The 115,343-nt window shown below is 36.4% G+C and carries 90 protein-coding genes and 1 tRNA gene (2 of these 91 only partly in view); 56 read left to right on the top strand and 35 right to left on the bottom strand.

Features of this window, described 5'->3' with window-relative positions; all coding sequences use genetic code 11:
• The 4 genes from rpoN to BUE24_RS09140 form a co-directional block, all read right to left on the bottom strand.
• Nucleotides 1-243, bottom strand: the 5' portion of a protein-coding gene (rpoN, locus tag BUE24_RS09160) for an RNA polymerase factor sigma-54 (RefSeq protein ID WP_073315695.1). 1,215 nt of this gene lie to the left of the window's left edge; 243 of the gene's 1,458 nt are visible here — the first part of the coding sequence; its start codon is at nucleotides 241-243; its stop codon lies beyond the left edge, outside the window.
• A 220-nt stretch (nucleotides 244-463) separates the two neighbouring features.
• Nucleotides 464-1,102: a response regulator transcription factor gene (locus BUE24_RS09155; protein ID WP_073315694.1), complete on the bottom strand. Its 639-nt coding sequence runs from the start codon at nucleotides 1,100-1,102 to the stop codon at nucleotides 464-466.
• 47 nt (nucleotides 1,103-1,149) lie between these two features.
• On the bottom strand, nucleotides 1,150-1,944 hold the full coding sequence (locus BUE24_RS09150) for a sensor histidine kinase (RefSeq protein WP_073315693.1): 795 nt from the start codon (nucleotides 1,942-1,944) through the stop codon (nucleotides 1,150-1,152).
• A gap of 662 nt (nucleotides 1,945-2,606) precedes the next feature.
• Nucleotides 2,607-3,302 carry a hypothetical protein gene (locus tag BUE24_RS09140; RefSeq protein ID WP_073315691.1) on the bottom strand — a complete coding sequence of 232 codons (696 nt, stop codon included), beginning with the start codon at nucleotides 3,300-3,302 and terminating at the stop codon, nucleotides 2,607-2,609.
• 620 nt (nucleotides 3,303-3,922) lie between these two features.
• Between BUE24_RS09140 and BUE24_RS09135 the strand changes: the two genes are divergently transcribed.
• Nucleotides 3,923-4,738: a carbohydrate-binding protein gene (locus BUE24_RS09135; RefSeq protein WP_073315690.1), complete on the top strand. Its 816-nt coding sequence runs from the start codon at nucleotides 3,923-3,925 to the stop codon at nucleotides 4,736-4,738.
• Between the two features lie 105 nt (nucleotides 4,739-4,843).
• Nucleotides 4,844-5,677 (top strand): carbohydrate-binding protein, encoded by an 834-nt coding sequence (locus BUE24_RS09130; protein ID WP_073315689.1) that lies wholly within the window; start codon nucleotides 4,844-4,846, stop codon nucleotides 5,675-5,677.
• A 58-nt stretch (nucleotides 5,678-5,735) separates the two neighbouring features.
• Here BUE24_RS09130 and BUE24_RS09125 read toward each other — a convergent pair whose 3' ends face one another.
• The 9 genes from BUE24_RS09125 to BUE24_RS09085 form a co-directional block, all read right to left on the bottom strand.
• Nucleotides 5,736-6,212: a GNAT family N-acetyltransferase gene (locus BUE24_RS09125; protein WP_073315688.1), complete on the bottom strand. Its 477-nt coding sequence runs from the start codon at nucleotides 6,210-6,212 to the stop codon at nucleotides 5,736-5,738.
• Nucleotides 6,209-6,685 carry a MarR family transcriptional regulator gene (locus tag BUE24_RS09120; protein WP_170864576.1) on the bottom strand — a complete coding sequence of 159 codons (477 nt, stop codon included), beginning with the start codon at nucleotides 6,683-6,685 and terminating at the stop codon, nucleotides 6,209-6,211. The genes BUE24_RS09125 and BUE24_RS09120 overlap by 4 nt, the downstream gene beginning before the upstream one ends.
• 355 nt (nucleotides 6,686-7,040) lie before the next feature.
• Nucleotides 7,041-11,930: a DNA repair ATPase gene (locus BUE24_RS09115; protein WP_073315686.1), complete on the bottom strand. Its 4,890-nt coding sequence runs from the start codon at nucleotides 11,928-11,930 to the stop codon at nucleotides 7,041-7,043.
• 76 nt (nucleotides 11,931-12,006) lie between these two features.
• Nucleotides 12,007-12,306, bottom strand: a complete 300-nt coding sequence (locus BUE24_RS09110) for a hypothetical protein (protein ID WP_073315685.1) — start codon at nucleotides 12,304-12,306, stop codon at nucleotides 12,007-12,009.
• A 141-nt stretch (nucleotides 12,307-12,447) separates the two neighbouring features.
• The gene (locus BUE24_RS09105) at nucleotides 12,448-14,514 is read right to left on the bottom strand and encodes a flotillin family protein (protein ID WP_073315684.1); all 2,067 of its coding nucleotides are present in this window, start codon (nucleotides 14,512-14,514) and stop codon (nucleotides 12,448-12,450) included.
• Nucleotides 14,515-14,521: 7 nt separating this feature from the next.
• On the bottom strand, nucleotides 14,522-15,247 hold the full coding sequence (locus BUE24_RS09100) for a hypothetical protein (RefSeq protein WP_073315683.1): 726 nt from the start codon (nucleotides 15,245-15,247) through the stop codon (nucleotides 14,522-14,524).
• 166 nt (nucleotides 15,248-15,413) lie between these two features.
• Entirely contained in the window at nucleotides 15,414-15,728 is a 315-nt protein-coding gene (locus BUE24_RS09095) for a YbjQ family protein (RefSeq protein WP_073315682.1), read from the bottom strand.
• A gap of 33 nt (nucleotides 15,729-15,761) precedes the next feature.
• Nucleotides 15,762-16,475: a PspA/IM30 family protein gene (locus tag BUE24_RS09090; protein ID WP_073315681.1), complete on the bottom strand. Its 714-nt coding sequence runs from the start codon at nucleotides 16,473-16,475 to the stop codon at nucleotides 15,762-15,764.
• Between the two features lie 4 nt (nucleotides 16,476-16,479).
• On the bottom strand, nucleotides 16,480-16,875 hold the full coding sequence (locus BUE24_RS09085; protein WP_073315680.1) for a type III secretion system chaperone family protein: 396 nt from the start codon (nucleotides 16,873-16,875) through the stop codon (nucleotides 16,480-16,482).
• 323 nt (nucleotides 16,876-17,198) lie between these two features.
• Between BUE24_RS09085 and BUE24_RS09080 the strand changes: the two genes are divergently transcribed.
• The 5 genes from BUE24_RS09080 (at nucleotide 17,199) to BUE24_RS09060 (ending at nucleotide 22,985) form a co-directional block, all read left to right on the top strand.
• Nucleotides 17,199-17,957: a helix-turn-helix domain-containing protein gene (locus BUE24_RS09080; protein WP_073315679.1), complete on the top strand. Its 759-nt coding sequence runs from the start codon at nucleotides 17,199-17,201 to the stop codon at nucleotides 17,955-17,957.
• Between the two features lie 436 nt (nucleotides 17,958-18,393).
• The gene (gene katG, locus BUE24_RS09075) at nucleotides 18,394-20,640 is read left to right on the top strand and encodes a catalase/peroxidase HPI (protein ID WP_073315678.1); all 2,247 of its coding nucleotides are present in this window, start codon (nucleotides 18,394-18,396) and stop codon (nucleotides 20,638-20,640) included.
• Between the two features lie 93 nt (nucleotides 20,641-20,733).
• On the top strand, nucleotides 20,734-21,192 hold the full coding sequence (locus BUE24_RS09070) for an ankyrin repeat domain-containing protein (RefSeq protein WP_073315677.1): 459 nt from the start codon (nucleotides 20,734-20,736) through the stop codon (nucleotides 21,190-21,192).
• 3 nt (nucleotides 21,193-21,195) lie between these two features.
• The gene (locus tag BUE24_RS09065; protein WP_073315676.1) at nucleotides 21,196-21,777 is read left to right on the top strand and encodes a hypothetical protein; all 582 of its coding nucleotides are present in this window, start codon (nucleotides 21,196-21,198) and stop codon (nucleotides 21,775-21,777) included.
• A gap of 467 nt (nucleotides 21,778-22,244) precedes the next feature.
• Nucleotides 22,245-22,985: a matrixin family metalloprotease gene (locus BUE24_RS09060; protein ID WP_073315675.1), complete on the top strand. Its 741-nt coding sequence runs from the start codon at nucleotides 22,245-22,247 to the stop codon at nucleotides 22,983-22,985.
• Nucleotides 22,986-23,026: 41 nt separating this feature from the next.
• Here the strand turns inward: BUE24_RS09060 and asnS are convergent, their stop codons facing one another.
• From asnS to rplM, 9 genes are all read right to left on the bottom strand, one after another.
• Nucleotides 23,027-24,469 carry an asparagine--tRNA ligase gene (gene asnS, locus BUE24_RS09055; protein ID WP_073315674.1) on the bottom strand — a complete coding sequence of 481 codons (1,443 nt, stop codon included), beginning with the start codon at nucleotides 24,467-24,469 and terminating at the stop codon, nucleotides 23,027-23,029.
• A 587-nt stretch (nucleotides 24,470-25,056) separates the two neighbouring features.
• Nucleotides 25,057-27,459, bottom strand: coding sequence for an efflux RND transporter permease subunit (locus BUE24_RS09050; RefSeq protein WP_073315831.1), 2,403 nt, complete (start codon nucleotides 27,457-27,459; stop codon nucleotides 25,057-25,059).
• 87 nt (nucleotides 27,460-27,546) lie between these two features.
• On the bottom strand, nucleotides 27,547-29,991 hold the full coding sequence (locus tag BUE24_RS09045) for a DUF5686 family protein (RefSeq protein WP_073315673.1): 2,445 nt from the start codon (nucleotides 29,989-29,991) through the stop codon (nucleotides 27,547-27,549).
• Between the two features lie 90 nt (nucleotides 29,992-30,081).
• Entirely contained in the window at nucleotides 30,082-30,645 is a 564-nt protein-coding gene (gene frr, locus BUE24_RS09040) for a ribosome recycling factor (protein ID WP_073315672.1), read from the bottom strand.
• A 70-nt stretch (nucleotides 30,646-30,715) separates the two neighbouring features.
• Entirely contained in the window at nucleotides 30,716-31,423 is a 708-nt protein-coding gene (gene pyrH / locus BUE24_RS09035) for a UMP kinase (protein WP_073315671.1), read from the bottom strand.
• A gap of 394 nt (nucleotides 31,424-31,817) precedes the next feature.
• Complete coding sequence (tsf, locus tag BUE24_RS09030; protein WP_073315670.1) at nucleotides 31,818-32,639, bottom strand: translation elongation factor Ts; 822 nt, start codon at nucleotides 32,637-32,639, stop codon at nucleotides 31,818-31,820.
• Between the two features lie 163 nt (nucleotides 32,640-32,802).
• On the bottom strand, nucleotides 32,803-33,597 hold the full coding sequence (gene rpsB, locus BUE24_RS09025) for a 30S ribosomal protein S2 (protein ID WP_073315669.1): 795 nt from the start codon (nucleotides 33,595-33,597) through the stop codon (nucleotides 32,803-32,805).
• Between the two features lie 130 nt (nucleotides 33,598-33,727).
• Nucleotides 33,728-34,114 (bottom strand): 30S ribosomal protein S9, encoded by a 387-nt coding sequence (gene rpsI / locus BUE24_RS09020; RefSeq protein WP_073315668.1) that lies wholly within the window; start codon nucleotides 34,112-34,114, stop codon nucleotides 33,728-33,730.
• Nucleotides 34,114-34,569, bottom strand: a complete 456-nt coding sequence (rplM, locus tag BUE24_RS09015; RefSeq protein WP_073315667.1) for a 50S ribosomal protein L13 — start codon at nucleotides 34,567-34,569, stop codon at nucleotides 34,114-34,116. The genes rpsI and rplM overlap by 1 nt, the downstream gene beginning before the upstream one ends.
• Nucleotides 34,570-34,850: 281 nt before the next feature.
• Between rplM and BUE24_RS09010 the strand changes: the two genes are divergently transcribed.
• Nucleotides 34,851-37,547, top strand: coding sequence for a DUF5916 domain-containing protein (locus tag BUE24_RS09010; RefSeq protein ID WP_073315666.1), 2,697 nt, complete (start codon nucleotides 34,851-34,853; stop codon nucleotides 37,545-37,547).
• A 55-nt stretch (nucleotides 37,548-37,602) separates the two neighbouring features.
• The gene (locus BUE24_RS09005) at nucleotides 37,603-38,796 is read left to right on the top strand and encodes a serine hydrolase domain-containing protein (protein ID WP_073315665.1); all 1,194 of its coding nucleotides are present in this window, start codon (nucleotides 37,603-37,605) and stop codon (nucleotides 38,794-38,796) included.
• Nucleotides 38,797-38,801: 5 nt separating this feature from the next.
• Here BUE24_RS09005 and BUE24_RS09000 read toward each other — a convergent pair whose 3' ends face one another.
• The gene (locus BUE24_RS09000; RefSeq protein ID WP_073315664.1) at nucleotides 38,802-39,635 is read right to left on the bottom strand and encodes a TerC family protein; all 834 of its coding nucleotides are present in this window, start codon (nucleotides 39,633-39,635) and stop codon (nucleotides 38,802-38,804) included.
• A gap of 202 nt (nucleotides 39,636-39,837) precedes the next feature.
• Here BUE24_RS09000 and BUE24_RS08995 point away from each other — a divergent pair, with 202 nt between their 5' ends.
• A complete protein-coding gene (locus BUE24_RS08995) occupies nucleotides 39,838-40,302 on the top strand; it encodes a hypothetical protein (protein ID WP_073315663.1) in 465 nt (154 codons plus the stop codon).
• Nucleotides 40,303-40,416: 114 nt separating this feature from the next.
• On the opposite strand, the gene polA is transcribed toward BUE24_RS08995, so the two are convergent.
• Nucleotides 40,417-43,245, bottom strand: a complete 2,829-nt coding sequence (gene polA / locus BUE24_RS08990) for a DNA polymerase I (protein ID WP_139241951.1) — start codon at nucleotides 43,243-43,245, stop codon at nucleotides 40,417-40,419.
• A 398-nt stretch (nucleotides 43,246-43,643) separates the two neighbouring features.
• Here polA and BUE24_RS08985 point away from each other — a divergent pair, with 398 nt between their 5' ends.
• Both BUE24_RS08985 and BUE24_RS08980 read left to right on the top strand, forming a co-directional pair.
• Entirely contained in the window at nucleotides 43,644-44,882 is a 1,239-nt protein-coding gene (locus BUE24_RS08985) for a metallophosphoesterase (RefSeq protein ID WP_073315661.1), read from the top strand.
• 70 nt (nucleotides 44,883-44,952) lie between these two features.
• Nucleotides 44,953-45,255: a thioredoxin family protein gene (locus BUE24_RS08980; RefSeq protein WP_342039425.1), complete on the top strand. Its 303-nt coding sequence runs from the start codon at nucleotides 44,953-44,955 to the stop codon at nucleotides 45,253-45,255.
• Here BUE24_RS08980 and BUE24_RS08975 read toward each other — a convergent pair.
• Entirely contained in the window at nucleotides 45,252-45,899 is a 648-nt protein-coding gene (locus BUE24_RS08975; protein WP_211483314.1) for a polysaccharide deacetylase family protein, read from the bottom strand. The genes BUE24_RS08980 and BUE24_RS08975 overlap by 4 nt on opposite strands.
• A gap of 76 nt (nucleotides 45,900-45,975) precedes the next feature.
• On the opposite strand from BUE24_RS08975, the gene BUE24_RS08970 reads away from it, so the two are divergent.
• Nucleotides 45,976-46,197 carry a hypothetical protein gene (locus BUE24_RS08970; protein ID WP_073315659.1) on the top strand — a complete coding sequence of 74 codons (222 nt, stop codon included), beginning with the start codon at nucleotides 45,976-45,978 and terminating at the stop codon, nucleotides 46,195-46,197.
• 41 nt (nucleotides 46,198-46,238) lie between these two features.
• Here the strand turns inward: BUE24_RS08970 and BUE24_RS08965 are convergent, their stop codons facing one another.
• Nucleotides 46,239-49,502 carry a glycosyltransferase family 117 protein gene (locus tag BUE24_RS08965; protein ID WP_073315658.1) on the bottom strand — a complete coding sequence of 1,088 codons (3,264 nt, stop codon included), beginning with the start codon at nucleotides 49,500-49,502 and terminating at the stop codon, nucleotides 46,239-46,241.
• A 199-nt stretch (nucleotides 49,503-49,701) separates the two neighbouring features.
• Here BUE24_RS08965 and BUE24_RS08960 point away from each other — a divergent pair.
• Nucleotides 49,702-49,774, top strand: a tRNA-Gln gene (locus BUE24_RS08960).
• Nucleotides 49,775-49,990: 216 nt separating this feature from the next.
• Here BUE24_RS08960 and BUE24_RS08950 read toward each other — a convergent pair.
• Together BUE24_RS08950 and BUE24_RS08945 are read right to left on the bottom strand one after the other, a co-directional pair.
• Entirely contained in the window at nucleotides 49,991-51,367 is a 1,377-nt protein-coding gene (locus BUE24_RS08950; RefSeq protein ID WP_073315656.1) for a DUF4230 domain-containing protein, read from the bottom strand.
• A 259-nt stretch (nucleotides 51,368-51,626) separates the two neighbouring features.
• The gene (locus tag BUE24_RS08945) at nucleotides 51,627-52,466 is read right to left on the bottom strand and encodes a universal stress protein (protein WP_342039424.1); all 840 of its coding nucleotides are present in this window, start codon (nucleotides 52,464-52,466) and stop codon (nucleotides 51,627-51,629) included.
• A 263-nt stretch (nucleotides 52,467-52,729) separates the two neighbouring features.
• Between BUE24_RS08945 and rimP the strand changes: the two genes are divergently transcribed.
• Genes rimP through infB form a run of 3 tightly spaced genes read left to right on the top strand, consistent with a single transcriptional unit; the run spans nucleotide 52,730 to nucleotide 57,253 of the window.
• Nucleotides 52,730-53,194 carry a ribosome assembly cofactor RimP gene (rimP, locus tag BUE24_RS08940; protein ID WP_073315655.1) on the top strand — a complete coding sequence of 155 codons (465 nt, stop codon included), beginning with the start codon at nucleotides 52,730-52,732 and terminating at the stop codon, nucleotides 53,192-53,194.
• 13 nt (nucleotides 53,195-53,207) lie between these two features.
• Nucleotides 53,208-54,440 carry a transcription termination factor NusA gene (nusA, locus tag BUE24_RS08935; RefSeq protein ID WP_073315654.1) on the top strand — a complete coding sequence of 411 codons (1,233 nt, stop codon included), beginning with the start codon at nucleotides 53,208-53,210 and terminating at the stop codon, nucleotides 54,438-54,440.
• Between the two features lie 44 nt (nucleotides 54,441-54,484).
• A complete protein-coding gene (gene infB / locus BUE24_RS08930) occupies nucleotides 54,485-57,253 on the top strand; it encodes a translation initiation factor IF-2 (RefSeq protein WP_073315653.1) in 2,769 nt (922 codons plus the stop codon).
• A gap of 72 nt (nucleotides 57,254-57,325) precedes the next feature.
• On the opposite strand, the gene BUE24_RS08925 is transcribed toward infB, so the two are convergent.
• Nucleotides 57,326-57,808, bottom strand: coding sequence for an SPOR domain-containing protein (locus tag BUE24_RS08925; RefSeq protein ID WP_139241950.1), 483 nt, complete (start codon nucleotides 57,806-57,808; stop codon nucleotides 57,326-57,328).
• A gap of 224 nt (nucleotides 57,809-58,032) precedes the next feature.
• Here BUE24_RS08925 and BUE24_RS08920 point away from each other — a divergent pair, with 224 nt between their 5' ends.
• The 14 genes from BUE24_RS08920 to BUE24_RS08855 all read left to right on the top strand — a co-directional run bounded on the left by BUE24_RS08920 (nucleotide 58,033) and on the right by BUE24_RS08855 (nucleotide 77,110).
• Nucleotides 58,033-59,352, top strand: coding sequence for a c-type cytochrome (locus tag BUE24_RS08920; protein ID WP_073315652.1), 1,320 nt, complete (start codon nucleotides 58,033-58,035; stop codon nucleotides 59,350-59,352).
• 52 nt (nucleotides 59,353-59,404) lie between these two features.
• Entirely contained in the window at nucleotides 59,405-62,524 is a 3,120-nt protein-coding gene (locus BUE24_RS08915) for a TAT-variant-translocated molybdopterin oxidoreductase (protein ID WP_073315651.1), read from the top strand.
• Nucleotides 62,525-62,559: 35 nt separating this feature from the next.
• Nucleotides 62,560-64,290, top strand: a complete 1,731-nt coding sequence (nrfD, locus tag BUE24_RS08910; protein WP_073315650.1) for an NrfD/PsrC family molybdoenzyme membrane anchor subunit — start codon at nucleotides 62,560-62,562, stop codon at nucleotides 64,288-64,290.
• Between the two features lie 4 nt (nucleotides 64,291-64,294).
• Nucleotides 64,295-64,834: a DUF3341 domain-containing protein gene (locus BUE24_RS08905; protein ID WP_073315649.1), complete on the top strand. Its 540-nt coding sequence runs from the start codon at nucleotides 64,295-64,297 to the stop codon at nucleotides 64,832-64,834.
• A 5-nt stretch (nucleotides 64,835-64,839) separates the two neighbouring features.
• Entirely contained in the window at nucleotides 64,840-65,490 is a 651-nt protein-coding gene (locus tag BUE24_RS08900; RefSeq protein WP_073315648.1) for a c-type cytochrome, read from the top strand.
• Between the two features lie 36 nt (nucleotides 65,491-65,526).
• Nucleotides 65,527-66,843, top strand: coding sequence for a quinol:cytochrome C oxidoreductase (locus tag BUE24_RS08895; RefSeq protein WP_073315647.1), 1,317 nt, complete (start codon nucleotides 65,527-65,529; stop codon nucleotides 66,841-66,843).
• A gap of 33 nt (nucleotides 66,844-66,876) precedes the next feature.
• Complete coding sequence (locus tag BUE24_RS08890; RefSeq protein WP_073315646.1) at nucleotides 66,877-67,953, top strand: cytochrome c oxidase subunit II; 1,077 nt, start codon at nucleotides 66,877-66,879, stop codon at nucleotides 67,951-67,953.
• Between the two features lie 45 nt (nucleotides 67,954-67,998).
• On the top strand, nucleotides 67,999-69,810 hold the full coding sequence (locus tag BUE24_RS08885) for a cytochrome c oxidase subunit I (protein WP_073315645.1): 1,812 nt from the start codon (nucleotides 67,999-68,001) through the stop codon (nucleotides 69,808-69,810).
• A gap of 120 nt (nucleotides 69,811-69,930) precedes the next feature.
• Entirely contained in the window at nucleotides 69,931-70,953 is a 1,023-nt protein-coding gene (ruvB, locus tag BUE24_RS08880) for a Holliday junction branch migration DNA helicase RuvB (RefSeq protein WP_073315644.1), read from the top strand.
• A 44-nt stretch (nucleotides 70,954-70,997) separates the two neighbouring features.
• Nucleotides 70,998-72,332, top strand: a complete 1,335-nt coding sequence (locus BUE24_RS08875) for a cytochrome P450 (RefSeq protein WP_073315643.1) — start codon at nucleotides 70,998-71,000, stop codon at nucleotides 72,330-72,332.
• 131 nt (nucleotides 72,333-72,463) lie between these two features.
• Nucleotides 72,464-73,462: a WD40/YVTN/BNR-like repeat-containing protein gene (locus tag BUE24_RS08870; RefSeq protein WP_139241949.1), complete on the top strand. Its 999-nt coding sequence runs from the start codon at nucleotides 72,464-72,466 to the stop codon at nucleotides 73,460-73,462.
• 238 nt (nucleotides 73,463-73,700) lie between these two features.
• On the top strand, nucleotides 73,701-73,904 hold the full coding sequence (locus BUE24_RS08865) for a hypothetical protein (RefSeq protein WP_073315641.1): 204 nt from the start codon (nucleotides 73,701-73,703) through the stop codon (nucleotides 73,902-73,904).
• Between the two features lie 341 nt (nucleotides 73,905-74,245).
• Entirely contained in the window at nucleotides 74,246-75,175 is a 930-nt protein-coding gene (gene queG / locus BUE24_RS08860) for a tRNA epoxyqueuosine(34) reductase QueG (protein ID WP_073315640.1), read from the top strand.
• 216 nt (nucleotides 75,176-75,391) lie between these two features.
• Nucleotides 75,392-77,110, top strand: a complete 1,719-nt coding sequence (locus BUE24_RS08855) for a sodium:solute symporter (protein WP_073315639.1) — start codon at nucleotides 75,392-75,394, stop codon at nucleotides 77,108-77,110.
• 2 nt (nucleotides 77,111-77,112) lie between these two features.
• On the opposite strand, the gene BUE24_RS08850 is transcribed toward BUE24_RS08855, so the two are convergent.
• Nucleotides 77,113-78,132 carry a LacI family DNA-binding transcriptional regulator gene (locus BUE24_RS08850; RefSeq protein ID WP_073315827.1) on the bottom strand — a complete coding sequence of 340 codons (1,020 nt, stop codon included), beginning with the start codon at nucleotides 78,130-78,132 and terminating at the stop codon, nucleotides 77,113-77,115.
• 345 nt (nucleotides 78,133-78,477) lie between these two features.
• Here BUE24_RS08850 and BUE24_RS08845 point away from each other — a divergent pair, with 345 nt between their 5' ends.
• The 10 genes from BUE24_RS08845 (at nucleotide 78,478) to BUE24_RS08800 (ending at nucleotide 97,339) form a co-directional block, all read left to right on the top strand.
• Entirely contained in the window at nucleotides 78,478-81,108 is a 2,631-nt protein-coding gene (locus tag BUE24_RS08845) for a TonB-dependent receptor (protein ID WP_073315638.1), read from the top strand.
• Between the two features lie 140 nt (nucleotides 81,109-81,248).
• Nucleotides 81,249-82,469 carry an MFS transporter gene (locus tag BUE24_RS08840; RefSeq protein WP_073315637.1) on the top strand — a complete coding sequence of 407 codons (1,221 nt, stop codon included), beginning with the start codon at nucleotides 81,249-81,251 and terminating at the stop codon, nucleotides 82,467-82,469.
• The gene (locus BUE24_RS08835; protein ID WP_073315636.1) at nucleotides 82,459-84,306 is read left to right on the top strand and encodes an alpha,alpha-trehalase; all 1,848 of its coding nucleotides are present in this window, start codon (nucleotides 82,459-82,461) and stop codon (nucleotides 84,304-84,306) included. Before BUE24_RS08840 ends, BUE24_RS08835 begins: the two co-directional genes overlap by 11 nt.
• A gap of 150 nt (nucleotides 84,307-84,456) precedes the next feature.
• Nucleotides 84,457-86,781 carry an NADP-dependent malic enzyme gene (locus BUE24_RS08830; protein WP_073315635.1) on the top strand — a complete coding sequence of 775 codons (2,325 nt, stop codon included), beginning with the start codon at nucleotides 84,457-84,459 and terminating at the stop codon, nucleotides 86,779-86,781.
• 118 nt (nucleotides 86,782-86,899) lie between these two features.
• Nucleotides 86,900-87,481 carry a Holliday junction branch migration protein RuvA gene (gene ruvA / locus BUE24_RS08825; RefSeq protein ID WP_073315634.1) on the top strand — a complete coding sequence of 194 codons (582 nt, stop codon included), beginning with the start codon at nucleotides 86,900-86,902 and terminating at the stop codon, nucleotides 87,479-87,481.
• Between the two features lie 56 nt (nucleotides 87,482-87,537).
• Complete coding sequence (sov, locus tag BUE24_RS08820; protein ID WP_244548136.1) at nucleotides 87,538-94,704, top strand: T9SS outer membrane translocon Sov/SprA; 7,167 nt, start codon at nucleotides 87,538-87,540, stop codon at nucleotides 94,702-94,704.
• Between the two features lie 132 nt (nucleotides 94,705-94,836).
• Nucleotides 94,837-95,217 (top strand): glycine cleavage system protein GcvH, encoded by a 381-nt coding sequence (gene gcvH / locus BUE24_RS08815; protein WP_073315632.1) that lies wholly within the window; start codon nucleotides 94,837-94,839, stop codon nucleotides 95,215-95,217.
• A complete protein-coding gene (locus BUE24_RS08810; RefSeq protein WP_170864575.1) occupies nucleotides 95,207-95,602 on the top strand; it encodes a VanZ family protein in 396 nt (131 codons plus the stop codon). The genes gcvH and BUE24_RS08810 overlap by 11 nt, the downstream gene beginning before the upstream one ends.
• 154 nt (nucleotides 95,603-95,756) lie before the next feature.
• A complete protein-coding gene (locus BUE24_RS08805) occupies nucleotides 95,757-96,482 on the top strand; it encodes an energy transducer TonB (protein ID WP_073315631.1) in 726 nt (241 codons plus the stop codon).
• A gap of 107 nt (nucleotides 96,483-96,589) precedes the next feature.
• Nucleotides 96,590-97,339, top strand: a complete 750-nt coding sequence (locus tag BUE24_RS08800; protein WP_073315630.1) for an energy transducer TonB — start codon at nucleotides 96,590-96,592, stop codon at nucleotides 97,337-97,339.
• Nucleotides 97,340-97,417: 78 nt separating this feature from the next.
• On the opposite strand, the gene BUE24_RS08795 is transcribed toward BUE24_RS08800, so the two are convergent.
• Nucleotides 97,418-98,287, bottom strand: a complete 870-nt coding sequence (locus tag BUE24_RS08795; protein ID WP_073315629.1) for an MBL fold metallo-hydrolase — start codon at nucleotides 98,285-98,287, stop codon at nucleotides 97,418-97,420.
• 205 nt (nucleotides 98,288-98,492) lie between these two features.
• Here BUE24_RS08795 and cyoE point away from each other — a divergent pair, with 205 nt between their 5' ends.
• The 15 genes from cyoE (at nucleotide 98,493) to tsaB (ending at nucleotide 111,837) form a co-directional block, all read left to right on the top strand.
• Nucleotides 98,493-99,395 (top strand): heme o synthase, encoded by a 903-nt coding sequence (gene cyoE, locus BUE24_RS08790; protein ID WP_073315825.1) that lies wholly within the window; start codon nucleotides 98,493-98,495, stop codon nucleotides 99,393-99,395.
• Nucleotides 99,386-99,967 carry a cytochrome c oxidase subunit 3 gene (locus BUE24_RS08785; protein WP_073315628.1) on the top strand — a complete coding sequence of 194 codons (582 nt, stop codon included), beginning with the start codon at nucleotides 99,386-99,388 and terminating at the stop codon, nucleotides 99,965-99,967. The genes cyoE and BUE24_RS08785 overlap by 10 nt, the downstream gene beginning before the upstream one ends.
• A 139-nt stretch (nucleotides 99,968-100,106) precedes the next feature.
• Complete coding sequence (locus BUE24_RS08780) at nucleotides 100,107-101,090, top strand: cytochrome c oxidase subunit 3 (protein WP_073315627.1); 984 nt, start codon at nucleotides 100,107-100,109, stop codon at nucleotides 101,088-101,090.
• A 22-nt stretch (nucleotides 101,091-101,112) separates the two neighbouring features.
• Nucleotides 101,113-101,472: a cytochrome C oxidase subunit IV family protein gene (locus BUE24_RS08775; protein ID WP_073315626.1), complete on the top strand. Its 360-nt coding sequence runs from the start codon at nucleotides 101,113-101,115 to the stop codon at nucleotides 101,470-101,472.
• Between the two features lie 104 nt (nucleotides 101,473-101,576).
• Nucleotides 101,577-102,230: a hypothetical protein gene (locus BUE24_RS08770; protein WP_073315625.1), complete on the top strand. Its 654-nt coding sequence runs from the start codon at nucleotides 101,577-101,579 to the stop codon at nucleotides 102,228-102,230.
• Between the two features lie 2 nt (nucleotides 102,231-102,232).
• A complete protein-coding gene (locus BUE24_RS08765; RefSeq protein WP_073315624.1) occupies nucleotides 102,233-102,961 on the top strand; it encodes an SCO family protein in 729 nt (242 codons plus the stop codon).
• The gene (locus BUE24_RS08760; protein WP_073315623.1) at nucleotides 102,961-103,503 is read left to right on the top strand and encodes a DUF420 domain-containing protein; all 543 of its coding nucleotides are present in this window, start codon (nucleotides 102,961-102,963) and stop codon (nucleotides 103,501-103,503) included. The genes BUE24_RS08765 and BUE24_RS08760 overlap by 1 nt, the downstream gene beginning before the upstream one ends.
• Nucleotides 103,504-103,517: 14 nt before the next feature.
• Nucleotides 103,518-103,748, top strand: coding sequence for a hypothetical protein (locus tag BUE24_RS08755; RefSeq protein ID WP_073315622.1), 231 nt, complete (start codon nucleotides 103,518-103,520; stop codon nucleotides 103,746-103,748).
• Between the two features lie 213 nt (nucleotides 103,749-103,961).
• Nucleotides 103,962-104,663 carry an ABC transporter ATP-binding protein gene (locus BUE24_RS08750; RefSeq protein ID WP_073315621.1) on the top strand — a complete coding sequence of 234 codons (702 nt, stop codon included), beginning with the start codon at nucleotides 103,962-103,964 and terminating at the stop codon, nucleotides 104,661-104,663.
• Complete coding sequence (locus BUE24_RS08745; RefSeq protein WP_073315620.1) at nucleotides 104,656-105,903, top strand: ABC transporter permease; 1,248 nt, start codon at nucleotides 104,656-104,658, stop codon at nucleotides 105,901-105,903. Before BUE24_RS08750 ends, BUE24_RS08745 begins: the two co-directional genes overlap by 8 nt.
• A 1-nt stretch (nucleotide 105,904) precedes the next feature.
• Nucleotides 105,905-107,170 (top strand): ABC transporter permease, encoded by a 1,266-nt coding sequence (locus BUE24_RS08740; RefSeq protein WP_073315619.1) that lies wholly within the window; start codon nucleotides 105,905-105,907, stop codon nucleotides 107,168-107,170.
• 68 nt (nucleotides 107,171-107,238) lie between these two features.
• Nucleotides 107,239-108,351, top strand: a complete 1,113-nt coding sequence (locus tag BUE24_RS08735; RefSeq protein WP_073315618.1) for an efflux RND transporter periplasmic adaptor subunit — start codon at nucleotides 107,239-107,241, stop codon at nucleotides 108,349-108,351.
• A gap of 56 nt (nucleotides 108,352-108,407) precedes the next feature.
• Nucleotides 108,408-109,742 (top strand): TolC family protein, encoded by a 1,335-nt coding sequence (locus tag BUE24_RS08730; RefSeq protein WP_073315617.1) that lies wholly within the window; start codon nucleotides 108,408-108,410, stop codon nucleotides 109,740-109,742.
• A 79-nt stretch (nucleotides 109,743-109,821) separates the two neighbouring features.
• Complete coding sequence (locus BUE24_RS08725) at nucleotides 109,822-111,108, top strand: efflux RND transporter periplasmic adaptor subunit (RefSeq protein WP_073315616.1); 1,287 nt, start codon at nucleotides 109,822-109,824, stop codon at nucleotides 111,106-111,108.
• Between the two features lie 66 nt (nucleotides 111,109-111,174).
• Nucleotides 111,175-111,837 (top strand): tRNA (adenosine(37)-N6)-threonylcarbamoyltransferase complex dimerization subunit type 1 TsaB, encoded by a 663-nt coding sequence (gene tsaB, locus BUE24_RS08720; protein ID WP_073315615.1) that lies wholly within the window; start codon nucleotides 111,175-111,177, stop codon nucleotides 111,835-111,837.
• On the opposite strand, the gene BUE24_RS08715 is transcribed toward tsaB, so the two are convergent.
• The 4 genes from BUE24_RS08715 to BUE24_RS08700 form a co-directional block, all read right to left on the bottom strand.
• Nucleotides 111,791-112,495 carry a hypothetical protein gene (locus BUE24_RS08715; RefSeq protein ID WP_073315614.1) on the bottom strand — a complete coding sequence of 235 codons (705 nt, stop codon included), beginning with the start codon at nucleotides 112,493-112,495 and terminating at the stop codon, nucleotides 111,791-111,793. The two genes, tsaB and BUE24_RS08715, sit on opposite strands and share 47 nt — an antisense overlap.
• A gap of 176 nt (nucleotides 112,496-112,671) precedes the next feature.
• Entirely contained in the window at nucleotides 112,672-113,370 is a 699-nt protein-coding gene (locus BUE24_RS08710; RefSeq protein ID WP_073315613.1) for a hypothetical protein, read from the bottom strand.
• A gap of 381 nt (nucleotides 113,371-113,751) precedes the next feature.
• The gene (locus BUE24_RS08705) at nucleotides 113,752-114,459 is read right to left on the bottom strand and encodes a hypothetical protein (protein WP_139241947.1); all 708 of its coding nucleotides are present in this window, start codon (nucleotides 114,457-114,459) and stop codon (nucleotides 113,752-113,754) included.
• 312 nt (nucleotides 114,460-114,771) lie between these two features.
• Nucleotides 114,772-115,343, bottom strand: the end of a protein-coding gene (locus tag BUE24_RS08700; RefSeq protein WP_244548135.1) for a thioredoxin domain-containing protein. It continues 1,528 nt past the right edge of the window; 572 of the gene's 2,100 nt are visible here — the last part of the coding sequence; its start codon lies off the right edge, out of view; its stop codon occupies nucleotides 114,772-114,774.

The following is a 115,343-nucleotide window of genomic DNA, read 5'->3' as shown; positions in this document are numbered from 1 at the left end:
ATCTACATTAATCTCAGTCTCGATTTTGTCATTTCCAAAGTCATCTGCATCATTTTCATTGCTAAATGTATCCTCATATTCATCCGATTTTTCTTTTCCGCTATCCAAAGCGGGATTCTCTTCCATCTCTTGTTTTAGGCGTTGTTCAAAGGCTTGAGTAGGAAGCTGAATCAACTTCATCAACTGAATTTGTTGAGGCGAAAGTTTTTGAGAAAGCTTAAAGTTTAATTGTTGTTTTAGCATAAAATGATCAATGTTCTTCTACTCACAAAAATAAACAAAAAACACTGTTTTTATGGAAGTATAAGATGGTTAGTTTGTTTAAAAAATGCCAAAAAATCTTAATTATAGGTATATAATTAAGATTTTCTTTCTTTGCCTTGATCAATAAACGGGCCAAAAACGATTTTAATATATAAGAATGTCTTTTTTACTACTAATAACTACAGTGTAGAATTACACTTTAAGGCACAAATAATTTGTTTTTTATAGCATAGATCACGAGACCTGTACGATTTTTTAGATTCAATTTTTCGAAAATAGAATCCCGGTACCCTTCGATGGTCTTTGGACTCAAGCACATATCGCTTGCTATTTCTTTGTACGTCTTTTCAGTACATGCATGTTTGATAAATTCTAGCTCACGGTCTTTTAATGATACCTTGTTGTCTTCTTTTGGGTTAAGCGAACCCAATAATAGATTGGTTACATCTTTGGTGTGATAAAAACCTGTTTCTTGTACTTGTATCAAAGCGTTCTCAAGAATGCTTTTTTCTGTATCTTTTAATAGATATCCTTTGGCGCCTGCTCGTAGCATTTTTAGAATCGTATTTTCATCCTCTTCTACAGATAATGCCAGCACCTTTACTTCTGGATACTCTTCTTTGAGCGCTGCTGTTGTTTCAATGCCATTCATGATAGGCATGTTGATGTCCATAAGTACTACATCCGGAATATTTTTTGGATCCTTAAATCGGGTGAGCAGTTCTCTTCCGTTTTTACAGATATATAAGATTTTGAATTTATCAAATCCATTTACCAAACCCGATAAGGCTTGGGATAACAAGATGTGGTCCTCTACAATAACTACCGAATACTTCATAACTCCCTGTTCTTTTTAATTTGTGTGAATTTCTTTACTTAATGTGATTAGTCGTTTTCATCGACGGCTGAAGGTAAGCTTTTTTTATCATAATGATAGGTTAAAGTAATAGATGTCCCTACTCCTTCTTCAGAATCAAGCATTACTTCGGCGTCGATTAGTTTTCCTCTGTTTTGAATGTTACATAATCCAATCCCTTGTTGGGTATTGGAATCATTGATGTTAAAACCAACCCCGTTATCCTTGGCATGGATAACCAGTTTCTCTTCATCATAGTTTACGTTTACATCTAGTGTAGAGGCTTTAGAATGTTTTATAGTGTTGGTAAAAAACTCCTGCAATATCCTGAAGATGATAATTTCTGCCTTACCGTCAAGGCTTCGTACTTCAGTATTACTGCTCAAGGTGGCCTTTATAAATTGCAATCGGTTAAAACGTTCAATTTCCAGATTGATAGCTTCGGTTAGGCTTAAGCTTTTTATCGCATCCGGATTGATCAGTTTTGACAACGATCTGAGTTCAGTTAAGCTCTTGGTAATAGTATCGGTAACTTCCTGCAGCCTATTGGGATCGTCTTGTGCAATATTTACCTGTATTTTGGCCAGCGTGAGTAGCTGGCCAATATTATCATGCAATTCCCAGCTGATATTACGCAAGGTTTCTTCGCGTATCTCAATTTGAGTTTCGGCAATCGCAGTTTCAAACTTTTTTTCAGCTTCTTTTTGTTGCAGTAATAAGATGTTCTTCCTCTTTTGGAAAATGATGAAAAGGAAGATCATAATCGTAATGATTACGATCAATACAATACTTGCAATTAATATAGCTGTTTCTTGTCGCTCCATATAAAGCCAATAATAAAACAGATATTCATTATTATAGTCAAAAAGACACCTAATAAAAAAGATACTGTAGCATCGGTTATATCCGAATAATAATTTCTTAGAATTCTAAAAGGAATATTGCCTATATGATATAACAATAAACCTATACTAATCCAAAAAAGTAAATTTTTTCTAACATTTAGTACTTTTTCCGAATTGAGAATTTCTATGAAATATAAGAAAATGGTTACTACTAAGAAACTTGAAGCAGCTATATATGGAATAATTTGTAACTCATAAATATAATTCTGATAGAAACCATTTATGACCAAAAGAATAATATAAGTTATTAAAAAAGTATGTACTACTCTTTTATTCTTTTTGATCATCAAGTAATTTCTAAACAAAGTAAGAAAGTATATAAAGCTTATTATATAATACAAGTTGTATAATAAATCCCCCCATTCTATCTCAAGATATCTCTTCAAATATAATCCAACTACAATTTCATTTATAGCAGTATACCACAAATACAGAATAAAATGTTTCAGTTTGGTTCCTTTATATTTTTTATAATACAAGGTTCCGATTACGGCTGTTATTAATTCTGCTAAAATTGTTGCATACATTATGATTATTAGATGTTCTCTTTCCACTATTTAAGTTTAGTTGTTTTGATGAAATTATGGATAGCTTCCAATATCATTCGCAATGGTACTTTGATTTTCTTGAATTCCCATAAAAGCTGAAAAGAAGCCTGCGGTTTGTATTTGTTGCATCATCTGAGGATCTAATGATCCCTGCTCTCCATATCCTATTTGGTCTAGTACGTCTTCTAGAAATACTAATTCTTGTCTACCATCATTATTTCTATCTGCAAAAGTGTATCCTCTATGCAGATTATCACTTCCTAATAAGGTTGTGGGTGCAATAAAAAAGGTGTTTCTTCTTGGGTCTGGTATTGGTTTTCCGTCTACAAATTTTTCAGCATCTGGATAATTTCCTAAGTAAAGGCGGTAACCAGTAATATCTATTGAGTCTGGCGTTACCCATTTTACATAGGAGATATATTCATCCAAAAAATCCTTACTTAAATAAAAAGACCTTGAAGGAACAAAATTTGAAATGGGCTTTCTGTCACTAGGACATAGTTTGTCTAATAGGCTGTCTCGTCTGCTTTCAAAAGTTTTTATCACACAAGCACGATTTTTAGAATAGCTTCCGTACAATTGAACAGCATCCTTGAATGAAATAATTTCTTCCGGTTGAGTTGGATCCGGTGTTATCACTGGCCCGGGTTCTCTAGTGCAGTAATAAGTGATTAGTGCAGCAATGATGGCTACAATGGGGTATCCAATAAAATTAGTTCTGTTTTTCATTTTATGGGTTATTAGATGTTTGTGAATTCTAAAAGTACTATTATTCTATAGGATTCAAAAAAAGATATAAAATTTTGTTAAGAGTCGAAGGCTGTAACCCTTTGTAAATTAAGTGTTTTGGTGGGTTTTTGAAATGGTTTTCAAGAAGAATAGTCTATCAAATAAAGGGGTAAAAACCCCTATAGAAAAAAGGGGTTCCACTCTTTTAAAAAATAGATGCCCCCTTGCCATTTACACCCTATTTATCATCAATGAGGTTGCGAAAAAATAAGGGAGATTTTCTTAAAATATCTTTGCAAACCTTTTCGTAAAGAATTGCACGCTAAATATGCACTAAAATTTTCGCCGTATTGATTCCTAAAATTTTCGGTTTAAAAAATACTTTTCATAAAAAATATGGTGCAATAATAGAAATGCTTTAAATCCAATTTTTGGGATTTAATTTTAAGTTAAATGCCAGGTGATTCGAAAACGTTCTTGGTGAAAAAAATGTTAAATACGTCTATGCCAGTTGCGGTTGTATGCTCGACCGATCTACCTTGAAGATAACAATAGGTCGACCACTAAACTTTTCGAAAAGTTAAAAACAAAAACCACAACCATCTAATCACGTATTTATTATGAGAAAAATGTATTTCGTATTTGCAATAGTACTAGGGCTGTACTCTTGTAATACAGACACGGATCAATTAGAAGTAGACAATGAATCTATAGAACTTGCCGCAAAAAACAGTTCAGATAATGTAAAATTACTTAGGGCCTGGACTTCAAATAGTAGTAGCCCTGTACTACGTAGATATGTAAGACGCTTTGTTGTAAAAGTAAAAAACCTGGCATTTCAGAAACAAGTATCAATACATCATTCTACCTTCAATGGAGGTTGGGAGGATATTCCGTTAACCTTTCTGCAAAGTATAGGTGATGATGAAGAAATCTGGATAGGAGAAGTAGAACCTGATACGGAGATCTATAACGATGAGTTTGTTGTGAAGTACTCGGTAAATGGAGAAACGTATTGGGATAACAACAATGGCGATAACTACAGTATGCTTGTTAATATGGGGGCTTTTTTGGCGCCAGAAGTCGAAGTTTCTGTAGACCAGTTTTACACCAGATTTTTTGGAGGATCCTTTAATATAAATGTAGATGCCAGAAGAAATTATGGTACTGCAGGATCTGTAGAAGTGGTCTATACTACCGATGGGTGGGTAACTACCCAGACAGCTGCCTTGAGTTACCAGAGGTATTTTAGAGTGGGATATGCACACTATATCCAAAGTCCTAATCAATTTGATATAGATAAATGGGAAACCACGGTTCGAGTAGATCAAGAGGTAAATGCAATCGAGTATGCAGTCGTTTACAGAGTTGGGGACCAGGAATATTGGGACAATAACTACGGGAGTAATTACGTCATTCAAAAAGTGACTTACTAAATCAAAATCAATACAACTTTATATCGCGTTTCTATACCTAATATGGAAAGGTAAGACTCGCAATACGCAAAACAATTAATTAATAAACTTTTAAAACCAATAAGAATGAAAAAGCTGTTTTATTTGGCAATAGCATTATTAATCTTTTCGTGTAACACAGAAGAGCTGATCGAAAATCAAAGAAGTACTGATTTGATCAATATTAGCGAAAAGAGTTTAAAACCAGTGAGTTTGGTGAAATCCTGGACGACTTTTGGTACGTATCGAGGGTTTTCTAGCTACACAAGAAAATTTACGGTGCAAGTTTCTGATTTAGCCTTTGATAAATCGGTAAGTATTTTTCATGAAAAACTGGATGGCTCCTGGGAGGAAATACCATTATCTTACAGTTTTGATATTGATGAAGATCAAGAAATCTGGATTGGAAATCGAACAACATCATCACAAATTTATGCCGATGAGTTTGTCGTGAAATATGAAGTAGATGGTCAGGTCTATTGGGATAATAATAATGGTGCCAATTACAAGATGTCGGTAAGAGATGGATATTTTTTGGCTAATCCAGACTCCAATATCAGTGTGGATACTGATTTTGACAGTATTTTCTACTCTTCTTTTTATGATCAAAATCAATTGAATGTTACTGTTGATGTAAGAAACTTATCACCTACCAAAGAGGTGGTCGTTGTTTATACTACCGATGGATGGCAGACACAAAGTGAGTTTTCACTATCGTATCGTCCGTTTTGGAATAGTGGACCTTTTATCTCGGTAACAAGCCCTAACCAATTCGGGATAGAGCGCTGGTCTGGATTTGTTCGCTTTGATAGTACTATTAACACGGTAGAATATGCTGTGTTGTATAGAGTAAATGGTCAAGAGTATTGGGATAACAACTATGGAAAAAACCATCTTGTCATTAGAAGAGTGAATGAGTAGGTCATACAAGGGGTAATATGTAAACACCGCTTTTGGGATTCCCAAAAGTGGTGTTTTCCTATAATACTAGCTCCATTTTGATGTTACTGCGCTTGTACAAAGGTTTTTTCTCTATGGGTATTTCGACAAAGCCAATTTTTTTGTAGATGTAAATGGCATTTTCAAGAAGGGTGTTGGAATATAGAATGACTTTTTTCCAACCCTCATTTTTTGCAAAATCAATCCCATGCTGTAGTAACTGCTGGCCAATTTTATGCCCCTGAAATTTGGGAGAGACGGCCATTTTACCTAGCTCATATATGTTTGATTCTACGGGGATCAAAGAAAAGGTTCCTGCAATTTCTTCTTCCACTTTGGCAAAGAAGATATACCCTCCTTTTTGTACAATAGTTTCTTCGCATTTTTCTAATAATTGTTGATCCAAAGGCTCTACGACAAAGTACTTTTCTAGCCATTCTACATTAAGACGAGCAAAGTCTTTGGCGTATTTTGTATCAAAAGGGATAATAGTTAGTTGATCAGATAGAGGTCTCATAGTTTTTCAAGTATTCGGTGGCTTAATGATTTTTCTGCAAATTGATTTTCTAGATGGGTTAAATGATGGGTTAAGCCAATAGCACTTCCTTCGGTAAGCCATTTTACTTGTTCATCGATTACTGCCCAAATAGGGATCATTTGTTGATGTAAGTCTTTTCCTTTTTTACTCAACGTAAACAGTTTTTTTCTTTTGTCCTTGGTATCAGTTTTATAAGTGACTAATTTTTTTTCTGTTAGTTTTTTTAGCGATTGGGTGATAGCTGGTTGCGTGAATTGTAGCCCTTCCTGAATCGTAGTTGTAGTTATTGTATTATGATCGATTATAAACCTGAATACAGGAAAGAGATAAGGATCGAAGTCTATATTACAGGCATTATATACTAATTGAGTTTCTCTCATTAGATATTCACTTAACCTTTTTAATCTTGATCCGAGACCAAGTTCTGCATATTCCTGAAGCTTATCTTTCATAAGCATTTATATAAGTACTTATGTAAAAATAATAATAATTTTTAGAAAACAAAAGTTTTTGCAATACGAAGGGCATCTTTTACAATTGATTTTGCCTTTTTGCCTTTGTAGATTTGGAAATACTATCCACCCAAAAGCAAAAGAAAAAGAGTTTAAATAGTTTGATGTAATTCGGACATTCTATAAAGTAGGGGAGAAACCCTATTAATCCTAAAAAACCAAGAAATTTTAGATATTTCATGTGCTGATCTGCTTAATAATCAAAATTACATATTGGTATAAAAACTCCACCAGAAGTTACGTTTTGGCCCAATGATTTTTGCTTGGGTAAAAAACTTTAAACCGTTTATTAGATTTATTTACCTAGTCTATTTTTTAGCACTTCCTGAATGCCGGCCAGGTGATCACTAAATTGCATCATTTGGGCTAATACTTGTGCCATTTCGTTTTTATCTCCAAATCCCTTCAATTTATTGTTTTTGGTAAAGGTTTCTTTAATGGTTTCCCAGCGCGTCATTTCTTCTTCCGAAATGGTTCCTGTCATTTCTTTATATTTTAACAAGTTGGCCTCAGCTGCACTGGTTAATGTTTGTGATTCGTTTTCGTAATGTGAAAGCAATAATGTCCTTAATTCGAGATCATTCATAATGGGCACTACCTTGGCTACTAATTTGCTCATATCCCGGTAGGAACCTTGTAGTTTAAACGAAGGTTCTGTGCGATAGGCATCTTCCATAGCGGCAGATTGGATGTAGGTTTCATTTACTTTTAATACCGTATCTCGTATTTGAACTACTTTTTCCAGAACCGATACATAATCTTGTACCTCCTGTTTAGTGTGATTGCCTTCTAACTCGACACCTTCTTGCGTTCCGGTTTCTACGATTTCGATTAATTTGTATATATCGTCAAAGTGTTTGCTGCTCAATTGGTGCAAGACGGGGTTTGAAGTCATTGCATTTTCAATCAAACTCAATTTAAACAAATCGGCTGTATCCCCGATGATATCTCCAAGATTATAAATATCAGCACGGTTAGCCAACATATCCGGAATCTGAAATTTTTCTCCACTTTCTGTATATGGGTTACCTGCCATGATTACACAAAAACGTTTGCTTCGTAAATCGTAGGTTTTTGGATTGCCATTGTATACTCCTTCTATTTTTCTGGTTCCATCAGCGAGAGAGATAAATTTTTGTAAAAACTCAGGATTACAATGTTGTATATCGTCGAGATATAACATCACATTATTCCCCATCTCGAAAGCTAGATTTAGCTTTTTTAGTTCTTCTCTTGAAGCGGCATTATTTGCAGCCATGGGATCTACAGAAGTAACTTCGTGTCCAATGGCCGGGCCGTTAATTTTCATAAAAACCAACCCTAATCGGTTAGCCATATACTCCATCAAGGTCGTTTTTCCGTATCCTGGAGGAGAAATAAGTAATAGCATTCCCATTCGATCGGTACGCTTATTTTCGCCAACACTACCCAATTGTTTGGATAGGTTATCACCAAACAAAGGAAGATATACTTGATCTATCAATTTATTTCGTACAAAAGAAGATAGTACTTTAGGTTTGAATTCATTTAGCTTCAAATCTTCTTTTAATTGGTCTGTAACTTGATGTTTGGCTTCTCTGTATGCTTCAAAGGCGGGTGCCTCTACTGTTGCAAATTGGTGTAATGCGGCAACAAAAGTGTGATAATTGAACGAATAGTTGCCTTCAGTGATTGTGCCATGACTTCCTTTCAGGTCTTTTATGACTTGTGAAGGATTTACATGAATTACTTCAGAAATTGCTTCTTCTTTGAACAATAAAGTACAAACGACTTCGTGAGCATAATCGATATGTTCTGGGATATTTGCTTTAATGTAAGAACTTGCCCATTGTAAGGCTAGATTGATTTTTGAATTCCAATCAACATGACCATTTGACTTTGGTTTTGTATCTAAGTCGAGTGCTTTTTTAAGTTTGGTAAATACTTTTTTCTTTTTTAGTTCAGAAATGAATGCGTCATATATTTCATTGGCCGTTTGGCTAATGCAAAAACTATTATCACTTTGTAATTCTGTAAATAAATAATGCGCAATATCGTTGCTTTCATTGGTTTGAGGCCATTGTCTTTCTTCTACAAAAACACTGATCTCTTTATTTAGTTTTGTGATTACATTATGATGCTCTTGACTATCCGGGAAAACCTGTAAAACCTCTCCAGAAGCTTTTATTGTTGTGTTCCAATATTCTTGCTTTTCTTTTTCTAAGCTAAACCAAAAATACTGAGCAAAAGCTCTGGTATTTGGGGTGAAACGCAATAAACCAAGCCCATGATCTTGTTCGACAAGAACTTTTAATATTTTGGCCGCGTCTATATCATGAACCCCTTTTACATACCCTTCTGCGTAGTTTTTGCTACTCTCGGATTTTACAATTTCCAGAAGTTGTTCTTCTGTTTGATGCTGTAATTTTTCTTTAGCTATGGTTTTAAAAATTTTATAAGCGAGATATGCCGAACGATATATTTCTGGGTTTTCGGAAATTAATTCCTGATCCCAATATTTTTTGGATTGTAATAATACCTCATTCTCAATCTCCTGATAAAAATCCGTACCTGTGAGATGATAAGCAAGTGCCGAATCTTTGTATACAATAGTGAGGTCCAGTGGTTGTTTATTTACACCAAATTTGTGTTTACCAAGCTTGATAATATTCTCCCCATCCTCATATAAATCTTGTTTGTCTTTTAATTTGCGGGTGGCATCTTCTTTGGCTACTTTTAAGGCCGTTTCTATAGCTTCGGCTTTTCCTGCATCATCCAAATCCGTAAGCTGATCAATAATGTCTCTTAGTTTGTTGATCATCAAATCCGAGGCAAAATACCCGTTGATATCTGCCACTGCATCAAAACTCAATGCTTTTTTTGTAACTCCTTTCAGAATTCGATTTGCTGCATTTTCTAAAGCAACAGCCTTTTTGTTGCGGGCTTCTATTAGTCCATTTTTTCTTGCTTCAAAGGCATTATATACTTCTTCTCGTTTTTCTATAATTTGAGCAATAAATTCTTCGAAGTCTGCAAATCTTCCTTCCAGATCCTCTAACTGAACAGAAACCTTGTTTAAAAGTTCATCAGTCTTTTCGGGAGTGTTAGCAATATCCAAATAGTTAATAATGCTTTGATCTACTAGTTTTAATTGAGCCGCAAATTCTGCTGTAGCTTCTTTACTTCCCAAAGATTTTATCGCATTCTTAATTCCTGCTTTCAATTGATTAATTGTAGCAAAGATCAAGGAGATATTATCGATGATCTTGGTAGAATGAGAAGTGTCTTCGATCTGAAGATTAGAAACGATATCAATTAGCATTTCAAGATCTGTAGCGATTTGATTTACCTCTTCTTCCAGCTTTTTGGCATCGATTACTTTTTTGATATCTCCTAGAACCGTTTGTTTTTCTTCTACTCTTTTGTGATAGGGCAGTAGTGCCTTGTCGTCCAGAAGAAATTGGACACAACGTTGAGAAATTTTCTCGGTTTGTTCGGCAATCTGGATTTCCAGAGACTTGATAAACTCCTTGTCTACATATCGGATATCATTTAAACTGATGGTTTCACCACGTAGCGTTCGCAGTTGTGATAACACCTGCACAAAATCATCGATAGATCGAAAAGAACTACTTTTTATTTTGCCAAAGATTAGTTCTGCCTGATCTTGAGTTTCTTTGGTTACCTTGGCGGCAGTTTTTCTAAGCTGAACAACCTTTTCAAATTCGTCTATTGCAGCATTAGCAGCGCCACTAATTTCTTCAAGAGGAATGTCTAATCGAAACGTATCCTCTTCTCGAATCCAATAATAACTATCGATGACATCATTAGAGAATTTGGAAATGTCATCATATAACCCATCATAACTATCCTCTTTGTTTAATAAGGTGATTAGCGCATGGCATTCGGCCATGGCTTTTACGATATCCTTGTTTCCTATTTTGTATAATAAAGTATCCGTGTGTTCTGATGGAATGGAATCTCCTTTCATAAAAGGAGTTTGCCAAATCTGAATTACATGATGTTTGGTCTGCTCGTCTTCGGTTTTGAAATAACAAAGCTCACCATTTTGGAGAATCGTAAAACCATTACAAACAATAGGAGTCTTTACCTCTTGCTCGATGACATTATAAGACATTAGGGTGTAGAGCCCCTTTTCGCTTTCGTAAAACACATACAAAAAGTCTTCTCCATTGGGAGATATGATTTTTTCCTGAAACTTAACCTCAGAAACCTCATTGGTAAAGAGTTTGAAATCTCCAGACTGCAGGTAATATCCGTTAGGATAAATAATTCCTTGATCATCAGGCAAAAGTAAGCAGGCATCTTTGATAGACTCTATTTTTTTTACCTCTTGCATTTTATGATTGTAGACAAAATAGCGTGGCGCTTCCTGAAAAGGTTTGATCTCTAATGTGATCAGATTACCCAAATCTGCAAAGCGATATTGTCCATCATCCAGAGTTTGATCAGCGTGTTGTACAGCTTCATCCAGAATACCTTTACCTTCGTCGGTATTATCTTCAATTTTAATGGTAAGATCTCCTCCGATAGTTTCTACAAAAACTTTGTCAAGAATGGAGATATGCGGATGTGCTCCGTATCGATGCATATCACGAGATACTTCGATCCAATTGAACTCGTGTTGCTTCGGAAACTTAAATTCATGCTCACTTCTATTGTCAACATAGGTAAGAGTTCCTTCATTAATTAACCACTTGAAGGTTTTAATATCTGAAACACTTTCACTTAATTGAAACACCATATGGAGGTAGTTGCCAACGATAGCGAATTTAGAAAAGATGGTATTGCGATAGTATTTATAGAGATTTGTAAAATCATCAATAAACACAGGATCGTTGATCAGATCTAAGGTCTTTGCCGAGAAATGTTCATTGGTATAAGTGTAAATACTAAAAACATCAGCCAAGGTGATTTCGGTCCGAAGACCAAAATGTACATTATAACCAAATAAGCAATATTCTCCGATAGTTACTATATCTCTAGCAATACAGTTGTTTTCTGTATTGATTCGATTGTTGGCGATTAGTTTTGTCTCTACGCTACCAAAGACTTCTTTTCTTGCATCGTTTAATTGGGAAAGGCGGGTTTGGAGATCGCCCTTATGCTTTTGTAGACGATTTTGAATGATCTCGTAAGTTCCACCATCCAATTGAGTATGTTGATTGTTGTTTTCTTCTTGCATGTTTTAAATCGAATTTCGATTTGTAGTCTTTAAAGTTGTAAACAATTCTGAGGGGTCTATACCTTTGTCTTTCTAATTATTTATACAAAAACGCATCAGTGATTCCTATGAAATTTTCAGAATAATAATTAAACAAGAGTTTGATAAAGATAACAGTAGCTATAATACTTACTACTAAAATGATACTGTTTCTAATATTTGCTTTCTTTTGTTGCCGTTTTGCTCTATCTCTTATTTGTTGTAAAACTTCTTCTGAAACCGGTTCTTTTTTAATGCCTTGACTTTCGGTATTCGCAGAGGACCATCCTTTGAAAGCTTCTCTTTTGGTTCTTCGATCATTAAATTTGATCGAAGTAATCATTGCTGCTATTCCCATATATAAACCTTTTAAAAGTTAAACAATTCCCATCCCGGTCTTCCCGGAATGGGAAGCCTTTTATGGGTTTAATAAAATGGTTGTGATCTTTTTCATAGTATGACTAGAAACCGTTGCTAGCTATTGTGCTGATCATTGCGATTACTTCAGTTTTTTGTCAGAAAGCCCTAAACCATTGGCTAGATTAAACAAGTTGGTAAACAAATTGTTTTCGTCTGGATCGGTTGTTTTCTGTTTTAGTTCTAACAATAAATTTGCGATCGTTAGGTTCTTGATATCCTCTGAAGAGATGCCGTATTTTGTTGCAAATTCTTTCACTTTTTCCAACAAATTTCCTTTTACATCTTCACTCCCCAGGATCGCATCTTTTACATCTTGTATATTATCAGAATGTTGTACTAGTCTGTCAAATCCTTTAGCCTTGGTGATTTGTCCCATAATTTGCTCAAAGAACATGGTTTCACCACCTACGATATCGATATTGGCAGCTTTCAGTGCTTCTCCGATAACTTCGGCTTGTGCATCTGCAATTTCTTTCTGGATATTGATATGAGCCAAGTCTACTTGTAACTCTTTGTCTAAGCGTAGTTTGAACTCTTCATGCTCTTTACCAACACCGTCAAGTTTCTTCATTGCTTCTGCTTTTTCTTCAATTCCTGCGGCATCAGCAAGTGCTTTCTCTTTGATCACTTCAGCTTCAGCCAATCCTTCTTCACGGATCGCTTCTGCTTTTGCCTGGATACCTGCGGCTTCTGCTTTTGCAGTTTTTTCGATAACGTTGGCTTCTACTAATCCTTCACGTTCTCTGGCATCTGCCTTGGCGTGCATTACTTGTGCTTCAGACATACCCAAGGTAGCTTCTTCTTTGGCTTGAGCTTCGGCAAGTGTTTTACGTGCTTCGGCTTCTTTTTCACTAGCTTCTTTTTTGGCTTGCGCTTCAATATTGATTTCCTCTGCTTTTTGTTTTGCAGCTTCTTTCTGTGCTTCAGCGGCTTTTATTGTTTTGATCAGATCCTCTTGAGCAGTTGCTTCGGCAATAGTAATTTTTACTTGCTTATCACGATCCGCAGTTTTGAAGGCTTCGATATCTTTCATATTCTCTTGCTCTTGTACTACGCCTTTTTCGAGCATTACTCGATCGCGAATCACATCTTGAATATTCTTCTTTTCTACCTCTACTACTTTTTCCTTTTCAATCTGTGCCAACGTAACAATTCTTTCGCGTTCTGTGGCTTCCAGCATTCTATCTTTTTCCACTCTTTCGGTTTCTACAGCATCGGTACGTTGCTTGTTTTTGGCAGCAACAATGATCTGGCGCTGCATGTTCTCTTCGGCCACTTTTACTTTTTCTTCTGTAGAAATGCGTGCGGTTTCAGATTTTAGTCGCTCTTCTTCAGATACTTTTAAAGTTTCTGCTTCTTCACGAGCCTTAATATTGGCAATTTCACGTTTTTGTTGTTCTTCTTTTTCTGCTAATTGTTTATCCAATTCAAGAATAGCTTCACGAGCTTCTACATCTTGTTTACGAATTATTTTTTCTTCGTCTCGTTTGATCAGATTCGACTTTATGTTTTGAGCAGCGGTCAATTCTGTAATCTTTTTGATTCCTTCTGCATCCAGAATGTTATCGGCTTTCATCACACTTAGTGAAGTTTGCTCCAAATCATCGATGGCACAGTCGTCTAATATGTATCCATTTAGGTCGGTACCAATAATGTTTACAATTTCATCTCGAAATTCTCTTCGGGCTTCATACAACTCTACGAACTCAAACTTTTTACCTACTGTTTTTAAAGCTTCAGAGAATTTAGCATCAAAAAGACTACGCAAAGTATCTATTTCAGAAGCACGATTACAACCAATAGTTTGTGCTACATTGATAATATCTTCTACCGATTTATTCACCCGAACAAAAAAGGCTACTTTGATATCTGCTCTAATGTTATCCTTACAGATCAATCCGTTTACCCCGGTACGTTCTATTTCGATTTTCTTGATCGAAATATCCATGATTTCTACTTTGTGTAGCACTGGGATTACATATAGACCTTTGTCGAAGGCAACTGCTGTTCCACCAAAACCTGTGCGCACAAGTGATTCCCCTTGAGGAATTTTTCTATAGAAAATGGCAATGATTATAAAATACAGTACTATCAAGAGTACTAATGCTACTACTACGATAATAGCTATGTTTGCTAAATTGCTCATAATTGCTTTAATAATTTAGTTGTTGAATAATATAAAGTTGTTTGTTTTTGACTTGATTTACGATTTCTACTCTTGCATTTGCAGGAATTTCAATACCATCTTTGGATTGTACCATCACCTTTATCGGGTCGGACTGAATTTTTATCTCGAGGGTAGAAATTTTATCTCCCGAAATTGTGCTTTGTAAAACGCCTTGTCTTCCTAACAAATCGAGCGCACTTTCTCCTTTATTATTGAAATTTGTAAAGAATTTTTTAAACGGTGTTGTAAAAATTTTGGTTAAAAATAAGGCGGGTAGGATCCCTCCAAAAAAGAAAATGAACCCAAAATCATTGTCATAACTATGCGTGATAGAAGTCCCCGCCATTGTTATTGCCCACCAGAACAATACAAAAAATGAAAAAGTGAACATAAATGGCAATCCTACAAAGTTAAAGTAGATCAAAAATATCTGAAAGAAATTCAGCTTTCCTCTTCTTCGTATTACATCTTCTTTTTTTACTTCGGTATTGGATATTTCAGGAATATCCAGATTGCTTCTGGCATCAAAATCTGTTTCAACATCCACATCAACATCTGCATCTGCATCGATATCCAAATCAATATCGGCATCAAAGAAATCCAAGTCTAAACCTGTTAAGGTAGTGAGCAACCAGTAGAGTATGAGTAACCCAAACAGTATGGTCAACGGTAGATTGACTATCGAAATTGCTATGTCAAATAATTCTTTCAAAAGGTTAGTGTTATTAGTTAGTCATTAGTTAATTATCCCTTTTTTCGAAATTCTCTTTTTTGTATAATCGAATTCTACGAAAAACAAGATAGATGAGCGTCGCCAAAACTCCAGTCCAAATCATCGCGTGTACGAATATAAAAACAGTTTCCATGACATGAATTTTTTATTTGAATTTCACCGCCGTACCATATGCTAATATTTCTGAAGCTCCTTGCATAACCATTGATGTCGTAAATCTGATATTTATTACCCCATCGGCACCAATTTTTTCTGCATCTTGTATCATACGTTGCATTGCTTGCTCACGAGAGTGGGCTTGAAGCTTTGTATATTCTTCAATTTCTCCACCCACTATATTTTTGAGTCCGGCAAAAACATCTCTCCCGATGTTTCTTGCTCGTACTGTACTTCCTCTGGCGATACCTACTATTTGTGATATCTCTTTATTGGGTACAGTCTCTGTAGTTGATATAATCATGGGTATGTTGTTTTAGGTTTGTATTAGAGGTAATTAAGCATCCTTGTCTTTCATACCTAATTGCTCTTTTAATTTCGCCAGATCATCTTCGGCATTAGTTTCTGTAAGGTCAACAGCTTTGTCGATTTCTTCGTCAATGGTTTTTGCCGTATTGGCAATATCTCCATACGCTTCTGCAAGTGCTTCTTCCTGGTTTACTTTATCCTTCATGCGCTCTAGCATTGAAACCGTACTTGAACTATCGATCTCAGCCATCTGCTTGTTTACATTTTTTGTGGCTTTAGAAACTTTAACACGAGCTTTCAGGGTTTTTAGTTCATTTTCCCATTTGCTGATGTTCTTTTTGATCTCGTCAACATTTTTTTCTAATTGAGTTACCGATTTGTCAAATTTATCAGATTCTGATTTGGTACGGGTCACCTGTTTCAGTGATTCTTCTTTTTTGATAAGGGCTTCTTTTGCCAAACGATCAGCTTCTGTAGTCTCCAAGTCACCACTCTGTGCTTTTTTTAGGATAAGCATTGCTTTTTGTTGATAATCTTCGGCTTTTGCAGCAAATTCTTCAGTTTCATTTTTTGCGCGTATAGCCAAAGCTTTTACTTGAGCAAGTGCTTCCAAGCTTTTTTCTAGATCTGTTTTCATATCTCTAATGCCTTGTTCTGTCATTTTGATAGGATCTTCCATTTTATCAATTGCAGAATTTGCTTCGGCTTCTCCTATCTTAAATAATCTTTTAAAAAAATTCATTGTCTTAGTATTTTGAAAAATTTATAATCTGTTCAGAATATTCGCTTAATAACAATCCTAATGAATTGAGTGAACCTTCGAGCTCATTAAGATCAAGATTTTCTACCTGTAATGTGTCTCTGAAAATTACTTTATCACCAGTTTCATCCAGTACAAAAGCTCCATGCACAATATCTCGATTTTTTTGAAGTAGATTCTTATAAACGACTTCGTTTCTGTTTTTAATATTAAAAATATGTTGCTCCATAATCAATATAGGAGGAGCAACTCCAAGAATCATATTTTTGATTCCTTCATTTTCCTTACTAACCATTATAATACCCTCGATCTTGTTCTCGTAGGTGATATTATAGTTCAGTTTTAGTAAGTAATCTTTTATAGTTTGAAAATGATCTTGCATTTGATGTTTGTTTATGGACTTATTAATGAAATAGTTTGATAGTGCGATAGATACCAATATTACAAAAAGTCACATAAATTTTCGGCAATATTACTAGCTAATTCAGCTAGATAAATTACTAGGGATACCATGGGTATGATGTTTTTAAAGTTAATAAATTAATTGTCCTGCTAAAAATTTTAGTATACTCCCCCGAGTTTTCCGTAAATGAAAAGAAATACAAAAGTATTTCTACTAAAATTAGCTTTTTTCAAAGATATTAGCTAATATTGTTAGTGTAAATGTACAACAATTTTCGATAATTGCAAATAAAATTAGCAAAAATGTCTTTTTTTGGAAAAAACATAAAAAAAATTCGAGGTGTAAAAGGATTGAGTCAACAGGCGTTTGCAGAGCTGTTTGACCTGAAAAGAGGGACTTTGGGAGCCTATGAGGAAGGCAGAAGTGAGCCTAAAATAGAAACTATAATTAAAATTGCTAACTATTTTAGCATACAAATAGATGATTTACTCACCAATGAGCTCACCGTAAATCAATTATTAAAGTTCAAAGGTGACCTTACTACGTATGCCGCGGATGCAAAACGAGAGCAATTTGCATACATACCATGTATTACCGACAATAACCTGAACGAGTATATTAATTTATATGATAAAGAAACTTTTATCAAAGAGTTACCAACTATTCAATTACCGGTTAATCCCGCAAAGGAGTTTAGAGGATATACGGTAAGTAATTTAGAAATGACTTCACACGACAAAGGCTTTTATCCTAAGGATATTATTATAGGAGAAAAGGTTCCTTCTACGGTAATTAAGAAATTGAATACAGGTACCTTGGTATTTGTCTTGGTGGATGACAAGATTGTTTTTCGACGACTATACATAACTAAAGAAAGTGCTGTGCTTAGAGCAGATCATAAAAATATAGAAGATGAAGAGTATCCGATATCTGAAATTAAGGAAATGTGGAGAGTTCGCTATGTTTTTTACCGGAGAATTCCAGAGTTTGGGGATGATGTTGAGGATAAGTTATTGATCATCGAGCAGCAACTTCAAAAAATGAGGGAACGACTCTCATAGTCGTATAGATTTTCATTATTTTAAAATTATCACAATCAATTTATATAGTTGATTTTGTGTGAAATATCAAGTATCTTTAAGTGTACTTAATTCACACAAAACTATACAATCTTCAACAGTTTGATTGTCCTTCTCTTGGGTTCGCCAACGGCAATTCGATTGCAATGCGTTGATCCTAGAATGTTATTATCCAAAGTGTTTATTGGTACTTTTTTGAACCTCGATAGCGAATGGTACGGCCTATTTTATGATCGTATAGAATTTATTTATTGGTAAGGTATAACCAAGAAAAGTGAGGAATATGTCGATTGGATTTATAATGTTATTGAATACTATTATAGATTTTTTATATTGAAATGTAAAATACAATAAGAATCAATTATCATAAATTTGAAAAGAATTACAACAATAATCATTTAATCTTAATTTATCTGCAATGGAAAATAACAGTCTTAAAACCACGAATCCTCATGGATCGAATTCTAATGGATTGGATGCTAGTATGTGTCCTTTTCTAAACGGTGCCCACAAAGAAGGTGCTGGTGGAGGAACGTCGAACAGGGATTGGTGGCCAAATCAATTGAAGTTGAATATCCTCCGTCAACATTCTTCATTATCTAATCCTATGGAGGAAGCATTTGATTATGCTGACGAATTTAAGTCATTGGATTTAGAGGCAGTTAAGAAAGATCTTTACACATTGATGACTGATTCTCAGGATTGGTGGCCGGCAGATTACGGGCACTATGGTCCTCTTTTTATACGTATGGCTTGGCATAGTGCGGGTACTTATAGAATCTCTGATGGTAGAGGTGGAGGAGGTTCAGGAACACAACGTTTCGCGCCTTTGAATAGTTGGCCTGATAATGGAAACCTCGACAAAGCTAGATTGCTACTTTGGCCAATCAAACAAAAATATGGAAAGAAAATATCCTGGGCAGACCTTATGATTTTGGCAGGGAATTGTGCATTAGAATCTATGGGTTTCCAGACCTTTGGTTTTGCAGGAGGTAGAGAAGATATATGGGAACCAGAAGAAGATATTTACTGGGGATCAGAAACAGAATGGTTGGGAGATAAAAGATATGAAGGAGATAGAGAACTTGAAAATCCTCTGGGAGCGGTTCAAATGGGATTGATCTATGTGAATCCAGAAGGTCCAAATGGAAATCCTGATCCAATGGCATCGGGTAGAGATATTCGCGAAACCTTTGGACGTATGGCCATGAATGATTATGAAACTGTTGCTCTTGTAGCCGGTGGACATACCTTTGGAAAAGCTCATGGAGCTGCAGATCCAGATAAGTATGTAGGAAGAGAACCAGCGGGGGCAAGTATAGAGGAGCAGAGTTTAGGATGGAAAAATACCTTTGGTAGTGGTCATGGTGATGATACAATTACTAGTGGTATAGAAGGTGCTTGGACACCAAATCCAACCAAATGGGATCACGATTATTTTGATGTTCTTTTTGGATACGAATGGGAATTGACAAAAAGCCCAGCTGGAGCACATCAATGGAAGCCTACGGAAGCTTCTGCCGCAAGAAAAGCACCGATGGCACATGATGCTTCAAAATCTCAGGATCTGATGATGACAACTGCAGATATGGCATTAAGAACAGATCCGGAATACATCAAAATCTCAAAACATTTTCAAAATAATCCAGAGGAGTTTGCAGATGCTTTCGCTCGTGCATGGTATAAGTTAACACACAGAGATATGGGGCCTGTATCTCGTTATTTAGGGCCAGAAGTTCCGCAGGAAGAATTAATTTGGCAAGATCCGATTCCTACTGGCACCCATACTTTAGTAAATGATCAAGATGTGGCAGGTTTGAAAGCAAATATCTTAGCCTCAGGATTATCTATTTCAGAATTAGTAAGTACAGCTTGGGCATCAGCGTCGACCTTTAGAGGTTCTGATAAGCGTGGTGGAGCCAATGGAGCTCGTATACAGTTAGCTCCTCAAAAAGATTGGGAAGTAAATAACCCGACTCAACTTGCTAAAGTATTGGATATACTTGGACGCGTTAAAGATGAATTTAATAGCGGACAATCTGATAAGCAAGTTTCTTTGGCAGATTTGATAGTTATTGCAGGAAATGCGGGGGTAGAACAAGCGGCAAAAAATGCAGGGCATAATGTAACTGTACCGTTTACCCCGGGAAGAGGAGATGCTGCACAAATACAAACAGATGTAGAATCCTTTGCTGTTTTAGAGCCAAGAGCTGATGGTTTCCGTAATTATATCAAAGGAAATTATCAAATCTCTGCAGAAGAAATGTTAGTAGACAAAGCTCAATTGTTAACGCTAACGTCTCCAGAAATGACGGTATTAGTAGGAGGGCTACGAGTGTTGAATACCAATTTTGACGGTTCTACACACGGTGTGTTTACCAAAAGAACGGATGCGCTTACCAATGATTTCTTTACGAATTTATTAGATCTAAGTACGACTTGGAGTGCTACCTCGGATGCACAAGAAGTATTTGAAGGAAAAGATCGTAGAACTGGTGAAGTAAAATGGACTGGAACACGTGTGGATCTTATATTTGGTTCAAACACAGAACTACGTGCCATTGCAGAAGTATATGGCTCTTCTGATGCTGAGAAGAAGTTCGTAAATCATTTTGTTGCGGCTTGGCACAAAGTAATGGAATTAGATCGTTTTGATTTAGCATAAGTTTTAATCATATAAAGTAGTAAATTTAGCAGGTGGGGCTTTTTGAGTTACCACCTGCTTTTAGAAATGAGTACTAAATTATAGCGATACTACATGGAAGATATTTTTAATGCAATCCGTACAGGAAATACAAATACTGTACAATCAATTTTAGATCAAGATCCAAATTTGGTAAATACAAAAGATCAAAGAGGATCTACACCTTTACTACTTGCTACATATTATGGTAATGAGGATGTTACCAAAATTGTGTTGAGTCATCAACCAAATATCAATACTCAGGATGCCTCAGGAAATACTGCTCTAATGGGGGTGTGTTTTAAAGGGTACTATACTATAGCCAAGTTATTAATTGAAGCGGGAGGAGATGTAAATGCAAAGAATTATAATGAAGCTACAGCGCTTATTTATGCGGCTACTTTTGGTCATAAGGATATCGTAAAATTGTTGATAGATAATGGTGCCGATATCAATGCAAAAGATAATAAAGGATATACCGCAGCTATGCATGCAAAAGATCAAGGCTTAGAAATAGCCGAGCTAAATACTTAGTTTTTGAATACTACTAATAGTACATATAGTATTAAATCTGTCAATATTCGCACTACAGATTTGCGTAGAAGATTACTAATGTCATCTTCTGCGGTAGCCATTTTTGAAGCTTTTCTCAAAGAAAGTATAGGAGAAGAAGTATTGGTAGTAAACACCAACATTGGTATGGAAGTATATTACTATTCCAAAAATGACTACAGTACTTTTATTCGGGAAAGTATTCTACTATATACTATTAAATATATTGATCAGTCGAAATTAAAATTTAAAAATCTCCTTACTCGCGAAGAAGTATATCAAAGCTTTTGTGAAGCATTGATGACTTTTGCACAGTATCCTCAAGTTTTTTTGGCGTACACCAAAAAGTTTATTCATCTTAAAGAGAAGAATGAAACTAGTAAATATGTCTTTCCAATCTTAAACGGTTTTTTTGAAGAAGTTCTTAAGTTTTTGACAGAAACCGGAAAAATGCCTCACTACGAAAAGATAAAGAGAGCAAAAAATCAAATCAAGAAACCAGACCCAGATGATCTTATCATAAAAGATCTGATCTCAGAAATTTTATTGAAAAAACATTACAATTAAAACTTCGATTAAGTGTTGTTTTTGATCATTTTTTTTGAGCTAATTCTTTAGAATTGACGTTTTTAGCGTTTAAGTGTCTACTATTCATCGATTTTTGTGATGACTGTGATCTATCGATAAGGGGGGATTTTCCCCTTGTTTTGCAATAATTTCTTACAAAATAGTATGGAAATCCTCAATTTTCGTGCGTATTTTCTTTCTTCAAAAAAATTAACATTTCGCCGAAATACCAATATCTATCGGTGAATGGAAAGGTTTTAAAGCAATAACATAAATATATTACGGTTTTTCCGTATCCATTTTTGAAAGGGAATTTCTAATTTTAAATAAATCGATTTAACACACATAAAATCATCGTACTCAAGTAGATAAGCTTTTCGTCAAAATGTTAAAAAAATCTTCTGCGCCCCTGGAAGAATAGTTTAACAAAAAGCTTCAAAGATTGAAGCATCCCAAATACATTACGAATGAAAGCTACAAGAAAAATCGGTTACCCTAAGAATTTTTTTACAACAATTAGATTAAGTTTTTTAGAATTAAATAAGTACATCATTTCAGAAAAAATATTGCCTTTATTTTTTAAATGGATGTTACTTTCTTTTTATATACTTATAATGTCTTCTTGCGAAGCTAATGAAGAAGATACACACCCAGAGGATATTTCTAACTTTATGTTGATAGAAAATCCTGAAAAAGTAATCAAAGTTAATTTGTTCTACGTAGAATCAGAGACTTCTATTCATCAATCAGACTATCACCTGGATGAAGCAGAGTTTTTTGAATATCTAAATGGATATTACTTTCACAAATACGGTATTGGTCTAGAATTAGCGCAATCACAATCCTTGGTAAATGATGAGTTATATGATTTAAGAGATAATAGAGGTGGTGAACCAAGTACATTTTTTATGCAATGTGCAGATTCTTATGAAAAAGACAAATTGAATATTTATATCATCAAAAGATCAAATATTATTGGAATAGCTGGAATGGGAAGAAGCCAGAGAGTATTGTTAACCTATGAGAACCTATTTACTTCTACAAGCCCACACGAAATTGGTCATGCTCTTGGATTGTTTCACGACGATGAAACCGTAAATATTATGAGCACAACATTGGATAAACAATCAAGAAAACACTTCAACCACGTTCAGGAGGAGAAAATGAAAAAGAGAATAGATATGATAAACACCAATAATGCGCTATAATTATTGGTGTTTATGTTAATGTTGTAGCTTTCCCTAGCTTTTTAGAACTCCGCATTAAGTGGAGTTCTTGGGTAAGGGATAACATCTCTAATATTACCCATACCTGTAACAAATTGAACCATACGTTCAAAACCAAGTCCAAATCCACTATGTACACAGGTTCCGAATCGGCGAGTATCTAGATACCACCATAGTTCTTCTTCAGGAATATCCAGAGCAGCCATTTTTTCTTTTAAGACGTCCAAACGTTCTTCTCGCTGAGATCCTCCTACCATCTCACCGATACCTGGAAACAAAATATCCATAGCTCTTACCGTCTTTCCATCTTCGTTTAAACGCATGTAAAATGCTTTGATGTCGGCGGGATAATCAAACAAAATCACAGGACATTTAAAATGCTTTTCAACCAAGTATCTCTCATGTTCACTCTGTAAATCTGCTCCCCATCCATCAATCGGAAATTTGAATTTCTTCTTTTTGTTGGGTTTAGAGTTTTGAAGTATTTCAATAGCTTCTGTATAACTCACTCTCTTGAAGTTGTTCTCCAAAACAAATTTTAATTTGTCTCTAAGCAACATTTCTGCACGTTCGGCCTGAGGCTTTTGTTTGTCTTCCTGTACTAATCGATTTTCTAGAAATGCTAAATCATCCTGGCAGTTATCCAATACATATTGAATGATATATTTGATAAAATCTTCCGCCAAATCCATGTTTCCGTCTAGATCACAAAAAGCTACTTCTGGCTCGATCATCCAAAACTCTGCAAGGTGTCTTGAGGTGTTCGAGTTTTCTGCTCTAAAAGTTGGGCCAAAAGTATACACTTGTCCCAATCCCATGGCATAGGTTTCTGCCTCTAGCTGACCAGAAACGGTAAGATTAGTTTCGCGTCCAAAAAAGTCTTGTTTGTAATCTATTTCACCATCTTCAGTTTGCGGAACGTTTTTAAGATCAAAATTGGTTACCTTAAAAGCTTCACCAGCTCCTTCAGCATCACTTCCTGTAATTACCGGAGTATGTACATAATAAAAATCATTTTTCTGAAAATACTCGTGCACCGCAAAAGATAACTTAGATCGCATACGCATAATGGCACCAAAAGTATTGGTGCGTACTCTTAAGTGCGCTTGTTCTCTTAGTTTTTCCAGAGAGTGACGTTTTGGTGAAAGAATCGTAAGCTTTAATTCTTCTGGATCCGCATCACCTTCAATTTCTAATTCTGAAACCTGAATCTCTACACGCTGTCCTTTACCCTGGCTTTCTACCAAAGTTCCTGTGATCGATACTGCAGCACCAATAGTTATTCTATTTTGGATTGCAGCTTCAACCGTATTGTCTTCTAAAACACACTGAATATTATTAATAGTTGATCCATCATTGATCGCTATAAAACGATCGTTACGAAAAGAACGAACCCAGCCTTTTACCATTACCGGCTGTAATAGTTTATCACTTTGTAGTACCTCTATTACTTTAGTATGTTTCATTGTAATCTGATTTCTTGTAATTAAATGCTCTTCGAATACTCTTTTAAAAAAGTATTCTTTAGAAAATTAAGGTAGCAAAGATAAATTTTTAATCGGATTGAAGCATCATCAAATGAATTCAAAAAATCATTTTTGAACGTAAATTCTTTGGGTATTCTTTTTGATGCTACCAAAGAGTTGTCACATACGATAGATATTGTCGTTTTTTTGATACTGTGATGATATCTAAAAGTTATAAAAAGTCATGATTTGGGGTAAAAAAACGAATAATACGGTCTTTTAGATAATGAAGAGAGAGTTTTGATATTCTTGAAGAGTGTTTCAAGGTGTTGGAAATCAGTAGTTTTTGATATTTTTGTTAATTTTTACTTGTTTAAATAATGTTAAAATTCATGCATATTGATAAAAAAGGGGATTTTTCCCCCCTAGAGGCTATTTTAAAATACGAAAAGGGGCAGTATCTTGCATATGCAATTATGACGATTGTGTTTACGTTAAGTTTAGTTCGATAGGTTTTGGGGTAATCTATCTTACAGAAGTCCCGTTAGTTTACTAACGGGGCTTTTTTTATGAAGTTATTTTATTTTTTATTCTTCTTCAGAATTGGTGATTTCTTCCTCGTTAGGGATGATTTTTAGTTTAGGTTCTTTTAGTGTTTTCTTGTTGGCAATACTTCGTTCTAAAGAAAGGAGTAGTGATGGAAGTAATAACAAGTTGGCGAGCATTGCAAAAAGCAAGGTGGTAGATACCAAACCTCCCAAAGCTTTAGTGCCTCCAAAACTGGAGATTAAGAACACCGAAAATCCAAAAAACAGAACGGTTGAGGTATAAAACATACTCACCCCAGTTTCTCTCAGGGATGCTAAAACAGATTTTCGTATTCTCCAATGATTGGATTTTAATTCTTGACGATATTTGGCAAGAAAATGTATAGTATCATCTACAGATATTCCAAATGCTATACTAAAAACAAGAATGGTAGAGGGTTTTATCGGCACCCCTATGAATCCCATAAGTCCAGCAGTCATCAGCAGCGGAAGTAAGTTAGGAATTAATGAGATGATAATCATTTTAAAAGACCTAAACATCCACGCCATAAATAGCGCAATCAAAAATATGGCAAGACCTAGAGAGAATATCAGATTATATACAAGATATTTTGTTCCTTTCTGGAAAACTAAGGCCTTACCCGTGAAGGTGATGGTATATCGATCTTCGGGGAATATTTTTGCTATTTGAGGTAAAAGAGCGGCTTCGATCCGTTCCATTTCTTCGGTGCCTACATCCTTCATAAAAGTAGTGATTCTTGCATACTGTCCTGTAGAATCTACATAGCTTTGCATGACTCCTGCTTCAGATTCAAAACTTTTCGCATAAGGAAGGATAAAATTTCGTTCCTGGCTGGTAGGTAATTGATAATACTTTGGATTACCGTTGTAAAAAGCCTGTTTGGAGTACTTTACTAAGCTAACAATAGAGATGGGTTTGGATAGCTCTGGAGTCTCTTCCAACAGTACCTGTAGCTTCTCCATTCGCTTCAACGTAGGAAGTTTTAAAACTCCTTGTTTTCTTTTAGTGTCTACCAATATTTCCAAAGGCATGATGCCATCAAACTCTTGTTCAAAAAACAGAATATCCTGAAAAAAACCAGCACCTTTTGGCATGTCTTCGAGCAAACTACCCGATACTTTGATTGTATAAATCCCGATAATACTCGCGATCAAAATAATAACGGAAGAAAAATAAATGGTAACTCTTCTGTTTTTTACCATATTCTCCATCCAGTCCACAAGCCTTTCTATCCATCGCTTACCTAAGTGCTTTAGGTGTCGTTCTTTGGGTTGCGGCATGTAGCTGTAAATTATCGTAATGACCAAAAGACAAAGAATAAATAGCGCTACAATATTGAGTGACGCAACGATTCCGAATTCTTTTAAAAGCTTACTTTCTGTCAAGGCGAAAGTGGCGAAACCAGCTGCAGTAGTTACGTTGGTCATTAAGGTGGCATTCCCAACTTTGGTAATCACTCGTTGTAACGATTTGGCCTTATTCCCATGTTTTTTTATCTCTTGTTGATACTTATTAATTAAGAAAATACAATTCGGAATACCAATTACAATCACCAAGGGTGGAATGATAGCAGTAAGCACAGTAATCTCATACTCCAGAAGACCCAAAAGACCAAACGCCCACATAACTCCAATGATTACTGCGGTCATAGATATGAACGTTGCCCTAAATGATCTAAAGAAAAAGAAAAAGATAAGAGAAGTTACCAGCAAGGCCGCAACGATGAAAATTAAAATTTCATCCATAATGTTTTGCGAATTCAAGGTACGTATGTAGGGCATACCGGAGACCTTAATATCCAGGTTGTATTTTGCTTCAAAATCCTGAACCATGGGTTGCAGGGTATTCATAATGAAATCCTTTCTTACGGGAGTGTTTACTATTTCTTTATCGAGATATAAAGCACTTTGGATCGTATGCGAATTTTTGCTAAACACTAAGCCTTCATAAAAAGGTAGCTTATTAAAAAGCTCATATTCGTATTTAGAAACTTGCTCTTCAGAGTAGGTCGAGTCTTTTATAAAAGGAATCAATTCGAATCTTGGGGGATTGTCCTCTTTCTTTAATTTTTTGAGATCCCCAATTGAAACTACCAAATCAATTTCTGGGAAAGCCTTAAAGGATTCATTAAATGCATTCCAGGCTTTTAATTTTTCGGGAGTAAAAAGAGTGCTATCTTTTACGGCTAAAACGATCAGATTCCCTTCTTCACCAAACTTATCAAGAAATTGGTTGTATTGTATATTTACTTCGTGGTCATCGGGTAGAAGATTGGCTTCGGTATAAGAAAATCTCATGTTTTTCCATTGAAATCCAAGAAAAACGGTGATCCCTATTATAACAATAAAAATTGCTGCTCTGTTACGGAGGATGATTCCAGCTAACGCATTCCAAAAACCAAAACTGAATAATTTTGCCATTCCTTTATTTTCCAGATGCAAATGTAATGATTTGGATAGTTATTGTTTACGAATTCGTGTAAAGAAAATACTTAATTTTGAAAATAATTACAGTTTCAAATAGAATGTGAACTTAAACGAAATATTATCTGCAACATCAGGTAAGTGGTAGGCTCCATATCGATAGGCAAAACTCAAACCAAAACCGGCGAATAGTTTATTGATTTCAAAACCAGATTCCTGATATAGATCTTTTAAAGAAGTAAACTCAACTCCCTGATGGTTTTGAATATTGCTCACATCACCCAAGGCGTATCGGGTAATAAAAACTACCTCTGGCTTAAACCAACTTGTAATTTTAACGGGTTCAATTCTGTGTTTGATCTGTAAAGTGGCGAGTCTGTCGCTAAAAAATTCACCAAAAAACATGGTCTCAAATGTCCTTCTTCCTGCCACCGAAAAACGTTGTAAAACAGTTTCTTTTGTTGGTGCATTGGGATACGCATGATACAGATGTGTTAATGGAACATCCCCGGTCGCCAAATCTCCTTCCAGTAAAATACTGGTACTGGATTGATTGATACGGTTGATAATGTATTCTGCTTTGATTCCTATTTTGCTATACCTAAAATTACTATCGAATATGCCCTTAAATCCTTGGGTATATTGTGCGGTAATCTTGGGATATCCATCCTGAATTTCTTTAAGGCCCGTTGGGGTTTTCAAAAAACGACTGAAAGGACTCCATCGCAATGCAAGAGTAGCTTCTGCGGTTTTATACCCAGAAAAAGCCGTTCCATCATTTATAAATTGATAGCCCCCTGTTTGATTAATGTTACTTACCGATAGTTGGGTTTCAGAAAGCAGTTTGGGTGATATTTGATGTTGTAAACTTGTGCTCCAGGTTCGGTGTTTGTAGTAGAAATCGATATTGACCAATCGAGGTTCGAATAGCGAATAGACCCTGCGATCGGTAAGGTACATAAAACTTCCTACCTCTCTGATGTCGTCTGTATAATTGATATTCAACCAAGAGGTGGTTTTTTTGTTCACCAATACTCCGCCACCCACTCCAAATTTGGATTTTGAATCTCTAAATCCATATACCAGATAGCCTTCTAGTCTAAATCGATCAGACAATTTATTATTTGTTAATCCACCTACTCCCAGACGCAATCCTTCAAAATTGTTGTATTTGATAGGGTAGGTAAGATCAAAATCAAAAAAACCTACAGGATAATACCCTACATTAAAACTTTGAATAACATTAATCCTGCGTTTTATATTTTGAGCCTTTACGATACTATCCACTACGGGGAAAGAGTTAAGGTCTTTGTCGGTTATAGCACTTGTTCGATATTGATTCCAAAATTCTTCAGATCGATGATTAGCCTCTGGATCAATTTTTATTGCTGGTAAATTTGAAGTAACGTCGTTATCACTGGTATTTAGCTTGATATCAAAAATGTCTGTCTTTGAGACCAAGAAATCATTGTTCCCGGTAAAACTTTTTTTATCGATACCTAGACGTCCTACCGAAATTCTTCCGCCAAAAAGCGTCACTTTTTGCCTTCCGTTTCCGGGTCTAATTGTAATTTCTTTACTGGTAGGAAACCAGCTTTCTTGTTCCTTGAAATAGTCAAAATCATGCCTGGCCATTACATTAAGCTCTCCTCGTAGCTCAATGATCGCTTTTTGGACTGCTAAGGTTTTTACGTCCAGATATAATACTCCTTCTAGACTGGCATAATTTTTTGATTTTCTGGGCTGAAACAAAATCACAAAGGCGGGGTGTTCATCCTGAGTGGTATCGAGCACTTTGTAGTAATAGTTACGCAGGGCTCTATTGGATAAAGGGCCAATAAACTTATTATTGAAGATAGTGTAATCTTCGTTGTATAATGAATTGGATTGCACTTTAATCCCCAGAACATTGTAGACAGGTTCTTCAAAGCCAGTCATTCGAGTAGCAAGAACAGTTTCTTTTTCTTCTAATCCTTTTCTAAAATGATGGTCACTTACTTTTTCGGATAAAAAGGAATGGGCTTCATTAAAAATACGTTCTATATCACTTCGGGCAGTATCCTGAGTTTTCAATAGGGCCTGGTTGTCCTCGGTAATCTTAAACTTATTGTAACTTTTGTATGAATAATTTTGAAGTGATTTTTTGGGATCGTTTTGTTTTTTTCTTTGGATCGCTTCTTTAATGATTTTGGAAGCTACATTTTCTTGATCTTTAACATTTACTGTGCCCAGATCTTCTTCGGCAGCTACTAGGCTTATCCTTACATTTTCTTTGCCTTCTGCAGTAACTTGTATGGTTTTGGATTGATATCCCAAATAGCTTACGGTTAGCTTAACCGGAGTGGTTTTACAGCGTATTACAAACTCACCATTTACCGAAGTCAAGGCGTAAGAAGCTCGTTCAGTTTTTACAGTGGCAAAAGGAAGGGGTTGCTTAGATACTTCGTCAATTACAATTCCTCTAATGCTAACTTGGGATATGACGACAAAGTGCGTAAAAAATAAAAAACAAAATAATTTACTTCGCATTATAAGGACGAGGTTCAAAAAAACGAATATACAAAAAAGCGTTTCCATATAGAAAACGCATTAAGATATTATTATCGTATATCATAAGAGTTATACGGTCATGATTTCTTTCTCTTTGTGAGATAGCATCTCGTCTATCTTCTTGATATATGCGTCGGTAAGCTCTTGAACATCCACCTCGGTGTTCTTGGCCATATCTTCTGAAAGTCCTTCTTTTTCGAGCTTTTTGATTTCGTTATTGGCATTCTTTCGATCATTACGAACACCAACTTTAGAATCTTCAGCTTCAGATTTGGCTTGCTTTACTAGTTCTCTACGACGCTCCTCAGTAAGTGGCGGAACATTAATAATCACGCTTTCCCCGTTATTCATTGGGTTAAACCCAAGATTGGCCATCATAATCCCTTTTTCTATCTCTGGTATCAAAGATTTTTCAAAAGGTTGGATAGTAATAGTTCGTGCATCCGGAGTGGTAACATTTCCTACTTGATTAAGCGGGGTTGGAGAACCGTAATATTCAACCAAAACTCCACCCAGCATTGCAGGAGAAGCTTTTCCGGCTCTAATATTAAGTAGTTTTTTTTCTAGATGCGCTATTGCTGCTTGCATAGATTCTTTTGTTGAATCCAGAATAAAATCTATTTCTTCGTTCATAGTTCGATGCTTTTCTATTAACCAATCAAAAGTCTTACCAAAAACAACTTTGATGAGATGGTTTGTGATTTTAAAGATTTACTTGAGTACCAACGGCTTCTCCAGAAACAACCTTTAATAAATTTCCGGATTTGTTCATATCAAAAACAATAATTGGTAATTCGTTTTCTTGACTTAATGTAAATGCAGTGGTGTCCATTACTTTTAGTCCTTTGCTCAGTACGTCATCAAAAGTAATAAAGTCGAATTTTGTGGCGTCCGCATTTTTCTCAGGATCCGAGGTGTATATTCCATCTACACGTGTTCCTTTTAGGATTACATCTGCATTGATTTCTATGGCTCTTAATACAGCAGCAGAGTCTGTGGTAAAATAAGGGTTACCGGTTCCTCCACCAAAAATAACAACTCTTCCTTTTTCTAGGTGACGTAATGCTCTTCGTCGAATAAAAGGTTCGGCTACTTCATTGATCTTTACTGCGGATTGTAGTCTTGTTGGGATTTCGGCATCTTCTAAGGCGCTTTGTAACGCTAAACCGTTAATAACAGTGGCTAACATTCCCATGTGATCTGCCTGCACTCTGTCCATTCCTTTACTGGCTCCTGCTACACCTCTAAAAATATTACCTCCACCAATTACGATGGCTACCTGAACTCCTCTATCTATAATTTTTTTGATTTCATCAGCATATTCTGCCAATCGTTTTGGATCAATACCATATTGGCGTTCACCCATCAGGGCCTCGCCAGATAACTTAAGTAATATTCTTTTGTATTTCATTGCTGTTTTGAACTGTGCTGCAAATATAATGATATTATCAATTTAGAAAATACTTTGATTAATAAAGGTAAAGCTTTCTGAAATAATTCTGAAATGTTAAAGTTTGCTGGGTTCTATAAAAAAAGGGTGTTTTTCCCCTGCAATGGGTATTGATCTGTGCTGATTTATGTTATAGGTTTGCAATAAGGAAAACAAAAAAGTGTAGGGATGAGAAATATTTTGATGTAGTCTTTAAGCTTTTTTTAGGCTAATGGGGGTTAGTCTTAATAATGGGGGATAAGATCTTAGGGTCTTATGAGTTAAAAGACGGAAAAGATATTTCAATAATGAAGAAGAAAAAAACCGCTTCAAATATGAAGCGGTTTTTATTTTTTATGAAGTCAAAAACCAATGACTATCCTAAAGCTACTCTTTCAAAACCAACAACGCTTACATCTCCTAATGTTTTTACATAGTCTGCAACGCTTTGCTTACCGTCTTTGATAAACGCTTGGTTTACTAGTGTGTTGTCTTTAAAGAAACGTTTGATTTTACCTTTTGCAATATTGTCAAGCATTTCTTCTGGCTTTCCTTCCTGACGTAATTGATCTTTTGCAATCTCGATTTCTTTGTCGATTACAGATTGATCAACACCATCTTCGTTTAATGCTACCGGGTTCATCGCTGCAGCCTGCATAGCCACATCTTTTGCAACAGCATCAGCACCATCAGCACTTTGAGATAAACCAGTTAATACACCAATTTTGTTACCTGCGTGGATATATGATCCTACAAATGGAGCTTCTAATATTCTGAAATCACCGATTTCTATTTTCTCTCCAATCACACCTGTTTGCTCAGTCAATTTATCCTGAACAGAGATTCCATTAAAGTCTTTTGCAAGTAAATCTTCTTTTGAAGAAGCGGTTAATGCTAATTCTGCAAGTTCGTGCGCTAAAGAAACGAAAGTTTCGTTTTTTCCTACGAAATCAGTTTCGCAGTTTAGAGAAACGATTACTCCTTTGTTCTTAGAGTCGTTTACTTTTGCAATAACAGCACCTTCAGTAGATTCTCTGTCAGCTCTGTTCGCAGCAACTTTTTGTCCTTTTTTCCTAAGGATTTCAATTGCTTTATCAAAATCACCTTCAGCTTCTACAAGTGCTTTTTTGCAATCCATCATTCCAGCACCTGTTGCTTTTCTTAATTTATTTACTTCTGCGGCTGTAATCTTTGCCATACCTTTAAAATTTAATGTGTAATGTGTTTTTTTAATAAACAACAAGTCGTTTAGTTATTACTGCAAAAGTAAAGAACCAAACGACTCGTCAATTTTATGTTATGGTTAAGAATTATATGATACTTAACCTGTAACTGTAAAGATTGCTAAACGATATTTTCGTTTATTCTTCTTCTTGTTTTGCAGCTTCAGCTACTACTGCAGCTTCCTCTTTTGCAGGAGCTTCTTTTTTGGCAGGAGCTTCTTTTTTAGGCGCATCTTTTGAAGCTTTTCTTTCGTTCAAACCTTCAACAATAGCATCCGTAACGTAGTCCATTACTTTATTGATAGACTTTGAAGCATCATCATTTGCAGGGATTACAAAATCTACCTGACGTGGGTCAGAATTTGTGTCCACCATTGCAAAAATAGGAATGTTTAATTTCTGAGCTTCTTTTACTGCGATGTGCTCGCGAGTAATATCTACAACAAATAAGGCCCCAGGTAAACGAGTCATATCAGAGATAGAACCAAGGTTCTTTTCTAATTTTGCTCTTAAACGATCTACCTGTAAACGCTCTTTTTTGGATAGTGTGTTGAAAGTACCATCTTTCTTCATTCTATCGATTGCAGCCATTTTCTTAACGGCTTTACGGATAGTTACAAAGTTAGTAAGCATTCCACCTGGCCATCTTTCAGTAATGTATGGCTGATTTGCTTTACTTGCTTTTTCCGCAACGATTTCTTTAGCTTGTTTCTTTGTCGCAACAAAAAGAATTTTTCTGCCGGACGCTGCGATTTTCTTTAAAGCTTCAGAAGCTTCTTCGATTTTTGCAGCAGTTTTATATAGATTGATGATGTGGATTCCATTACGCTCCATATAAATATATGGTGCCATGTTAGGATCCCATCTTCTTGTTAGGTGTCCAAAGTGTACACCTGCATCAAGTAACTCTTTTACTTCGATATTGTTTGCCATTTTTGTAATAGTTTACGTTCTGTTGAATTAGCAATGCTCAAGTGGCTATCTTTTGATATGGCCTCGTGCATTTAGATGCTAAACTAACCCTCGATAAAAACGAGGTAACAACAAATACAGTTTTATTAAATTAACGTTTAGAGAACTGGAATTTCTTACGAGCTTTCTTCTGACCGAATTTCTTACGCTCTACCATTCTAGGATCTCTGGTTAACAATCCTTCTGGTTTAAGGATTGATCTGTTTTCTTCGTCTAGTTCGCATACCGCTCTAGAGATAGCTAAACGAACTGCTTCAGCTTGACCTGTAATTCCACCACCGTAAACATTTACATTTACATCAAACTTGTCCTCATTGCTAGTTAGCATAAGAGGTTGGTTTACTTTGTATTGTAAAGGAGCGGTAGTAAAGTAGTCGTTAAGATCTTTTTTGTTAACCGTAATTTTTCCAGAGCCATCTTTAAGATATACTCTAGCTACAGCCGTTTTTCTACGACCAATTTTGTGAATAACTTCCATTACTTAAATTCGTTTAAGTTAACAGTTTTAGGCTGCTGAGCGTCCTGATTGTGATCTGCTCCAGCATATACCTTTAAATTACGGAATAAAGCAGCTCCTAATTTGTTTTTAGGCAGCATTCCTTTTACCGCTTTTTCGATTAAACGCTCTGGGTTCTTTTCGTATAACTCCTGAGCAGTAAGACTTCTTTGCCCTCCAGGATATCCTGTGTGACGGATATAAGATTTATCAGTCCACTTTTTTCCTGTTAAGTTGATTTTTTCGGCATTGGTAATGATAACATTATCACCGCAATCAACGTGTGGGGTAAAGTTAGGTTTGTGCTTTCCTCTAAGTAGTTTTGCAACTACAGAAGATAGACGTCCTAAAGTCTGTCCTTCAGCATCTATGTGCAACCATTCCTTATTCACGGTGCCTTGATTAGCAGATACTGTTTTGTAACTTAATGTGTCCACACTAATTAATTTTACTTATTAAACATTCCTTTTCCTATATAAAATAGGGGTGCAAATGTACGATTATATATTTATATAGCAAACCTCAGATTCAGATTATTTTTATTAGATGATACATTGGTAATCAGAGATGTGAGTGTGAATGGAATTAATTAGTGGATTTCATCAACGGATATGCCTGTTTCGGTGTTAATTTTTTACTAAAAAATGACAGCAGGTGTGACAAAGCTCAATTATTTCTGTCATTTTTAAGTACATCAATCAATAAACATCTAATCATCATGAAATATGTAACCCATATTTTAGTACTTCTCGTATTGGTACCTAGTACCTTTTATGCACAAGATTCGACAAGTACAGTCAAGAAAAGAATTTACGTCACTAAACCTCTCAAAGATCTAGAACCCCCTACAATAGATGGGCAAATAGATGATGCCAGTTGGGATATTGTAGAATGGACTGGAGACTTTATCGAAAATCAACCCGATGAAAATACACCGCCTTCTCAACAGACCAAATTTAAAATAGTGTATGATCAAAAGTACCTTTACGTAGCGTATCGATGCTATGATACAGAACCGGATAAAATTGAAAAAAGATTATCTCGACGAGATGGTTTTGCTGGAGACTGGGTAGAAATTAACTTAGATACCTATCACGACAAAAGAACTGGTTTTTCATTTACGATAACAGCTTCAGGTGTAAAAGGAGATGAGTTTATTTCTCAAAATGGGAATAATTGGGATGGCAGTTGGAACCCGATTTGGTACACAGCTACACAAATCGATGACGAAGGATGGACTGCCGAAGTAAAGATTCCACTCAGTCAGGTAAAGTTTGGTAAGAGTAAAGAACAAATCTGGGGACTTCAGGTTAATCGTCGTTTTTTTAGAAACGAAGAACGTTCGGTTTGGCAGCGAATTCCGCAAGATGCTCCTGGTTGGGTAAGCGAATTTGGAGAGCTACATGGGTTGATCGATATCGAACCACAAAAACAATTAGAAATTCAACCTTTTGCCGTCACACAATTTGATACCTTTCCGGCAGAAGAGGGAAATCCGTTTAGGGATGGAGACGAATTTAAACTAAATGGGGGGCTTGATGCCAAAATAGGAATCACCAATGATCTTACCTTGGACTTGACCGTAAATCCTGATTTCGGACAAGTAGAAGCTGATCCTGCAGCCATTGCACTCGATGGATTTCAGATCTTCTTCAGAGAACAACGACCCTTTTTTGTAGAGAACAAAAATATATTTGACTATCGGTTTGCCAACGGATTTGATAACGTCTTTTATTCCCGAAGAATCGGAAGAAATCCTCAGGGGTCCATCAATCAATTAGATGGGGAATTTGTAGATAGGCCTACTAATACCACAATTTTGGGAGCTGCAAAATTCAGCGGAAAAACTAAAAATGGATGGTCTATTGGAGTGTTAGAAAGTATTACTGAAAAGGAGATTGCCACTATCCAAGATGAGAATGGAAATGAAAGAGAGGCTGTAGTGGAGCCCCTTACCAATTACTTTGTTGGACGGGTTCAAAAAGATTTCAACGAACGAAATACATTTATAGGAGGGATTTTTACGGCTACAAATCGGGATTTGGGAGATCCTTTCGAAATAGATAGTGATGATCCAAATACAGATGAGACTTCTGAGTTGGTGGGTACAAGAGAAAATAATCTGAACTCTCTTCGGAAATCTGCTTACTCTGGAGGTGTCGATTTTAGACACAACTGGAAAGACAGAAAGTATTATATAGAAGGAAATATGGTACTTAGTCATGTAGAAGGATCCAAGGAGGCAATTGAAGCAACACAACAAGAGCTTACACATAACTTTCAACGACCAGACGCAGGGCATGTAGAAGTTGACCCTAATAGAACCTCACTTACAGGTACCGGAGGTAAATTAGTAGGAGGAAAATCCGGTGGTGGACGTTGGAGATACAATGCAGGGATTTTTTGGAGATCACCAGAATTAGAACTCAATGACATTGGGTTTTTGAGACAGGCAGACGAAATTCGTCAGTTTGCTAATGTTCGATATTTATTTTTGAAACCTACAAAGTTGTATCGAAGGGCAAATATTTTTGCCGAACAATTTTCAACTTTTGATTTTGATGGAAATTACAATCGTATCCAATATTTTATTCGAGGTGAAATAAATTACATTAACAACTGGTGGACCGAAGCAGGATTTGGGCATAAGCCAAGGATTTTTTCAAATACTATTTTACAAGGAGGACCAAGATGGCGCTTCTCTGAGGAGAATTTTGCTTTTCTGTTTTTTGGTTCGGATAGAAGGAAAAAATTTAGCTTCACGCTGGGATATGATGGGTCAAGAGCTAAGCAAAATAACTTCTCTTTTAATAGATATGTTGTGCGACTCAATTATCAACCGTTTAATGCGTTGAGTTTATCTCTTAATCCACAGTTCAGGCAAAACCCCAATAAAACTCAGTATGTGACCGAGGTAGATTTTAGTGGAACTCCCAGGTATATCACGGCAAATATTGATCAGCAAACCTTAAGCGCCAGTATTCGGGTGAATTATAACATCAATCCAAATTTAACGATACAATATTATGGGGAACCTTTTATTTCAAGAGGTAGGTATACAGACTTTAATTTTGTCAATAATCCCGTTGCCAAAGACCTTGCTGAGCGAGTTACACTATATGATCAAGATCAAATCTCTTTTGCCGATGATGAATATTCGATAGACGAAAACCGGGATGGTGATGTGGATTATACTTTTGATAATCCTGATTTTGCTTTTGTGCAGTTTCGTTCCAACCTGGTGTTGCGATGGGAGTACATACCGGGATCTGAAATATTTCTGGTTTGGTCTCAGGGAGTAACAGGAAGTGGAGACCCGGGAGAGCATCTTTTTCGGAATCTAAACAATCAAATTTTGGATAAACAACCCGAAAACACTTTTTTGATCAAAGCGACCTATAGGTTTGTGCTTTAAGTTTTTTAAAAAGCATTTTTAAAACATATATTGCGGCACTCTAGATTGTTGCAATATGAAATACTTTTACATTCTTCTGTTGGTTGGTGTCATATCTTGTAATACTTCAAAACCAACAGAAGAAAAAACAATACCCGAACCAAAACCTAAAATATCAGAAAAGGAGTCTTTGTCGTTTTTTTTGGAACATTATGAAAAGTTCTTTGCTACCAACTTTAATGTTTCAGAATGTCCAGGGGCAGCGGTTGTTATAGTTAAAGACTCTACAGTAATCTACAAAAAAGGGTTTGGTGTAAAGGAGATTCATACTCAAGATTCTGTGGGAGTCAATACTGTTTTTAGAATAGCAAGTCTCTCCAAGGGAGTGACTGCAGTTCTTGCCGGTAATCTAGCGGATCGTAATGAAATCACCTGGGATCAAAACATCAAAGAAACAGTTGTGTCATTTGATCTTAGAGATCGGGGACAAGCTAAAAGATTAAATGTACATCATGTGCTATCACATACCACTGGACTTTACCCATATACGTATACAAGGTTGATTCAGCAAGGAATGAATCTGGATCAGATTATTAAAAATTTCAAGAGAAAAGGAGTAGTTGCCCGAGAAGGTGTAGAATATGAGTACCAAAATGCGATGTTTTCTGTCATCGAAAAAGTAATGGAGCAAAACACAGGAACACCATTTGAGGCACTGTTGAGAGAGCGTATTTTTAATCCATCGGGTATGAAAACGGCTTCAAGCAGTTTTGCAGCCATCAAAAACAATCCCGATGTTGCTTTACCGCATAGTTACAATCATTATTCAAAAAAATATCGATTGGATAATTTGCATAAAAACTACTACAATGTAGCAGCAGCTGGAGGAGTCAATGCTTCAATATCTGATATGGGGGAATATCTAAAGGTGTTATTAGGGTATCGTCCGGATGTGATTTCTAAAGAAAAGCTTACGGAGATTTTTAATCCTGTGATCTGTACTAGCGATAAAGATACCTATGTTAACCTATGGGAAGGAGTTACCGATTCGTACTACGCTATGGGTTGGAGGATTCTGGACTATCACAATAGAAGAGTCATCTATCATGGAGGTAATGTAAATCAGTACAAAACCCAAATAATGGTAGACCCCGAAAACAGAATAGGAATCTGCGTATTGTTTAATGGTCCAAATCCATTTAATGGTCCAGTGATTCCTACTTTTCTAAATTACTATGAATTTTTTAAGGATATGAAAGAAAGAGAATAGTAACTCTACTTACTGTCCTTTGTTTTGTTTAGTAGCTCTTCTCGATGTTGTTTTTCCGCCAATAACTTCTTTTGATATCTACCTTGTACGATATCAATAAGAACAAGGACAACAATCACAAAGTAAAAGGTTGTTTTACTCATTGGTGTAATTGGGTTGCCAAACAAATATAGATGCGCCAGATGACCGCCTTCAGATAATAACATGATTCCTACAATCAAAAGAATAAAAAGCCCTAGGACCTCGTACATTCTGTTTTTCTGAAGGAAATTCGAAACTTTATCGGCCAAAACGATCATTAGGATACCTCCTAATATGATGGCAATGGACATCAGGATCAATTGAGGTACATATTCCATATGACTAGTTAGTGCCATAGCACTCAGGATAGAATCAAATGAAAAAACCAAATTCATAATCACAATCCAAAAGATTACTGTATTGATAGAGCCTTTGCGTACGTCTTTTTGTGCAACTTCATGTTCGTTCATCATCATCATATGCCAAATCTCTTTTACGGCTGTATAAATAATAAAAACACCTCCGCCTAGCACGATAAGCCCATGAACATTAAGCTCGAACTCAAAAATTCCATTATCTCGCAAACTGGCAAAAGGATTTTGGAAGTATTGGATTAATGACATCAAAGCAAAAAGTAACACAATACGAAGTACGATGGCTAACCCAACCCCTATTCTTCGAACAAAGCTTTGTTTTTCTGCAGGTGCCTTTTTTGATTCCAAAGAGATGTACAACAAATTATCAAAACCGAGAACGGCTTGCAATAATACAAGCATCAATAGAGTAAAAAGGCTGTCAAGTGTAAAAAGTTGTTCCATAAACGTGTGTATTGGTTGTTTTGCTCACGCAATTATAAATATAAAATTTGTATTTAATCAGTCCATAGCGACAAAATTCTTCTAAGAATCTGTAAATGAGCTACTAATTAATTTGAGAGAAGTTGAGTCGTTTTTTTCGAATGTATTGGCATGGTAGTTGGTAATGTTCGGGGGTAAACAAACAAATCAATTTTAATAAACTATGAAAAACTTATTTTTTTACGTTACGTGTTTAGGGGTGCTATTAACATCATGTTCTAATGACGATGATTCTGGTGGTTTTGCAGCAGTAACTTATCAGTTAGTCGAAGTGAATACAGATAATCCGATCGATGTTAATGGAGACAATGTTGCCAACAGAAACGAACTGCTGGAAACTGATTGTTATGGTAACTCTCGTATTGTGCTAGAAAGTCTTACCAGTGGATACAATTTTACCAGTGAATTTGGGTATTTGGATACTGCTTCTGAATTGAGGACTACCTGTGGGGGTGAAACTAAAAATGGTTCTTACCAACTATCTGATACCTCTTTAGTAATAACTTATGAAGATGGGAGCAGCCAAACTTTTCAGGTGGATGGGGATAAATTACTGGCTTCAGATGAATGGACCCTTTTTGATGGAGATCTAACCAAAAAAGTAGAATTGGTATATCAGAGACAATAGTAAAGCAAGTACTATCCTGAGGTCCTATTGATATAGATTAAGACCGTCTTAATTTTGTTAAGACGGTCTTTTTCTTTTGACTTTTAAGTTAACATATATGTTAGCTATAACTTTTTAATGCGCTTCCAGCCAGTCTTTGCCTAAGCCAAGATCTACATCCAATGGCACTGCAAGTTGATATGCGCTTTCCATTTCGGTTTTGATCAGTGTTTTGATATCTTCCAATTCTGGTTTAAAGACATCAAACACCAGTTCATCATGTACTTGTAATAGCATTTTGGTTTTGTAATTGCCTTCCTTCAACTTTTTATGAATGTTGATCATAGCAATTTTAATGATATCTGCTGCACTACCTTGTATAGGTGCATTTACAGCGTTTCGTTCTGCTGCGCCTCGTACTACCGCATTGGCAGAATTGATATCTTTCAAATAGCGACGTCTACCCAGAACCGTTTGTACATATCCATTTTCTCGAGCAAAATCAACTTGTTCGCTCATATAATTGCGAAGTTTAGGATAGGTTTTATAATAGGTGTCAATCAATTCCTTGGCTTCGCCACGAGAAAGGCTGGTTTGGTTACTCAAACCAAAGGCAGAAACTCCATAGATGATCCCAAAGTTTACTGTTTTGGCATTGCTACGTTGTTCTCTGCTCACTTCGCTAATCGGTACGTTAAACACTCTCGCAGCGGTAGAGGCGTGGATATCTTCTCCATTTCGGAAAGCCTCAATCATGGTTTCTTCTTCGCTTAGCGCAGCAATAATTCGTAATTCTATCTGAGAGTAATCGGCAGCAAGTAAGGTGTAGTCATCATTTCTAGGAACAAATGCTTTTCGTACTTGTCGACCTCTCTCTGTTCGAATAGGTATGTTTTGTAGGTTAGGATTGTTAGAACTCAATCGTCCTGTGGCAGCAACGGTTTGCATGTAATCAGTATGAACGCGACCTGTAGTTTCATTAACCTGGTTAGGTAGGGCGTCAACATAAGTACTTTTTAGTTTGGTAAGCCCCCTATAATCTAATACACTTTGGATGATCTCATGGTCCTTGGCCAAATAGGATAATACGTCTTCTGCAGTAGAGTACTGTCCCGTTTTGGTTTTCTTAGGCTTATCTACCAATTTCATTTTTTCGAAAAGAATCACACCTAGCTGTTTGGGAGAAGCAATATTAAACTCTTCACCGGCAGCTGTGTAAATTTTGCTTTCCAAAGCTTTGATGTCGTTATCTAACTCGTTAGAAAGGGATTCCAGGAATTTCTTATCCAGATTGATTCCTTCGATTTCCATATCGGCTAGCACTCGTAGCAAAGGAATTTCGATATCTTCAAATAAGGAGACGGTTTTGGCTTCGTTTAATTCTGGAGCAAAATGTTCTTTTAATTGAAAAGTGATGTCGGCATCTTCGACAGCATATTCAGTTTGTTGATCTACAGGAACCTGTCTAAAAGAAAGTTGATTTTTTCCTTTTTTTCCAATCAACTCGGTTATAGAGACCGGGGTGTAGTTGAGGTAAGTTTCAGAAAGCACATCCATATTGTGTCGCATATCCGGATTAATAAGATAATGCGCCAACATGGTGTCGAATAACTTTCCTTTTACCTCGATATTGTACTTTGCCAGTACTTTGATGTCATATTTTAAGTTCTGCCCAATTTTTGAAATATGCTCGGCTTCAAAAAATGGTCGTAACTCTTCAATAAGTGCTTGTGCTTCGATGCGATCTTCTGGGAAAGGGATGTAGAATCCTTTGGTTGCTTCCCAAGAAAAAGCAATTCCTACCAGTTCTGCCACCAATGGATCCAAACCGGTCGTTTCGGTATCAAAACATACATGCTCCTGTTGCAGCAAGTTTTTTAAAAACAACTTCATTGCCATCCCAGGATTAATACTTTGATAGAAATGTTCTGTGTTGGTAATAGTTTTACGGCTAGATGACGAAGTAGCTTCTGAGCTATCTTCAGTTTCTCCAAATAATGAAAATTGTCCAGCTCCGGCTTGTTTGCTTGATTTTTTTGCAGCTGGAGTTGAAGTACCTTGGGTAGTTGCAGCTGCTTCTCCTGAAAATATCTTTGTAAACTGATCTTTCAGTCTTCGGAATTCTAACTCTTCAAAGATCTCATGGACTTTTGAACTGTCCGGTTCTGAAAGTTCATAGTCATCAGCATTGAATGTTACATCACAATCGATAATAATTGTGGCTAATTTTTTAGAAAGTAGGCCTAGTTCTGCATTGGCTTCTACTTTTTCTTTCATTTTTCCTTTTAGTTCGTGGGTGTTAGCCAATAAACCTTCCATAGTGCCATAGGCAGCGATAAACTTTTTGGCGGTTTTGTCTCCTACGCCTGGTAATCCTGGAATATTATCCACAGCGTCACCCATCATTCCCAGATAGTCAATCACTTGTTCTGGTCGTTCTACTTCAAATTTTTTCTGCACCTCTGGGATGCCCCATATTTCAATACCGTTACCCATTCGAGCCGGACGATACATAAAGATGTTTTCAGATACCAATTGTGCATAATCTTTATCGGGAGTCACCATATAGGTTTGGTAACCTTCTTTTTCTGCTTGCTTGGCAATGGTTCCAATCAGATCGTCAGCTTCAACTCCGGCTTGCTCAATGATTGGGATATGCATCGCTTTTAGAATATTTTGGATATAAGGAACGGCAATTTTAATAGCCTCTGGTGTTTCGTCCCGATTTGCCTTGTATTCTGGAAATATTTCTAAACGATCTCGACTTCCTTCTTTATCAAAAGCAACAGCCAGATGATCTGGTCTTTCCCTTTTAATCACATCAAACAACGAATTCACAAATCCCATAATGGCCGATGTATCCTGACCCTTGGAGTTTACTCTTGGGTTTTTGATAAGAGCATAGTATCCTCTAAAGATAAGGGCATAGGCATCGAGCAGAAAAAGACGTTTTTGTGACATGATAACAAGTTGAAATTTTAGAAACGCAATATAAAAAGAAGATTAATCAAAACGAGACGAAATAGGTAATAAATATAAATAAGAAATGCCGTCAAGAGCTGACGGCATTTCGCCCCAAAATAAAATTGATAACAATGTATCAACTGCTATAAATACGATAGTAGTTTTTTTACTATATGTTTAAGATTTTTAAATTTTTATGCCCCAAAAGGAAATATTGTTCGAATTTACAAATAAATATTTTACTTCCGAAACAATTTATTAAGATTTATCTCATGAATTTACATAATTTATAACGTATAAACGATAATAAAATTGTATTGCGTTAATTTTTACTTAAAAATAACGACATATGAAAAAGGAGAGATAGTTTTGTCTTGTTAATGAATTTAGAATAATATATGCGCTGGTTAATCCTTATTACGATATTTCTTTTGGTCGAAACTTATGCTTTTCAGGCAGTTAAGACGCTTTCGAAAAATCAAATTGTTCAAATTATTTATGTGGTCATTTCTTTAGGGATTTTGGCCTATGTGATATATACTTTTGCAAACTATGACCGTAGTGTTGGTCCTACTAAATATTCCTTGAGAGCAAGTGGTCTGTTGTTATTAACGTTGGTCCCAAAAATGATATTGGTACTTTTTATGTTTGGAGAGGATATCATAAGAGTGTGCGTGGCGGGTTATAATTACCTTACCAATACTTTTTTTGATGGTAATGTAGCACAGTATATGCCTGATAGAAGAAAATTTATTAGTCAAATCGCTTTAGGTGCTGCAGCAATTCCTTTTGCGGGGCTACTTCATGGGATTTTTAAGGGGAAATACAATTTTAAAGTAATACGTCATGTATTGCATTTTGACGATTTGCCTTCAGCTTTTGATGGCTTTCGAATTGCGCAAATTTCAGATATTCACTCTGGGAGTTTTGATGATCCGGCCAAAATAGAATACGCAGTAGATTTAATTAATGAGCAAGAATCTGATGTTTTGCTCTTTACAGGGGATATTGTTAATACTATGGCAAAAGAGATGGATGATTGGATTGATACTTTTAAAAGAATCAAGAATCCCAAATATGGAAAGTATTCCGTTTTAGGAAATCATGATTATGGAGAATACGTGACCTGGGATAGTGAAGCTGAGAAAGCTGCTAATTTTCAGGCGATAAAAGATATACATACTAAAATCGATTTTAATCTGTTACTTAATGATAGTGCCTTTATCGAAAAGGATGGGGAACGAATAGCAGTAATCGGTGTCGAGAACTGGGGGCATAATTTTAAAAAAGCAGGAGATTTGACCAAGGCGTCAGAAAAGGTGTCTAAGGATGATTTTAAGGTGTTGCTGAGTCATGATCCTTCGCATTGGGAGCATGAGGTAAAAAAACATGATGATCATTTTCACTTAACCTTAAGTGGGCATACGCATGGTTTTCAGTTTGGGATTGAAATTCCTGGTTTTATGAGGTGGAGTCCGGTGCAGTATGTGTATAAGCAATGGGCTGGGATGTATAATGAAACAGGACGTTATCTGAATGTGAACAGAGGTTTTGGTTTCCATGCATTCCCAGGAAGAGTAGGGATTTGGCCAGAGATTACTATCATAGAATTAAGAAAAGGTAAAGAAACTGCTTAATTCTGAGAAAATAGTATATTTACGATAGTTTAGCGAGTGGTTATTTACCATACCATAGCAAATAAAAGTATTGAACATGTCAAAGTTTGGAGAAATAATTGATATTGATGTTCCGGTTCTATTGGATTTCTATACCGAATGGAACGAACCTTCTATTGCCATGCATCCTGTGCTTAAGGATGTGGCTGCAGCAATGGGGGATAAAGGGAAAGTAATCAAAATCGATGTTGATAAGAACGAAGAGCTTGCAACTGCTTTGAGAATTAAAGGATTGCCTACCTTGATGATTTATAAAGGAGGTGAGATGGTTTGGAGACAAAGTGGTGAGCAGGACGCAAACACCTTGATCGGCCTCATGAAAGAATATGTTTAAGGCTGCATACTTTTAAAAGTATATCCTTCCCCTGAAAAATAATCAAGTACTTTCGGTAATACTTCATATAAGTTTTTTGAAGCTTTGATGCTGTCGTGAAACACTAAGATGCTTCCTTCTTCTGTGTGTTTAATAATGTTGTGTAAGCAAATTTCAGGAGCTATTTTTTGTTCCCAGTCTTTGGATAAAACATCCCACATTACAATCTGATATCCCAATTTCTGTAAGGCTTTGTATTTGATGGGGCTAATCTGTCCATATGGTGGTCTGAATAATTGCTTAGAGATAGACTGGCCTAGGGTTTTTTCTATAATGTTCTTGCATTCGTGTGTGTTTGAGATATATGCTTTGGTATTGGTTTTCCAGGCTTTTACGTGATTCATCGTATGATTACCAATTACATGGCCTTCAAAAATAATTTGGCGAGCTATGTTTGGATGCTTTTTTACATTATCTCCAATACAAAAAAAAGTTGCTTTAGCATGGTATTCTTTTAAACAAGACAAAACAAATTCGGTAACTTCTGGAATGGGTCCGTCGTCAAAAGTGAGATATAGCGTGCGTTTATCTTTATGTTTTAAATCCCAAGCGTATGATGGGAATAACTGTTTTAGGATGTTAGGAGTTTTGTAAGGAATCATCATTAAAAACTTGTTTTGCAATCTACTTTTTTTGACTGCTTTTTAATATCTTTGAAAGTAACATTTTAAAACCTACGTAATGAAAAAAAGAAAGTCTAAAAAATTAGAACTTAAAATCCAAAAAATTTCTAAACTTGGCGCAAGATCAATAACTGGTGGAAATTCGCATTATTGCACTTTAACCACTTGTCCAAGATATACTGAAAACTTTACAAATTGTTATGTGAGTAAGTGTATTTTAACGGGTTGTGGTCCAGGAACTACTGGTCCTACAGGAGATCCGGACCCTACTAATCAATAGAATTATAAAAAAAAGACTTCGAAAGAAGTCTTTTTTAATGTTTAGTCTTTTAGTATCGTTTGCGAAGTGTCTTCTTCCTCTTCCAACAGGTTATCATCATCATATTCTTCATCTGAAGAGTATAGTCTGGTAAATAGCCTCAAATAGTTATTAAACTCTTCAGCCTTTTCTTCAATTAGCTCACGATCTTGATTTATTAGTAGTAAATCTACCACACTACGGTAACGTTCTACATTAGTCACAATATCCTCTGCATATTGGTACTGTTCTTTTAAGCTTAAACTACCAAAATAAGTGAGTTGCTCCTGGTACTTTTTGGCAACTTTGTGCCAAAGTTCACGAGCTTTTTCTTTTTCTCCTACCTCATAATACCCGGTTATATATGCCTCAAGTAAGGTGTAATACTCGTAATATTCTATAGGCATTTTATCCATTGCCAAGTCCATCACTTTTTTGGCTTTGTCTTTTTTGCCTTCGGTAATTAATGCTTCTACCAATCTGGCTAAATTGCTTCTGTACGTAATCGCATTTTTTCTGGTTTCTGGGTCGTGATAGATATTAGGGTCATTACTATTCCCCCAATCCCAGCTCATAACATTTTTATACATCAAATCGGTGTCGATTCTACCCATGTCGAATGGATTACGACGATCTACTTTGGTACGTATTGGTACCAATTTAAAAGTAACCCCATCCAACTGCAGATAATCCTTCATCCATAAAAAGTCATCGTCTCCATAGCTTCCACCAGTAAAGTAGATAGGACGTTCCCAATTGTTATTAGCGATGATGTCTAGCATTAACAATCTGTTTTTGAACAGTAGATCACCTTTTAAATGAATATCGATATAAGGAACAATGAGATCAGCATCTTTTTGCGCAACAATACCACTTCGCAATACAGCTTCTTTGTCTACAGGGATTCTAATATGTTTGGTAGGGAAAGTGTTTACCAATTTACCACTTCCTGTATTTCCTTTTGTTCTTGGGTCATCAGTCTCAATCCAACGCATCCAATTTTTAATGAGCATGGTGTCATTAGTCACTGGTTTATAGTAGATAGCATCATTACTTCCATATTTATAAAAATCATGAGTCAATTGAGAAGGTACTGGCTTTCCATCATAAGCTGCTTTTTTCATCTGGTCAATATACCAGTCTGTCGCAAATAAGCTAGTATTTACCGTTCGTACATCAGTACGATACCCTTCGATATCCTGTGCGTACCATAGGGCAAAGGTGTCATTGTCTCCAATGGTAAATAGAATAGCGTCTTCCTGGCAAGATTGTAAATACATCTTGGCCATTGCTTGTGCTGTATATCGATTAGAACGATCGTGATCATCCCAGTTTTGGGAAGCCAAAACTACAGGAACGGCAAGCAAACAGACTACTGTAATTGCTGGAGCCACAATTTTTGGAGTGATATATTTTTTCAAAATATCGAAAAGGGCATAAACTCCAAACCCAATCCAAATGGCAAATACATAAAAAGATCCAACAAGTGCGTAATCTCTTTCTCTGGGTTCAAAAGGTCTTTCGTTGAGGTATACTTTTAATGCTAGTCCTGTAAACAAGAAGAAAATCAACAATACCCAGAAATACTTTTTATCACGCTGAGCCATAAATACAAATCCAAGGAGTCCAAGAAGTAGTGGCAAGAAATAATAAGTGTTACGAGCTTTATTTTTTAATGCATCTGTAGGTAAATTATCCTGTGACCCCAAGTGCATCTCATCTATAAATTTAATACCACTAAGCCAGTTCCCTTCCAGATTAGTAAGGTTACCTTGGTTATCATCTTGTCTTCCAACAAAATTCCACATAAAATATCGCCAGTACATGTATCCCATTTGGTAATCGAACATATAATATACATTGTCCCAAAAACCTGGTTTTTCGACATCGATATAATTACCAAAAGATTGTAAAAATTTATTGTAGTCTTCGTTGTCTAATTTTCCCTGGGCATAATCCCTTCTAAATTTGGTAACGGCATTTAGTAATTCATCTTCGTCTTGATACTCTGGTTTTATTGTAAAACGTAATGGTCCTGTAAAGTCCATGTAATTTGCAATATGCTCGGTGCTCCACATTCGAGGCAAGATGGATTTGTGAGCATCGTCCAGATTTTGCTTGGCATTTTTCCAGTCGTTTACGATAATATATTTTCCGGATTTTAGATCTTTTTCATACTTTGGTTTATCGTCCTCGTATGGGTTGTCTTCATCCAGTTGTGCATAGATTTCAGAAAACTGCGGCCCGTAAAAGAGATGTGTTTCTGGATATTGCTCCAGGTTATAGTATGCCAGAAGCTCTCTGGCATTATTAGGGTTGTTTTCGTTGATTACCGTTCCTGCATTGGCACGGATCGGTAGCATAATCCAACTCGAGAATCCAACCAAAATGAACACTACACATAGTAATAAAGTGTTCAATTGTGTATACGCTTTTTTACGGGTATATCGAATGCCATAGTAGAATGCTGCAATAATGACTAGTCCGGCTATGATTGTTCCAGAGTTGAAGGGCAATCCAATTGAGTTTACAAAGAACACTTCGGCCGCACCAAAGAATTTCAGTGTTGAAGGGAGTAATAATTTAAATATGAATAAAAGAATGGCGACTACTGCTACATTGGCGATCACAAAGTTTTTGATCGTAATCTCTTTATAGTTTTTGAAATAGTATAATAAGCCTATGGCTGGAATTGATAACAGTCCCATAAAGTGTACTCCAAAGGATAATCCAACAATAAAAGAAATGAGTATTAGCCATTTGTCTCCTCTAGGCTGATGCATATCTCGTTCCCATAATAATCCCAAGTAAAACAGAACAGCTAATATACAGGTGGCCATGGCGTATACCTCGGCTTCAACAGCATTAAACCAAAAACTATCAGTAAATGTAAATGCAAGAGATCCTACAATACCACTACCTAATACCGCAAGGGCTTTACTTTTGGTGAATTCTTCATCTTTTACAACAATCTTTTTTACAAGAATGGTGATTGACCAAAACATAAATAAAATGGTAAAGGCACTTGCAAAAGCGGAGGTAAGGTTTACCATTAAAGCGATTTGCGTTACATCCGAAGCAAAAATACTTGCAAAAGCTCCAATCATTTGAAAAAGAGGTGCTCCTGGCGGGTGTCCTACTTGTAATTTTGAGGAGGTGGCAATATATTCTCCCGCATCCCAAAAACTAGCGGTTGGCTCTACGGTTAGCGAATAGACGCATAGAGCAATGGCAAAAATGGCCCATCCCACTATTTTATTCCACTTTTTAAAGTTGAAATTGTTCATATTATTGTATGGTTATGTAACGTGTGGCGAATTTAGTAATAAAAATACTTTCCCCTTGTTTTTTTTAGTAAACGCTTAACAGAAGTTTATATTTTCAAAGACGTAGAATGAAAGAAAAAGTGTCAAATCTGTAATTTTTTGACAAAAATGTTTGCAGAGGAAAAAGATTGTATTAAATTTGCACCCGCAATCACGGTATTGGTCTATGGTGTAACTGGCAACACGTCTGGTTTTGGTCCAGAAGAGTCTAGGTTCGAGCCCTAGTAGACCAACTAAGATTTGAAGGAATTAGATTTGATCTAGTTCCTTCTTTTTTTTGATCAGATTTTGGGCGAGAAGTTTACCCGAGCGTTCGCTGGAGGGAGCCTTAGTAGACCAACAAAAAGGAATTATCTTATTAAGGTAATTCCTTTTTGTTTTAGGTTTAGGACGGGGTGTCTTCAGTTTGATAAAACTGAAGAAAAGAATGTTCTCTAACCGAAAATTAATCAACTTTTAAATGTCGATGCATTTAATACACTTTTGATAGATGGTAGGTCTGAATGGTCTATCAAGATTCTTTCTCTGCCGTAACCGAATTTCACTTTGACTGAGTAGGGATAGGGCATTGAAGTGGATATAGGGCCAAATATTATACGCAAAAGCTCTTCTGCGTTTGAAATAGCATTGCTAAATAAATAGGTGTCATTTATTGCCTGATTTCTCATATTTTCTTTAATTCTATAATTTACATAGTTCAATTGATCAGGCCCCATTTCAACAAACCAACCATTGTCAATATCTCTAAATTGTGTACTTACCTCATGGGATGTTATTTGCGGCGTAGGGAAATGTACAGTAATTTCATGATTCGAATGATCTATCTTTAATTCAAACCGTTTCATTAAATCAAATCCTGCTTTTGTGGTAGCTTTCGAATCAGTTATTACGGTTGCGGTAGATGTTCCTACCCAGATTTTCTTTTCTATACTATATTGATTTGATGCTGTTGTTTTTACTTCGGCGGTTGCAAATTCTGCTATTTGATTACTTACTTGCTGTTTGATTCTGATTTCAGAGAGCTCGTAGTCCTCTATCAGGCCTTTTTCTTTTAATTTGATGAGGTAAGGTCTTATTGCATAAGATGCCACATATGGGCAAATCTCTTTTGCCCCAGCTTTCATGAAGAAAGCAGAGTACGGATTTTCTACCATTCCTTTCATAAAAATGTTAACCAAATCACAGATTTGTCCCCCAAGAACTGCGTCAAAATTGTTTAACCCTTGTATATTTCTTTTCGAAAAAATGGTTTTTTCTTTCTCCAGGTTAGTTTGTTTGTTAAGATGGGTCAGTTGTGTATATGCAGAACGATTCATCTTCTGACTTTCCTTGCGATATAAAGCTAGTATGTAATTTCTATCTTTCTTTTCCAATTCAAAGTTATCGGACAGGAAAGTAAGTAGCTCTGTATTAATGGAATTCATTATGGTAGAAAATTCTTTGTAATTTCCTCCAGAGTCTGAGAAGCCTACAGAGGCAACGTTATTTATAATTCGGGCATAATGAATTTGAGGTTCAAATTCGTATTTCAGCTTTTTGAACACCTCTTCTATTTTTAGTATATCTGCATGTTTAGAGTCGAAACCTCTGGCAAAACCTATACTATCACCTCTTCTGTATCCCAAAGTATCACCAAACATTTGACCACGTTCAAACCCGTTGTTGTTCCCTTTTAGGAAACCAGCATTATTCCCTTTTCTGTATCCGGTTTCAAATGAGTTTTCTGCTACCTGTTGATAGGTTATAGAGAATCCAATTGTTAAAATTAATATCACTGCAACTATTCCCCCGACCAATTCTATTTTATCAAATACCACTTTCCCCATTGTTGTATCATTTAGTTGTAAAAAAAAATAACCCCAAGCTCCAGGTATAGAAATACCTGAGTAGGGGTTGTTACTTATTGATGTGTTATATAAAGGTAAGTTTATATTTTGGTTTACCTGCTGGCAATCAGTTTTTTAACAAAAAAATAAAATAAGATTGGAGTTCGTTGTTTTTTTTTGAATCTGGTTTTGCTAAATCATCCGGTTTAATTTGTGCAAATTGAACATGTTATTTTGTGCATACTAGGGAGGTTGTTTGTTAAGATAGAATTTTAAAGGTGATCACTGGTCTTTTGGCATGATTTACTACATCTTCACCTAGACTACCATTAATAAAGTGAGATAGTCCTTTTCGGCCATGTGTGCTAATACCGATCATACCTGCATTAACAGAGCCAGCAAAATTGAATATCCCTTTTTCTACAGTGATATCATTGTATATATTGAGCGTGTAATTTTCGATCCCAAGACCAGCGATCATTTTATTCATTTTCTCTTCGGTTTCGTAGGTGGTTTTAAAACCGTTGGCAGTATTTACCCATACCAAATGTAAATTAGCAGCTATGGATTTTGCAAAATCGTTGGCTGCAACCAAGCAATCTCTGTCCTCGTCGTCAAAGTTTGTGGCATATACAAAATCATTAATATCAAATAATTGACACTCTTCTTTGATTACCAAAACAGGTTTTTTTGAAGTTCTAACTACCTTTTCGGCATTAGAACCGATAAACAATTCTTCAAAGCCGGTAGATCCATGAGATCCCATGACGATGATATCCACATTGTTTTTCTCACTAGCTTCATTAATACCGGTATGGATGTCTTCAAAACTTACCGTTTCGATCACCTCTATATCTTTTAGGTATTCTTTTTCCATTAGCTCTTCAAACTTGCTATGTGCCTGTTTCATGAAAAAAACTGCCTCAGGAGCAGCAGCCGGTGCGCCTGTAGACATAAGGTCTGTTAGATGCATTGGGAGTTCAAGTATGTGTAGGAGGTAGATAGAAGCATTATTCTTTATAGCGATTTGGGCAGCTACTTTAAGCGCGCTCTCAGCCTGGCTCGAAAAATCCGTGGGTACAAGTATATTTTTAATCATAATACAGCGTTTTTTGAAATGTGTTATTGTTATTTTCTAAACATCAGAAATGATAAACCATTCTTTAGATACTCCTTTAGTGGGGTAGATAGGATTTAATCGGTTAAACCTTGGGGCGCGATATAGGTAATTGGATATCTTAAATTTACGAATAAATTCATTGTTTGACATATTTTGTATCTAAGATATTATTGTTATCTTTGCACCGTTGAAATTAAAAAACCAGGTTGAGGGGACGAAAAGTCCCCTCTTTTTATCTATTTATGTCATTAAAAGACAAGGTTCATAGTTTGTTAGAAGAGGCGTTGAAAGAACATGCGTCTCTGTTTTTGATCGATTGCAAAATTCATCCCGATAATAGTATTGAAATTATTATCGATGGAGATCAAGGGGTGAAGGTAGAAGATTGTATTGCTATAAGCCGTGCAATCGAACATAATCTGGATAGAGAAGAAGAAGATTTTTCTCTTCAGGTAATGTCTGCCGGAGTTTCAGAATCCTTGAAACACATTCGTCAGTACAAAAAGAATGTGGGGAGAAAACTCAAAGTTAAAACCGAAAATCAAACCGTAGAAGGAGAATTGATTTCAGCTACCGAGAATGCTATAAAGCTTACCTGGAAAACCAGGGAGCCTAAACCTGTTGGTAAAGGTAAAGTAACGGTAACCAAAGAGGCTGATATAGCCTACCAAGAGATTGTAGAAGCAAAAGTTATGATAACATTTTAATTATAATATTGATATGGAAAATATCGCATTAATAGAATCATTTTCAGAATTTAAAGATGATAAACTTATAGATCGTGTTACGCTAATGGCGATCTTAGAAGATGTGTTTAGAAATGCCTTAAAGAAGAAGTTTGGTAGTGATGACAATTTCGATATCATTATTAATCCCGATAAAGGGGATTTAGAGATTTGGAGAAACCGAATCGTTGTTGGAGATGGAGAAGTAGAAGATGGTAATCAGGAAATATCTCTAACCGAAGCGAGAAAAATTGAGCCGGATTTTGAGGTGGGAGAAGATGTGTCTGAAGAAGTGAAGTTAATCGATTTAGGAAGACGTTCTATTTTGGCATTGCGTCAAAATTTGATTTCCAAAATCCATGAACATGATAATACGAATGTATACAAGCAGTTTAAAGAATTAGAAGGAGAAATTTATACGGCAGAGGTTCATCATATTCGTCATAGGGCAATCATTATGTTGGACGACGAAGGAAATGAAATTATCTTGCCAAAAGACAGACAGATTCCTTCTGATTTTTTCAGAAAAGGAGAAAATGTAAGAGGAGTAATAGAATCTGTAGAGCTTAAAGGGAATAAGCCTGCAATCATCATGTCAAGAACATCTCCTTTGTTTCTTGAAAAGCTTTTCGAATCAGAGATTCCAGAGGTATTTGATGGTTTGATTACGGTAAAGAAAGTAGTAAGAATCCCTGGAGAGAAAGCAAAAGTTGCTGTAGATTCTTATGATGACAGAATTGATCCTGTTGGCGCATGTGTGGGGATGAAAGGGTCTAGAATACATGGGATTGTAAGAGAATTAGGAAATGAAAATATAGATGTAATTAATTATACAAATAATTTACAACTATTTATTACAAGAGCATTAAGTCCAGCAAGAGTTACTTCAATCAAAATTGATGAAGAGACTAATAGAGCCGAGGTAATGCTAAGACCAGAAGAGGTGTCTAAGGCTATCGGTAGAGGTGGTCATAATATCCGCTTGGCTGGTCAATTAACAGGTTTTGAAATAGATGTGTTTAGAGAAGGTGTAGAAGAGGATGTAGAGCTTACTGAATTTTCTGACGAAATTGATTCTTGGATTATTGAAGAATTTTCTAAAATCGGATTGGATACTGCAAAAAGTATCCTGGAACAAGAAGTATCAGATCTTGTGAAACGTACTGACTTAGAGGAAGAGACTGTGAGTGAGGTTATTAGAATATTAAAATCAGAATTTGAGGATTAATAAACACAATTAATTTATATTTGAGCATAAAATAAAAGGCATTTATGGCTGAAGCAAAAACAATGAGGTTAAATAAGGTACTACGCGAATTCAATATCTCGCTTGATCGGGCTGTTGACTTTTTGAATTCAAAAGGTCACGAGATAGATGCGCGTCCTACCACAAAAATTTCTCCGGATATTTACCAACTTCTGTTTGATGAATTTCAAACAGATAAGAGTAAAAAGGTGGCTTCAAAAGAAGTAGGAGAAGAAAAAAGAAAAGAGAAAGAGGCGTTACGTGTGCAGATTGAAAATGAGCAGGAAGAAAAACGTAAGCTTGCAGAAGCGCGCGAAGTTGTAAAAGCCAAAGCTCAAATAAGTGGCCCTAAACAAGTAGGGAAAATCGAATTAGGGAACAAAAAAGCCGAAACACCACAGCCCGAGAAAAAGGTGGAAGAGGCTCCTAAAAAAGAAGAAGTTAAACCTTCAAAACCAGAAAAGGTTTCAAATAGACCTGAGAAAAAGGGGATAAAAATCATGAAGCAGGCGCCACCAAAACCCAAAGAAAAGGTAGAGGAAGTAAAGCCGGCTAAAGTGGTGGAAGAAAAGAAGCCTGAGGTTGAAGCAAAAACCGAAACCTCTGGAGCGCCAGAAAAGGTGAAAACGCAGTATAAAAAGTTGGATGGACCTAATTTTACAGGTCAGAAAATCGATCTTACACAATTTAAAAAACCTGCGAAAAAGAAAGAGGATAAAACTCAAAAAGATAAAGCCGGAGATCAGAAGAAGCGCAGAAGGAGAATTAGTAAAGAAGGAGGCGGATTTCAGAACAACGGCGGGAAAGGCGGAAACCAGCAAGGTGGTGGAAGAAATAACAATAACAGAGGGCGTGGAAAAGCCAAAAGGCCTCCTATTGTTAAAGAAGAGCCTAGCGAAGAAGAAGTGCAAAAGCAGGTTAGAGAAACCTTGGAGAAACTACAAGGGAAATCTAACAAGTCTAAAGCCGCAAAATATCGTAGAGATAAAAGAGATCAGCACCGTCAGAAAGCTGAGGATAATGTAGCGCAACAGGAGCAGGAAAGCAAAGTGCTTAAGGTAACTGAGTTTGTTACGGTTTCTGAAGTGGCAACGATGATGAATGTGTCTACAACCGAGGTGATTTCTGCTTGTATGGCTTTAGGTATCATGGTTACCATGAACCAGCGTCTTGATGCAGAAACGTTATCGATAGTAGCAGACGAGTTTGGATATGAAGTAAACTTCGTAACCGCTGATATCGAAGAAGCGATAGAAGAAGTAGAGGACAAACCAGAAGATCTTTTGAATCGTGCGCCGATTGTAACAGTAATGGGTCACGTAGATCATGGTAAGACATCTTTGCTGGATTATGTTCGAAAAGAAAATGTAATCGCCGGAGAAAGTGGAGGTATTACACAGCACATTGGTGCTTATGGGGTACAGCTTGAGAGCGGGCAAAAGATTGCGTTTTTGGATACACCGGGTCACGAAGCCTTTACGGCGATGCGTGCTCGTGGTGCACAGGTAACGGATTTAGCAATTATTGTAATTGCTGCCGATGATGATGTGATGCCACAAACCAAAGAAGCTATTAGTCACGCGCAAGCGGCAGGAGTACCTATCGTATTTGCAATTAATAAGGTAGATAAGCCAACTGCGAACCCTGATAAGATTAAGGAGGCGCTGGCAAGTATGAATTTGCTAGTTGAAGACTGGGGTGGTAAAATTCAATCCCATGATATTTCTGCAAAAACAGGGCTAGGTGTTAACGAATTATTGGAAAAGGTATTGCTGGAAGCTGAGATACTAGAGCTAAAAGCAAATCCTAACCGATTAGCTACAGGTACGGTGGTTGAAGCATTCTTGGATAAAGGTAGAGGATATGTATCTACCATCTTGGTTCAAAACGGAACACTGAAAGTTGGAGACTACGTTTTGGCTGGAAAGAATAGTGGTAAAGTAAAAGCAATGCACGATGAGCGTGGTAACGCTGTGAAAGCAGCAGGCCCATCGACACCAGTATCTATTTTAGGTCTGGACGGCGCGCCACAGGCGGGAGATAAGTTCAATGTATTAGAAGATGAGCGCGAAGCCAAAGACATTGCTGCAAAACGTGCTCAGTTGCACAGAGAGCAATCAGTAAGAACGCAACGTCATATTACGCTTGATGAGATCGGAAGACGAATCGCGTTAGGAGACTTTAAAGAACTAAACATTATCCTGAAAGGAGATGTGGATGGTTCTGTAGAGGCACTTACAGATTCGTTCCAGAAATTATCTACAGAAGAGATTCATGTAAACATTATACATAAAGCCGTTGGAGCGATTACAGAAAGTGATGTACTTCTTGCTTCGGCTTCAGATGCGATTATTATCGGATTTAATGTGCGACCTGCAGGGAATGCAAGAACAGTTGCTGATAAAGAAGAAATCGATATCAGAACGTATTCGATCATCTACGATGCGATTAATGATCTTAAGGATGCGATGGAAGGAATGTTGTCTCCTGTAATGAAAGAAGAAGTTACGGGTACGGCAGAGATTCGAGAAACCTTCAAGATTTCCAAAGTGGGTACCATTGCAGGATGTATGGTGCAGAATGGTAAAATCTATCGCAATTCTGGAATTCGATTAATCCGTGAAGGTGTAGTAGTGTACACTGGAGAGCTTGCTTCATTAAAACGTTTCAAAGATGACGTAAAAGAGGTAGGTAAAGGATATGATTGTGGATTACAGGTGAAGAATTACAACGATATTAAGATCGGTGATGTGATTGAGGCATATCAAGAAGTAGCTGTAAAGAAGAAGTTGTAAGAAACGATAACAATACATAATAAAAAAACCTCTGTGAAAACAGAGGTTTTTTTATTGTATGATATTTTGAATTTATTTGTTGACAGGAGCTTTTTGCTTTCCAGGAATAAACTCAAAGGCGCTAGGGAATTCTTTTCTGATTTCTCGTAGTGCTTTGTCTTTTTCTAGTTTGGTTTTATAATTACCAATCCAAACTTTGTAGTTTGGAGTCTCCCAACGAATTGATGCGTCCCATTGTGGGAAGGTCTCTTTAGCTTTTCTTAGAATTTCATTGGCTTTGTTCAGGTTGCCATTATATAGTTGTACTTTATATCTGTCACTAAAATCACCATCTTTCTCCATTTTGGATTTGATAGCCAAAAGGGTTTGGATTTTAGGATCTTGATTAATGGTAACTGTAGCTTCTGGTTGTTCTGTGATGCCTACTTGTACAAAATCACCATTATTTTGGTTTTCAACGGTTGGATTTGGGTTGTTTTGAGCCATCAAAGTTGATATCCCAATTAGATGAAAACTGATTAAAAAACTACAACGTTTTAGGTTTAACATTCTCATTACAAATTAATTTAGTACAAAGGTAAAGTTTAATAACTCAAAATTGTCAAAAAATATTATTTAGAATTATTATAAATTAGTAGTTAACGCTTCTCTAACATTTCCAAAATCGACTTAATATAGTACTTTTGTCGTCGAATTAAAAATGGAGGTTTTGTGTATTTTTTTAAAGATACTAGAGAAAAAACCATACCAAAATTACGACGATAATTCTACTTGATAATATGAAACAGGTGAAACACCGAAATTCAGCCTCTAAAATCCTAATCCTAGGAACTGTTTTTTTATTTACTTTTTTGAATCCTGTATTTGGACAGGATGAAGCTGCGGCTGATACTGCTGCTGCCACTGAAGCTGCGTCTGGAGGAGATGTAGCCAAAGGAGAAGAGTTGTTTAAATCTTTATGTGCAGCATGTCATAAAAGATATAAGAAAATGACGGGTCCTGCTCTTTTTGGAGTTGCGGATAAGTATGACAGAGAATGGATTTATTCTTGGGTAAAAAATAGTGCAGCTATGATCGCGGCAGGTGATCCACAAGCGGTGGCTATTTATGAAGAGTATAATAAAACTGCGATGAATGCTTTTCCGCAGTTGTCGAATACCGATATCGATAACATTCTGGCCTATGTAATGGTGCCAAAGTCTCCGCCGTCAACACCAGTTCCGGGTATGGAAACACAGGCTGTTTCTGGAGGTAACGGAGTGTCTACAGATGTTATACTGGGTATTTTGGCATTGGTATTTGCAATGCTAATGGTAGTGCTTTACCTGGTAAACAAGACATTAAGAAGTTTTGCCGAAGCGAATAATGTAGAGCTTGCTGTTAGTGAGCCAAGAACTCCAATATGGAAAGCTTTTATCCAGAATCAATTCTTGGTATTGGTTACTGCGATCTTCTTATTGTTAGCAAGTGGATACTTTGTGTATGGATACTTTATGCAGGTAGGTATAGATCAAGGATATGCTCCGATACAACCTATCCATTATTCGCATAGAATCCATGCTGGAGAAAACCAAATAGAGTGTAAGTATTGTCACTCTTCTGCTAGAGTATCTAAGCATTCGGGAATCCCTTCGCTAAATGTTTGTATGAACTGTCACAAGTCAATTAGTGAGGTTGCAGAAACTACAGCTACTGAAGATTATTCTAAAGAATTCTATGACGGTGAAATCAAGAAGCTATACAAAGCAGTAGGGTGGGATGAAGCTAGTCAATCATATACTGGTAAGACTGAACCTGTAAAATGGGTTCGTATTCATAACCTTCCGGATTTTGCATATTTCAATCACTCACAACACGTAAGCGTTGCAGGTGTAGAATGTCAGACCTGTCACGGTCCTGTAGAAGAAATGGAGATTATGTATCAGCATGCTCCACTAACCATGGGGTGGTGTATCAATTGTCACAGAGAAACTAATGTGCAAGTGGCAGATAATAAGTATTATGAAAAGATCCACAAAGAACTTTCTAAGAAGTATGGTGTAGACAAGTTAACAGCTGCACAAATGGGAGGTTTAGAATGTGGTAAATGTCACTATTAAAAAAAGAGTCGGGTAAATACCGAATTAAGTAAGAAGCTAATATCAATTATATATGTCATCAAACAAGAAATACTGGAAAAGTGTTGAAGAGCTAAACGAAAATAGCTCTATTGTTGAGACGCTACAACAAAACGAATTCGTACAGGAAATCCCTACGGATGAGTTTTTAGGAGATAAATCATCTTTAGAGAGTTCTTCGACTACGCGTCGAGACTTTCTTAAATATGTAGGGTTCAGTACAGCGGCTGCTACTTTGGCTGCTTGTGAGGGACCTGTAAAAAAATCAATTCCTTATGTGGTGCAGCCAGAACGAATCGTTCCTGGTGTTGCGAACTACTATGCAACTACAATTGCAGATGGTTTTGATTTTGCTAGTGTTTTGATCAAAACCAGAGAAGGTAGACCTATTAAAGTAGAGAACAACAATCTTGCTGCTTCAAATGGAGATGCGAATGCAAGGGTAAATGCTTCGGTGTTATCGTTGTATGATAGTTCTCGTCTTCAAGGGCCTAAGAAAGGTGGGGAGGATATTAGCTGGGAAACTTTGGATAAAGAAGTTGGAGCAAAGTTGAACTCTTTAGGTGGTAAACAAATTGTACTACTTACACAAACTTTCGCAAGTCCTTCTACTTCAAAGTTAATTTCAGAATTTAAAGCAAAATACCAAAATGTTAATCATGTAGTGTATGATGCAGTATCAGAAAGCGAAGCTTTGGATGCGTATCAAATGATGTATGGAGAAAGAGCGTTGGCAGATTACGATTTTGGTAAAGTAGATACTATAGTAAGTGTTGGTGCAGATTTCCTTGGAGATTGGCAAGGTGGTGGTTATGATAGTGGTTATGCTCAAGGGCGTGTTCCTAAAAATGGGAAAATGTCTAAGCATATCCAGTTCGAATCAAACATGTCACTTACTGGTGCAAATGCAGATAAAAGAGTTCCTGTTGCTCCGTCGCAACAAAAGCAAGTGCTATCGGCATTGTATGCTTATGTGACAGGTTCAGGTTCAAAAAGCTCATTAGATGCTGATTTGGATGCTCAAGTAGTAAAAGCTGCAAAGAGTATTCAAAAAGCAGGAAGAAATGCAGTTGTAGTTAGTGGTATCCAGGATGTGGATGCACAACTAGTTGTTTTAGCGATCAACAAGGCAATTAATAGCAAAGCGTTTAATGAGAGTACTCCGCGTACGATACGTCAAGGTAATGCCAAGGCGGTTTCGCAGTTGGTAAAAGATATGAACGCTGGTCGCGTAGGAGCACTTTTAATAGTAGGAGTTAATCCAGCATATACGTTACCTAACGCAGCTGAGTTTAAATCAGGTCTGGAGAAAGTAGATCTTTCAGTAGGATTTAGTATGCACGATGATGAAACAGCTTCATTGTGTACATATATAGCTACGACCCCTCATTACTTAGAGTCTTGGGGAGATGTAGAAATGAAAAAAGGAAGCTACAGTCTAACACAACCAACGATCAGACCGTTGTTTGATACTAGACAGTTCCAGGAAACTTTGTTGAATTGGACAGGGAATACAGCTTCTTACCATGATTATATCAAAAGTGCATGGACAGGTATTTTGGGAGGAAACTCTTGGAGTCAGGCATTGCACGATGGGGTGTTGGTTGCACCAGCACTTCCAAAACAAGAATTGGTAGATGCTATTGCAGCTCCAGAAGGAGATGTGGTAGAAGGTGAAGAAGTACCAGTAACTACTGGGCCAGACGTTGGTGCTGCGGCAAGAAGATTGTCGATAGCAAAAGCCAACGGTATGGAGCTTACTTTGTATACCAAAACTGCAATGGGAGATGGGCAGCAAGCAAGTAACCCATGGTTGCAGGAAATGCCAGACCCAATTACGAGAGCATCTTGGGATAACTATTTAACAGTTTCTCGTGCAGATGCAGAGCAATTAGGATTAACCAACGAAAACGAAGCTAACGGAGCCTTAAATGGAAGTTATGCAAAAGTAACTGTTGGAGGAGCAGAGGCTGTTGTACCTGTGATCATTCAACCAGGTCAGGCAAAAGGTTCTGTTGGATTAGCATTAGGATACGGAAAAACTAAAGGTCTTAAGGAAGAAATGATGGTCGGGGTAAATGCTTATCCTTTCTATCAAAACCTTAACGCCGTACAGGAAGTGTCTGTAGTTGCTGCAGAAGGTGTGCACGAGTTTGCTTGTGTACAGTTGCATAATACACTAATGGGTCGTGGAGATATTGTAAAAGAAACGACTTTAGAAATATTCAATACTAAGGATAAGCATGTTTGGAATGCGATTCCTGAAGTAAGTAAAAATCACATCGAGTACGAAGTTACTTCGCCAGAAGTAGATCTTTGGGATGAATTTGATCGTTCTGTAGGACACCATTTTAATCTTTCAATAGACTTAAATGCTTGTACAGGTTGTGGAGCTTGTGTGATTGCTTGTCATGCAGAAAACAACGTTCCTGTAGTAGGGAAGTCAGAAGTACGTAGATCTCGTGATATGCACTGGTTACGTATCGACCGTTATTATTCTTCTCAAGATAGCTTCGAAAGTGATAATGAGAAGAAAGATAATATCGCCGGTCTAGGAAGTTCATTGTCTGAGTTTGGAGAAATGGAAAGTGCTTCAGATAATCCTCAGGTGGTATTCCAGCCAGTAATGTGTCAGCACTGTAATCATGCTCCTTGTGAGACTGTATGTCCAGTAGCGGCAACTTCTCACGGTAGACAAGGTCAGAACCATATGGCGTATAACCGTTGTGTGGGAACAAGATATTGTGCAAATAACTGTCCATACAAAGTGCGTAGATTCAACTGGTTCTTGTATAACAACAACGACGAGTTTGATTACAATATGAATAATGACTTAGGAAGAATGGTGATTAACCCAGATGTAACAGTACGTTCTAGAGGGGTTATGGAAAAATGTTCTATGTGTATTCAAATGACACAGAAGACCATTTTGGATGCCAAAAGAGAAGGTAGAATGGTGAAGGATGGAGAATTCCAGACTGCATGTTCTGCGGCTTGTTCTTCTGGAGCAATGATATTTGGTGATATCAACGATAAGGATAGTAAAGTAGCTAAACTTAAAGAAGATAATCGTATGTATCACTTACTTGAGCATGTAGGTACAAAACCTAACGTGATGTATCAAACGAAAGTAAGAAATACTACTGAAGCCTAATTAATTAAAATAAAGAATCAATTCAATTATAAAGGATTATGTCTCATTACGAAGCACCTATAAGAAAACCTTTAGTAACTGGTGATAAAACATATCACGATGTAACTGTAGATGTGGCTGCACCAGTTGAAGGTAAAGCAAACAAATCTTGGTGGATCGTGTTTTCGATCGCTCTTTTTGCTTTCCTTTGGGGAATAGGTTGTATAATTTATACCATATCCACAGGTATTGGAGTCTGGGGATTAAACAAAACCGTAGGATGGGCCTGGGATATTACCAACTTCGTTTGGTGGGTAGGTATTGGTCACGCAGGAACCCTGATCTCGGCAGTATTATTGTTATTCCGCCAGAAATGGAGAATGGCGATTAACCGTTCTGCAGAAGCGATGACGATCTTCTCGGTAATTCAGGCAGGTTTATTCCCAATCATTCACATGGGACGTCCATGGTTAGCATATTGGGTATTACCTATTCCTAACCAATTTGGATCACTATGGGTAAACTTTAACTCTCCGCTACTTTGGGATGTATTTGCGATTTCTACCTATCTTTCTGTATCATTGGTATTCTGGTGGACAGGATTGTTACCTGACTTCGCAATGATTAGAGATAGAGCAATCACTCCTTTTAATAAAAAGATATACGGATTATTGTCATTCGGATGGAGTGGAAGAGCAAAAGACTGGCAACGTTTTGAAGAAGTGTCATTGGTACTTGCAGGTTTGGCAACACCACTTGTACTTTCTGTACACACGATTGTATCTTTTGACTTTGCTACTTCGGTAATTCCTGGTTGGCATACCACGATCTTCCCGCCTTATTTCGTTGCGGGAGCGATTTTCTCTGGATTCGCAATGGTAAACACACTTCTTATCATCATGAGAAAAGTGTCTAACCTAGAAGACTATATTACTATCCAGCACATCGAATTGATGAACATTGTAATTATGATTACAGGTTCTATTGTAGGTGTGGCATATATTACAGAGCTATTTATTGCTTGGTATTCTGGTGTAGAATACGAACAGTATGCATTCTTGAATAGAGCAACCGGTCCTTACTGGTGGGCATATTGGGCAATGATGAGTTGTAACGTATTCTCTCCACAGTTTATGTGGTTCCCAAAATTGAGAAGAAGTATCATGTTCTCTTTTATTATCTCTATAGTTGTAAATATAGGAATGTGGTTTGAGCGTTTTGTGATTATTGTAACTTCTCTACACAGAGATTACTTGCCATCATCTTGGACAATGTTCTCTCCAACGTTTGTAGATATAGGTATTTTTATTGGTACTATCGGATTCTTCTTTGTATTGTTCTTATTGTATGCACGTACATTCCCGGTTATTGCACAGGCAGAGGTAAAAACAATATTGAAATCTTCTGGAGAGAAATATAAGAAGTTAAGAGAAGCAGGAATTGATCATAGAGATGAGCTTCCTAAAGTAAGAGCTACAGTAACTGAAGAAAAAGTAGAAGCTACAACAGAAAAGGTTGAAGCTACCGAAGAAGATATTAACAGCTTATTGAGCAATCTAGGTACTTTCGATCCGGAGACTCAACAAGCAGATGATCTTAAAAAAGTAAATGGTATCGGACCCGTAATGGAAAAGAAACTTAACCAAATAGGAATCTTTACATTCGATCAGGTTAGTAAAATGACCGCTACCGAATATGATTTATTAGATAGTATTACAGGGTCTTTCCCAGGAAGAGCACAACGCGACGATTGGGCAGGTCAGGCCGCAAAACTTAAAAATAACTAGAAGTATGGCATCAAAAGTTATACATGCATTATATACAGATGATGATGTCCTAATGGACGCTGTGAAAAAAGTTCGTTCAGAGCATTATCATATTGAAGAGGTGTATTGCCCTTTTCCAGTTCACGGGTTGGATAAAGCAATGGGTCTACCTCATACACGTTTAGCCATTACAGCATTTATGTATGGTTGTGTAGGATTAACAGTTGCAATTACGATGATGAATTATATCATGATCGAAGATTGGCCACAAAATATTGGAGGTAAGCCTAGTTTTAGTTTTATCGAAAACATGCCTGCTTTTGTTCCAATTATGTTTGAGCTTACCGTATTTTTTGCAGCTCACTTAATGGTAATTACTTTTTATATGAGAAGTAAGTTATGGCCATTTAAGGAAGCAGAAAATCCTGATGTAAGAACTACAGACGACCATTTCTTGATGGAAGTAGATGCAGGACATCATGATGTGAATGCATTGACCAGCTTATTGACAGATACTGGAGCGGTAGAAATTAAAGTAATTGATAAGGAAGAAGATAACCATTAATACTAATGAAGAATACTATAAAAATATTAGTAGCAGTAGCAACAGTGATTAGCGTTGTGTCTTGCCAAAAAGACTCCAGGCCTAATTATCAGTATATGCCGAATATGTATGAGTCTGTAGGTTATGAAACCTATGGAGAATACAAGGTGTTCCCTGGAGAACAGGAAGCGATGTTACCTGCAGAAGGATCTGTGCCAAGAGGATGGATGCCTTACGAGCTAGAGAATTCTAATGCTGGTTATCAAATGGCTAAAGATTCCTTGAAAAACCCTATCCGTTATACGGTAGAAAATCAGGAAAAAGGAAAAGAGTTGTATGATATTTATTGTGCAGTTTGTCATGGTAAAAAAGGTGATGGAAAAGGAATTCTGGTACAAAGAGAAAAAATACTTGGGGTTCCAAGTTATGATGATGCAGGAAGAGCGATTACCGAAGGTAGTATCTATCACGTGATGTATTACGGAATTAATTCTATGGGATCATATGCATCTCAGACTAGTGAAAATGAGAGATGGCAGATTGTTCAATACGTAGAGAAGCTTAAAGCCGATTTAGAAGGAAAAACAGCTCGTATTGATGCAGATGTTGCTGAAGCTACTCCGGTTGTTGTAGAAGAAGCTCACGAATCAACAGAAGAACACAACGCAGCACACTAGTGCTATTATTTAAAGTTAAGAATAACGATATAAGATATGTATACGCTATCAAATAGATTAAGATTATTTTCTTTCATCCTGATGATTGTTGGAGGAATCGGATTGATTTCTGGTTTTTTATCAACGCCAAAATCTATAGAAGAGGTAAAAGAAATGATGGCAGCGCACGATGCGCATGGCGAAGGTCACGGAGCTGCTGCTCAGGATCACGGTAACGAACACGCTGACGATGCTCACGGTGGTGATGCTCATTACGAGCATGTTTTGCACCAATTACAAAACAAACCTTGGGCTGCATTATATGTAGCGGCATTCTTCTTTTTCATGATTGCTTTAGGAGTGTTGGCTTTTTATGCCATACAATTTGCTGCTCAGGCAGGATGGTCTCCTGTATTGTTTAGGGTAATGGAAGCGATTACCGCTTATTTAGTGCCTGGAGGAATTATTCTATTTGTAATTTTAGCCTTATCAGGATTCCATGTAAATCATTTGTTTGTTTGGGCAGACCCAGAAGTTGTAGCTCATGACAAACTGATCCAAGGTAAAGCAGGATGGTTAAATGGTACTGGTTTTATCATTAGAGCGGCCATATTTTTAGGAGGATGGTTGCTATACCGTCACTTTGCTGTAAAATATTCAAGAAAGCAGGATGAAGATAGTACAGGGAACAAATGGTACAAGAAAAGTTTCAAGATTTCTGCTGGATTCTTAGTGTTCTTTATCTACACAGAATCTATGATGTCTTGGGATTGGATTATGAGTTTTGATCCACACTGGTTCAGTACATTATTTGGATGGTACGTGTTCGCAAGTTTATTCGTTTCAGGAATTACAACAATAGCATTAATTACTATTTATTTGAAATCTAAGGGGTATTTAGAGTTCGTAAACAATAGTCATATTCATGATTTGGCTAAGTTTATGTTCGGTATCAGTATTTTCTGGACCTACCTTTGGTTCTCTCAGTTCATGTTGATATGGTATTCAAATATTCCAGAAGAGGTTACTTACTTTATTACTCGAATAGAAGACTATAAATTACCATTCTTCGGAATGCTGGTAATGAACTTTATTTTCCCATTATTGGTGTTAATGAATAGCGATTTCAAACGAGTAAACTGGTTTGTGGTAATGGCGGGTATTGTAATCCTTTGTGGTCACTATATTGATGTGTTTAACATGGTAATGCCGGCAACAGTAGGTGAGTCTTGGTTTATTGGAATCAGCGAAATTAGTGCTGTGTTATTGTTCTTAGGATTGTTCTTGTTTGTTGTATTCAGAGCACTTACCAAAGCACCTTTATTGGCAAAAGGAAACCCATATTTAGAGGAAAGTAAACACTTCCATTATTAAAATTTAGAATTTATAAAAAGAAGATAGATAAAAATGACTGTATTCTTAACCATAATAGTTATAGCGCTTTTCGGAATCACTTTGTGGCAAATGTCGAAAATCTTGAAATTGTCACAACTTAAAGGCGCAGACAATTCTCAAGTGGCTAATGATAAGGACAATAATATGCAAGGTAAGCTGATGCTTGGTTTTGTTATATTCATCTACTTACTAACCATATTTTGTTTTGTAAAATACCATACATTCTTCTTACCGGAGTCAGCATCTGAGCATGGAGTTGGATATGATCAATTAATGTTGATCTCTATGGTGTTGATTATGTTTGTGCAAATCATCACTCAAGGTTTATTGCATTACTTTGCATATAAATACAGAGGTAAGGAAGGGAACAAGGCATTGTTCTTTGCTGATAACGACAAGTTAGAGTTTATCTGGACAATTATTCCAGTAATTGTATTGGCAGGTTTAATTATTTATGGATTATTTACTTGGACAGATATTATGAATATCGACGAGAAAGAGGGTGATCCGTTAATCATTGAATTGTATGCATATCAATTTGACTGGAGAGCTAGATATTCTGGAGAAGATAATGTTTTAGGAAAAGCAAATGTTCGTTTTATCGAAGGTGTAAACACACTTGGTGTAGATGTTTCCGATAACTATGGTAAAGATGATAAGATAACCAACGAACTGCACTTACCAGTTAATAGAAAGGTGATCTTTAAAATGAGATCTCAAGATATTTTACATTCAGCATATATGCCATTCTTTAGAGCACAAATGAATGTAGTCCCTGGTATGATCACTGAATTTTCTTATACGCCAACGATGACTTCAGAGGAAATGAGGAATAGTGAATTTATGGTAGAAAAAGTAGCTACGATAAATAAAATCAGAAGAGAAAAAAGCAAGAAACTTGTAGCAGCCGGAGAAGAAGCGTTAGAGCCATACGAATTCGATTACTATTTATTGTGTAATAAGATTTGTGGTGCTTCGCATTACAATATGCAAATGAAGATGGTAGTAGAATCTGAAGAGGATTTTAATGCTTGGCTAGCAACACAACAGACTTTTGGAGAGCAATTGTCTGCACAAGCAAGTAACTAAGAGAGAAAAAGAAAAATTATATAGTTTTTAAAAACACACAGCGTTATGTCAGCAACACACGGAGATAACCACGATCACGATCACGGACACCACCATAAAGAGACATTTATCACTAAATATATATTTAGTCAGGATCATAAAATGATCTCTAAGCAGTACTTGGTTACTGGTTTAATTATGGGAATTATAGGGATTGCTATGTCTCTATTATTTAGAATGCAATTAGCATGGCCTGATCATCAATTTACGATCTACGAAATATTCCTTGGAAAATTTGGAGAAGATGGAGTAATGGATCCTAGTATTTACCTTGCTTTGGTAACTATACATGGTACCATAATGGTATTCTTCGTTCTTACCGCTGGTTTAAGTGGTACTTTCAGTAACCTTTTGATTCCGTTACAGATTGGAGCGCGAGATATGGCATCTGGTTTCTTGAATATGATTTCGTATTGGTTGTTCTTTTTGAGTAGTGTAATCATGGTGTTATCATTATTTGCAGAAGCTGGTCCAGCATCTGCAGGATGGACAATATACCCTCCACTTAGTGCTCTACCACAAGCTATTGGTGGATCCGGAATGGGGATGACTTTATGGTTAGTATCTATGGCAATATTTATTGCTTCTTCACTTCTTGGATCATTAAACTATGTGGTTACGGTAATTAACTTAAGAACAAAAGGAATGTCGATGACTAGAATGCCTCTAACAATTTGGGCGTTCTTTGTAACTGCTATTATTGGTATTGTATCATTCCCTGTATTGTTATCTGCAGCATTGTTGCTTATCATGGATAGAAGTTTTGGTACTTCATTCTATTTAAGTGATATTTATATACAAGGAGAGGTTTTACATAACCAGGGTGGATCACCAGTTTTATTTGAACATTTATTCTGGTTCTTAGGACACCCAGAGGTATATATTGTATTATTACCTGCACTTGGAATTACTTCAGAGATTATTGCAACAAATGCTCGTAAACCGATTTTCGGATATAGAGCGATGGTAGCTTCGATTTTGGCAATTGCATTTTTATCAACAATTGTATGGGGTCACCATATGTTTATCTCGGGAATGAATCCATTTTTAGGATCTGTATTTACATTTACGACTTTATTAATTGCTATTCCATCTGCTGTAAAAGCATTTAACTATATTACCACCTTATGGAAAGGTAATCTACAACTCAACCCGGCAATGTTGTTCTCAATAGGATTGGTTTCTACCTTTATTACTGGAGGACTTACTGGGATTATTTTAGGAGACAGTACACTAGATATTAACGTTCACGACACGTACTTTGTGGTAGCACATTTCCACTTGGTAATGGGTATTTCTGCATTGTATGGTTTATTTGCGGGAGTGTATCATTGGTTCCCAAAGATGTATGGTAGAATGATGAATAAAAATCTAGGATATGTACACTTTTGGGTAACGGCTATTGGTGCTTACGGAGTATTCTTCCCAATGCACTTTATAGGTATGGCAGGTTTACCTCGTAGATATTATACTAATTCGAATTTCCCATATTTTGACGATTTAGCAGATACCAATGTGTTGATCACTGTATTTGCAATCATCACAGCGGCGGCTCAATTGGTGTTCTTATACAACTTTATCAGTTCTATGTTCTATGGTAAGAAAGCGGTCCAAAATCCATGGAAATCTAATACTCTAGAATGGACTACTCCTGTGGAGCATATGCATGGTAACTGGCCAGGAGAGATTCCTCACGTATACAGATGGCCTTACGACTATAGTAAGACTAATGAAAATGGTGAGTATGTAATCGCCGGACAGGACTTTGCTCCGCAAACGGTGCCATTACAAGAAGGAGAAGAAGAATTACATCATTAATGATGTTTAAAAATATTGAAAAGCCTTTTCATTTTTATGAAAAGGCTTTTTCTTTTTCTAGTATATTTGTTTTAAACGTGAAGAAGAACCCCTGGATGTTCTGTTAAAGCATAAGAGTAGATGAACGAAAATTTGGACCCAACAAACGAAAACTTTTCTAATGAAGACTTGGATATCGAAAGAGCCTTAAGGCCGCTGGCTTTTGAAGATTTTACAGGTCAGGATCAAGTGTTGGAGAACTTACAGATTTTTGTACAAGCGGCCAACATGCGGAACGAAGCTTTGGATCATACCTTATTTCATGGTCCTCCGGGGTTAGGGAAAACTACATTAGCTCATATTTTGGCGAATGAATTGGGAGTGGGAATCAAAGTAACCTCAGGACCAGTATTGGATAAACCTGGAGATTTGGCAGGATTGCTAACCAATCTAGATGATAGGGATGTATTGTTTATAGACGAGATACATCGCTTAAGTCCTATTGTCGAAGAGTATTTGTATTCTGCAATGGAAGACTACAAAATTGATATTATGATCGAGAGTGGACCCAATGCCAGAACAGTACAGATTAACTTGAATCCGTTTACATTGGTTGGCGCCACAACACGATCTGGTTTGCTTACTGCACCAATGAGAGCACGTTTTGGTATACAATCTAGACTGCAATATTATACTACAGAATTATTGTCTACCATCGTACAACGAAGTGCACACATTCTAAATGTTCCTATTTCTATGGAGGCAGCTATCGAAATTGCAAGTAGAAGTAGAGGAACACCTCGTATAGCGAACGCATTGCTGCGTAGAGTGCGTGATTTTGCTCAAATCAAGGGAAATGGTAAGATAGATATAGAAATCTCAAAATTTGCCCTTAAAGCGCTTAATGTAGATGCCAATGGATTGGATGAAATGGATAATAAGATTCTGACCACCTTAATAGATAAATTCAAAGGAGGCCCGGTTGGAATCACAACATTAGCTACTGCAGTTAGTGAAAGTGCAGAAACCATAGAAGAAGTATATGAACCTTTTTTGATACAACAAGGTTTTATCATTAGAACACCTAGAGGAAGAGAAGTGACGGAAGCTGCTTATAAGCACCTTGGGAGAACTCCAGGTGGTATCCAAGGAGGATTGTTCTGAAAATGCTTTTAAACATATACTGATATTTTGACTAAAATGTCACTATGAAGGATAACAACATTGAAACAGTTTCATTTTTTAAAGTAATCAGGAATGCGAGTCGTATTCTTAAGAACCCTCTTCCTTTTCATAACGAAAATTTCGAGAAATACGGAGATGTATTTAGAGTGAGCCTGGGTTTTGGTAACTATGTGTTGTTTACCAGAGATGCAGCCTTTGCCAGACATATGCTTCAAAAACACCATCGCAAATATCATAAGTCAGAGCTACAGTCAAAAGATTTGGCAAAATATATTGGGGAGGGATTACTAACTGCCAATGGAGAAAAATGGTTGAAACAACGTCGACTCATTCAACCCGCTTTTCATAAAAAGAAATTGGAGAAATTGGTGGTCACTATAAAAGCTGTTGTAGAAGAAGAGTTGTCCAGAATTCAACCTAACACTACAATCGATGTGTTTCCTTTGATGAATGATTTGGCATTTAAGGTGGTGGCTAAATCTTTATTTAGCTACTCGGGCACAACCGATGCAATTTCACGATTACAACATATTACAGAAACCGCACAAAAGTTTTTAATCAAAGAGATACGACAACCTTATAAGCGTTGGTGGTTTCATCTTACAGGAGAAGTAAAAAGGACATTAGCCTTAACTCAAGAGGCAAGAGATATTCTTAACTCGCTGATCGAAGAGCGTAGAAAAGATAACCAACGGTATGATGATTTGCTAGATATGTTGTTGGATGCCCGCTATGAGGATGGAAGCGCTATGGATAATGAACAGTTGATCGATGAAATTCTGATACTCTTCACAGCTGGTCACGAAACCACATCAAATGCACTTACATTTGCTCTAATGTTGCTAGGAAAGCATCCCAAAATACAAGATAAGGTATATCAAGAAGTGGTAGGAGGAGAAGCAGTCAATTTAGATCCTCTACAAGAAATTACGAAATATCAGTATACCAAACAGTGTATAGAAGAAACCATGCGATTATATCCTCCGGCATATTTTTCTGATCGCCTGGTAATCGATGATGATCAATATAAAGATTTGGATTTACCGAAAGGGACAACCGTTTTGATTTCCTTTTTTGAAATTCATAAGCATAAAGATTTTTGGGAAAAACCAGAACAGTTTAAACCAGAACGATTTGATCCTACTGTAGATAAAAAGGAATATGCTAATCAATACTTCCCATTTGGAGCTGGACCCCGAATGTGTATCGGAAATAATTTTGCCATGTATGAAATGGTCCTGGCAATAAGTGACCTTGTGCGCGCTTACAAAATTACACCTGCTTTTGATCATATTGAGATTAAACCTCTGATCACCCTTAAACCGCAAAACGCTTTACTCACATTTACTCCCAGGTAATCTTATAATTACCCTATTCTTCAGGTTGATTGTAAAGAGTGTCACTTTTTTGAAATTCAAGGATATGGGACTCGTTTTCACTTGTATTGCCCTAATTTCATGAATAGTTAAGTTCTATTAAAAGATAAAACATGAAGTATAGGGTTATTATGATATTGGTTTTTTTTCAATATCAGATAAGTATTGCGCAAAAAGATTCCTTAAGGTTTGGTTTGAAAGGGAAAATTATTAGAGTACTTGCAAATTCGTCTATTTCTTCTTCCGAATTTTATGCGGGATTAAAAGGTAAACGTTTGGGTGCAGGTTTAATATATCATAGTAACGACTTCGGTAATACATGGATCCCTTTACATGGTGGCAAACCAATTGGTCCTTATGTGTCAGATATCCAATCCATTTCAGTGGGAAACGATTCAAAAGAAACCATCTATGCAGGCACCTGGAAAAATGGTCTTTACAAGACTAAGGATAAAGGAAAAACCTGGGAAAGAGATATGAGATTTCCTACTTCAGATGTTCGCGATATTAAAACTGGAATTCAGAACTCTAATTTGGTCTATGCTGCAACTTCAGCTTTTGGAGTTGTTAAGAGTATTGATGGCGGTAACAACTGGAAAAGATGCCGTCCAAAAACTATTGATAGTACTTTTAAGTTTGCATGGGCGATAGAAATTGATAAAAGAAATGATAGTATTATATACGCACTTACGTATTTCAAAGGAGTATGGAAGTCTATTGATCAAGGGGAAACATGGGAAAAAATTTTGGATACCAAAAGGAAGGTTTGTTGGGATATGAAAATTTCAAAAGACTCAAAAGAAATCTGGGTCGCTTCGAGTAAGAGAAGAGATAGTATTAGTTCAATTTATCATAGTGTGGATGAGGGAGATACTTGGACAGAAATACCTAATACCCCTCAAATCGGTATAAATCAAATTAATATTTTGGAAGAGTCAGATAAGAATAGCTTGATTATAGGTGGCTGGCAAAAAGGCATTTTCGTATTGCGGAAGGAAAATTGGGTAAAAATAGATAGTATAGATTTTGAAGAAATATCTGAAATACTAGTAAATGACAACGGATTATTGATCGGGACTTGGGGTAATGGAATTTATCATACTAAACTATAAGCTGATAAATCGTAAGTCGCAAAATTCAACTTTGGGTTATCTCTAACTAAACTTCCTATATTGTCTTTTTCAACTAAATTTTGTAGCAAAGAGTGCCATATTTTTGAATTTCAAGAATATGGCACTCTTCTTTTTATCCTAAACTATACTTTCACGATCAATATCAGATGAATATTAAAAAGACATATTTCTAGGCGTCTTGAAATATTCAAGGAATTATATGCTAAAAACCATAATTATGAAAATTCTAAACGTGAAAGGAGCAACGCTAATAAATCATGAAACTCAAAAATTGATTAATGGCGGGTTGCAGCAAGTTTGTGATGATGGACCAGAATGTTATCCCCCTAGACCGGTCGATTGTACAAAACCTTCTTGCCGCAGACCCAACGGAATGTTGGCTTGGTGTATCGAATGTCTAAATAAGCCCTTCGAACTTTAACCTACACGCAAGATTATATAATCAAAACCAATACAAATGAAAACCACGAACATCAAAGGAATAAAAAAATTAGTAAAACTGCACAAAAGCAGATAATTGGTGGACAAAGAGGCAATCCCTGGGATAATCCTATTTTTTGTTATAAGAAATGTGTGAACTCAGGGTATTCTGCCAATTTGTGCGTGGATATATGTGAATTATAAGTTGAGTTTATAATTATTTGGGGTAGCTAATTATTTTTAAAATGATTATTGAGCTACAAACCAGGACACAATAGTGTTCTGGTTTTTTTATGCCCTTAATATGGATTACTTTTGAGTTTTGAAATCATAAACTTTCTGTTGAGTCAAAAAGCCAAATACACGAATCTTATCAAAACCGAAGCGAAACGACTTGGGTTCTTGTCCTGTGGTATTTCGAAAGCAGCTTTTTTGGAAGAAGAAGCGCCTAGACTAGAATCCTGGCTGAAAAAAGAAATGCACGGGGAGATGAAGTATATGGAAAACCATTTTGACAAAAGGCTCGATCCTACCAAACTTGTTGAGGGATCCAAAAGCGTGGTTTCGCTATTACTCAATTATTTCCCATCAACATCTCAAACAGATCCTGAAGCCCCAAAAATTTCTAAGTATGCCTACGGTACAGATTACCATTTTGTGATCAAGGAGAAGCTGAAGCAGTTGCTCCACTTTATTCAAGAAGAAATTGGAGATGTTCATGGTCGTGCTTTTGTGGATTCTGCCCCAGTACTGGATAAGGCCTGGGCAGCCAAAAGTGGGCTGGGATGGATTGGTAAAAATAGCAATCTGCTTACTCAACAGGTAGGGTCTTTTTATTTTATAGCAGAACTAATCATCGATCTTGAGTTAGACTACGATACTCCGGTTACGGATCATTGTGGTACCTGTACCGCTTGTATTGATGCTTGTCCTACTCAAGCCATTGTAGAGCCCTATGTAGTAGATGGGAGCAGATGTATTTCTTATTTTACGATAGAACTTAAGGATCAAATACCAGAAAGTTTTAGAGGTAGTTTTGATGATTGGATGTTTGGTTGCGATATTTGCCAGGATGTTTGTCCCTGGAATCGTTTTTCAAAACCACATAATGAACCACTGTTTAATCCTAAGCCCGAATTGTTAGAAATGACCAAAAAGGATTGGGAAGAAATTACTCAGGAAGTGTTTTCTAAAGTCTTTCAGAAGTCTGCCGTCAAAAGAACTAAATTTTCTGGATTGCAAAGAAATATTCAGTTCCTAAAAGAAAAGTAAGTGTCGAAATTAAGGATGCTTTATTGCAATTTTCATAATACAAACGTTTGCATAACTTTTAAGTGCGATTTTGAATCAAAAATTCATAATCTTTTTGCAATAATCTTGTATATTCATCAGGTATATTTATAAAAAGTTACGACTTTATTGCTTTTGTCTTCCCCTAATCTGTAATAATTAAGCAATAAGTTGTTCATAGCACAAATCACTTCGCATATGAATGAGTTATCATATATTGACATTGGCGTCATTGTAGTTTACCTAATCGGAATTATTATTTATGGAATATCAAAGTCAAAAAGAGGAAGCTCTGAGGATTATTTTCTAGGAGGTCGAACCATGACCTGGCCCATTGTAGGGATTGCCCTGTTTTCTGCCAATATTTCTAGCTCTACATTGGTAGGATTGGCCTCAGATGCGTATCAGACCAATATCAATGTATACAATTACGAATGGTACGCGGTAGTAGTATTAATTTTCTTTGCGATCTTTTTTCTACCCTTTTACCTGCGTTCAGGAGTATATACGATGCCAGAATTCTTAGAACGAAGGTATGATAGCAGGTCTCGATATTATTTTTCGTTTATCACTGTAGTAGGTAATATCTTGGTAGATACAGCAGCAGGTTTATATGTGGGTAAGATTGTTTTAACCTTATTATTCCCTGCTCTAGATTCTACTTTGATTCTGATCATTTTGGCGGTTGCGGCTGCGGCCTATACCATACCTGGAGGACTTAATTCTGTTATTCAAACCGAGGTTATTCAAGCCATATTGTTGATTTTGGGATCTTGTTTACTGACCTATTTTGCATTTGATCAACTTGGCGGAGGATGGTCAGGTATGATGAGTAAATTGGATGGGATGTTAGCGGCAGGAGATGTGGATTTTGGAAATCGTGCCGCCGAAGGAAAGTTTATACCGGCTAATTCTGAAGAAGTATTTAGTTTGGTAAGACCCAACAATGACGAATTCATGCCTTGGTGGGGATTACTTAGCGGAGTTCCACTTCTCGGATTCTATTTTTGGGCTAATAATCAGTTTATGGTGCAAAGAGTTTTGGGAGCAAAAAGTCTAAATCATGGCCGTTGGGGAGCACTATTTGCTGGATTTCTTAAGCTGCCAGTGATTTTTATAATGGTAGTGCCAGGGGTATTAGCTTTGTTGTTGTTTAGTACGCTAGATATTTCAACCCTTAACTATACGCTAACCGATGGTTCTGTATGTGATAATCTTGCAGATTGCCCAAATCTTACTTATCCAGTGCTATTGTTTCAATTACTACCTGTTGGGGTGTTAGGATTGGTAGTGGCTGGGCTTATGGCTGCTATGATGTCTTCTGTGTCTGCTACTTTTAATTCTGCATCTACTTTAGTAACTATGGATTTTGTAAGGCAGTTGCGACCCAATATGACCAGCAAACAACTAGTAAGAGTCGGGCAGATTACTACTGTTGTACTTGTAGTGTTAGCGATTTCATGGGTGCCGTTTATAGAGAGTGTTAGTGATTCGTTGTGGACCTATTTACAATTAGTAATTGCCTATACTTGTCCTCCGGCAGTATCTACATTTATTCTTGGGTTATTCTGGAAGCGTGCAAATGGAACCGGATCGATCGTGAGTTTGCTTACAGGATTCTCTTTGGCAGTATTGATGATTCTTTCACAAACCTTTGATCTGTTTCCTGCGATAAACGAGTTACATTTTCTGGCCAAAGCAACCTGGTTATTCGTGATTTGTGTTGGTGTGCATACAACAGTTAGTTTGTCGACTAAACCACAGTCTGAGGAGCAAATCAAGGAGTATACCTACAAAAAGGAAATGTTCGCCCAAGAATCTAGGGAATTAGTAGGGATAGCATGGTATAAAAATTATAGAGTGCTTTCGATAATTTTATTGTTCATCACGGCAATAGTAGTAGGCTTTTTCTGGTAAGGTTAGCTCGATTCTCTTAAAATGAGATGCGTAGGTAGAATTACTTCTTTATGAGTAATAGGCTGTTCTTGATGTAGTAGCTCGATTTCTTCCAAGAGAATTTCTGTAGCCGTTTTACCAATTTTGTAGGCGGGTTGATCTACCGTGGTAAGTGTTGGAGTTACTACGGATGACATAAACCAATTACTGAATCCAACAACTGCAATATCATCAGGTATTTTGATGCTTAGTTCATTAAAATATTTAATAATCCCTACCGCGACCAGATCGGTTATTGCAAAAATCGCATCGACATCCTTATGCTCTTTGATCAGCTTTTGTGCATTTTGATAACCATCTTCAAAATCCTTATTGTTATTGCAGATATACACCAAAGAAGGATCATAAGGAATCTGATGATCTAATAAAGCTTTTCGATACCCTTCAAAACGGTCATTCGAAATTTTTGGATTTAGGTCCCCTCGGAAATGGGCAATCTTTCGATATCCTTTTTTTATCAAATGAGAAACTGCATCATAGGCCGCTTTTTGGTCATCTATTCGCACCTTGGAGCAAGCAATACTAGGTTCTACTTTATCAAAAAGAACCAAAGGAATATTTCTACTTATTATTTTTTTTAAGTGCACAAACTCATTGGTTTTGTTGGATAAGGACATTAGGATTCCGTCTACGCGTTTATCAATAAGTAGATTGACATGCAGCTTTTCAAGAAATAACTTCTCGTCAGACTGTAGAATGATAACCAGATATCCTTTTTTTTCTGCTTCAGCAATTACTCCATCAATTACTTTTGAGAAAAAATGATGCACCGTAGTGGGTATGATAACTCCTATGGTTTTGGTTTGTTTGGTTCTCAGATTAACGGCTAGTTGATTTGGAGTGTAATTCAATTTGTTAGCCATATGAAGCACCTTTTTTTTGGTGTCTTTATTCACATCGGGATAATCTTTTAACGCTTTTGATACCGTAGCTACCGAAATACCAAGTTTACTAGCAATGTCCTTGAGTGTGGTAATTTCCATGAGTACAATTTTCAATATCAAGATACAATTAATGCTGAAGTATACTGATAAATCCATCCTAAATTTTTAATGATAAAAAATGTGTTTAGAGGGGATTTTTTAGGGTGTTTTCCATGGTTTTCTATTTCTAATATTGTACTTCTTTCTTCTGAAACTGCTGATTTTTAATTGGTTTTGTCTGTGCTACATATTTAAAATCATAATGAATTGATTTTCTAAAAAAAATAAGTTTCGAAATCGTTTTCGATTTTTTCGAAATCGTTTTCGATCGCTTCTTGAAAACACTTTTGATGTAAGCTAGATAAAACAATTGAGAAATTGCAGTGAATTAAATAACTACAGAAAATGAAACAATTACGATTAATTTTTATGGCATTGCTTCTTATGGGGGTAGTTTACTCACATGCTCAGGAAAGTGGAAGTATTTCGGGGACCATTACAGATGCTCAAAATATTCCAGTCTTGGGGGTAAATGTACTTTTGGAAGGAACAAACCGGGGGGCTACTACAGATTTTGACGGGAAATATAGTATAGATAATCTAGAGAGTGGGGTGGATTATACTATAGTTGTATCGTCTATCGGTTTTAAAACCGTACGAGAAACCATTACAGTAACAGGAAATATTACCAAAGATATTGTTCTGCAGGAGGACCTGCTCTCCTTGGATGAAATCGTAGTTACGGGAACGTCGAATCCAAGAACTAAATTAGAATCCAGCGTTGCGATCACCACAATGGGGGCAAAAGAAATAGAGCAAAAAGCACCGCAAAGCACAGCGGATATATTGCAATCTGTACCGGGATTTTTGGTAGAGACTTCTGGAGGTGAGGTAGGAAACAACTTATTTGCCAGAGGGATTCCTTCTGCCGGAGCATACGAGTTTGTGCAAATTCAGGAGGATGGATTACCAGTTTTTGAAGATGGGGCACTACAGTTCGCAAATGCAGATGCTTTCTATAGATTGGATGAAACCGTAAAAAATATGGAGGCTATTCGTGGGGGATCGGCTTCTATTTTTGCAACAAATGCTCCTGGAGGAATTATCAATTTTATTTCTAAAACAGGGCAAAATGAGTTGATGGGTAGAGCCAAATTGAGTGTAGGAGATTATGGCTTGTTTAGAACAGACCTTAACATAAGTGGAGCGGTTATCGAAGATAAATTGTTTTTTAATATCGGAGGTTTCTATCGAGTGGATCAGGGGATTAGAGATCCTGGATTTGCTGCAAATAATGGTGGGCAAATGAAATTTAACCTTACCTACAAATTCGATAAGGGATATGCACGCGTGTATTTCAAAAAGCTTGAAGATCGAAACCTATTTTTATTACCCATCCCTTTACGTGGAGATAGCGATGGCAATCCAGAGGAGTTCGAAGGTTTTGATGCGAATTTTGGGACCCTAACTTCCAGAAATTTCAGTAGACTAAGAGTGCCACAAGTAGGAGGAGGTTTCTTTGAAAGAGATCTTGAAGATGGAGTCAATCCTAATGTAGATGCTATTGGAGGTGAATTTAAGTATGACATTTCGGATAAAGTGTCGGTAAAAAACTCCTTTAGAAATACCGCAATTGACTTAAACTACAATGCGATTTTTAGTACAGGAGGTCCAAATACACAAGCGGATTTTGCTACCGGTACCACACAATTTCCATTAGATGATGCGGCCAATGCCGAGTATACCTATGTAGACACAGGAGAAACCCTGGATCCCAATACCTTGGTAATGCGAGCAGATCATTGGGCGATAGATAAAGACATGTCTAATTTTGCAAATAATCTAGCTTTCTCTTTCAATTTTGAAAATGTCAATCTTACGCTAGGATATTATTATTCCAATTGGAAATCGAATCAATATTGGAACTGGAGTAATTATCTGGTAGATGTGTCCGATGATCCACGTCTGGTTAATTTGGTGGATACCAGTACTGGGGTGTCAAGAACCTACAATGGAATCGAAAGAATAACCTGGTTAGAGCGAGACGCGCAAACCAAAGGATTGCTTAATGCGATTTATCTGGATGCCGAAGTAGATATCACAGAAAAACTAACTGCCAATTTTGGTTTACGATACGATGATGATCAATATTCTGGATTTAGAGATAATGCACGTTTTTTCTCAACAGATTTAGGCTTACTCCCAAACAACACTGCAGACGATGCCATCACTGTGGTAGATGGTAATCCTTATACGTATTGGGATTATGATGTGGAAGAACTGTCGTATACCACGGCTTTAAATTATAAGTTCAGTGATAATATGGCCATGTATGCGAGACATAGTCATGGATTTAGATCACCAATAGAAGAATCGTATTATGACAATGCCGCGGACCTAAGCGGGATTGAAATCACAGAAGTGGATCAGACCGAATTAGGATTTAAATATTCTACCTCCAATATCGGGATTTATGCCAATTTGTTCTATATGAATATGGATAACATCGCATTTACGGATATCCTTGCCGACGGTACTTCAGAAAATAGATTTGCAGATGTGAATAATATAGGGCTAGAGTTGGAGGCCAACGCCAAGTATGGAGTTTTTGATATAGAAGCCAATATCACGGTGCAACGACCAGAGTATGATAATTTTTCAGGATCTAATGCCGATGGTTCTACTTTTGATTTTGAAGGCAATACTGCTCGTAGGATTCCTAATGTATACTTTACCCTAAGACCACAGGTAGAGGTGATCAAAGATCTGGGGATTTATGCACAATGGTCACACTTTGGGAAAAAATACCAGGACGAGGCGAATACCATCGAACTTCCATCTTTCAATGTGTTTAATGCCGGAGCTTTTTATAAAATAGATAATCTGAGATTTGGAGTTGATGCTTCTAATCTATTTAATGAAATAGGACTTACAGAAGGAAACCCAAGAGGAACGACTAGTGCCAATGATGATGTGTTTTTGGCAAGACCAATTTTGGGAAGAGCGGTGCGTATGTCTGTCGCTCTTGATTTCTAATTTTTTTGTGTTAGCGTAGTATATATCCCCTGCTTTGATGAGATGAAGGTAGGGGATATATTGCTTGCAATGCTAAAATTTTCTTACATTTATATAAGTACTAAACCATTGATTCTTTACTTAATACCTCTTGTTCTCTAATGAAAAACCTTTCTGTTAAAATTTCATTATATCTCAATTACTTCGTATTTGCCATCCTGTTGAATAGCGTTGGAATTGTAATACTAAAATCTCAAAATAACTATGGTGTTGATGAAGTTCAAGCGAGTATACTAGAAGCTTTTAAGGATTTACCGATTGCTATTGTTTCCTTCTTTTTAGCTTCTTTTTTGCCCAGAATAGGATATAAAAAAGCAATGTTAATCGGATTGGCCTTGGTATCTGTAGCTTGTGTTTCTATGTATTATGGGAATTCTTTTACTTCCGCAAAGATTTTATTTGCTACCGTTGGAGTCTCCTTTGCATTGATTAAAGTTTCTGTGTATTCGATGATTGGGATGGTGACCCAGGGAGAAAAGGAACACAATAGTTTGATGAGTTCTATAGAGGGAGTTTTTATGATTGGGATTGCCTTGGCGTATTTCCTTTTTCCGGCTTTTAATATAGAAGAAAAACCCGATTCATGGCTCAATGTGTATTGGTTGCTGGCAGGAATATCCTTGCTTTCATTTTTATTTCTCTTATTTACAAAATTTGAAAAGGAACCAGAAATACCTGGGGCAAATCTGGCTCAAGATTTTGCAGAAATGTTCAGGTTGTTAGCCAGGCTCTTGATTAATGTTTTTGTAGTTAGTGCTTTTTTGTTTGTGATGATAGAACAAGGGATAATGACTTGGTTGCCATCATTTAATGATAAAGTATTGCAATTGCCAGAAAATGTGAGTATTATGATGGCTAGCGTTTTGGCAATTTGTCTGGCGATAGGGAGAATTTTGGCGGGAATCATTACGCAAAAAATCAACTGGTTGTGGGTGCTCTCTGGATGTACCATAATTGCAATGTTGTTAGTGATTTTCATCCTCCCCAAAACGATAAATGCCAATGTGGGAGAAATTGCTGCTATTACAGATATCCCGCTTATTGGTTTTGCTTTTCCTATCGTAGGCTTATTTATTGCGCCAATTTATCCTTTGCTCAACTCCGTTGTGCTCAGTGCACTTCCAGAAAAACTACACAGTCCAATGACAGGATTGATTGTTGTATTTTCTGCACTAGGAGGGACTTTTGGATCTAGAATAATAGGTTGGTTGTTTAAAAACCAAGGCCCAGAAAATGCGTTTTACTATACCTTGATACCTATGGGATTATTATTGATTTCCTACTTCATCTTAAGAAAAGTTACTTCAAAAAATGCACTTTAAACTACCAATTTCGGAAACGTTACAAGCTTTATTGCAACAGGAAGATACTGATGCAGATAATAAAATCACTATTGAGGATAAAGGGCCTAAGCATTTTAAGCTGAAATGTGTACGAGGTAACATATACGAGGTAAAAGGAACATATCACCTGAGCAACTTATTGCAGGAATTAGCTCTTGAACGTCAATTAGGAAAAACAACAGCCGAAATCCCTGTCGAGAAAATAGAAGAGTTACCCTCTTATCGAATTTCTAGAATGATTAGGGATTACTTCTGGAATGATTTAACGCGTACTATAGATAAAAAAGGGTTGCATCGTATACTTGGGGATGAAAAAATTCAGGATACGATACAAAGGATTTATGTTCCTGAAAAAGATTTGGAAGGGATTAAATATTATAAAGCCTTAAAGAAGGAGTTACCAGCTTTGGAGATTCAAATATTGCCAGAACAAATTACGCCAACATATGTGAAATCGATCAATAAGAAGCCAGGATTGTTGGCATTGGCGCTCCAAGATGGTAGCGGGGTGCCATTTGTAGTTCCGGGAGGGCGTTTTAATGAGATGTATGGCTGGGATAGTTATTTCGAATCTGTAGGATTGCTAATTGATAATAGATTAGACTTGGCCATGGCCATGGCCGATAATTTTGCCTATCAAATTCGATATTATGGTAAGATTCTGAATGCAAATAGAAGCTATTTTCTAACCAGAACTCAACCTCCGTTTTTTAGTTCGTTGTTAAAAGAAATTTATCAATATGATCCAGAAGTTTCTAAGGATTGGATGAGTCGAAACCTGAAAATGGTGATTAAGGAATACGAAAAAGTATGGATGCAAAAGGGTGTGCGATTAACCGAAACAGGCCTTAACCGTTTTTTGGGAGAAGGAATAGGAATCCCCCCAGAAACTGAAGAAGGGCATTTTAACTTTGTGTTGCAGCGGTTTGCAAAAAAGCATGGGCTGAGTCTGGAAGCTTTTATCCAGGCTTATGATGGTGGTACTTTGAAGGATCCAGAATTAGATGCTTATTTTATGCACGATCGCTCCCTTCGGGAAAGTGGTCATGATACCTCAAATCGTCTAGATGATATTTGTGCAAATCTTAATACGGTTGGCCTAAATAGTCTGTTGTATAAATATGAAATGGATATTGCCTATTTGATTGAGAACATCTTCAATGATTCTTTGGAAGGATATAATTCGGCTTTTTGGTTGGATAAAGCGAACAAAAGAAAGGCTTTGGTTAACAAATATCTGTGGAATGATAAAGAAGGGTCTTTTTATGACTATAATTTTGTATCTAAAGAACCACACCTTGTAGATTCGGCTACCAATTTTTATCCACTTTGGGCAGGTCTTTGTAATGAAGAGCAAGCAGGTAAGCTAGTTAGTAAATTATTTGATCGTTTGGTCCAAAACGGAGGAGTAGCAGGTACTTCTAATATTACAGAAATAGAACACAATGCTCCTCAACGACAATGGGATTATCCAAATGGTTGGGCACCGCACCAAATGGTAATTTGGAGAGGATTACAGAGCTATGGTTACGAAAGAGAAGCGCAAGAATTAGTGTACCGGTGGTTATGGATGATTACCAAAAATGCGGTGAATTACAATGGTACAATCCCAGAAAAATATGATGTCGTAGGGTGTACGCATAAGGTGTATGCCGAGTACGGTAATGTTGGGACTCAGTTTGACTATATTACCTCAAGCGGTTTTGGTTGGATGAATGCTTCATATCAATTAGGATTATCAATATTGAATAAAGAATTCAGAATGCAATTAGATCAATTGGTTAATCCTGACGATATTTTCAGTAAACAAACCTGATATATGATAAATTATCAATCAAACTGTTAAAAAATATCATTGTTTTTAGTTATCTCTATTTTTTCAAAGATTACACGGTTTAAATTTTAGCATCTCATACAGACTTGTACCTTTGTATACTTAGTATTCTCACATTTATCTTGATTTAGTATGAGTATCGAAAGTAAAAGAAGAGAGGCATTAATTTATCATGCCAAGCCCACCCCCGGTAAAATCAAAGTAGTACCTACCAAGAAATATAATACTCAGAGAGACCTGTCTTTGGCATACTCTCCAGGAGTTGCTGAGCCTTGTTTAGAAATAGAAAAGGACGTTTCTAACGTATACAAATATACAGCCAAAGGAAATTTGGTGGCGGTAATATCCAATGGTACTGCAGTACTAGGTCTAGGGGATATTGGACCCGAAGCATCCAAGCCAGTAATGGAGGGGAAAGGACTGCTATTTAAGATTTTTGCAGGAATAGATGTGTTTGATATCGAAGTAGATACCAAAGATGTAGATGCTTTTATCGAGACGGTAAAAAATATTGCTCCCACTTTTGGAGGGATCAATTTAGAAGATATTAAAGCTCCAGAAGCTTTTGAGATCGAAAGACGATTAAAGGAAGAGCTGGATATCCCTGTGATGCACGACGATCAACATGGAACAGCAATCATTTCTGCAGCTGCGTTATTAAATGCACTCGAAATAGCAGAGAAAAATATTGAAGATGTCAAAATTGTAGTTAGTGGAGCGGGAGCAGCAGCCGTTTCCTGTACAAGGCTGTATAAAGCCTTTGGTGCCAGAGCCGAAAATATCGTTATGACGGATAGTAAAGGAGTCATAAGAAAGGACAGAGATAATCTCACCAAAGAAAAAGCAGAGTTTGCTACAGGTCGAGATTTGCACGAACTAAAAGATGCGATGGAAGGCGCAGATGTGTTTATCGGATTGTCTATGGCAAATTTGGTAACGCCAGAGATGTTGTTGTCTATGAATGATGATCCAATCGTATTCGCTATGGCAAATCCAGATCCCGAAATTAGCTATGATCTAGCGATCAAAACAAGGAAGGATGCGATTATGGCTACTGGTAGAAGTGATCATCCTAATCAGGTAAATAATGTTTTAGGTTTCCCGTTTATATTTAGAGGGGCCATGGATGTGCGTGCTACAGGAATTAATGAAGAAATGAAAATGGCAGCGGTAAAAGCTTTGGCAGAGTTGGCCAAAGAACCGGTTCCAGAACAGGTAAATATTGCTTATGGAGAAACACGTCTTAATTTTGGTAAAGAATATATCATTCCAAAACCTTTTGATCCAAGGTTGATCGCAAAAGTACCTCCTGCGGTGGCAAAAGCAGCGATGGATAGTGGGATTGCTACTGAGCCTATAACCGACTGGCAAAAGTACGAGGACGAATTGTTAGAACGTATGGGGAATGATAATAAACTAGTGAGATTACTTTTGGATCGTGCTAGAACCAACCCCAAACGTGTTGTTTTTGCTGAAGCAGATCATCTTGATGTGCTAAAAGCGGCACAAGCTGTTAAAGAGGAAAGAATTGCTTATCCTATTTTATTGGGGCGAAAAGATATTATCATCGAACTGATGAATGAGATTGATTTTGATCCTGAAGGAATCGATATCATAGATCCCAAAGCTGATGAAGAAATAGAGCGTAAGAATCACTACGCTCGTAAATATTGGGAAGCAAATAAGCGCAAAGGGATTACCTTGTATGATGCTCAAAGATTGTTGAGAGAACGAAATTACTTTGCTGCCATGATGGTCAACGAAGGTGATGCAGATGCGTTGCTATCTGGGTATTCTCGTAGCTATCCTACGGTGGTGAAACCGATGTTGGATCTTATTGGTTTGGCAAAAGGAGCCACGCGTATTGCTACTATGAATGTGATGATGACTAATAAAGGGCCATTGTTTATCAGTGATACATCAATAAACATTGATCCTACATCAAAAGAATTGGCTAAAATTGCACAAATGACGGCAAGAACAGTAGAAATGTTTGGAGTAAAACCTGTAGTGGCAATGATTTCGTATGCTAATTTTGGTTCGTCTAATCATCCAAGTGCCGAAAAAGTTCAGGATGCAGTAGCGTATCTGCATCGTTATTATCCTAGTCTGATTGTGGATGGAGGATTACAAATGAATTTTGCACTCAATAGAAAAATGCGAAAAGATAAGTTTCCTTTTTCCAAAATTAATGGCGAAAAAGTAAATACATTGGTATTTCCTAGTTTGGATTCTGCCAATAGTAACTACAAGCTTTTGAGTGAGTTAAATAGTGCAGAGTCGATTGGGCCCATTATGATGGGAATGAACAAACCTGTACATATTCTACAACTTGGTGCAAGTGTTGATGAGATGATCAACATGGCCGCAGTTGCCGTGATTGATGCGCAAGAGAAAGAAAAGAGAGATCGAGATTTGTCCAGTATCGCAAAAGGAGTGCTGGAAGAGTTGAAGTAAACCTAGAAAAAAAAGAAGAATAAATAAGCTTTAAAAATTGAATTTTTTAAAGCTTATTTTTTAGCATTTTATGTAGTATAATTTTATTACATTTGGTTGCTTAACATCAACTTAACACATGGTCACACATATCAAGGGGAGGCTTGTTGAAAAAAATCCAACTGATGTAGTAATAGATTGTGGTGGAGTAGGGTATTTGCTACATATTTCATTACATACTTTTTCATTACTACCCGATGAAGAAGTACTACAGCTTTATACACATTTGCAGGTTAAAGAAGATTCGCATACCCTATTCGGTTTTGTTGAAAAATCAGAGCGCGAAATTTTTAGACTACTAATTTCGGTTTCTGGAATTGGAGCAAGTACCGCTCGAACCATGTTGTCATCATTGCACCCGGATCAAATTAAAGAAGCAATCGCATCAAATGATGTGGCTACTATTCAGTCTATAAAAGGTATTGGAGCCAAAACCGCGCAAAGGGTCATTATCGACCTAAAAGACAAAATTCTTAAAGTTTATAATATTGATGAAGTTTCGGTGTCTCAAAGCAATACGAACAAGGATGAAGCGTTATCTGCATTAGAAACCCTAGGATTTAATCGAAAGCTCGCCACCAAAGTTGTTGATAGAATTCTTAAAAACACCCCAAACGAAACAGTTGAAAATATTATTAAACAAGCACTAAAAAATTTATAAAAACTTTGAGTTCGTTATATTACTTACGCTTTAATTTTTTTAGGATACTAGTATGTTTGATAACACTTTATAGTGGGGTGTTGTACGGACAGGAAAATGAGACCGTACGCGATTCTACCAGTACTACATATTCTCTAGGGGAACTCTCACTACCAGATCCTAACAGCATTGTTGCAAAATATGAATATGATCCCATTACCAATAGATATATTTATCGGGAGATGCTGGGCGATTTTAATGTGAGATATCCACTTTTTTTGACTCCAGAGGAGTATGAAGCTTTGGTAGCAGAAGAGCAACGAAGAGCATATTTTAAAGAAAAAATCGAAGCGTTTAGTGGTAAGAAAGATGGAAGTGAAGAAAAACGTAAGAACTTACTACCTATTTTTTACGTAAACTCGAGCTTTTTTGAGTCCGTATTCGGAGGAAATGAAATAGAAATTATTCCACAGGGATCTGTAGAAATGGATCTTGGATTATTGTATACCAAACAAGATAATCCTGCTTTTTCTCCACGTAACCGAAGTAATTTTACCTTTGATTTTGATCAGCGTATTAGTCTAAGTCTTTTGGGTAAAATCGGTACGCGATTACAAATAACAGCTAATTACGACACCGAATCTACTTTTGATTTCCAGAATCAGTTAAAATTAGAATATACACCTACAGAAGATGATATTATTCAAAGTATAGAAGTGGGTAATGTGAGTATGCCTCTGAATAGTTCATTGATTCAGGGAGCGCAAAGTCTTTTTGGAGTGAAGATGGGGCTGCAATTTGGTCGAACAACCATTACTGGGGTGTTCTCTGAGCAAAGATCAGAAACTAGATCTGTAAATGTGCAAGGAGGGGGAACTGTAGAGGACTTCGAACTTTTTGCATGGGATTATGACGAAAATCGCCACTTTTTCTTGGCGCACTATTTCAGGGATAATTATGACGCAGCATTAACTAATTATCCGTTTATCAATAACAATGTTCAGATCACTCGACTTGAGGTTTGGGTAACAAACAGAGCTACGAGTGCTCAAACCCTAACCAATGCACGTAATATTGTTGCGCTTCAGGATTTGGGAGAAGCTCCAGACCCTGGAAACTTTACTATTCCGGGAACACTATTTAATACAGGCCCAGGAGCATTTCCGGATAACCCAAATAATGATTTGGATCCAACAGCTATTGGACCTGCAGGGCCAATTACTGATGCGGTACGGCAAATACCTACTGTTCAACAAGGTTTTATTGGCCCAATCTCGAATTTTGCAGAAGGTTTCGATTACGCTATTTTGGAAAATGCTAGAAAATTATTGCCTTCAGAATATACCTTAAACACACAATTAGGATACATCTCCTTAAACCAACGATTGAATAACGATGAGGTACTTGGTGTTGCCTTTCAATATACCGTTGGAGGTCGAGTTTTCCAGGTTGGTGAATTTGCTAATGATGGCGTAGATGCTACCATAGGTGATAATGTAGATACGGGGACAGGTACAGGAGTAGAAGTTGGTTCTAGTCAAAGTTTAGTGGTTAAGATGTTGAAAAGCCCAATTACGAATGTAAACCTTCCTATATGGGACCTGATGATGAAGAATATCTATAGCACAGGTGCATTTCGATTAGAGCAAAATGATTTCAGATTAAATATATTATATACCAACCCATCGCCCTTAAATTATATTGTAGCAGCCGAAGGTTCTGCGGTACCTTTACCAGATGATGTAGAACAAACCACCTTATTGCAGGTGTTCAATATGGATCGTTTGAATCCTAACAATGACCCGGTGTCGGGAGGAGATGGTTTCTTTGACTATGTCCCGGGAATAACGGTGGATACAGAAAATGGAAGAATTATTTTTACCACAATTGAACCTTTCGGAGAACACCTCTTTGATAAACTAGACAATGGTCCTGCGGGGGCTAATTATATAGATCCAACTACTTATAATCCAAATCAGGCAGAATATGTATTTAGAGATCTGTATACGCAGACCAAAGTGGTTGCGGAACAGCAATCTGCAGATAGAAACTATTTTCAATTAAAAGGGCGGTACAAGTCTTCTGGTCAAGATGGTATTCCATTGGGAGCATTTAATGTCCCGCAAGGGTCGGTTACCGTAACCGCTGGAGGTAGAGTACTTCAGGAAGGTGTGGATTATACTGTAAATTACCAGTTGGGAAGGGTGAACATTTTAGACGAAGCTTTGTTGTCATCGAATACCCCAATTCAGGTTTCAACAGAAAATAATGCGGTGTTTGGTCAGCAGACAAAACGATTTACAGGGATTAATGTTGAACATAAGTTTAATGATGATTTCATTGTTGGAGGTACGTTTTTGAATTTGAATGAACGACCGATTACACAAAAATCGAGCTACGATTTTGAACCCATTAATAACACAATTTTAGGATTCAATCTTAGCTATTCTACAGAAGTTCCTTTGTTAACCAGATTGGTAAATAAATTACCCAATATTGATACCGATGTACCTTCAAATGTATCGGTAAGAGCCGAAGGGGCATATTTAATTGCAGGAGCACCAAAAGGAGCTGATTTTGACGGTAGAGTGACTACATATATCGATGACTTTGAAGGGGCGCAGACTCGAATTGATGTGTCTTCTCCGTTGTCTTGGGAGCTATCGAGTGTGCCGATTGGTTTTGGGGATCCGAATAATCCAACAAGTCAAATTGTAGTCGATGGCCTGGAGTCTGGGTACAAGCGAGCAAAGCTGTCCTGGTACTCGATAGACCCTATTTTCTATAGTGCTAGCCGACCTAGTGGGATTACTGATGAAGATCTGGCATCCAATAGAACCAGAAGAACTTTTATCGACGAGATTTTTCCAAATACTGATATTCCGCAAGGACAATCATTGGCACTTTTTACCCTGGATTTAAACTACGAACCAGGAGTTAGAGGACAGTATAATTTCAATCCTGCCTATGCTCCGGGGAGTACTTTACCAGCACCAGATCCTGAAGAGAACTTTGGTGGAATTACGAGGCAATTAACCTCTACTAACTTTGAACAGTCCAACGTAGAATTCATAGAGTTTTGGTTGATGGATCCTTTTTTCAGAGGAACAAATGGAACACAAGAGCCTTTGACAGAAACTACAAATGGTACCATTATTTTTAACCTTGGTAACATTAGTGAGGATGTTCTTAAGGATGGAAGAAAGCAGTACGAAAATGGACTTCCCGCTCAGGGAACCGATGGGGCAACTGTAGAGACAGAATATGCAAGAGTACCGGTAAATCAATCGTTAATTTATGCTTTTGATACCGAAGGACAGGCAAGAGTAGATCAGGATGCAGGTTTTGATGGGTTGAGTGATGCCGAAGAGAGGGCAAAACCAGAGTTTGCTTTATTCCAATCTCTGGATGATCCGTCTGGGGATAACTATAGATTTTTCTTGCAGGGAGAAGGAGGTATCGTTGAGCGTTATCGAAATTATAATGGTACTCAAGGAAACTCACCTACCGACGTAGGTAACACAGATCGAGGAAATACCACTTTCCCTACAGCAGAGGATGTGAATCGGGATAATACAATGAATACGATTAATAGTTATTTTGAGTATGAGATTCCGATTTTTGAAGGGATGGATATAGGGAATGACGGTAATACAGGATATATTTCTGATGTTCCTGATATTGTGGAGTCTGAAGTAGGAGGCCGTATTATAGAGACCAGATGGGTGCGATTTAAAGTTCCTATTTACGAACCTACCAATGCTATTAATATTAGCGACTTTAGGTCTATTCGCTTTATGCGAATGTACCTTACCGATTTTGACCAACCTGCATTATTGCGTTTTGGAACCATGGATCTGGTAAGAGGTGACTATAGACGATATATTGTTGAAGGTAATGAAACCAATGACCCAACCAGTGGTCTTAACGTATTTGGGGATAGCGAAGTGATCGTAACTTCGGTAAGTGCTGAGGAAACTAATAACTATACCACGCCTCCTGGAGTAGTGCGAGAGCAGTTAAATAACAATAACAATATTATTCGTGAAGATGAAAGGTCCCTCGCCCTGGGGGTGACAGATCTACAATCCGGTGATGCGCGTGGTGTGTATAAGAACTTTAATGTGGATATGAGGCAATATGAAAACCTCGAAATGTTTCTGCATGCAGAAAACTTACCAGGAAACATTTCTTTGGAAGATGGAGAACTGAGGGCATTCATTAGAATGGGTAATGATTTTACAAATAATTTCTATCAAATAGAATTACCCTTAGAAGTCTCTGATCTAGGAGATAGTTCACCAGAAGGTGTTTGGCCTTCTGCTAACCGGTTAAGTCTTCCGTTGGAGTTTCTGCAGGAAATAAAATCTACCGTATTGGGTAATGATGCTCTTAGTGTTAATGATCTTAATTTCTTTGATGGGCCTAATAATTTGCGAGTAGGAATCAAAGGGAATCCAAATTTTGGTGATGTAAGGTTCATGATGGTAGGGGTAAAGAATGATAGTGGAAGTACTCAATCTGGTTTTGTTTGGTTTAATGAAATGCGACTTTCTGATCTTAAAAACAGAGGAGGTTGGGCAGCTGTGGCAAATATGGATGCTAATATTGCTGATTTTGCAAACATCAGTGCTTCTGGTAGAATTAGTACTATTGGTTTTGGGGGGATTGAGCAAGGGCCTAACGAAAGAAGTCAGGAGGATTTTAGACAATATGACCTTACTACAAATGTAAATTTGGGACAACTTTTGCCAAAAAAATGGGGAGTGCAAATCCCGTTTAACTATAGTAGAGGAGAAGAGTTGATTACTCCTCAGTTTGATCCAGAGTTTCAAGATTTGGAGTTGCAGGATCGATTAGATAATATTACCGATCCCGAGGAAAAAGAACGAGTAGAACGACAATCTACTGATTATACCAAACGACAGAGTTTTAATGTAATTGGGCTGCGTAAAGAACGCACCGGGGGTAAAAAACCGATGCCTTACGATGTAGAGAATTTTACTTTTTCAGGAACTTATAATCAAACAGATCATCGGGATTTTGAGATAGAGAAATCCCTCGACCAGAATGTAAGGGTAGGAGCTACCTATGACTTTAGTTTTAAGCCAAAAGAGATTGAGCCTTTCAAGAAAATAAAGTTTTTGGGTAAAAGCAGATATTTTGATCTATTAAAAGATTTTAATTTCAATCCTTTGCCAACAAGTATTTCTGTGAATTCTAATATCAATCGTCAGTATAATGAACAGGTGTTTAGGGATATTACCCTGGGGCCGGATGATATTAGGCTTCCTGCGCTGTTTCAAAGAAATTTCCTTTTTGATTGGCAATATGGGATCAACCATCAAATTACCAAGTCTTTGAATTTTAGTTTTACTTCAGCCAACAATAGAATAGTAAAGAATTTTATTGATGAGAATAATGAGGTGGATAATACTATAGGCGTTTGGAGTGGTTTCTTTGATATTGGTGATGCGAATACACATAGCCAACAGCTACAGGTAAATTACGAAATACCCTTCAAGAAAATTCCGCTGTTGAAGTTTATGCGAGGTACATATACCTATAATGCAGACTTCCAATGGGTAAAAGGAAGTGAAGCTTTAAAGACCTTAGAAGGTATTCCTGATCTGGGTAATACCGTACAAAATGCCAATGTGCATACTCTGAATGGTTCGTTAGATATGAATACCCTATATAAATATGTAGGGTTGACAAAGATAAAACCAGGGAAAAAGAAGAAATCATCCACTTTAAAGAGAGGTCCAAAAGACCAAGAAGGACCAGCGCTAGAAGGTAAGGATGGGAAGAAAAAGAAAAAGGTAAAACCAACAAAAACTAAACTTACTGTTGGAGATAAGGCATATAACACCTTAATTGGTTTGGTTACTGCGGTAAAAAAGATCAATGTAAATTATCAACAAGATAATGGAATATTTCTTCCAGGATATGTTCGAGAGCCCGGTTTTGTGGGAACCTTAAAGCCTACTGTAGGATTTACTTTTGGTAGCCAATCTGAAATTAGAGATATTGCTGCGCGTAACGGGTGGCTGACTCTTTTTCAGGATTTTAACCAACAGTATCAAGAAGTAGAAGGCCGTCAGCTTAATGTGCAGGCGTCATTAGGATTGCTTAAGGATCTTAAGGTGGATATTAGTGCAAACAGAAACTTTTCTGAAACTTATACAGAGAACTTTAGAGTGAACCTGGATACCGATGGTAATATCGATACAGATAATCCATACTCTTCATTATCACCAAATGTCTTTGGTAATTTTACAATTTCTACCTTGTTGATTAAAACTTCATTCCAAAAAAGTGATGAATTTAATTCAAAAGCTTTTGACGACTTTAGGCAGAATAGAGAGATCATTGCAGATCGTTTGGCAACAGAATTCTACGGTACAACTTCTTTTCCGAGAAGCACAGAAGAAGAACCTAATGGGTATCGCTATCCTGTTGGTTTTGGTAGAACAAATCAAGCGGTGTTGTTGCCGGCCTTTTTGTCGGCCTATTCGGGATCTAATCCTGATAAAGTGCAAAAAGGAGCGTTCAGAGATGTGCCTCTTCCAAATTGGGATGTAAAATACACCGGTTTGATGAATTTGAAGTGGTTCAAGAAACGATTTAAACGTTTTTCGGTAGCTCATGGGTATCGTGCCAATTATACGATTAATCAATTTAGAACTAATCTGGAGTTTAATAATGCTAATGACGTGGATCAGGCAGGGAATTTCAGAAACCCAATATTGTATTCAAATATTAATCTTACCGAACAATTTAGCCCGCTTTTCAGATTAGATATGGAGATGAAGAACTCTGTCAAGATTTTGGCCGAGTGGAAAAAAGATAGAGCGTTATCATTAAGTTTTGATAATAATTTACTTACCGAAATCCAAGGAAACGAATATATTATTGGTCTGGGGTATCGATTACAAGACTTGAGCTTTGCAACTAGAATTGCAGGAAGGAAACAGATCATAAAGAGTGATCTGAATATCAGGGCAGATTTGTCTTTACGTCAAAATGAAACTTTGATACGTTATTTGGATTTGGATAATACTCAAGTAACCGCAGGACAAGATATTTATGGTTTTAAACTTACTGCAGATTATGCGTTAAGTAAGAATCTAACTGCGTTGTTTTTCTATGATCATACTTTTTCTGAGTATTCAATTTCTACAGCTTTTCCTCAGACAACCATCAGAGGTGGTTTTACGTTGAGATATAATTTTGGGAATTAAGAAAAATGAACTTTTACGGGAAAAAGGTTATTGACAATTGTTTTTTGATAATTTTTACATAGGTTTTTCTAAAATCTAATAAATTAGAATTATTTTCGTCGCAAATAGTAAAAACTCGTAAATAATTTTCGGATGAACATTCCTTCAGAATTAAAATACACAAAAGACCATGAATGGGTAAAAATTGATGGCGATATTGCTACAGTAGGTATCACGGATTTTGCACAAGGCGAACTTGGGGATATCGTATATGTAGAAGTTGAAACTCTTGATGAGGAACTGGATAGAGAGGAAGTTTTTGGTACTGTAGAAGCTGTAAAAACGGTTTCAGACTTATTTTTGCCATTATCTGGCGAAATTGTTGAGTTCAATGAAGCTCTCGAAAGCGACCCAGAGGTAGTGAATTCAGATCCTTATGGAGAAGGGTGGATGATCAAAATCAAAATTTCTGATACGTCTCAAATCGATGATCTTTTATCGGCAGATGGTTATAAGGAAATTATTGGGGCATAACTACCTTTTACTACAAGCAATTTTGTATACCGGGTTGATCACCTGGGCCTCGTTAGCTAAATTTGTTAATCCAATACAAGTAGATGTAAAAGACTCGGATAAAATTGCGCATTTTGGTGCCTATTTTGTTTTTGCTTTTATTTGGTTTCTGTTCTTCTTCTTTTCTCAAAAAAGAACAGAAGGTTTTAATCAGAGTTTGATCAAATCGTCTCTTATTTGTTTTTTGTATGGTTTAGCGATGGAGATTGCTCAGGCTACATTAACCAATTATAGAAGTTTTGATTGGAAAGATGTTCTAGCCAATACAAGCGGTATAATTTTTGTGGTAATTTTATTGAAAGTATTTGAAAACAAATTGATTAAATTTAAATCAAGCAGAACTTAAAAAGACAGCGCTAATCCGTCTAAAGATGATTTAGTGTTTGTTTTGGAACAAGATAAAAGTTAAAAAATCTACTTTTTTGATTTACATTTTTATCTTTAGTTGGAAATTACAAAAGAAAATAGCTATTTTAGCAATCCTATAACGTGATATAATTATGGAACCGAAGAAAAATCCTAAAGCAGATTTAAGTAGAAGAAGTACTTTATTCCTTCAGCTAGGACTTATAGCAGTACTGTTTTTTACTTGGGCAGCAATTGAGTGGAAAACTTATGATAGAAGTAATATTGATATTGGTCAGGTAAATCTTGATGAATTAGAAGAAGAGGATGTGCCAATTACACAAAACTTGAACACACCACCTCCACCTCCACCTCCGCCACCTGCTCCAGAAGTTATAGATGTAGTAGAAGATGAAGAAGAGGTAGAAGAAACTATTATCGAATCTACAGAAACAAATCAAGAAGAAGAGATCGTTGAAGTAGAAGAGGTAGAAGATGTTGAAGAAGAAGAAGAAATTGCAGATGTGCCGTTTGCAGTAATTGAAAACGTGCCAATTTTCCCTGGATGTGAAAATGCTGGAGGAAACGCTGCAAAGAAGAAATGTATGAGTGATAAGGTTAAGAAATTTGTTAACCGTAAATTTAATACAGAACTAGGTAGTGAACTTGGTCTTACCGGTGTAAACAGAATTTACGTAAGATTTAAGATTGACAGATCTGGAAACATTGTTGGTGTTCAGGCTAGAGGGCCGCACCCAAGATTAGAAAAAGAAGCTGGACGTGTAATTAAGCTGTTGCCTAAAATGACTCCTGGTAAGCAGAGAGGAAAGGCAGTAGGGGTATTATATTCACTTCCGATTGTATTCCAGGTGCAGGATTAAGAAAAATACTTTTTTAGTTATATAAAACCCCGTTACGGAAGTAACGGGGTTCTTTTTTGGTATGCTTGTTGATTTAGATTTTAATTGTAACGTTAAAACTAAATATTATGAGTAACAAGCACGACGTAAATGTACGAAAAAGTACGTTTGTCAATTTTCAGATTGGACTTGTAGCAAGTCTATTATTTACCTATGTGATGTTTGAAGTGTATACCGTAGCGCTACCTGATCTTGCGGTAGAACCGGTTGTTGATGATTTTCCTGAAGAGGTTAATTTCAGCATGGATACTTTTGTGATCGAAAAGAAGCCAGCTCCCAAAGAATTGGCGGTCAAAGTAAAACCTAAAGTTATTCCTACAGAATTTATTGAAAAGAAAGATACTGACGCTCTTGAGGATTTTGAAAAAGAATTTGTGAATGAGCAACCTAAAGAAACAGTAGTTACAAAAGCTCCTTCTATTGAATCAATACCAGATGTAGAGATAGATGAGGATATTACTGTGATCTTTAATAAGGTGGAGTTTGTTCCTGTATTTCCTGGTTGTGAAACTTTGGAGACAAATGAAGAGAGAGCAAGTTGTTTTTCTGAGAAAGTGAAACGAATTGTTTCAAAGAAATTCAATACCGGATTAGGAGCCGATCTTGGAATGGAAGGTGTACAGAGAATTTATGTGCAATTTGAAGTATATAAGGATGGGACTATCCAGAACATAAAAGCAAGAGGTACGCATAAGCTTTTAGAAAAAGAAGCTAAACGGGTGGTTCAAACTTTTCCAAGAATGACACCTGGAAAACAAAGAGATCGGAATGTAACGGTAAAGTATCAATTGCCTATAGTTTTTAAAATACACAATTAACTTTTTAGACATCACATATGTAAAAAAGCCTGTAGCGTTATGCTAACAGGCTTTTTGTAAATAATATGGGGATTGTGTTTACTTTGTAAGGCTTACATAAATGGTTTTACGCATACGTTCAGAGTTGATAAAACCACTTCCGTAGCCTTTGCTGTCGTAATTGGCAGTTAATGTTTCGTTTTTTATAATATCCTCTTCGGATTTACCAGCGTCAATTTCTTTTTGGATGTTTGCTGTGATGTCTTTTAGCATTTTAAGGAAATCCTGAAGGTCTTTTTTGGTAGCCAAAGCGCCATGCCCGGGAATAATTTTGGTGTCATCATTTGCGAGAAGTAGTGCTTTTTCAGAAGCTTTGATGTAACCTTTAATACTTCCGCCAGAGTTTAAATCAATGTAGGGGTAGCGACCGTTAAAAAAAGTGTCTCCCATGTGTAATACGTTTCCTTTGGCAAAATAAATCAAAGCGTCACCGTCGGTATGCGCGTTGTGTACATGAAAAGCCTGGATGCTCTCTGCGTCAAAGTGAAGTTGTAGGCCTTCATCAAAAGTAATTACAGGTAACGAATTGGCTACTACATTCCCTTTTTCTTTTTGATTGCGTTCCATTCTAGAGCGTACATTTTTTTGAGCAAAGATCGTAGCGCCTTTTTTTGTCATATTTTCGTTACCCCCGGTATGATCTCCGTGATAGTGCGTGTTGATCACCATAGTTACGGGTTGATCACTAATCGTTTTAAGACCTGTAAAAATTTTTTCTGATAATCGCGCGAATTGATCATCAATGATAAAGAGGCCTTTTTCATTTTTAAATACTCCGATGTTCCCTCCTTGTCCGGTAAGCATATAGATATTTTGAGCTACGGGATCAATAGTTATAGTGACTTCTTTGTTTTGTGCACTAACGAGTAAAGCTGTTAAAAGTTGAGTGAGTAGAAATAATCGTTTCATAAGTTTGTAGTATGATTTATCCCTGTTGGTCGCAAGGATGATGTAAAAATTACGTTTCTAAGGGTGTAAGGTGCTCAAAATCTTTGGGTAAAGTAATCAACAGGTGTTAAAAGGTGAATTATAAGGAGTTATAAGTTGTCTAAAAGGCTTTTAAGATATATCTTTGCACCACTTTTACAAAAGCGATATATAAAACGTGCAAGATTTGAGCGTAACCCAAGTCGATACAATTAAAGTTTCTGTTGTTCAGGATTTTAAAGAGATAACAAAAATGCGTCTGGCATTAAGTGTGGTTTTCTCTTCGGTAGCCGGATATTTGTTGGGTGTTGAGACAGTTTCGTGGACTACTTTGATTCTTTTGGCAATTGGTGGATATTTGATGGTGGGAGCGTCTAATGCTTTCAATCAAGTGATAGAAAGAGATCTTGATAAATTGATGGATCGTACTAAAAATCGCCCGGTGCCTTCTGGTCGGATGTCTGTCAATACTGCTTTAGCTATTGCTACCCTTTTTACTATAGCAGGAATTACCGTATTGTATGTAATCAATCCGCAAACAGCAATGTTTGGTGCAATTTCCATCTTTTTTTATGTGAGTTTGTATACTCCTTTAAAAACAAAAACACCGCTTTCTGTGTTTGTAGGTGCTATCCCGGGTGCTATCCCTTTTATGTTAGGATGGGTAGCTGCTACCAATGATTTTGGGATTGAACCAGGTACCTTATTTATGGTGCAGTTTTTTTGGCAGTTTCCGCACTTCTGGGCGATAGGATGGTTCTTGTTTGATGACTATAAAAAAGGAGGATTCTTTATGCTTCCTACAGGAAAGAGAGATAAGGGTACCGCAACACAGGTGGTGATTTACACGCTATGGACGGTGGTAACATCTATCGTACCTGTTTTTGGAGTTACAGGGAGACTTTATCTTACACCGGTTTCAGGTGTTATTATACTGATATTAGGATTGGTTTTACTCAGATCAGCAATTAGATTATATAAAAATAGAGATGCCAAAACTGCTAAGCAATTGATGCTAATGAGTGTTTTATATATAACACTTTTGCAAATCATTTATGTGGCAGATAAATTTATTAGAGTATGGATTTAACCCAAGGAACTACGCAAGAAAAGATCAATAGATCCAAAAAGACCATGATGTGGTTTGCCATGATCAGTATGGCAATGGTTTTTGCGGGACTTACCAGTGCTTATGTAGTGAGTAAATCTAGAAAGGACTGGGCAACAGATTTGGAGTTTCCTCAGGCTTTTGTGATAAGTATTCTAGTTATTTTGTTGAGTAGTGCTACTTTTCATTTTGTCAAAAAAGCAATAGATCAAAATAATCGAGGATTAGCTACCGGACTATTATTGGCTACCCTAGGTTTGGGAGCATTATTTGTAAACTTACAATTTCAAGGTTTTAACGATATTATCAATCAAGGATATCATTTTACAGGACCAACTTCTAATATTGTGTCTACATTCATGTTTATCATTGTGGTAACACACTTAGCCCATATTGTAGGAGGGTTGCTGGTTCTTTTGGTGGTAATTTATAATCATTTTAAACAAAAGTATAAAAAGGGACAAACTTTAGGGCTTGAACTAGGTGCAATGTATTGGCACTTTGTTGATTTTCTGTGGGTTTATCTCTTCTTGTTTTTGTATTTCGTGAAATAAGTAATAATGCGGATTTTGCGTCAATAAAATAGATTATCATACACGATGATATTTGACCAAATTAAAAAATGGATTTAAGGAGGTGAAATGATAAAATTGATTATTTTTGTGGAAAATTTAACAATACCAAATTCTTTATATGGAAACAGCTGTTACTAAAACAGGTACAGAGGATAAAATCTGGGGAGGTGGTAACGAGCCACTGAAAGCGAGTTACGGTAAGATGATGATGTGGTTTTTTATCCTTTCTGATGCACTTACATTCTCAGGTTTTCTTGCCGCATATGGTTTTTCAAGATTTAAGTTTATAGATTCTTGGCCTATAGCCGACGAAGTTTTTAATCACTTTCCATTTTTACATGGTGTAGATGCACCAATGTACTATGTGGCGTTGATGACTTTTATATTAATTTTCTCTTCTGTAACTATGGTACTTGCTGTAGATGCTGGTCATCACATGAAACAGAAGAAGGTAATCCTTTATATGTTCCTGACCATTATCGGTGGTTTAATTTTCGTAGGTTCTCAAGCATGGGAGTGGAAAAACTTCATCAAAGGAGAGTACGGAGCGGTAGAAACTAAAGGAGGTCAGATATTACAATTTGTTGATGCAGAAGGACACCGAGTGGGACTGAAAGAGATCGCTATTCTGGATACTCATAAAGAAAGAACACAACACGAAAGTAAACTTGGTGTATGGTATGATAAAGAATCTGCCCTTCCAACCTATACGATCGATGAGATCCGTGCTGGATTTGCAAAGAGAAAAGATCTTTTGATTCGTACTCAAGTATTGACCGAAGAAGGAGAAAAGACAATTTTATCAAGAGAAGAATCTCTAAGAAGATTACAAGCTGATGCTATCGGAATTGTAGAGGGAGCAAACCTCGTGCATAATGAGTATGGAACTCCATTGTTTGCAAACTTCTTTTTCTTCATTACTGGATTTCACGGATTCCACGTATTTTCTGGGGTGATTATAAATATCATCATCTTTATCAATGTGATTCTAGGAACATATGAGAGAAGAAAGAATTACGAGATGGTAGAGAAAGTCGGTTTGTACTGGCACTTTGTAGATTTAGTTTGGGTATTTGTATTTACATTCTTTTACCTGGTTTAATAAAAAATAGTAGATAGATAATATGGCACACGATACAGCACACCACGAATCAAATATATCAAGAATATGGAAAGTGTTTTTTCTACTTTCTGTGATTACTATTGTTGAAGTTATTTTAGGTATTATTAAGCCTCCGTTTCTTATAGAAACTACTTTAATAAGTATGAAGCTATTAAACTGGATCTTTATTATTCTTACGATCTGGAAAGCATACTACATTACATGGGCTTTTATGCATATGGAAGGAGAAACTAAAGGACTTAGAAGATCTGTAGTATGGACTGCTATTTTCTTGATTTGTTACCTAATCTTTATTCTATTAACAGAAGGAGATTATGTATATGAAGTTTTCAAAGCAGGACACAAAAGCTGGGATTTCTAAATCCTGAAATATATAGTTAAAAGCATTGTAAAAAGACGGTTTTTTGAGCCGTCTTTTTTATTTTTGCAAAACCTATTTTGGTAGATAATCTACTATTTACATAAATGAAGAAAATACTAGTTTTAGGTACTTTGTTTGTATTGCCGTTGGTGGCATACTTATTCTTTGCTTCTGGAGTACATAATTTTGCAAAACTCCCTGTGTTAAATACTGAAGTTGGCACTTTGACAGACTTTGAATCTTTAACTTCAGAAGAAATCACTCTTGATGATAAAATTACAGTTCTCGGTTTTTTGGGAAAGGAAATCCACAATAAACAGGGAAATGCTTTTAATCTTAATCAAAAGATTTACAAAAAAAATTATGGCTTTAGGGACTTTCAGTTTGTTATGGTATTGCCATATGGTAGTGAACAGGCTGCAAAAAAACTATTAGAAGAGTTGGGCGTTATTACTGATGTAGTACAATGGAAATTTCTTTTCGGAACACCAGAACAAATTGAAAGGTTGTTCGCATCCTTAAAAACACCACACCAACTCGATGCCAATTATGCAGCCAATTATGTGTATATCATTGATAAAGATGGTAGTCTTAGAGGGAGAGATGGAAGTGTCAAGAAAGATGAACCTACGGTGTATGGATATGATGCAAGTTCTGTGGCCGATTTGTCTAACGTAATGGTAGACGATATCAAAGTGGTTTTGGCAGAATATCGTCTGGCGCTAAAAAAGTATAAGGCTTATCGTAAAGACAAATAACTATGAAAAAATATTCTTACGTAGGAATTTCCTTTATTGTTTTAATTTTTGGGATCATATTTATTCCAAGAATTGTAAATAGAGTAAAAGATACATCAGTGGTGAAGAATGATAGAATGAGTGCTGATAATCCTTATGCTAATGAAAAGTTGGCTTATCTAAAAATTAATGGAGAACCAAGGAAAGTGCCCGAGTTTGCTTTTCTGGATCAGGATAGCATATTAATTACCAATCATGATTATAAAGGGAAGGTATTTGTAGCTGAGTTTTTCTTTACCAGTTGTCCTACAATTTGTCCTAGAATGAACCGCAATTTGGTTTATCTTCAGAATGAGTTGAAAGAGTATCCCAACTTTGGAATTGCTTCATTCACCATTAATCCGAAGTTTGATACACCTACTCGGTTAAAGAAATATGCAGAGAACTATAAGGTTACTGATCCCGATTGGCATTTTCTAACTGGAGATCGAGAGGATATATATGATTTGGCCAATGCTGGGTTTAATATTTATGCGGCAGAAAACCCAGAAGTGCCCGGTGGTTTCGAGCATAATGGATATTTTGCGTTAATTGATAAAGATGGGTATATGCGATCAAGATACGATCAATCAGGAAATCCAATTATATATTATAGAGGTACAATAGGAGTTGAAGAAAAGATGGATGAAAATGGAGAAGAAGAGCAGATTACCGTTTTGTTAGAAGATATTAAAAAATTATTAGAGGAATAATGAGTGATAGCGTTGCCATAGAAAAGAAATACAACAAGTGGATTGTTATTTTATCAATAGCGATACCTGTGGTCGTAGCTGGGCTTTTTGGGGTAAACCTAAGAAAAATGGGATACGATGTGGAGCCACTTACTTTTTTACCTCCGATTTATGCTTCGGTAAATGGATTAACTGCTATTTTGTTGGTAGCTGCGCTTTGGGCGATTAAGAATAAAAACATCAAATTACATGAGGGCTTGATGAAAACTGCCATTGTTTGTTCTGTGCTGTTTCTGGGAATGTATGTAGCCTATCATATGACTAGTGACTCCACCAAATTTGGAGGAGAAGGAATTATAAAATATGTGTATTACTTTATTTTAATTACCCACATTATATTATCTATTGTGGTTATTCCGTTTGTGTTGGTTACCTATGTTCGTGCATTAGCAAAACGATTCGATCGTCACAAAAAAATAGCAAGAATTACATTTCCTATTTGGTTGTATGTCGCAGTAACTGGTGTTATTGTGTATTTGATGATATCTCCTTATTACGCGTAACTAATACGAATTCCTTGAAGACAAAAATTTTCTATATAACGATTCTTTTATTTTTAATTGCTCTTCCTACAGAAGCACAATGTTCTATGTGTAGGGCTGTATTAGAAAGTGAAGAGGGGCAAGAAACAGCAAAAGGAATCAATGATGGGATAGTGTATTTGATGATCATTCCTTATGTTTTGATAGGGGTGGTAGGATATTTTATTTTCCGAAACAAGAAAAAAATAAAACCTGTCGAAAATTAATATTTAACATTTTCATAACAGGAATAAGTGTAACAAAGCTTGTAACTAGCTAGTCTTATGTAACAAGACTACACTAACCCATCAACAAATTACTAGCAGGGAAAACTAGCTGTTTGCTGTAAAAAGTTTCATATAAAACTGTTTTGTGAGTCTTAATCAAAAATAAGGTACATTTTTTGTGCCCTATTCATTCATCTAATCAAGCGAAAAGTTATGATTGAAATCAAAGACTTGCATAAATCTTACCAAATGGGGAGCAATTCGCTTCACGTACTTAAAGGAATAGATTTTAGCGTTAAAGAAGGAGAACTGGTTTCTATTATGGGATCTTCAGGTTCCGGAAAGTCCACATTACTTAATATTTTAGGGATGCTGGATGAAGCAGATAGTGGAAGCTATTTTCTCGATGGGATGCCCATCAAAAATTTAAACGAAAAAGTGGCGGCCAAATACCGCAATAAGTTTTTAGGATTTATCTTTCAATCCTTCAATCTTATTACCTACAAAAGCGCATTGGATAATGTAGCCATGCCTTTGTATTATCAAGGAGTAAAACGAAAAGAACGTTTAGAAAAAGCCTTGCATTATCTTTCAAAAGTTGGACTGGCAGATTGGGCTTCACACCTTCCGAATGAACTTTCAGGAGGGCAAAAACAGAGAGTTGCTATAGCCAGAGCTTTGGCATCAGAACCAAAAGTGTTATTGGCAGATGAGCCTACAGGGGCTTTGGATACCAAAACCTCGTATGAGGTTATGGAGCTGATTCAAGGAATTAATGATGAAGGGAAAACAATTCTTATCGTTACACACGAACCCGATATTGCCAACATGACCAAGCGAATTGTTAATCTTAAAGATGGTGTAATCATTGATGATACTTTAGTAGAACAGGTAAAAGCCGTAGCTCATGTTTAGTATAGAACGATGGCAAGAAATTTTCGAAACAATCTCCAAAAATAAACTACGTACCTTCCTTACCGGTGTATCTGTTGCATCCGGGATTTTTATTCTTGTTTTGTTATTGGGAGTAGGTCAGGGTATGCAAAATGGAATTGCCAAAGAATTTGAAGGAGATTCAACCAGCAGTATTTGGGTATGGACACGAACTACTTCTGTCGAATATAAAGGATTAAATCCAGGAAGAAGAATTAATCTTACCAACGAAGATTATGCCTTTATTAATAAAAGTAATGAAAGTACATTAGAACATAGTTCTTCTCGAGCAAGACGATGGGGTATTTTGGTTACCTATGGTAAAGAATCAGGAAGTTATGGTATCGAAGGAATTTATCCGGACTTTCAGGTTATTGAAAATGAAGAGATGGTTAGCGGTCGATATGTAAATCAAAATGATATCGATGAACAGAATAAAGTGGCTGTAATAGGAAACAAAATTAAAAGAGATTTATTCAAAAAGGATGAAGAAGCCGTAGGAGAGTATATCGAGATTAATGGGATTCCTTTTAAGGTAATTGGGGTATATTCTGATAAAGCAGGAGAGCGAGAAGAAGATAGAGTTTTTATCCCATCTCCAATAGCACAACAGATTTTTGGGTTAGGACCCAATATCAATGGGTTGGCTTTTTCTTTGGCTCCCGAAGAAAACTTCGAAACAGCAGTTCAAAAATCAGAGCAGTTTGTAGAGGCGATGACTACTTATCTTAAAGCAAAGCATATTATAGCTCCCGAAGATGATCGTGCTATCGGGGTAAACAATAATCTCGAAAATGCAAAACGCTTTTATAATTTGATCTTTATGATCAAAGCCTTTTTCTGGTGGGTGGGAATTTGTACCATCATTGCTGGAATTGTAGGGGTAAGCAATATTATGCTGATTATTGTAAAAGAGCGTACCAAAGAAATAGGTATTCGTAAAGCTATAGGGGCACAACCCGCTTCAATTATTGGTCTTATTTTACAGGAAGCTATTTTTGTAACCGCATTAGCCGGTTTTGTCGGACTTATTTTGGGGTTAGCACTTTTAGAATTTGCAGGGCCATTGGTACAAACCGAATTTATATTAAACCCTTCGGTAGATTTTAATGTGGCCTTGACCACTGTTTTTATTTTAATTTTTGCTGGAGCTCTTGCAGGCTTTTTCCCTGCATGGAGAGCCGTAAGAATAAAACCTATTGTAGCACTTAGAGACGAATAATATGTTTAATAGAGATCGATGGGACGAAATACTTCAAGCACTTACAGCCAATTGGTTTAGAACGGTATTAACCGCTTTTGGTGTGTTTTGGGGAATATTTATACTGGTTATTTTATTAGCCGCAGGAAAAGGACTAGAAAACGGAGTTAAACAAGGGTTTGGAGATATTGCTACCAATACCATGTTTATGTGGACACAAACGGTTTCAAAACCGTATAAAGGACTGCCAAAAGGTAGGAGGTATAACTTTAAGATATCTGATGTGCAATCCATCAGGGATCAGGTACCAGGACTGCTATATATTTCTCCAAGAAACCAATTAGGAGGGTTTAGAGGTTCAAATAATGTAACTAGAGGGTTAAATACGGGAGCTTTTAACGTATATGGAGATTATCCAGAAATTATTAAGCAAGATCCCATTAACATCACCTCTGGGCGCTTTGTGAATTATGGAGATATAGAAAGTAAACGAAAAGTAGCAGTGATTGGAGGAGGTGTAGTCAAAGAATTGTTTACAGATGGCGAAGATCCAATTGGGGAATATATTAAAATTCAGGGTGTAAATTTCATGGTAATCGGTACCTACTCCAAAAAATCAAACAATGGAGATGGCGAAGAATCCCAAAAAGAAATTTATGTGCCATTTACCGCATTTTCTCAAGCCTTTAATTACGGCGAGGTAGTGGGGTGGATGGCCATCACGGCAAACGATGATCAATCAATTACCAATTTAAAGGGAGATGTAATGGATGTAGTGAAAACTAATCACTCTATTCATCCCGAAGATAACAGAGCGGTTGGTAATTTTGATTTGTACGAAGAATTCAAGAAAATAAACGGCTTATTTATCGCTTTACAGGGGGTGGCATATTTTGTAGGAACCCTTATATTACTTTCTGGAATTATTGGGATCAGTAACATTATGCTGATTGTGGTAAAGGAGCGAACCAAGGAAATTGGTATTCGTAGAGCCTTGGGAGCATCCCCTTGGGCAATAAGAGGGCAAATCTTGTTAGAATCTATTTTCTTGACGATCATTTCAGGAATGGCAGGTATTGCTGTTTCAACAGGAATTATTTTTGCAATCAATAAAATGTTGGAGGGGGCTCCTGCAGATAATGATAGTATGTTTGCTAATCCAAGTGTAGATTTAACAGTAGTGTTTGTTGCACTATTTATATTAATAACAAGTGGTTTGTTAGCTGGTTTAATACCTGCTCAGGTAGCGATCAAAACCAAACCAATAGACGCATTAAGAACAGAATAAATTAATCATCAATCAAAAACAATCCTACTCTGTAGGATGTTAAGAAATCCAATAGAAGTGTACTTATTATGAAAAGAACAGTAACCATTATTATTTTAATCATCATAGCTTTAGTTTTCGGGGGATCCTTGTATTACTTATATCAAAAAAACCAGGAAGATCCTGTTACTTATGAAACAGAGCAAGCATCGGTTGAAACCATTATCAAAAAAGCGGTAGCCACAGGAAGTATTGTTCCTAAAGAAGAAGTATTGATCAAGCCCAATATTTCAGGAATTATCGAAGAAATTTATATAGAAGCCGGAGAGCAGATCAAATCAGGTGATTTGATTGCAAAAATTAGGGTGGTCCCTAATATCTCTTCTTTACAAAGTGCCAAAAACTCCGTGCAAAGTGCTAGAATTGATCTGGAGAATCAGCAAAAAGTGTACGATAGACAAAAGGAATTGTTTGATAAAGGAGTAATTTCGGCCAACGAATTTGATGGAGTAGATGTGGCTTACAAACAAGCGAAACAATCTTACGAAGCGGCTCAGCAAAACTATCAAATTGTAAAAACAGGTACCGCAAGAGGATTGGGAAGTGTAGCAAATACATTGATCCGGTCTACTGTGACGGGGATGGTATTAGAAGTGCCTGTAAAAGAAGGAAATCAAGTTATTGAAGCAAATAACTTTAATGATGGTACTACTATCGCAGCCATTGCTGATGTAGGGAAAATGATATTTGAAGGGAAGGTAGACGAGAGTGAAGTAGGAAAAATTAAGGAAAATTTACCTTTAGAAATTACAGTAGGAGCTATCGAAAATAAAAAATTCGATGCCGTACTGGATTATATTGCACCCAAAGGAAAAGAAGAGAACGGAGCAATTCAGTTTGAAATTAAAGGATCATTAGATAAGAACGATTCTACATTTATTAGGGCTGGACTTAGTGCAAATGCTTCTATTATTTTGGCCAAAGCAGATAGTGTTATGGCGGTAAAAGAAGCGTTAATTCAATATGATTCTGAGACACAAAAACCTTATGTAGAGATAGAGACAGGAGAACAACAATTCGAAAATAGAGATGTGGTATTAGGGGTAAGTGATGGAATTAACGTCGAAATTAAAAGTGGTATTACCAAAGAAGATAAAATAAAAGTTTGGAATCAAATTAAGAAGTCAGAATTTGAGAATTAAAATTTTTTTAGGAAATAATTGTAACAACATCATTCAATTAGATACATATAGGCATTATGCGAATTAAAATTTCAATTTTATTACTTACACTTTTTAGTGTATTGGGGACTCAAGCGCAGAAAAAGCAATGGAGCTTACGAGAGTGCGTAGAATACGCTCTTGAAAATAATATAACCATAAAGCAGTCAGAACTAGATGTAGAATCTGCTGCCATAGACAAGTTAACTGCATTGGGTAATTTCGTTCCTTCTGTTAATGGATCTGGAACACTGTCTTCAAATACTGGAGCAAATATTAACCCGGTTACTAATGCTTTTGAAACTAATACCTTTACATCGTTTACTACCGGGGTGAATGTAGGGTTAACATTATTTGATGGATTGCGTAATCTTCGTCAATTACAAAGAGCAAAAATGAACAGGTTGTTAAGTCAATACAACCTTGGGAAATCTAAAGATGATATTGCTTTGTTTGTGGCTAATGGTTATCTCCAGGTTCTATTAAATAAAGAATCGCTGAAAGTAATTCAAAAGCAACACGAAATAACATTAGAACAATTGCAAAGAACCAAAGATCTTGTTGAAGCAGGAGTACTTCCAGAAGGGGATTTGCTAGAAATAGAAGCTACCTCTGCTGATGAATTGACACGAATTGTACAAGCAGAAAATTCAGTTCAGATTTCTTTGATCAGTTTAGCACAAACTTTACTAATAAAGGATTATGAAACTTTTGATACGGTAGAACAAGATTATATTGTTCCTGGTTCAGATATAGTGAATAAACCAATTGATCAAATTATTGGGAGAGCTCGAGAAGCTCGATATGAAGTGCAAATTGCAGAGCAAAATAAGTTATTGGCCGAAAAGGATGTTCAGCTTGCAAGAGGGAGCTACTATCCTACATTAAATGCTTTCTTTGGATACAACACTCGATGGGCGGATAATGACTTTTTGGAAAGAGACTTTACTACACAGTTGTATGAAAATGACGGATTTTCTTATGGATTGCAAGTTAATGTGCCTATTCTTAATGGATTCAATACAAGAGCTAACGTGAAAAGAAGTTTGGTAAACGTAAAACGTACAGAATTTCAGTTGGAGCAAGCCGAATTGGATTTGGACAGTAATGTGTATCAGGCTTATTTAGATGCCAAAGGTTCTGCAGAAGCATATGAAGCTGCTCAAGTGGCTGTAAAAGCTCAAGAAAGAGCATATCAATTCGCAAAAGATCGTTATGATGTAGGACTCTCTAATGCTTTCGATTTTAGTCAATCTAAGTTTAGATTGGAGAATGCGCAAAGCCAAGAGGTGCAAAACAAATTTGATTATATTTTTAAACTTAAAGTTCTCGAACTTTATTTCGGGATAAAGATTGCAGACATTAAACTATAAACGGTAGTTTTCTATTTTTTGGCTACTGTTTAAAAAGAAATTGTAATTTCAATATATAGAATTAATAGTGAAGTAAGTCATGAGTAGAAAAACATTACTTTTTATTTTAGGAGGAGTTTTATTTTTAATCATTATGCTTGTTGTTGGCAAAAAAGCAGGATGGTTTGGTAAGGATGGTAACTTTAAAGAAGTTTCTGTCGCTAAAATAGAAAGAATTGATATTGTAGAAACCGTAGCTGCAACTGGCAAAATACAGCCAGAGGTAGAGGTGAAATTATCTTCAGAGGTCTCTGGAGAAATTATTGATTTACCGATCAAAGAAGGACAGCAAGTTCAAAAAGGAGATTTGCTGGTCCGTATCAATCCGGATATTATTCAGGCAGGATTAAATCGATCTCAAGCAGCTTTGCAGAATGTAAGAGCTGGGTTGCAACAGGCTGAGGCTAGTCTTAAAGAAGCAAAGCTTAGTTATGATCGTAATAAGGAATTGTTTGAGAAAGGGGTAATCTCTAAAGCAGAGTGGGATAGAGCGGTATCGGCTTATGAAGTGGCAGAAGCCTCTAAGCAGTCTGCATTTTATAATGTAAGAAGTGCTCAGGCAACTGTGAATGAAGCTAAAGATAATTTAAGCAGAACTACCATTTATGCGCCTATGAGTGGAACCATCTCTAAACTGTCTGTCGAGCTAGGAGAACGCGTTGTAGGAACACAGCAAATGGCAGGAACAGAGATTGTTCGTGTTGCGAACTTAAGCAATATGGAAGTTGAAGTAGATGTAAATGAAAATGATATTGTAAAAGTATCAATTGGTGATTCTACCATCGTTGAAGTGGATGCTTACCTTAAAAAAGAGTTTAAAGGTTTAGTTACAGAAATAGCTAATTCTGCTGAAAACTCAGTAAGTGCAGATCAGGTGACCAATTTCAAAGTTAAGGTACGCATTTTGGAAGAATCGTATAAAGATCTATTAGAAGGAAAACCAGAGAGTTTCTCTCCTTTTAGACCTGGGATGACGGCAACTGTGGATGTAATCACCAACAAAAGAGAAAATGTTGTTGGTGTACCAATAAGTTCGATAGTAATTAAAAATGATACTTCTAGCGTTCGTAAAGGAGCAAAAAAAGATAAGATAGCTACCGCTACTGAAGAAAAGTTTGAATGCGTCTTTGTCAAGAATGGAGAAACTGCCAAGTTAAAAGTAATTAAAACAGGAATCCAAGACGATACCAATATCGAAATCACTGAAGGTTTATCAGAAGGTGATGAAGTGATTACAGGGCCGTATAATTTGGTAACAAAAACGCTTAAGACAGGAGATAAAGTGATTTCTGAAGAACAAAAAAATGCAGAGGAAAAAGCAAAGTAATATTTGATTGAGTACATCATATTTCTTAGTTGATTCAATTAGATTATCTTTGCCAAAATTTGGGTCATGTCATATCTTCTCTGTATTGAGACTTCTACAACTAACTGTTCTGTTGCGATAACAAATCATGAAAGGATTATTGCATTATCAGAGGATTATAACGATAGTTATTCGCATGCAGAACGTTTACATGTTTTTATTAAAGAAGTAATAGCCAGTGCTGGAATAACAATGAGAGATATTGCTGCAGTAGCTGTCAGCAAAGGACCTGGTTCTTATACAGGTCTTAGAATAGGTGTTTCTGCGGCCAAAGGTCTTTGTTATGCCCTGGATATACCTTTAATCTCTGTTCCCACCCTGCTATCCTTATCTAAACAGGTGGAAGCCAAAATAGGAGAGTTTATCATCCCTATGCTAGATGCCCGAAGAATGGAAGTATACGCATCCGTATTTTCTTCGGATTATGAAGTAGTTCGCAAAACAAATGCAGAGATCTTGGATGCCTCATCCTTTTCAGAATATTTAGAACAAGGAAAAGTTCATTTTATTGGTAATGGGGTAGAGAAATTCTCGAAAATTTGTGAACACCCTAATGCAATTTTTATTTCAAAAAAATTGCCATCTGCAAATGAGATGGCAACTGTGGTGTATTCCAAATTTTCGTCCGGAAGTTTTGAGGATGTTAGTTATTTTGAACCCTACTACTTAAAAGACTTCGTTGCTGGTTAGAATCAATGTTTTTGAGTGCATTGTATTTAGCAACTAATCGTATTAAATCTTCCTCTTTTTTCAGACGAATCTTTTCTTTTTTGATATAATCCTTCAGCTCTTCTTCTTTATCAGAAAATGCAGTTAAGATATCTTTCTTATTTAATGGTAATTTTTTGATCTCATTACCTTCTTCAAGATAATAAGTAGCTATTCTTTTAATTTTTCCAGTTACAGAGTTCCCTGTCATCGGATCTAACTCTTTAGGATCTGTTATTTTAAGGCTATATTTCTTATATACTCTATAGGCATCGTTCATTTCGATTAGAATATAATATCCAAACCTTTTATGGCCACGTTCATTTCTGAATTCACAGAAGTAATAGTACTCATCATTGATTCTAGCATAGGTTGTGGGGGATTTGATAACCTCGTGTAGTTTTCCTGCTTTTTGGTGCTCTAGGGCATCCGTATATATATTATACTTTAATCGAGCATCGTACGTTTTTGAATTTTGATCGATTACTGTAGCTTGTTGATAATCTTTGCTTACATATACACTTCCCGCATACTTTTCTAATTCTTGTACTTTTTCATTTGTATTTATTACTTGCGAAAATTGTGCAAAAGCAAATACCGGGGTAATTAGAAAAAGTAGTATTTGTAGTATTTTTCTCATAATGACTGCATTTATCTAAGATGAAAGTATTAAAAATATCGATAAAAAACAAATTAATATTAACTTTTTCTTAATAAATGAGACTGAATCTGGAGAGTTTAGTCATATTAAAAGCAAAAAGGAACAGATTTCTGTTCCTTTTGTAAATTATTGTGAAGCAATTGGTTAGTAACGAACTAATATTTGCTGAGGAGACTGTTCGATGGAGAAGAACTAAGATTCTTTAGTGCATTGTATTTTGCGACTAACCGTATCAGATCCTCTTCTTTTTTAAGTTTTATCTTTTCTTTCTTGATATATTGTTTTAATTCGTCTGATTTGTCACTGAAAGCAGTGATTAAAATTTCTTTTTTATCCATAGGTAATTCTATAATGATATCATTTTCTTCGAGAAAATAACTCACCTTTTTTCTAATGCTTCCAGGTTCAGGAGTTCCATTGTACACATCCATCTTGATAGGGTCTTTTATTTTTACCTCATATCGCTTGTAAATTCTGTACTGATCATGAAGCTCTACCAAGATGTAATATCCTTCCCTATCTACACCTCGTTGGGTTTTAAATTGACAATAATAAAAGTAGTCCTCATCAATTCTTGCTTGAATTTTTGGATTTTTGCTTAGCTCAAATAGCTCTGATTCTTCTTTATATTCTACAGCGTCGGTGTGGATATTGTATCGTAACTTAGAGTCATAAGTTCCGGAAGAGGTCTCATCGATAATGCTAGACTCTACAAACTTGTTTTGTAGATATATAGAACCATCATATGTTTCATACATTGGAAATTCTTGAGTGTATTGTAATATGGATTCTGGTACTTGAGCGGGGGCTATAGTGACAATTAATACGGTAAAAAAAAGTAATACTTTTCTCATATCTTTTCGGGGTATTTATTTTGAGGTAAAAAGTTTATGACAAAAATATTTAAAAACAGGATAGAAAGTGAGGAGGGAATTTCTGGTTTTCGTTAATTAATGTTTTTTTAAAATTGAGTTTTTTTGGTTTTTAATACAAAATAGAAAAGCAAAAAACTGGATACGAATTAGTTATAAAATTGTGACGTTTCATCAAAGTAATATGTAGGTGGAATAACCATAAGAAAATACTCTTATTGGGTTAATACATAGTTAATCCAATCGTAATGCTGTAATGAATTGCTTTAGAAATTAATTTGCTATTTTATAGGAACATACAAAAAATACCTGCTGTAACAACAGCAGGTGTCTCTTATAATAATTTTGAGAATATGATTATTACTACTTATTTCTAGTAATGTTACTTAGTAGTTTTTGAGACGGATTGGCTTCCGAACTTTTAAGAGCATTATATCGGGCTACAAATCGTATAAGATCTTCTTCTTTTTTTAATCGAATTTTTTCCTTTTTAAGATATTGACCCAATTCCTGTTCTTTGTCACTAAAAGTGGCCAGCATATCCTTTTTGTTGGTAGGTAGTTCAACAATTGTTCCTTCTTCCTCTATAAAGTAAGTCACTCTCGTTCTTAATTCACCTGGTTCAGCTATTCCACTATTTACTCGTTCTCGTTTTTCAGGGTCTTTGATGTCCAAATTCAGTTTCTTGTAAATTCTATATTTATCATTCATTTCTACCAAGATGTAATACCCATCTCTAATTAGACCTCTTTGATTTTTAAATTCACAATAGTAAAAATAATCCCCATCTATCCTAGCATGAATAGTTTTACTTTTAACCACCTCATAATATTTTGATCCCTGAACTAATTCAAGGGCATCCGTATATATGTTATATTTCAACTTGGTATCATAAGTGCCAGACTTTTCATCGATAACACTAGATTCCTTATATCTGGATTTCATATACATAGTACCATCATATTCATCAAAGAGTGTGATCTTCTCAGAAGATGTCATTAAACTTCTAGGCAATTGTGCAAAAAGGGCAGGCGAAATTAGTACGAAAAGTAAAAGTAGTAGTATTCTCATGATTCACTGATTTAGGTGAATTAAATGTAACCAAATACCTTTTTAAATGCAATTTATATTAAATAACCGCTAAATTTTTGAGAATATGTTAATGTATTTTGAGGTTCCACTACATTATTATGAATGAAAACGGCTTTTTTCAATAAATTCTACATAAAAAAACTAAGGTTTAACCGTAATTTTTGTAAGATTTTGACTACGAAAACGTTGTAATAGACTCGATTTATGTCAATTTTAAGTAATGAATATCTTAAAGATTAACAGTTTTTCATCGAATTAGAATGTTGAAAAGCAAATGTTTAGCTTCTGGTATTACTCCAAAAGTTGCAATGCTTTTTGTGCAGTATCTACAGGAAATTTACAAGCGTTATTGACACATACATAAAAGTAAGTTTCATCTTCCACAAATCTGTTTTTTAGTAGGGAGCGTTCAGAGTCTATAACACTACCAGCAATTAATTTATTAGGAACATAAGTATCCTGAAAATCATGTAGTAATTCGTTGGCATTATCGCCTACAACTACGATTTCATAAAAATTATAGGAGAAATTAAGCATTAGGTCCAACCAATTAGAAAAACCAGAAGCAAATTTTTCCATTTGTGGTTTTATATTATGTAGCATTTGTTTGCTCAAATCTGTATATTCGTTTTGATCATAATAATGAGCTAAGACATTTAGGTTTTTAGCCATCACCGAATTTGAAGAAGGGATTACATTATCATTATACTCAATAGAGCGTGATATGAGTTCAGGATCTTCATCAGAAGTAAAGTAAAACATGTTTTTCTCCTTATCCAAAAAATGAGTAATGGCATAGTCTGTAAGCTCTTTTGAGATATCAAGCCATTGATGGTCTAATGTGTTTTGATAAAGTTGTATGA

This window comes from Aquimarina spongiae (assembly GCF_900141785.1).
In the GTDB taxonomy this organism is placed as follows: Bacteria; Bacteroidota; Bacteroidia; order Flavobacteriales; family Flavobacteriaceae; genus Aquimarina; species Aquimarina spongiae.
The sequence above is the reverse complement of the archived record's forward strand: the minus strand, read 5'-3'. Positions and strand labels throughout refer to the sequence as shown.

What these genes read in the sequence shown, in the direction of transcription:
- BUE24_RS09155 (WP_073315694.1), bottom strand. Translation starts at nt 1,102, where the DNA reads ATGAAGTATTCGGTAGTTATTGTAGAGGACCACATCTTGTTATCCCAA.
- BUE24_RS09150 (WP_073315693.1), bottom strand. Translation starts at nt 1,944, where the DNA reads ATGGAGCGACAAGAAACAGCTATATTAATTGCAAGTATTGTATTGATC.
- BUE24_RS09140 (WP_073315691.1), bottom strand. Translation starts at nt 3,302, where the DNA reads ATGAAAAACAGAACTAATTTTATTGGATACCCCATTGTAGCCATCATT.
- BUE24_RS09135 (WP_073315690.1), top strand. Translation starts at nt 3,923, where the DNA reads ATGAGAAAAATGTATTTCGTATTTGCAATAGTACTAGGGCTGTACTCT.
- BUE24_RS09130 (WP_073315689.1), top strand. Translation starts at nt 4,844, where the DNA reads ATGAAAAAGCTGTTTTATTTGGCAATAGCATTATTAATCTTTTCGTGT.
- BUE24_RS09125 (WP_073315688.1), bottom strand. Translation starts at nt 6,212, where the DNA reads ATGAGACCTCTATCTGATCAACTAACTATTATCCCTTTTGATACAAAA.
- BUE24_RS09120 (WP_170864576.1), bottom strand. Translation starts at nt 6,685, where the DNA reads ATGAAAGATAAGCTTCAGGAATATGCAGAACTTGGTCTCGGATCAAGA.
- BUE24_RS09115 (WP_073315686.1), bottom strand. Translation starts at nt 11,930, where the DNA reads ATGCAAGAAGAAAACAACAATCAACATACTCAATTGGATGGTGGAACT.
- BUE24_RS09110 (WP_073315685.1), bottom strand. Translation starts at nt 12,306, where the DNA reads ATGGGAATAGCAGCAATGATTACTTCGATCAAATTTAATGATCGAAGA.
- BUE24_RS09105 (WP_073315684.1), bottom strand. Translation starts at nt 14,514, where the DNA reads ATGAGCAATTTAGCAAACATAGCTATTATCGTAGTAGTAGCATTAGTA.
- BUE24_RS09095 (WP_073315682.1), bottom strand. Translation starts at nt 15,728, where the DNA reads ATGATTATATCAACTACAGAGACTGTACCCAATAAAGAGATATCACAA.
- BUE24_RS09090 (WP_073315681.1), bottom strand. Translation starts at nt 16,475, where the DNA reads ATGAATTTTTTTAAAAGATTATTTAAGATAGGAGAAGCCGAAGCAAAT.
- BUE24_RS09085 (WP_073315680.1), bottom strand. Translation starts at nt 16,875, where the DNA reads ATGCAAGATCATTTTCAAACTATAAAAGATTACTTACTAAAACTGAAC.
- BUE24_RS09080 (WP_073315679.1), top strand. Translation starts at nt 17,199, where the DNA reads ATGTCTTTTTTTGGAAAAAACATAAAAAAAATTCGAGGTGTAAAAGGA.
- katG (WP_073315678.1), top strand. Translation starts at nt 18,394, where the DNA reads ATGGAAAATAACAGTCTTAAAACCACGAATCCTCATGGATCGAATTCT.
- BUE24_RS09070 (WP_073315677.1), top strand. Translation starts at nt 20,734, where the DNA reads ATGGAAGATATTTTTAATGCAATCCGTACAGGAAATACAAATACTGTA.
- BUE24_RS09060 (WP_073315675.1), top strand. Translation starts at nt 22,245, where the DNA reads ATGAAAGCTACAAGAAAAATCGGTTACCCTAAGAATTTTTTTACAACA.
- asnS (WP_073315674.1), bottom strand. Translation starts at nt 24,469, where the DNA reads ATGAAACATACTAAAGTAATAGAGGTACTACAAAGTGATAAACTATTA.
- BUE24_RS09050 (WP_073315831.1), bottom strand. Translation starts at nt 27,459, where the DNA reads ATGGCAAAATTATTCAGTTTTGGTTTTTGGAATGCGTTAGCTGGAATC.
- BUE24_RS09045 (WP_073315673.1), bottom strand. Translation starts at nt 29,991, where the DNA reads ATGCGAAGTAAATTATTTTGTTTTTTATTTTTTACGCACTTTGTCGTC.
- frr (WP_073315672.1), bottom strand. Translation starts at nt 30,645, where the DNA reads ATGAACGAAGAAATAGATTTTATTCTGGATTCAACAAAAGAATCTATG.
- pyrH (WP_073315671.1), bottom strand. Translation starts at nt 31,423, where the DNA reads ATGAAATACAAAAGAATATTACTTAAGTTATCTGGCGAGGCCCTGATG.
- tsf (WP_073315670.1), bottom strand. Translation starts at nt 32,639, where the DNA reads ATGGCAAAGATTACAGCCGCAGAAGTAAATAAATTAAGAAAAGCAACA.
- rpsB (WP_073315669.1), bottom strand. Translation starts at nt 33,597, where the DNA reads ATGGCAAACAATATCGAAGTAAAAGAGTTACTTGATGCAGGTGTACAC.
- rpsI (WP_073315668.1), bottom strand. Translation starts at nt 34,114, where the DNA reads ATGGAAGTTATTCACAAAATTGGTCGTAGAAAAACGGCTGTAGCTAGA.
- BUE24_RS09010 (WP_073315666.1), top strand. Translation starts at nt 34,851, where the DNA reads ATGAAATATGTAACCCATATTTTAGTACTTCTCGTATTGGTACCTAGT.
- BUE24_RS09005 (WP_073315665.1), top strand. Translation starts at nt 37,603, where the DNA reads ATGAAATACTTTTACATTCTTCTGTTGGTTGGTGTCATATCTTGTAAT.
- BUE24_RS09000 (WP_073315664.1), bottom strand. Translation starts at nt 39,635, where the DNA reads ATGGAACAACTTTTTACACTTGACAGCCTTTTTACTCTATTGATGCTT.
- BUE24_RS08995 (WP_073315663.1), top strand. Translation starts at nt 39,838, where the DNA reads ATGAAAAACTTATTTTTTTACGTTACGTGTTTAGGGGTGCTATTAACA.
- BUE24_RS08985 (WP_073315661.1), top strand. Translation starts at nt 43,644, where the DNA reads ATGCGCTGGTTAATCCTTATTACGATATTTCTTTTGGTCGAAACTTAT.
- BUE24_RS08975 (WP_211483314.1), bottom strand. Translation starts at nt 45,899, where the DNA reads ATGATGATTCCTTACAAAACTCCTAACATCCTAAAACAGTTATTCCCA.
- BUE24_RS08970 (WP_073315659.1), top strand. Translation starts at nt 45,976, where the DNA reads ATGAAAAAAAGAAAGTCTAAAAAATTAGAACTTAAAATCCAAAAAATT.
- BUE24_RS08965 (WP_073315658.1), bottom strand. Translation starts at nt 49,502, where the DNA reads ATGAACAATTTCAACTTTAAAAAGTGGAATAAAATAGTGGGATGGGCC.
- BUE24_RS08950 (WP_073315656.1), bottom strand. Translation starts at nt 51,367, where the DNA reads ATGGGGAAAGTGGTATTTGATAAAATAGAATTGGTCGGGGGAATAGTT.
- BUE24_RS08945 (WP_342039424.1), bottom strand. Translation starts at nt 52,466, where the DNA reads ATGATTAAAAATATACTTGTACCCACGGATTTTTCGAGCCAGGCTGAG.
- rimP (WP_073315655.1), top strand. Translation starts at nt 52,730, where the DNA reads ATGTCATTAAAAGACAAGGTTCATAGTTTGTTAGAAGAGGCGTTGAAA.
- nusA (WP_073315654.1), top strand. Translation starts at nt 53,208, where the DNA reads ATGGAAAATATCGCATTAATAGAATCATTTTCAGAATTTAAAGATGAT.
- infB (WP_073315653.1), top strand. Translation starts at nt 54,485, where the DNA reads ATGGCTGAAGCAAAAACAATGAGGTTAAATAAGGTACTACGCGAATTC.
- BUE24_RS08925 (WP_139241950.1), bottom strand. Translation starts at nt 57,808, where the DNA reads ATGAGAATGTTAAACCTAAAACGTTGTAGTTTTTTAATCAGTTTTCAT.
- BUE24_RS08920 (WP_073315652.1), top strand. Translation starts at nt 58,033, where the DNA reads ATGAAACAGGTGAAACACCGAAATTCAGCCTCTAAAATCCTAATCCTA.
- BUE24_RS08915 (WP_073315651.1), top strand. Translation starts at nt 59,405, where the DNA reads ATGTCATCAAACAAGAAATACTGGAAAAGTGTTGAAGAGCTAAACGAA.
- BUE24_RS08905 (WP_073315649.1), top strand. Translation starts at nt 64,295, where the DNA reads ATGGCATCAAAAGTTATACATGCATTATATACAGATGATGATGTCCTA.
- BUE24_RS08900 (WP_073315648.1), top strand. Translation starts at nt 64,840, where the DNA reads ATGAAGAATACTATAAAAATATTAGTAGCAGTAGCAACAGTGATTAGC.
- BUE24_RS08895 (WP_073315647.1), top strand. Translation starts at nt 65,527, where the DNA reads ATGTATACGCTATCAAATAGATTAAGATTATTTTCTTTCATCCTGATG.
- BUE24_RS08890 (WP_073315646.1), top strand. Translation starts at nt 66,877, where the DNA reads ATGACTGTATTCTTAACCATAATAGTTATAGCGCTTTTCGGAATCACT.
- BUE24_RS08885 (WP_073315645.1), top strand. Translation starts at nt 67,999, where the DNA reads ATGTCAGCAACACACGGAGATAACCACGATCACGATCACGGACACCAC.
- ruvB (WP_073315644.1), top strand. Translation starts at nt 69,931, where the DNA reads ATGAACGAAAATTTGGACCCAACAAACGAAAACTTTTCTAATGAAGAC.
- BUE24_RS08875 (WP_073315643.1), top strand. Translation starts at nt 70,998, where the DNA reads ATGAAGGATAACAACATTGAAACAGTTTCATTTTTTAAAGTAATCAGG.
- BUE24_RS08870 (WP_139241949.1), top strand. Translation starts at nt 72,464, where the DNA reads ATGAAGTATAGGGTTATTATGATATTGGTTTTTTTTCAATATCAGATA.
- BUE24_RS08865 (WP_073315641.1), top strand. Translation starts at nt 73,701, where the DNA reads ATGAAAATTCTAAACGTGAAAGGAGCAACGCTAATAAATCATGAAACT.
- BUE24_RS08855 (WP_073315639.1), top strand. Translation starts at nt 75,392, where the DNA reads ATGAATGAGTTATCATATATTGACATTGGCGTCATTGTAGTTTACCTA.
- BUE24_RS08850 (WP_073315827.1), bottom strand. Translation starts at nt 78,132, where the DNA reads ATGGAAATTACCACACTCAAGGACATTGCTAGTAAACTTGGTATTTCG.
- BUE24_RS08845 (WP_073315638.1), top strand. Translation starts at nt 78,478, where the DNA reads ATGAAACAATTACGATTAATTTTTATGGCATTGCTTCTTATGGGGGTA.
- BUE24_RS08840 (WP_073315637.1), top strand. Translation starts at nt 81,249, where the DNA reads ATGAAAAACCTTTCTGTTAAAATTTCATTATATCTCAATTACTTCGTA.
- BUE24_RS08835 (WP_073315636.1), top strand. Translation starts at nt 82,459, where the DNA reads ATGCACTTTAAACTACCAATTTCGGAAACGTTACAAGCTTTATTGCAA.
- BUE24_RS08830 (WP_073315635.1), top strand. Translation starts at nt 84,457, where the DNA reads ATGAGTATCGAAAGTAAAAGAAGAGAGGCATTAATTTATCATGCCAAG.
- ruvA (WP_073315634.1), top strand. Translation starts at nt 86,900, where the DNA reads ATGGTCACACATATCAAGGGGAGGCTTGTTGAAAAAAATCCAACTGAT.
- gcvH (WP_073315632.1), top strand. Translation starts at nt 94,837, where the DNA reads ATGAACATTCCTTCAGAATTAAAATACACAAAAGACCATGAATGGGTA.
- BUE24_RS08805 (WP_073315631.1), top strand. Translation starts at nt 95,757, where the DNA reads ATGGAACCGAAGAAAAATCCTAAAGCAGATTTAAGTAGAAGAAGTACT.
- BUE24_RS08800 (WP_073315630.1), top strand. Translation starts at nt 96,590, where the DNA reads ATGAGTAACAAGCACGACGTAAATGTACGAAAAAGTACGTTTGTCAAT.
- BUE24_RS08795 (WP_073315629.1), bottom strand. Translation starts at nt 98,287, where the DNA reads ATGAAACGATTATTTCTACTCACTCAACTTTTAACAGCTTTACTCGTT.
- BUE24_RS08785 (WP_073315628.1), top strand. Translation starts at nt 99,386, where the DNA reads ATGGATTTAACCCAAGGAACTACGCAAGAAAAGATCAATAGATCCAAA.
- BUE24_RS08780 (WP_073315627.1), top strand. Translation starts at nt 100,107, where the DNA reads ATGGAAACAGCTGTTACTAAAACAGGTACAGAGGATAAAATCTGGGGA.
- BUE24_RS08775 (WP_073315626.1), top strand. Translation starts at nt 101,113, where the DNA reads ATGGCACACGATACAGCACACCACGAATCAAATATATCAAGAATATGG.
- BUE24_RS08770 (WP_073315625.1), top strand. Translation starts at nt 101,577, where the DNA reads ATGAAGAAAATACTAGTTTTAGGTACTTTGTTTGTATTGCCGTTGGTG.
- BUE24_RS08765 (WP_073315624.1), top strand. Translation starts at nt 102,233, where the DNA reads ATGAAAAAATATTCTTACGTAGGAATTTCCTTTATTGTTTTAATTTTT.
- BUE24_RS08760 (WP_073315623.1), top strand. Translation starts at nt 102,961, where the DNA reads ATGAGTGATAGCGTTGCCATAGAAAAGAAATACAACAAGTGGATTGTT.
- BUE24_RS08750 (WP_073315621.1), top strand. Translation starts at nt 103,962, where the DNA reads ATGATTGAAATCAAAGACTTGCATAAATCTTACCAAATGGGGAGCAAT.
- BUE24_RS08745 (WP_073315620.1), top strand. Translation starts at nt 104,656, where the DNA reads ATGTTTAGTATAGAACGATGGCAAGAAATTTTCGAAACAATCTCCAAA.
- BUE24_RS08740 (WP_073315619.1), top strand. Translation starts at nt 105,905, where the DNA reads ATGTTTAATAGAGATCGATGGGACGAAATACTTCAAGCACTTACAGCC.
- BUE24_RS08735 (WP_073315618.1), top strand. Translation starts at nt 107,239, where the DNA reads ATGAAAAGAACAGTAACCATTATTATTTTAATCATCATAGCTTTAGTT.
- BUE24_RS08730 (WP_073315617.1), top strand. Translation starts at nt 108,408, where the DNA reads ATGCGAATTAAAATTTCAATTTTATTACTTACACTTTTTAGTGTATTG.
- BUE24_RS08725 (WP_073315616.1), top strand. Translation starts at nt 109,822, where the DNA reads ATGAGTAGAAAAACATTACTTTTTATTTTAGGAGGAGTTTTATTTTTA.
- tsaB (WP_073315615.1), top strand. Translation starts at nt 111,175, where the DNA reads ATGTCATATCTTCTCTGTATTGAGACTTCTACAACTAACTGTTCTGTT.
- BUE24_RS08715 (WP_073315614.1), bottom strand. Translation starts at nt 112,495, where the DNA reads ATGAGAAAAATACTACAAATACTACTTTTTCTAATTACCCCGGTATTT.
- BUE24_RS08710 (WP_073315613.1), bottom strand. Translation starts at nt 113,370, where the DNA reads ATGAGAAAAGTATTACTTTTTTTTACCGTATTAATTGTCACTATAGCC.
- BUE24_RS08705 (WP_139241947.1), bottom strand. Translation starts at nt 114,459, where the DNA reads ATGAGAATACTACTACTTTTACTTTTCGTACTAATTTCGCCTGCCCTT.